General features: G+C 47.1%; 74 protein-coding genes (1 of these 74 running past the window's edge). 22 read left to right on the top strand and 52 right to left on the bottom strand.

The genetic code is table 11. From position 1 onward, the window contains the following. Positions 1-355: 355 nt before the first annotated feature. Both GON05_RS05695 and GON05_RS05690 read right to left on the bottom strand, forming a co-directional pair. Entirely contained in the window at positions 356-1,495 is a 1,140-nt protein-coding gene (locus GON05_RS05695) for a glycerate kinase (RefSeq protein ID WP_181646438.1), read from the bottom strand. Positions 1,496-1,524: 29 nt separating this feature from the next. Then, complete coding sequence (locus GON05_RS05690) at positions 1,525-2,409, bottom strand: NAD(P)-dependent oxidoreductase (RefSeq protein WP_181646437.1); 885 nt, start codon at positions 2,407-2,409, stop codon at positions 1,525-1,527. Positions 2,410-2,589: 180 nt separating this feature from the next. On the opposite strand from GON05_RS05690, the gene GON05_RS05685 reads away from it, so the two are divergent. The 3 genes from GON05_RS05685 to GON05_RS05675 are packed head-to-tail and all read left to right on the top strand — an operon-like array spanning position 2,590 to position 5,206. Next, positions 2,590-2,919 (top strand): PadR family transcriptional regulator, encoded by a 330-nt coding sequence (locus tag GON05_RS05685; protein WP_181646443.1) that lies wholly within the window; start codon positions 2,590-2,592, stop codon positions 2,917-2,919. 17 nt (positions 2,920-2,936) lie between these two features. Continuing rightward, positions 2,937-3,653 carry a pentapeptide repeat-containing protein gene (locus tag GON05_RS05680; RefSeq protein ID WP_157318229.1) on the top strand — a complete coding sequence of 239 codons (717 nt, stop codon included), beginning with the start codon at positions 2,937-2,939 and terminating at the stop codon, positions 3,651-3,653. Positions 3,654-3,679: 26 nt separating this feature from the next. Then, the gene (locus GON05_RS05675) at positions 3,680-5,206 is read left to right on the top strand and encodes an MDR family MFS transporter (protein WP_157318228.1); all 1,527 of its coding nucleotides are present in this window, start codon (positions 3,680-3,682) and stop codon (positions 5,204-5,206) included. Between the two features lie 92 nt (positions 5,207-5,298). Here GON05_RS05675 and lacZ read toward each other — a convergent pair whose 3' ends face one another. Next, positions 5,299-8,442, bottom strand: coding sequence for a beta-galactosidase, LacZ type (gene lacZ / locus GON05_RS05670; protein ID WP_157318227.1), 3,144 nt, complete (start codon positions 8,440-8,442; stop codon positions 5,299-5,301). Between the two features lie 134 nt (positions 8,443-8,576). Here lacZ and GON05_RS05665 point away from each other — a divergent pair, with 134 nt between their 5' ends. Next, the gene (locus tag GON05_RS05665) at positions 8,577-9,431 is read left to right on the top strand and encodes an AraC family transcriptional regulator (RefSeq protein ID WP_157318226.1); all 855 of its coding nucleotides are present in this window, start codon (positions 8,577-8,579) and stop codon (positions 9,429-9,431) included. A gap of 48 nt (positions 9,432-9,479) precedes the next feature. Here the strand turns inward: GON05_RS05665 and GON05_RS05660 are convergent, their stop codons facing one another. Next, positions 9,480-9,770: a hypothetical protein gene (locus tag GON05_RS05660; protein WP_127449449.1), complete on the bottom strand. Its 291-nt coding sequence runs from the start codon at positions 9,768-9,770 to the stop codon at positions 9,480-9,482. 167 nt (positions 9,771-9,937) lie between these two features. Here GON05_RS05660 and GON05_RS05655 point away from each other — a divergent pair, with 167 nt between their 5' ends. Next, the gene (locus GON05_RS05655) at positions 9,938-10,525 is read left to right on the top strand and encodes a 50S ribosomal protein L25 (protein ID WP_157318225.1); all 588 of its coding nucleotides are present in this window, start codon (positions 9,938-9,940) and stop codon (positions 10,523-10,525) included. 65 nt (positions 10,526-10,590) lie between these two features. Here the strand turns inward: GON05_RS05655 and GON05_RS05650 are convergent, their stop codons facing one another. Both GON05_RS05650 and GON05_RS05645 read right to left on the bottom strand, forming a co-directional pair. Next, complete coding sequence (locus tag GON05_RS05650) at positions 10,591-10,794, bottom strand: hypothetical protein (protein WP_127449445.1); 204 nt, start codon at positions 10,792-10,794, stop codon at positions 10,591-10,593. A 61-nt stretch (positions 10,795-10,855) separates the two neighbouring features. Next, positions 10,856-11,044 carry a hypothetical protein gene (locus GON05_RS05645; protein WP_157318224.1) on the bottom strand — a complete coding sequence of 63 codons (189 nt, stop codon included), beginning with the start codon at positions 11,042-11,044 and terminating at the stop codon, positions 10,856-10,858. A gap of 206 nt (positions 11,045-11,250) precedes the next feature. Between GON05_RS05645 and GON05_RS05640 the strand changes: the two genes are divergently transcribed. The 3 genes from GON05_RS05640 to GON05_RS05630 all read left to right on the top strand — a co-directional run bounded on the left by GON05_RS05640 (position 11,251) and on the right by GON05_RS05630 (position 13,606). Next, positions 11,251-11,841, top strand: coding sequence for a TetR/AcrR family transcriptional regulator (locus tag GON05_RS05640; protein ID WP_157318223.1), 591 nt, complete (start codon positions 11,251-11,253; stop codon positions 11,839-11,841). Between the two features lie 14 nt (positions 11,842-11,855). After that, positions 11,856-12,290, top strand: coding sequence for a DoxX family protein (locus tag GON05_RS05635; protein WP_157318222.1), 435 nt, complete (start codon positions 11,856-11,858; stop codon positions 12,288-12,290). Between the two features lie 413 nt (positions 12,291-12,703). Next, on the top strand, positions 12,704-13,606 hold the full coding sequence (locus GON05_RS05630) for an AraC family transcriptional regulator (RefSeq protein ID WP_157318221.1): 903 nt from the start codon (positions 12,704-12,706) through the stop codon (positions 13,604-13,606). A 69-nt stretch (positions 13,607-13,675) separates the two neighbouring features. Here the strand turns inward: GON05_RS05630 and GON05_RS05625 are convergent, their stop codons facing one another. From GON05_RS05625 to GON05_RS05605, 5 genes are all read right to left on the bottom strand, one after another. Continuing rightward, the gene (locus tag GON05_RS05625) at positions 13,676-14,719 is read right to left on the bottom strand and encodes a glycoside hydrolase family 88/105 protein (protein WP_157318220.1); all 1,044 of its coding nucleotides are present in this window, start codon (positions 14,717-14,719) and stop codon (positions 13,676-13,678) included. 173 nt (positions 14,720-14,892) lie between these two features. Next, the gene (locus GON05_RS05620) at positions 14,893-15,762 is read right to left on the bottom strand and encodes a sugar phosphate isomerase/epimerase family protein (protein ID WP_181646436.1); all 870 of its coding nucleotides are present in this window, start codon (positions 15,760-15,762) and stop codon (positions 14,893-14,895) included. A gap of 40 nt (positions 15,763-15,802) precedes the next feature. After that, a complete protein-coding gene (locus GON05_RS05615) occupies positions 15,803-16,663 on the bottom strand; it encodes a sugar phosphate isomerase/epimerase family protein (RefSeq protein ID WP_157318219.1) in 861 nt (286 codons plus the stop codon). A gap of 30 nt (positions 16,664-16,693) precedes the next feature. After that, entirely contained in the window at positions 16,694-17,752 is a 1,059-nt protein-coding gene (locus tag GON05_RS05610; RefSeq protein ID WP_157318251.1) for a Gfo/Idh/MocA family protein, read from the bottom strand. Positions 17,753-17,914: 162 nt separating this feature from the next. Further along, positions 17,915-19,129: an MFS transporter gene (locus tag GON05_RS05605; RefSeq protein WP_157318218.1), complete on the bottom strand. Its 1,215-nt coding sequence runs from the start codon at positions 19,127-19,129 to the stop codon at positions 17,915-17,917. A gap of 204 nt (positions 19,130-19,333) precedes the next feature. On the opposite strand from GON05_RS05605, the gene GON05_RS05600 reads away from it, so the two are divergent. After that, positions 19,334-20,104, top strand: a complete 771-nt coding sequence (locus GON05_RS05600; protein ID WP_181646435.1) for a DeoR/GlpR family DNA-binding transcription regulator — start codon at positions 19,334-19,336, stop codon at positions 20,102-20,104. 106 nt (positions 20,105-20,210) lie between these two features. On the opposite strand, the gene GON05_RS05595 is transcribed toward GON05_RS05600, so the two are convergent. The 3 genes from GON05_RS05595 to GON05_RS05585 all read right to left on the bottom strand — a co-directional run bounded on the left by GON05_RS05595 (position 20,211) and on the right by GON05_RS05585 (position 23,511). Continuing rightward, positions 20,211-21,179 (bottom strand): quinone oxidoreductase family protein, encoded by a 969-nt coding sequence (locus tag GON05_RS05595; RefSeq protein ID WP_157318216.1) that lies wholly within the window; start codon positions 21,177-21,179, stop codon positions 20,211-20,213. Positions 21,180-21,286: 107 nt separating this feature from the next. Then, complete coding sequence (locus tag GON05_RS05590; protein WP_127449426.1) at positions 21,287-21,709, bottom strand: VOC family protein; 423 nt, start codon at positions 21,707-21,709, stop codon at positions 21,287-21,289. A 173-nt stretch (positions 21,710-21,882) separates the two neighbouring features. Next, positions 21,883-23,511: a putative bifunctional diguanylate cyclase/phosphodiesterase gene (locus tag GON05_RS05585; RefSeq protein WP_157318214.1), complete on the bottom strand. Its 1,629-nt coding sequence runs from the start codon at positions 23,509-23,511 to the stop codon at positions 21,883-21,885. A gap of 240 nt (positions 23,512-23,751) precedes the next feature. Between GON05_RS05585 and GON05_RS05580 the strand changes: the two genes are divergently transcribed. Then, complete coding sequence (locus GON05_RS05580) at positions 23,752-24,516, top strand: phytanoyl-CoA dioxygenase family protein (protein ID WP_157318213.1); 765 nt, start codon at positions 23,752-23,754, stop codon at positions 24,514-24,516. Between the two features lie 34 nt (positions 24,517-24,550). Then, entirely contained in the window at positions 24,551-25,435 is an 885-nt protein-coding gene (locus GON05_RS05575; protein ID WP_221435208.1) for an AraC family transcriptional regulator, read from the top strand. An 8-nt stretch (positions 25,436-25,443) separates the two neighbouring features. Here the strand turns inward: GON05_RS05575 and GON05_RS05570 are convergent, their stop codons facing one another. The 3 genes from GON05_RS05570 to GON05_RS05560 form a co-directional block, all read right to left on the bottom strand. After that, on the bottom strand, positions 25,444-26,076 hold the full coding sequence (locus tag GON05_RS05570; RefSeq protein WP_127449419.1) for an SGNH/GDSL hydrolase family protein: 633 nt from the start codon (positions 26,074-26,076) through the stop codon (positions 25,444-25,446). Positions 26,077-26,189: 113 nt separating this feature from the next. Further along, the gene (locus GON05_RS05565; protein WP_157318211.1) at positions 26,190-27,044 is read right to left on the bottom strand and encodes an AraC family transcriptional regulator; all 855 of its coding nucleotides are present in this window, start codon (positions 27,042-27,044) and stop codon (positions 26,190-26,192) included. A gap of 30 nt (positions 27,045-27,074) precedes the next feature. Beyond that, the gene (locus GON05_RS05560) at positions 27,075-27,806 is read right to left on the bottom strand and encodes a phytanoyl-CoA dioxygenase family protein (protein ID WP_157318210.1); all 732 of its coding nucleotides are present in this window, start codon (positions 27,804-27,806) and stop codon (positions 27,075-27,077) included. Positions 27,807-27,987: 181 nt separating this feature from the next. On the opposite strand from GON05_RS05560, the gene GON05_RS05555 reads away from it, so the two are divergent. Genes GON05_RS05555 through GON05_RS05545 form a run of 3 tightly spaced genes read left to right on the top strand, consistent with a single transcriptional unit; the run spans position 27,988 to position 31,740 of the window. Continuing rightward, complete coding sequence (locus tag GON05_RS05555; RefSeq protein WP_157318250.1) at positions 27,988-29,484, top strand: spore germination protein; 1,497 nt, start codon at positions 27,988-27,990, stop codon at positions 29,482-29,484. A 27-nt stretch (positions 29,485-29,511) separates the two neighbouring features. Then, entirely contained in the window at positions 29,512-30,606 is a 1,095-nt protein-coding gene (locus GON05_RS05550) for a Ger(x)C family spore germination protein (RefSeq protein ID WP_157318209.1), read from the top strand. Between the two features lie 36 nt (positions 30,607-30,642). Further along, entirely contained in the window at positions 30,643-31,740 is a 1,098-nt protein-coding gene (locus tag GON05_RS05545; protein ID WP_157318208.1) for a GerAB/ArcD/ProY family transporter, read from the top strand. Positions 31,741-31,772: 32 nt separating this feature from the next. Here the strand turns inward: GON05_RS05545 and GON05_RS05540 are convergent, their stop codons facing one another. The 4 genes from GON05_RS05540 to GON05_RS05525 all read right to left on the bottom strand — a co-directional run bounded on the left by GON05_RS05540 (position 31,773) and on the right by GON05_RS05525 (position 36,915). After that, positions 31,773-33,152: a sedoheptulokinase gene (locus tag GON05_RS05540; protein ID WP_157318207.1), complete on the bottom strand. Its 1,380-nt coding sequence runs from the start codon at positions 33,150-33,152 to the stop codon at positions 31,773-31,775. 90 nt (positions 33,153-33,242) lie between these two features. Beyond that, a complete protein-coding gene (locus GON05_RS05535) occupies positions 33,243-34,160 on the bottom strand; it encodes a nucleoside hydrolase (protein WP_157318206.1) in 918 nt (305 codons plus the stop codon). A 39-nt stretch (positions 34,161-34,199) separates the two neighbouring features. Beyond that, positions 34,200-35,294: a low temperature requirement protein A gene (locus GON05_RS05530; protein WP_157318205.1), complete on the bottom strand. Its 1,095-nt coding sequence runs from the start codon at positions 35,292-35,294 to the stop codon at positions 34,200-34,202. Positions 35,295-35,361: 67 nt separating this feature from the next. Further along, the gene (locus tag GON05_RS05525) at positions 35,362-36,915 is read right to left on the bottom strand and encodes an FAD-dependent oxidoreductase (RefSeq protein ID WP_157318204.1); all 1,554 of its coding nucleotides are present in this window, start codon (positions 36,913-36,915) and stop codon (positions 35,362-35,364) included. 219 nt (positions 36,916-37,134) lie between these two features. On the opposite strand from GON05_RS05525, the gene GON05_RS05520 reads away from it, so the two are divergent. After that, on the top strand, positions 37,135-39,513 hold the full coding sequence (locus tag GON05_RS05520; RefSeq protein WP_420819855.1) for an immune inhibitor A domain-containing protein: 2,379 nt from the start codon (positions 37,135-37,137) through the stop codon (positions 39,511-39,513). Positions 39,514-39,589: 76 nt separating this feature from the next. Here the strand turns inward: GON05_RS05520 and GON05_RS05515 are convergent, their stop codons facing one another. Together GON05_RS05515 and GON05_RS05510 are read right to left on the bottom strand one after the other, a co-directional pair. Continuing rightward, positions 39,590-39,943 carry a group I truncated hemoglobin gene (locus tag GON05_RS05515; RefSeq protein WP_157318203.1) on the bottom strand — a complete coding sequence of 118 codons (354 nt, stop codon included), beginning with the start codon at positions 39,941-39,943 and terminating at the stop codon, positions 39,590-39,592. A 67-nt stretch (positions 39,944-40,010) separates the two neighbouring features. After that, positions 40,011-41,231, bottom strand: coding sequence for an MFS transporter (locus GON05_RS05510; protein ID WP_157318202.1), 1,221 nt, complete (start codon positions 41,229-41,231; stop codon positions 40,011-40,013). A gap of 173 nt (positions 41,232-41,404) precedes the next feature. On the opposite strand from GON05_RS05510, the gene GON05_RS05505 reads away from it, so the two are divergent. Both GON05_RS05505 and GON05_RS38785 read left to right on the top strand, forming a co-directional pair. Further along, entirely contained in the window at positions 41,405-41,728 is a 324-nt protein-coding gene (locus GON05_RS05505; RefSeq protein WP_157318201.1) for a winged helix-turn-helix transcriptional regulator, read from the top strand. 24 nt (positions 41,729-41,752) lie between these two features. Further along, on the top strand, positions 41,753-41,911 hold the full coding sequence (locus GON05_RS38785; RefSeq protein WP_181646433.1) for a hypothetical protein: 159 nt from the start codon (positions 41,753-41,755) through the stop codon (positions 41,909-41,911). A 74-nt stretch (positions 41,912-41,985) separates the two neighbouring features. Here GON05_RS38785 and GON05_RS05500 read toward each other — a convergent pair whose 3' ends face one another. Next, complete coding sequence (locus GON05_RS05500; protein WP_157318200.1) at positions 41,986-42,261, bottom strand: DUF6171 family protein; 276 nt, start codon at positions 42,259-42,261, stop codon at positions 41,986-41,988. 6 nt (positions 42,262-42,267) lie between these two features. Next, a complete protein-coding gene (locus GON05_RS05495) occupies positions 42,268-43,761 on the bottom strand; it encodes an alpha-N-arabinofuranosidase (protein ID WP_181646432.1) in 1,494 nt (497 codons plus the stop codon). Between the two features lie 210 nt (positions 43,762-43,971). Here GON05_RS05495 and GON05_RS05490 point away from each other — a divergent pair, with 210 nt between their 5' ends. Next, complete coding sequence (locus GON05_RS05490; protein ID WP_127449393.1) at positions 43,972-44,130, top strand: asparagine synthase; 159 nt, start codon at positions 43,972-43,974, stop codon at positions 44,128-44,130. An 84-nt stretch (positions 44,131-44,214) separates the two neighbouring features. Here GON05_RS05490 and GON05_RS05485 read toward each other — a convergent pair whose 3' ends face one another. Beyond that, positions 44,215-44,994: a phytanoyl-CoA dioxygenase family protein gene (locus GON05_RS05485; protein WP_157318199.1), complete on the bottom strand. Its 780-nt coding sequence runs from the start codon at positions 44,992-44,994 to the stop codon at positions 44,215-44,217. Positions 44,995-45,112: 118 nt separating this feature from the next. Here GON05_RS05485 and GON05_RS05480 point away from each other — a divergent pair, with 118 nt between their 5' ends. Further along, the gene (locus tag GON05_RS05480; RefSeq protein ID WP_157318198.1) at positions 45,113-45,952 is read left to right on the top strand and encodes an AraC family transcriptional regulator; all 840 of its coding nucleotides are present in this window, start codon (positions 45,113-45,115) and stop codon (positions 45,950-45,952) included. 44 nt (positions 45,953-45,996) lie between these two features. On the opposite strand, the gene GON05_RS05475 is transcribed toward GON05_RS05480, so the two are convergent. From GON05_RS05475 to GON05_RS05455, 5 genes are all read right to left on the bottom strand, one after another. Then, the gene (locus GON05_RS05475; RefSeq protein ID WP_309491912.1) at positions 45,997-46,902 is read right to left on the bottom strand and encodes an S-layer homology domain-containing protein; all 906 of its coding nucleotides are present in this window, start codon (positions 46,900-46,902) and stop codon (positions 45,997-45,999) included. A 433-nt stretch (positions 46,903-47,335) separates the two neighbouring features. Then, positions 47,336-48,190: an SDR family oxidoreductase gene (locus GON05_RS05470; RefSeq protein WP_157318197.1), complete on the bottom strand. Its 855-nt coding sequence runs from the start codon at positions 48,188-48,190 to the stop codon at positions 47,336-47,338. Between the two features lie 2 nt (positions 48,191-48,192). Next, on the bottom strand, positions 48,193-49,275 hold the full coding sequence (gene uxuA / locus GON05_RS05465; RefSeq protein ID WP_157318196.1) for a mannonate dehydratase: 1,083 nt from the start codon (positions 49,273-49,275) through the stop codon (positions 48,193-48,195). A gap of 25 nt (positions 49,276-49,300) precedes the next feature. After that, a complete protein-coding gene (locus tag GON05_RS05460; protein ID WP_181646431.1) occupies positions 49,301-49,972 on the bottom strand; it encodes a GntR family transcriptional regulator in 672 nt (223 codons plus the stop codon). Positions 49,973-50,504: 532 nt separating this feature from the next. Beyond that, complete coding sequence (locus GON05_RS05455) at positions 50,505-50,723, bottom strand: hypothetical protein (RefSeq protein WP_127449381.1); 219 nt, start codon at positions 50,721-50,723, stop codon at positions 50,505-50,507. 229 nt (positions 50,724-50,952) lie between these two features. Between GON05_RS05455 and rfbF the strand changes: the two genes are divergently transcribed. Together rfbF and GON05_RS05445 are read left to right on the top strand one after the other, a co-directional pair. Beyond that, the gene (gene rfbF / locus GON05_RS05450) at positions 50,953-51,723 is read left to right on the top strand and encodes a glucose-1-phosphate cytidylyltransferase (RefSeq protein ID WP_157318195.1); all 771 of its coding nucleotides are present in this window, start codon (positions 50,953-50,955) and stop codon (positions 51,721-51,723) included. Positions 51,724-51,770: 47 nt separating this feature from the next. After that, entirely contained in the window at positions 51,771-52,760 is a 990-nt protein-coding gene (locus tag GON05_RS05445) for a glycosyltransferase family 2 protein (RefSeq protein WP_157318194.1), read from the top strand. 208 nt (positions 52,761-52,968) lie between these two features. Here GON05_RS05445 and GON05_RS05440 read toward each other — a convergent pair whose 3' ends face one another. From GON05_RS05440 to rfbG, 5 genes are read right to left on the bottom strand one after another with little or no spacing between them, the layout of a single operon-like run. Then, entirely contained in the window at positions 52,969-54,099 is a 1,131-nt protein-coding gene (locus GON05_RS05440; protein WP_181646430.1) for a DegT/DnrJ/EryC1/StrS family aminotransferase, read from the bottom strand. After that, positions 54,090-54,794 (bottom strand): GNAT family N-acetyltransferase, encoded by a 705-nt coding sequence (locus tag GON05_RS05435; protein WP_157318193.1) that lies wholly within the window; start codon positions 54,792-54,794, stop codon positions 54,090-54,092. The genes GON05_RS05440 and GON05_RS05435 overlap by 10 nt, the downstream gene beginning before the upstream one ends. A 7-nt stretch (positions 54,795-54,801) precedes the next feature. Further along, complete coding sequence (locus GON05_RS05430; RefSeq protein WP_157318192.1) at positions 54,802-55,824, bottom strand: glycosyltransferase family 2 protein; 1,023 nt, start codon at positions 55,822-55,824, stop codon at positions 54,802-54,804. 1 nt (position 55,825) lies between these two features. Beyond that, positions 55,826-56,371, bottom strand: coding sequence for a dTDP-4-dehydrorhamnose 3,5-epimerase (gene rfbC, locus GON05_RS05425; RefSeq protein WP_309491909.1), 546 nt, complete (start codon positions 56,369-56,371; stop codon positions 55,826-55,828). After that, positions 56,361-57,476 carry a CDP-glucose 4,6-dehydratase gene (gene rfbG, locus GON05_RS05420; protein WP_157318191.1) on the bottom strand — a complete coding sequence of 372 codons (1,116 nt, stop codon included), beginning with the start codon at positions 57,474-57,476 and terminating at the stop codon, positions 56,361-56,363. Before rfbG ends, rfbC begins: the two co-directional genes overlap by 11 nt. Before the next feature lie 201 nt (positions 57,477-57,677). On the opposite strand from rfbG, the gene GON05_RS05415 reads away from it, so the two are divergent. Beyond that, positions 57,678-58,157 (top strand): hypothetical protein, encoded by a 480-nt coding sequence (locus tag GON05_RS05415; RefSeq protein ID WP_157318190.1) that lies wholly within the window; start codon positions 57,678-57,680, stop codon positions 58,155-58,157. A 63-nt stretch (positions 58,158-58,220) separates the two neighbouring features. On the opposite strand, the gene ppdK is transcribed toward GON05_RS05415, so the two are convergent. The 16 genes from ppdK to GON05_RS05335 all read right to left on the bottom strand — a co-directional run. Beyond that, positions 58,221-60,905 (bottom strand): pyruvate, phosphate dikinase, encoded by a 2,685-nt coding sequence (gene ppdK, locus GON05_RS05410; RefSeq protein ID WP_157318189.1) that lies wholly within the window; start codon positions 60,903-60,905, stop codon positions 58,221-58,223. Continuing rightward, on the bottom strand, positions 60,902-61,087 hold the full coding sequence (locus GON05_RS05405) for a GapA-binding peptide SR1P (protein WP_157318188.1): 186 nt from the start codon (positions 61,085-61,087) through the stop codon (positions 60,902-60,904). The genes ppdK and GON05_RS05405 overlap by 4 nt, the downstream gene beginning before the upstream one ends. Next, entirely contained in the window at positions 61,066-62,121 is a 1,056-nt protein-coding gene (gap, locus tag GON05_RS05400; protein WP_157318187.1) for a type I glyceraldehyde-3-phosphate dehydrogenase, read from the bottom strand. The genes GON05_RS05405 and gap overlap by 22 nt, the downstream gene beginning before the upstream one ends. A 1,322-nt stretch (positions 62,122-63,443) precedes the next feature. After that, complete coding sequence (locus GON05_RS05395; protein ID WP_157318186.1) at positions 63,444-67,892, bottom strand: endo-alpha-N-acetylgalactosaminidase family protein; 4,449 nt, start codon at positions 67,890-67,892, stop codon at positions 63,444-63,446. A 237-nt stretch (positions 67,893-68,129) separates the two neighbouring features. Then, positions 68,130-72,899 (bottom strand): DUF4073 domain-containing protein, encoded by a 4,770-nt coding sequence (locus GON05_RS05390; RefSeq protein WP_157318185.1) that lies wholly within the window; start codon positions 72,897-72,899, stop codon positions 68,130-68,132. Between the two features lie 747 nt (positions 72,900-73,646). Next, the gene (locus GON05_RS05385) at positions 73,647-75,353 is read right to left on the bottom strand and encodes a response regulator transcription factor (protein ID WP_157318184.1); all 1,707 of its coding nucleotides are present in this window, start codon (positions 75,351-75,353) and stop codon (positions 73,647-73,649) included. 30 nt (positions 75,354-75,383) lie between these two features. Beyond that, positions 75,384-76,280: a carbohydrate ABC transporter permease gene (locus tag GON05_RS05380; RefSeq protein WP_246068904.1), complete on the bottom strand. Its 897-nt coding sequence runs from the start codon at positions 76,278-76,280 to the stop codon at positions 75,384-75,386. A gap of 1 nt (position 76,281) precedes the next feature. Next, entirely contained in the window at positions 76,282-77,163 is an 882-nt protein-coding gene (locus GON05_RS05375) for a carbohydrate ABC transporter permease (RefSeq protein WP_157318183.1), read from the bottom strand. Positions 77,164-77,230: 67 nt separating this feature from the next. Beyond that, positions 77,231-78,550, bottom strand: coding sequence for an ABC transporter substrate-binding protein (locus GON05_RS05370; RefSeq protein ID WP_157318182.1), 1,320 nt, complete (start codon positions 78,548-78,550; stop codon positions 77,231-77,233). Positions 78,551-78,663: 113 nt separating this feature from the next. Continuing rightward, positions 78,664-80,442 (bottom strand): sensor histidine kinase, encoded by a 1,779-nt coding sequence (locus tag GON05_RS05365; protein ID WP_157318181.1) that lies wholly within the window; start codon positions 80,440-80,442, stop codon positions 78,664-78,666. Positions 80,443-80,819: 377 nt separating this feature from the next. Next, positions 80,820-84,026: a glycosyl hydrolase family 95 catalytic domain-containing protein gene (locus GON05_RS05360; RefSeq protein ID WP_157318180.1), complete on the bottom strand. Its 3,207-nt coding sequence runs from the start codon at positions 84,024-84,026 to the stop codon at positions 80,820-80,822. Positions 84,027-84,042: 16 nt separating this feature from the next. Next, complete coding sequence (locus tag GON05_RS05355; RefSeq protein WP_157318179.1) at positions 84,043-86,280, bottom strand: alpha-L-fucosidase; 2,238 nt, start codon at positions 86,278-86,280, stop codon at positions 84,043-84,045. 430 nt (positions 86,281-86,710) lie between these two features. Beyond that, positions 86,711-89,482, bottom strand: a complete 2,772-nt coding sequence (gene galA / locus GON05_RS05350; protein ID WP_157318178.1) for a beta-galactosidase GalA — start codon at positions 89,480-89,482, stop codon at positions 86,711-86,713. Between the two features lie 28 nt (positions 89,483-89,510). Then, positions 89,511-90,779, bottom strand: coding sequence for an MFS transporter (locus GON05_RS05345; protein ID WP_157318177.1), 1,269 nt, complete (start codon positions 90,777-90,779; stop codon positions 89,511-89,513). Between the two features lie 15 nt (positions 90,780-90,794). After that, positions 90,795-91,613 (bottom strand): MBL fold metallo-hydrolase, encoded by an 819-nt coding sequence (locus tag GON05_RS05340; protein ID WP_157318176.1) that lies wholly within the window; start codon positions 91,611-91,613, stop codon positions 90,795-90,797. 160 nt (positions 91,614-91,773) lie between these two features. Next, a protein-coding gene (locus GON05_RS05335) for a glycosyl hydrolase family 95 catalytic domain-containing protein (RefSeq protein WP_157318175.1) crosses the window boundary here: on the bottom strand, positions 91,774-93,093 show its 3' end. Its footprint extends 1,878 nt past the window's final position; only the last 1,320 of its 3,198 coding nucleotides appear in the window; its start codon lies beyond the right edge, outside the window; the stop codon is at positions 91,774-91,776.

The following is a 93,093-nucleotide window of genomic DNA, read 5'->3' as shown; positions in this document are numbered from 1 at the left end:
TTCTCAAAATTAACCTACGTATACGCAAAGTGGCAGTCGGTTTCGTTCATTTTAACTATATTGTCTCTTTCCTGCGATAAACATGCCGTGGCTGCAAAATAAGACCCCACAGTTCCGCTCAACGGGGAAAAAGCTCGTTTTCGGTTTTCCTCTGAATAAGGGACTCCAGTTCCCTCAAATGAGGCCATAGCAGAATTCTCGCTATGGTCATTAAAATTTGTTATTGGCAAGTGAGTGAAGTTAGCTAAATGACGCACAGGTTGACGGTAGGGCACTTGGTTTGCTCACAAAAAAAGCCTGCCAATCTCCGGCGCAACCGCGGGAAGAAAGACAGACTTTTTCAAAAAGTACAAGCTTACATATTCCGAGCAGCCAGATAAGTCCGCATGACATGTTCCGCTTTTTGCGTCAGCAGCTCCTCGGTTCTCTCCATCGCTTCTTGCAAGGACATCGGTCCATTAACAATACTATGGATACTCGTGATGCCATGGTCATAGAGAGCCTCCACGCCGGGTCCGATGGAACCGCTCAATACAAAAACAGGAACGCCAAGTTTCTGCGCCGCTTGAGCAATCCCCATGGGAGCTTTGCCGGAAGCCGTCTGCGCGTCTGTTCGGCCTTCTCCCGTAAACACGAGAGATGCCTCCTGCAAGTGCTGGCTCAGGTTGCTTTTGTCCATGACAATCTCAACGCCACGCTGAACGGTTGACGGGAAAAAAGCTTGGAACGCGCCGCCAAGCCCGCCCGCTGCCCCTGCGCTAGGCAGATGGTGTACGGCTATGCCCGTGTGCGCCTCGATGATATCCGCCCAATGGCGGAGCGCCTCATCGAGCTCTGGCAGCATCTCAGGGGTCGCCCCCTTCTGAGGGCCAAACACATAGGACGCTCCTTGCGGGCCGATGAACGGATTAACCACATCAGAGGCAATCGTAAAACTCGACTCCGCTATTCTAGCATCCCAATTCGCAGCATCTATGCTGCGAATCTTCTTAAGACCTAGCGCACCATGCGGAACAGCTTGTCCTTCCACATCCAGGAGCGCCAACCCCAGCGCTTGAAGCATGCCGCTTCCACCGTCATTGGTTGCGCTGCCACCAAGCGCCAAAATAAACTTACGATACCCATGATCCAAGGCATGTTTGATAAGCTGTCCTGTTCCGTAGGTCGTCGTCAGCCAAGGATTGCGCTCTTCCTCCGAGATCAAATAGAGCCCTGAAGCCGTAGCCATCTCGATGACACAGGTTTCATTGTCTCCAAGAACGCCGTATTCGGCTATCACATTGTCCAACAACGGCCCGCTTACTGAAACGTTGATTTTGGTCCCCTGTGTCGAGCTTATGAGACTGTCTACGGTTCCCTCGCCGCCGTCAGCCATCGGAACAAGCACGTTATCCGATGTCGGTGCAGCCTTCTGAATGCCTTTCGCTATAGCTAGAGCAGCCTCTTTCGCGCTTAAACTGCCCTTAAAAGAATCAGGTGCAATGACAATTTTCACGGTCGTCCCTCTCCCCCGAGCTTTTTCGATCAAAGTTTGCTTATTAGCTTATACAAAGCATGTGTCCCGCTGTCTTCTTCACCACTGGCCGCCAGCTGCTCATACAGCGATTTGGCAAGAGCAAGCCCTGGCAGCTTCGCATTCATTTCTTCAGCCGATTGAAGGGCAATTTTCATATCTTTAATAAAATGTTTGACATAAAAGCCAGGTGCAAAATTGCCGGCGATCATCCGCGGCGCCAAATTGCTTAATGACCAGCTGCCCGCTGCGCCGGATTCAATGCTTTTTAGCACCGTCGCAGGATCTAATCCTGATTTCTCTGCATATACAAGCGCCTCAACCACGCCCATCATATTGCTGGCAATGGCGATTTGGTTGCACATTTTGGTATGCTGGCCCGCTCCCGCTTCCCCTTGATAGACGATGTTCGTGCCAATCTTCTCAAATAACGGCAAAACCGCATCAAACGCATCGCGCGATCCGCCAACCATGATCGACAATCTCGCTTCTTTCGCTCCAACATCTCCGCCTGAAACAGGCGCATCGAGTGAGAATAACCCGCGGGAACGCGCTTCATTTTCAATTTGTTTGGCAAGCTTGGGCGAGGACGTTGTCATATCGATGACATAACTTCCTGGCTTGGCGTTCTGCAGGATACCATTTTCGCCTAAATAAATTTCTTCCACATCACTAGGGAAACCTACCATCGTAATGATGACATCACACTGCTGAGCCAATTGTCCAGGGGAATCCTGCCAATGTGCACCCTGATCAACGAGGTCCTGTGCTTTGGATCTTGTCCGATTGTACAGATGAACTTGATACCCTGCCTTCATAAAATGACCTGCCATGCTTTTACCCATAACACCCGTGCCTACAAGTCCTACTACGGTTTGTGCTGGATTCAATGCCACGCAAAAAACCACCTTTCTAAATAAACACAATTCCAACTGGATACTGCGCAATTTTTCCCAATACTTCTTCTAACTTATCATCCCCGTTCTGTGCGGTCAATGAAAGATGTGTATCCTCCGCAGGACTACATTGACAGATATAGTACTCTTGAATATAATGTAAAACAGGAGGTGAGGATCATCTTTGACTTAAAAATAACGTCTGAGCTTATTCGCGGGCATACCGATAGCATCATTCTTAAGCTTTTAATGTCAGGTGATAAGTATGGCTATGAAATTTCCAAGCTTGTGCAAGTAACTACAGGCGGAGAGTACGAACTCAAGGAAGCTACCATGTACGCCAGCCTCAAACGCCTTGAACAGGAAGAGAACATTACTTCTTATTGGGGAGACGAAACGCAAGGCGGCAGAAGAAAGTATTACAGGATCACCGACAAAGGGCAAGAGACATTTGATACGAACAAGCGGAATTGGGAACATGCAAAAAGCATTCTCGATTTATTCATATAAGAAAGGTGGAATCATCCATGAATACCAAGCTTTCTGCTTATTTGGACGAAGTTTTCTCCAACTACGAGGATTTAAAGCCAATACGGGAGTTAAAAGAAGAGCTTTTTCATGACTTGCAGGAAAGATTCAGCGACTTGCAAAAGGATGGCCTTGATGAAAAAGCCGCTTTTGAGCGGACAATCGCGTCTATTGGCGAAATTTCCGAGCTCATCGGAAGCATCCATGCTAGTACGACGAAGCTGCAGCAAATCGTTGGCATTGATTTTTCGAAACAAAATTTGCAAAAGTCAGATTTGAAAGCTGTTCAAGTCCACGACGGGAAATTTAATTACAGCAACCTGCAGGGCTCTGATTTTAGCCATTCAGATTTAACGAATGCTTCTTTTAAATGCAGCAACTTGGACAATTGCAATTTTGACGGCTCTAATTTGACCCATGCCAAGATTCAAAAGTCCAACCTCAAGGGAGCTACTTTTCGAAATTGCCAATTTAACCATACCGACTTCAGCTCTTCGGAGTTAGCGGGCGTATGTTTGGATAACCTAACTTTTACCGGAACTATTTTTCATTATACTGGGTTAAAAGAAACTTCTTTCCGCAACGCCGTTTTTCAAAACTGTTCGTTTAAAACCGATGTCAAAAAAACAATTTTTGACGGGGCTAAGATGGATAAAGGCACATATGCCGTTTTAAAAGGCTTTAAAGCGAATCTCACGCACGTTACCATCATTTAATGAAGAAAGCGGGGAATACCACCTTCATGTCAACACAAACCAAAAATAAAGGAATAGGCATTGTAATCGCCGGGCTTCTGCTTGGCATTCTGATGGCATCGATGGATAACACCATTGTAGCTACAGCGATGGGTACCATCGTAGGGGAATTAGGCGGCTTGGACAAATTCGTGTGGGTTACTTCCGCCTATATGGTCGCCGAGATGGCCGGCATGCCGATATTCGGGAAATTGTCCGATATGTATGGACGAAAGAAGTTTTTCATCTTCGGGATTATCGTATTTATGCTAGGTTCCATCTTATGTGGAACGGCTAATTCCATTATTGAACTCAGCATTTATCGGGCCATTCAAGGGATTGGCGGCGGTGCGCTGGTGCCGATTGCTTTTACCATCATGTTTGATGCCGTTCCGATTGAAAGCCGCGGTAAACTTGGCGGATTGTTCGGCGCCGTATTCGGTATGTCCAGTATTTTCGGTCCCCTGCTAGGCGCCTATATTACGGATTATGTGAATTGGAAATGGGTTTTCTACATTAACCTGCCGCTAGGTTTGATCGCCTTTATCTTTATCGCTTTCTTTTACCGCGAATCCGTTGAGCATTCGAAGCAAAAAATCGATTGGTGGGGCGCATTGACGCTTGTCGGAGCCATCGTCTCCCTTATGTTCGCGCTTGAATTAGGCGGCAAAACATATGCTTGGAATTCATCGTTTATCCTCGGATTATTGGCACTGTTCGCCGTGTTAACGATCATCTTCATTTTCGTAGAACGCCGCGCTGCCGAGCCGATTATCTCTTTTGCCATGTTCAAAAGCCGGTTGTATGCTTCCAGCAATGCCGTAGCCATTTTTAGCGGCGCCGCTTTTATTACGGCTTCTGTTTATATCCCCATCTTCGTTCAAGGTGTGCTTGGCGGAACAGCGACGAACTCCGGCCTAGTTTTACTGCCCATGATGTTAGGTTCTGTCGTCACTGCAACGGGCGGCGGCTTCTTAATGACAAAAGTGAGCTACCGCAGCATTATGATTCCTACCACTCTTATTTTGGCAGTTGGTGTTGCTCTGCTAACGACGTTATCTCCTGAGTCGCCACGCTGGCTTGTAACGATCTATATGATTATCGTCGGTTTAGGTATCGGGGCTTCCTTCTCGGTATTGAGCAATGCCGCGATTCATCTCTTTGATGCCAGGCAGCGCGGATCGGCCTCTTCTACACTAAATTTCCTTCGTTCCTTAGGAATGACGTTGGGAATCACCGTGTTTGGAATCATCCAAAGCCACGCATTTACTAGAAAGCTGACGGATGCCTTCGCTGGGCAAGGTGAAATGCCTGCCGGTATGGCTACCAGCGACCCACATACCTTGCTCGACCCGGCTAAGCGTTTGGACATTCCAGGTCCTATTTTAGAAAAAATCACCAGTGCGCTATCGTCTTCTATCGTTCTCACATTCGCATGGACAATTGTTCCGGCAGTGATCGCCTTCATTTGTGCGATTGCCATGAGCAAAGAGAAACTTGATCCGACTCAAGAACAAGGCGCAGTATCGCATTAACTACAAAAAGAGGGTGCCCTCATAGCCATCGAAATGGCGAGGTGCCCCCTCTTTTTAATTGCTGTTAACATCCTTGCACAATGGCAGCCCAGTTAGACTCCTTTAAAACTGAACGAGTAAGCATACGTACGATTGGCGAACAACGTGAACTCCGGATGCGTTTTTGCCCCCCAGCTATCATCTCCGCCAACGCCCATCTGCTTGTAATTCACGCGCAGCACTACCTTCTCGCTGACCGGCAGCTTATAAGGATGGTCATGAGCTTCCAATTCCGAAGGCGAATACGGCAGAGCATTCAATTCCACGGTCGGCAGTCCCGTAATACGGAGTCCGCGGCCTGTGTTATCCGTTAATGTCGCCCAACGCACATCCGTTTTGTTTCCGCATTCTTGCGGACGTAGGTACGGAACGAATTGCTCCTGGACGGTTCCGCTGTGCAGGGCAAGCTTCGCTCCTGTCGCGCGATCCCAGTGATTTTCGTGTGGCCCGCGGCCGTACCAGCTTAATTGCTGGAAGGCATGGTCCAACTCGAACATCATGCCGATCTCCGGAATCTCAGGCAGGTTAGCGCCGGGAACTAGCTCCATGCGCACCTCGACCTCCCCATCCTGCGATGCGGTGTACACCAACTTCACTGTTGAAGCCGGCGTTGTAGCAAGCTCATAATAAACATGAACTTCGGCGCGGCCATCCCTGCCAGATTTCGCTTGCAAGGACTGCAGCCTTCTTCCGCTGCCGGCTTCTTGCCATGGTGCGCAACGAATATGATGCTTGTTGCCACGGTCGTTATCCGTGTAGGCGCGCCAGAAATTTGGCGCTGGTCCTGTCAGGAACAACTCAGTTCCCTCGTAGAGATAGGAAGTGATATTGCCACTTGTCGCTTGGAATTGAAGCGAGAAATTGCTTCCTTTCAGCGTAATCGAATCGTTCGTTGAGGCAATTTGCACAGCAACAAGCTCAGATACGGCTGCAGCAGTTTCTGCGTGCGCAACGAAATCAACATGCGCCCACGCTTGTCGGACAGGCAGCAGGAATTGCTCCCATGCGACCTCATGCCCTTTTGACGCCCATAAGGTATCAGCTTCCAATTGAAGACTGATTGTAAGCACGTACTCGTCACTCGGACTGGCTGCTTCGTACGCATCCAATTCGAGTTCAATTGTGGCCGTTTCTCCAGGCTTCACAGTAAATTGACCGCTCTTCGCTTCACCAACAGCAACGCCATTACGCTCGATCGTCCACGTCCAATTGAACTCATTTAGATCCGTGAACAAAAATTGATTCGTCACAGCTACTTGGCCTTTTGCCAAATCAACCGGTGTAATCTTCACATTTTGATAGCACTTTTTAACTTCATAGATTTTCGGTGACGGTGTGCGATCAGCGAAAATTAAACCATTACCGCAGAAATTGCCGTCATTCGGCGTATCCCCGAAATCGCCGCCATAAGCTTGATAAGTCACACCGTCAGGCGTTGTTGTACGGATGGATTGATCGATCCAATCCCATATGAAGCCGCCTTGGAGAACCGGATACTTCTCAAACAGCTCCCAATATTTAAATAAATTGCCGCAGGAATTCCCCATCGCATGGCTGTATTCACATAAAATAAACGGCTTCTTCGGCTTGTTATTCGCGTACTCTTCAATTTTGTCAATCTTGGAGTACATTTGACTTTCGATATCTGAGGCCGCCTCAGAGTCCCGGCAGTGGAAAACCCCTTCGTAGTGAACGATTCTGGAAGGATCCGCCTCACGCAGGAAGTCATGCATTTCAATAAAATTATCCCCGCCCCATGACTCATTCCCGAGCGACCAAATGACAATCGAAGGATGATTTTTATCTCGCTGCATCATAGAATTCGCACGATCCAGTACAGCCCCCGTCCATTCAGGCTTGCTGCCTGGAACCGTGTCTCCCTCTTCCTCTTGGGCATAGCTCCACGATCCGTGCGTTTCCAGATTCGTTTCATCAATGACATATAAGCCATACTCATCACATAGCTCATACCAACGTGCATTGTTCGGATAATGAGAAGTACGCACTGCGTTGATATTAAATCGTTTCATCAGCAAAATATCAGCAATCATGCTATCATTATCGACGCTGCGGCCACGGTCAGTATCAAATTCATGGCGGTTGACGCCTTTAAATACGATGCGCTCACCGTTGATTTTCATCAGCCCATCATGAATTTCGAACTTACGGAAACCTACTTTGCAGCTCTCCGTTTCCAGCAGGCTTCCCTTCTCGTCCTTCAAGCTCAAAACCAGCGTATAGAGGTTAGGTTTTTCTGCGCTCCAAAGTGCCGGATTTTCCACCTTAACGGACAGCTCCACGTCTTGCTTCAGGCTTCCGCTTAGTTCAACTGCCGCGGATAGAGGAGATGACCATAGCGGCTTTTTTTCACTGTCATATAAAACAGCCTCTACAAGGTGCGTTCCTGTGCCAAGGACATCATAGTTCGTAACCTTTGCTTGAATCCGCAGTTCGGCATTCTCAAAAGTTTCGTCCAAGTTTGTCAGCACTTTGAAGTCTGCAATATGTGCGACTGGGGTAGCGTACAGGTAGACATCGCGGAAAATTCCGCTTAGCCGCCAGAAATCCTGATCCTCCAGCCAGCTTGCATCGCTCCACCGATACACTTCAACGGCGAGCTTATTCTCACCCTCAACCAAGTATGGCGTAATATCAAATTCCGCAGGTGTGAAAGAGTCTTGACTAAAACCAACGAAATCCCCGTTTACCCATACATAAAAAGCGGATTCAACACCCTGAAAACTCAAGTATACAGGGTGCTCCGCCCAAGATGCCGGAATCGTAAAGCTCCGGGAGTACGAGCCGACAGGATTATACTTCACAGGCGCATAAGGAGGCTTCACCTCTTCGTGACCTACCCATGGATAGATGATATTCGTATATTGTGGAAAATCAAAACCTTGAAGCTGCCAGTGGGATGGCACCGCAATGTCGGACCAGCCGCTGCAATCGTAGCCGTTCTTATAAAACTCCTGAGGCCGCCCCTCAGCATTCTCTGCAAAATGAAACTTCCACGTTCCATTCAAAGTTTGATAGAAGTCAGAGGCTTCCCGAACTCCTGCAAGCGCTTCGGCTTCCGACCGGTAAGGCATCAACGTTGCATGCGCTTCCAAACGGTTCAATTGAAAAATCTGCGGATTGTTATTCCATTCCGGATAACCGTTCAAAGGCGCTGTGTAGACGTACTTATTAGCCATGGATTAATACCTCACTTTATTGGTGTTGTATAATTATCATCAACGATGTATTTATTGTAACTGACAATAATCTCTTTTAAAATATAAGATACTACGCATGATATATTAAAAAATGAAAGAGATGACTATCTGAAATGGCTATAGACTACAGGAAGTTTTTCGTCATCACCGAAACGGACCGCAAGCTGCCGCTGATCTTGGAAACGGTCGGCTATGAGAGTCAGCAGCTCTATTATAAACGCGAGGACGGTTATCCCTGCTTTCATTGGTTGCAAACGATTGAAGGCGCCGGAGAAATCATCCTCGATAATCAATCCATCAAGCTTGGCGAGAATCAAGGCATGCTGCTCGCCGCGGGCATTCCGCACGAGTACAAAGTTCTCTCCTCCAAATGGTCGACTTGGTATTTAACCTTTGACGGCGCACTCGCTGCCTCTATCGTTTATGCCCTGGAGTTCCCGTTATCCACGCAAATCAGCTGGGGAATAGATACTCCGCTGGCCAACATACACGAATACTTTTACGAAAAATATCGCTATAGCTATGATTTCACGGGAATGAACGGCTCGCTGGAGGTTTATCAATTTCTCACTTTGCTCAAAAAACACGGCAACGTCAACAAAAGCGCCTCCTTCTCGCAGAGCCATGAGCGCTTATTGCCGCTCCTATTTCAATTGGAGCACAACTTTGGTTCCGCCGATGTCGGACTGACCTGGATGTCGAATGAGCTAGGCGTCAGTCCGCAGCACGTCAATACGCTTTTCCGCAAAGCATTTGGCTTATCCCCTTATCAATACCTGCTGCAGCTGCGGCTTCAGAAGTCCAAAGAACTGCTCATTACCGGGCATAACTTGACGATTAAGCAGATCGCGGAAACTACGGGTTTTCTGGATGCTTCGCATTTTATTTCAACTTTTCGGAAGTCCGTAGGTTTAACCCCTGAGGTTTTCAGAAATCAATATCATAAAAATCAAATAGAAAAAGGATAGCTCGAGTCGCCTCGCCTATCCTGATTGTATTCATCACTGATTATAGATTTAATGATTTGGCACAAACTCACTATGAACTTCCATCAATGTTTGCACGAAAATCTCAAAATCATTTTTACTAGAAGAAAATTTGAAATCGGTTACACCAGTGTTAAAATCAATAACCGTGAGCGCCACGCGGTTCAAGGGATACTCTGGAATCGGCTCAGAGGCAAGAGTAATATTTTTGAAAGGGTAAATAGACGTTTCACCGTGTAAACGCAGCACAGTCAGATGATCATCTCTTAACTCCAACGAAATATGTTGATCAGAATCAGTGAAACTTTTCAGTGTACTCATCCTTTATCAATCCTCCTCTTGTCCTCTATTTTACTCTCAAATGGAAAGATAAAGAAGCCCAAAATAAAAAAAAACTTCCTATTTATTTCCTGTTTCACTCCTCACGCTAGCGGGTAAATGAATATAGGGCTGAACGCCGCTCTAACTACGCTACGGAGGTGCCGAACATGAGCACAACGATTTTACTATCTGAACGAACAGGTCCCGTGAAGAAACTGAGAGAACAAGGTCAAGTTCCCGCTGTAGTTTACAGTTCTCGTATGGATTCCGAACATGTCACCGTCCCGGAAAAAGAAATCCGAGCATCCCTGAAACGCAATCCGCATGCCATTTTGAATGTAGCTTTGCCCTCGAAATCAAAGGAATCCGTCATTATCCATCACGTCCAGAAGGATTCTCTGACTGGCCAATTACTGCATGTCGATTTCTTGCAAATTGATATGAAAGAAAAGCTGGATACGACGATTGCCATCCATTTTATTGGAGAAGCCAAAGGCACGAAGGAAGGCGGCATTCTCCAAGTAGAGTCACATGAAGTCATGATACGATGTATGCCTAATAAGCTGCCAGAATCCCTTGCACTTGACATCAGTACACTAAGCATTGGTGAACATCTCACCGTAGCTGATCTTAAAGTACCCAAGAACGTTGAAGTTCTCTCAGATCCTGAGACAGTTCTTGTCACCATACTTGGCACACAAAAATTGGACACGACCCCTGAGGCCGATGCACAATCCGAAGCTGCCACCGAATAAAGGTGTCTATGAAAACAGACTCTGCGCAATAGAAGCGCTAGAGTCTGTTTTTCGTTTCAATAGAGTTAGGCATTGCCATATGCGTGCATCTGGCTGCTCATTACCTTCGAAACGATTGATTTATGTTTTTCGGCCCTAGCTACAATCACTTGCAAACTATTGCGAATTTCTACAGCTTCGTCTAAATATTCCTTATCACCAAATAACTCATAGAGCCTAAGATAATCATTATACTCATCCAACCATTGATCGAAGTAAGAAGATGTCATAATCTATCACTCCCTTAGATCCATGATAGAGTATAAACATTAATTTTTTATTATAAATATATTAATTTTCTTCTTTTTGTTGCAAACCTGTTCCGCAAATGATGAGGATAGCCACAAATAAAAGCACACCGAACGCATCCCACCACATGCTTCCAGCAACGTTAGGAAGACTTCCGATAGCGATAATAAGTACAGGGCATAACCACAGCATTTTTTCTAATATACCACGAATTGCTTTTCGTCTTTGCAAGATGTACGACCCCTATATGCTGCAGTATGTTGTTTAGACCCGACATCGTATACTCTTCGAAGATTAGACAACCTTTCTGTCCGTCCGAGACGCTCAAAAATCAATCCAATTTGTGGAAGTTGATCCTCCGAATTCTCGTCATTTACAAACCGATGGTCGGTATTTATAATGGAGTTATCGCATAAACATGAAAAGGAGTGATTTTATTGAAACAAGAGGAGCGCAGACAGCAAACAACGGGAGTTCTCCTGACATCAACCAAAGAGCTCATCCGGGAAAAAGGGTGTGAGGCGATCACCATGAAGGACATTATGGACCGCTCCGGTTTGTCCAAAGGCGCTATTTTCCATTATGTAAAAAGTAAAGATGAAATCTTCGCCTGGGTGCTGCAGGAACGGTTGGATGCAACCAATGAACGCTTTCAGGCTGTCGTGCAGCAAGGCGGCGCAACGTTCGAAGGACCGATGCAGAAAATCCTTGAAAATCTCCGAGCACTGGACGATGCACAGGAAGTGACCAACAAAGTTTTGATCTATTTGCTCGGTAAAGAAGATCAGCCGGCAGTTGCCGAAACGCTTAAGCTGTACTATGAACGCTCCGTGCAGGTATCTAAGGAATGGATCGTTACCGGCCAATCACACGGAGTTATTCCGGAATCGGTGGATGCCGATAAAACAGCCGATTTGTTTGTTCTTCTTTCTCTCGGATTACGCGTCCGTTCCACAATTCCGATGGTAACTACGGGGTTTCAAATCGAAGATTTCGCCAGTATGATGACACAATTACTGAAAAAATAGAAGGAGGATTTGCAATGATTCCTTTTTATGCTTTGATTGTCTCCTATCTGATATTTTGGGTACTTGGATTGCTTGGTGTATCCCAATTTGAAGGCTGGCATACGCCTATGCAGGGCGCTGTCGCTGTCATGCTGCTGCTAACAGCATCCGCTCATTGGGGAAAAAGACGGCCAGACCTCATCCGCATGGTTCCACCAGCTCTTCCAAGACCTGATTTGATCGTCACCGTCACGGGTTGGTTGGAAATTGCCGCTGCTATCGGCATTTTGTTTCCAGCCACATCCCGTATCGCCTCCATCTGCCTGATGGTGCTGCTCATCGCCATGTTCCCCTCCAATGTGCGGGCGGCCCGCCATAAATTAACGATTGGCGGGGAGCCCACGCCTTCCTTGCCGGTCCGCACGGTTTTGCAGCTTGTTTTTTTGGCTGCTATTTATTTGGCGGGTTGAGTGGCAGCTGCCCCAGTTCCTCTGCAGCTCCCACGCCTCCTGTTCATCGCGTGTCCCAACGATGACAATCATCCAACCCTTCGTATGCGATCCAATGTGACTCAATCGTCTGCTCCACCCAAGTAGCCTCTGCTCAGTAACGGACCTCACAGCCGTTATTTGCACTAAATTGACCATTTCTCAACTCTAACGGACACCAGTGTCGTTATATGGTCAATCCATAGCCAATTTTCACGATATTAGCGTGAATAGCGGCTCTGGCGTCCGTTAGAATTCCGCGGAGCTATATTTTCTACAAATAAGGGCCGCTCGGTCCGTTAGCTGTAATTCAGGAGCTACTAAAAAAAACTTGTCTACAAACAATCCAATCTCGTATAGTAAGTGCAGTTACTGAGAACAAGGAGGCGATCTTCGTGAGCACAACGATTCCTACAACAGTCCGTAATTACGCCATTGACGACTTTACGAATCATTTTCTGGCGAATTATCCTGTGCACTGCGAGCTCCGCAAGTCGCCGCTTCATCAACAGCTGCTGCATGCCCATAATGGTTATGAGTTTTATTTTGTACTCCAAGGGACAGGCTCTTACATTGCCGGTGATCAATTGTATCCCCTGCACGCCGGCACACTGACAGTCATCCAACCAGGTGTCATTCATCGTCCCTATCATGTGCTGGATCAGGATTTCCACAGATATGTCCTTTCCATCGATGAATCTTATATGGAGGGCATTCACGCACTTTGTCAAACGACAGACTTGTCGATCTCCGGATTCTTAAAAGCGATGCACCCCGAGTCAAGCCATCACTTCTTGTCCGTTCAACAGCTGGATCAGCTGCAAATGCTGCTAGCCGAGCTGGAACAAACACTAAAAGACAAGAAGCCGCACTTCGAGCTAATTGTGCTAAAATGCCTGGCAGAATTTTTCCTCTTGCTGCTTGGTTTACATCATGATGCTGCAAGCTCCAATAGGTCGGAAGATCAACAGTTGATCGGTAATGTGCTCTCTTACTTGATTGCTCATTATCAAGAGGATTTGCATGTCGAAGACTTGCTGGAGCTTTTTCCCGTTTCGCGCTCCAGGTTGTTTAACTTGTTCAAAGAAACCACAGGCAGCACGATGAAACAGTTCCTCTCAGACTATCGATTGAATAAGGCAAAACGACTACTGGCAGAAACGCGCCTGCCCGTCACCGAGGTCGCCGCGGCCACGGGGTTCGGCGATATCTCGCATTTTTTTAGCGTGTTCAAAAAAAGCACTGCCCTTACTCCCAAACAGTATCGCAAGGAAACAGTAAGCGGTGCCCGAAATTGAATTTAAATGTACAAATTCAAACAAAACAGCCAGAAAGTCTGAATAGACCTTCTGGCTTATTTACTTACTTTACTCTCCCGAATCCCGGCAAGTATCAGCTAGCAACATGAGCGCAAGTCCTTGCCCATATAAAGTCGGATACTGCGGAATCTCTTGGTATGCTGCAATGCTTTTCATGACCGGAGTACCTCCAGAGACACCAGACACGACGCCATCCTCCGAAATGGAGGAAAGCACTGCGGCCAACGCCCGATCAGCAGCTGACTGATGCCGGTCATTACGTTCGATGAGGCCGATCTCCATCGCTTTTCGAATGCCATAGCCGATCCCCGCACTACCGGATACCTCCCGGTAAAATTCAGGATGATCCATCACTGTGCTCCACAAACCGTCCTCTTGTTGATACGAAATAAGACCGGAGATTAAGCGCTCATAACGTTCTTTAAGTTCAGCAGGAACAGGAATGAGCTGTCCGATCTCCTTCACGATCAATGGAACACCTGCCGCAACCCACGCATTGGCCCGTGTCCACCGTGCAGCGGACATATGATCCGCGGAGTCGCAGTTCCATCCGTGAAACAACACACCGCTGCTCTCATCTTGCAGCACGCTGAGATGAATGAGCACCTGCTGCAGCGCCTCCTCGGCATATTTCGCGCTGCCAACAAGTGACGCAGTCCGAGCCAGGAACAATACGGCCATAAATAGGGTATCTGCCCACACCTGCTCGGAGAATACCGCATTTTCCGTTACCGTATGTTCAAAGGCCATCTCCCTCGTACGAGGCGCCTCCGCGATCATCCACTCCGCAATCCGAACGGCCTCGTCCCGGAACCATACGTCTTCCTCAAGCCGATACAGGGCAGGGAAAATCGCAAACGGGGCAATCGAATTAATCACCTTCGTTCCTTTCGTCTTCTCCTTATTCCGCTCGATCCACTGCTTCAGATAAGACAGAACTTCAGGCTTACCTGTAGCTTCATAATAATCAAGCATCGCGATCAACCCAACGCCCGGCACCCAATCCCAATGCTCAATGTCCATACCCCAATTTCCGGTGTGATCTTGCATCATTTCCTGCCAAACCTTTTGCGCAGTGTTTGATAATGTCAAGAAAATTCAGCTCCTTTTTATATACACAAGCCCATAAGATTAATTGTTTATAGAACCACTTTACCATCTATTAACTCCTAAACACTTGGGCTTCTGTCTTAAAAAAGTGGGGAAAAGTCCAGACCTGCACATAAAAAAAGACCGAGGATAACATCATATCCTCAGTCCCACTTTTAACATTGGTATTTCCGAATAAATGCAATAGCGCTAGCAATATCCTTCTCCGGCTGCTCGCCAACTTCACGTTCAATCGTCAAGTAGCCTTTGTAGCCAATGTCTCGCAGCGTTTGGAAGTAACGCGCAAAATCAACATGCCCTTCGCCCAGCGCTAGCTCGCGGTAATACAACCCGGACGTAGCGTCCTCGGCGATTTGCTCATGGCTCATCGGCTTGTATCCCAGAGAGCCGTACACTTCGCGCGGATCAACCTGGCGCAAGCGAACGCCGTCTTTTACATGCGTATGGACGATATAATCTTTCAGCGTGATAATGCCTTGAACCGGATCATCACCTGTCACCATAACCATATTCGCAGGGTCGAAGTTAACCGAAACTCCGTTGGTAGATAGGGAATCCAGGAAGCTTTTCAAATGCGCTGCAGGTTCTGGACCGGTTTCGATGGCAAAATAAGCGTCCAAGCTTTTGGCATATACCCCTAACTCCTCACAAGCCCGGTGCATCGTCTCATAAATCGGATCGTTGGTTAGCTCAGGTACGACACCGATATGCGTTGTGACCACTTTGGTGCCAAGCTCAACCGCAAGATCCAGAATACGCTTGGATTTTTCGATTTTCTCCGCATTCACAGTAGCATCCTGGAATCCGTGACCGCCTAAATCCCCGCACAATGCTGAGATTTCAAGCCCCAGAGAGGCAATGTAATCTTTCAGCTCCTTGCGTGCTCCGGATGATAAATTCGTTGGGTCCATCTCGCCGGAAACGGCATAAATCTGTACCCCGTCAGCGCCAAGCTCTTTGGCTTTCTTCAAGCCGTCCCGCACGCCAAGCCGGAGACTGTCCACCATGATACCAATTGGATTCATTCGAATTGTCAACACCTTTCAGAAAGCTATGAATGACTGCCTATTCCATATCTTCCCATAGTCTTTTAATATTTTGCAACCCGATCAACGTACCCGTTCTGCACTCTTCCATCCCTTCAAACTCCAAGGAAATGTAACCGTCGTAACCAGAGTCCTTGATAACGCGTAGCACTGCTCTCATATCGATATCTCCGTGTCCTACAATAGCGCCGCGGAGGTAATTCCCCTGCAAAGTCTGGAACCAGCCTTGACCTGGATTTTGATGAGACGGACGCAGATAAAAATCTTTGATATGGACCATTGAGGCAAAGGAAATATTATTTTTCACAGCTGCCACTGAGTTCTCGTCCGCACACATGAAATTGCCCACATCCAGTGTCGTCCGGAAATTCGGACGGTCAACGGCTTGGATTAGCGCTTGAACCCGGTCACTGTGCTGCACAAAATAACCATGATTTTCAACACTTGTCGTAATGCCATAAGTCAGGGCATAGTCAGCAATTTGACGACAAGCTTCGGCCATACGATCCAGCTGATTATTGAAATTAGCAATCGAACGGTCCGCGCTTTGCGCGACATCGTGCCGCATCTTTTTCACGCCGAGTCTCGCCGCGAGATCCACTTCACCTTTTACCCGCTCAATTTCCTGTTGATAAGCTTCTTCTGAATCCGTTAGAAAATTAGCGCCAATCGCGTAATTGGAAATTTCGATCCCACGTGATGCCGCCTTTTCGCGAATGCGATCCGCCAGCTCAAAGTTTCCAGGCAAATCATAACCCAGAGGCACGATTTCAACATGTTCTCCGCCTTGATCCGCAATCCAATCGATGACCGCCATGATGTCCATTTCGCCGGACTTCAGCGCTTGAAATAAACTATACGTACTAACGCCCAATTTCATGTGAGTACCTCCATGCTAGTTTCTACCGGACTATAATTTAATTTCTTGGCCTTTCGCAGCCGATTCATAAATACCGCACAACATTTTCATCATGTTAACGCCGTCTTCAACAGGACTAATTGGGGTACTGCCTGTTTGGCAGCTCTCGATGAAATGATTAATTTCATTTTGGAAAGCCTGCGGTACATTGATCGATTTCGCATCCGTTTGTGGGGACACATTCAGGATCGTATCGTGCATTTCCGTGATAAAAACAAGCTCAGGCTCAATTTCCACGCCACCCTTGTCCCCATAAAGCTTAACGGCGATCTCATCCTTTTTGGCGTGCAGCGTAAAGCTAACATCAACCAGCAACGATGCTCCATTTTCAAAACGAATCAAGGCATTCGCCATGTCTTCAACTGTATTGTGGGCTACATCATAATCAGCCGCTTTGTAAAAGGAAAGATTGCGAACATTCGCACGGTTCCCAAGCTTATTATACGTATTCCCGCTGACGGAAACCGGCTTCGGTCTGCCCATCATATACCAGCATAGGTCGATGACATGCACGCCGATATCAATCAAAGGCCCGCCGCCAGAACGTTCTGAATCCGCAAACCAACCGCCTGGGTTGCCTAAACGGCGAATACAAGACGCTTTTGCATAATAAATTTCACCCAAATTATCATGATCAATGAACGATTTGACCAGTTGGGCATTGGCATCATACCGGCGAACAAAACCTACTTGCAGCGTTTTCCCCGATTCACGTACAGCATCTTGAATACGCAGCGCTTCCTCAACGGTTTTACAAAGCGGCTTTTCTACTAAAACGTGTTTGCCTGCGCGCAAAGCCGCAATACTGATCTCAGCATGCGTATTATTCCATGTACAAATACTAACGGCATCGATCTCTGGATTAGCGAGCAATTCATGATAGTCCGTGTAGATATGCTCTATGTTATATTTTGCTGCTTTATCTTCAGCTCTTTGACGATTAAGATCACACACCGCGTATAAATTAGCGTTGGCCTGTTTCACGTAGGACTCGAAATGCATTTCGGAAATCGAACCTGCTCCAATTACACCAATATTCAACTTGTTCATACTCATAGCAATTTCTTGCCTCCTTGGTTGTCTTATAAACTCAGGATACCACGGTTTTCGCCCAGGTTGAATGTATAGAATGAGCAAGAGCATGGACTATTTGTTCAAAATCAAAAAAAGACCCGGCGTCAAATGAAAGCAACGCCAGGTCCAATTCTCGACTCACACCGACACCGTTTTCGAGTCTGTCCGGCGCCCTTGCTCTTTTAGCATAAAGAAAATATTCACAAGACCAAACAGCAGGAAACAAATCCAAGGAAGTGCACGCCAGCCAAGCACCGTCCCCAAATCGTACAGATAGCCACCTCCCACATTACCGATCATAGCGCCGATGGACAGCGCAAAACTATTAAAACCGAAATAGCTGGCTATACTCCCGCTCCCTGCAAACTCAGACACCATCGTATTCATCATCGGCTGCAAAAAAACTTGGCCAATCATAAACGCAATAACCCCAGCATAAATCCCGATCATGGACCCCGTCATCCCAATGGTGAACAGTCCGGCAGCAAGCAGCAATGTAGCGAGTGACAGCACGCCGAAGGGCTGCATTTTCGATTGGCCCAGCTTGGCAAATGGAACCTGAAGCAGCACCATAACGACGGCTCCGCAAGAATAAATCAGTCCGATATTTACTTCTGGCGCAATTTGATTCACCCGAAACGGAACGGCCATATAGAGCTGCGCGACAAGCGACCACGATATCATGGTGAACACCATAAAGCGGCGGAAAGCACGATTAAGAAGCACTTTTTTCATCTGCGGCAGCATGCGAGCGTCCTGCAGTTTCTGTTCATTTTTAATTCGGGGCAATATAAGGAGACTTAAGAAAAAGGAAAAGACAAAAATCAGCGTCGCCGTCAAACTCACATATTTAAAATGAAACCCCATTAAAAGCGCGCCCAAAACGGGTCCCACGACAAACCCCAGATTGCTCAGCATTTCACGAATCGCATAGACGGTGATCCGATTTTGAGGAGTCGATAGCGCTGCATAATATGCATAGCTTGCCGGTTGAAACAACGCCGCGCCCAAGCCGGAGAAAAAACAGGCAATAATCAAGCCAGGCACATGGTCAACGAAGCCGAACATCCCGAAACCAAAGGTCCGAATCAACAATCCGATCAAAATCGTCCGCTTATAGCCAAGCCGATCAGCTAAGGTGCCGCAAAAGGCAGAAAGCCCCTGTTGACTAAGACTGCGTATAGCCGAAATGACGCCCACAATCGTCACACTCAGCAGCAAATCGTGCATCAAGTAGGAAGCTAGCAGCGGAATCATCATATAAAAGCCAACTGCCATGCTGAATGTATTCATAAACATGACCCAAAAGGGCAGTTTAATGTCCGTAAGCTTTTTCCAAAGATGCCTCATCATCAAATACCTCGTTTCCCTCTGCGATGTGTCAATCTCAACAAGATACCTGATTCGAAGAGGATTGCCTATGGGCTTTCTTTGTGTGAGCTTGGGTATATTATTGCTGCCAATTTTGATATACTCAAATGACCAATCAAACAAACAGGAACAAACACAAATGCACGTTACAATCTTTCTGGGAAAATGATAGAAGGCGGGGGAACGATGTTATCCGAGGTTAGACATTCCAAAATCATTGAGCTGCTGAATCAGGCAGGTTCAATCAAGGTTTCTGAGCTGAGCAAAGCCTATCAGGTAACTGAGAAAACGATTCGCGAGGACTTAGAGAAATTAGAAGCTTCCGGTATTTTGAAAAGAGTACACGGTGGGGCCGTTCTCGTCGAAAGCTCGAATTCGATGCTGCCGATTCATAAACGAAGAGTGCGCCAGCAAGCAGAGAAAGAACAGATCGCCGCAGAGGCTTATCAGTGGATTGAGGACGGCCAAATCATCCTGCTCGACGGAGGCTCGACGACGTTGGAGCTTGCGAAGCTCATCCAACACCGCGCGCTGACCGTGATTACGAACGATACGAAAATCGCCGCTACGTTGGCGGAAAGCCCTCATATCGAGCTTTGCATGTTGGGCGGTTACCGCCGCAAAGGCACTTATACGATTATCGGGCCAAGCGCCATCCAAATGGTTGATGAGCTTAATGTGGATATTGCTTTCCTTGGATGCACGGGCATCGACTTGGAACGGGGTATCTCCGTGTTTCACCGGGATGAAGCGGAGCTGAAGAAGCGAATGATCAAAGCTTCGAAGAAAAAGATTCTGCTTACCGATCATACGAAATTTGATCAGACTGCGCTAATTTCATTTGCTTCGCTGAAGGAAATTGATCTATTGATTACTGATGCCGAGGCCGACGATCAGTTAATTGCGAGGTATTCGGAGCAAGGGCTTGAGGTTCGCAGAGGGTTCATGCAAGAGTAGGCGGACCTACAGTCCTCTATTTCGAGGCGCTGCAGGATATGCCTAATAAATAGGGCCATCTCATCCCGAAGAAGTACATTCACTTCGTGATGAAATGGCCTATTGGTTATGGGATGAGCAAAATTTTCCCGGTGCTCTGCCTGCTTTCAATGAGGCGATGCGCTTCGGCGCCATCCTTCAAAGGAAAGCTCGTCAGGCCGCCCATCTGAATGATGCCTTCACGCAGTGCTTGAAACAGCGCCTCTGCACGCTCGATCCGATTGGCCAAAGTGGTCACATGGTTCCACAAATCGCCGCCGGTTAACGTCTTCGAAGAATCCATGAGCATTCTTGGATCTACATGCGGCGGATCTCCTCCCGCCATGCCATAGAACACGACTGTCCCCTTCGTTCTTACAGCCGCAAAGCTCTCCATTAACGTGGACCCAACAGAATCATAAACAACGTTAGCGCCTTGTTTCTCCTCCGTAAAGCGGATCACTTCCTGCGCCCACTCCGTGTCGTAACCGAATACAACATCTGCGCCAGCTTGCAGCGCGGCCATCTGTTTGGCTTCCGAAGAGGTCAAGCCGATGACCCTTGCCCCTTTGCTCTTGGCGAGTTGAATCAATAATTGCCCCACGCCTCCTGCCGCGGCATGAACGACGACATCGTCGCCTGCCTGAACGGCATAGCTATCATTGACTAAGTAATGCGCCGTCATGCCTTGAAGAAGGAGGCCGGCAGCTTGTTCGAATGTAATATCGGATGGCACCGGTATTGCTCGATCAACAGGCACAGCGACCAATTCGCTGTTCGCAAAAGGAACATCACAAAAGGCGATACGGTCGCCAACCTGAATGTGCGTCACATCCGGTGAAACTTGTTCAACGATCCCAGCACCCTCATAACCTAGTATAAAAGGTGGTTTTCCTGCCAAATGATAGTTTCCCCGTCTACGATAAACATCAGCAAAATTGAGTCCAATTGCCTTGGTCCTAACTATAATATGTCCTAACGCCAGGCCAGGGTCAGGAATCTCTGCATACCGAAGCACTTCCGGTCCGCCAAATTGTTCAAATATTAATGCTTTCATCGTTTCCCTCCAAATGACTCGTCTATCGTGAAAATTGTATCACACCCCCTCTTTATTACAAAAAAAGCCCTCCAATCCAGTTGAACTGAAGAGGAGAGCTCACTATGTTACAACGGGTTTTCTCCCGTGCTTTGGAAAAACTCAAGGATTTCACCGTTCAAGCCTTTGACAAAGGCGATTCTAACCGGTGTCGAAGGATTGCTGCCTAAGACAACATCTTTCGGCTCCACCGTCACAACCGCGCCGGCAGCCACTGCCGCTGCAACCGCTTTGTCTACGTCATTGCTTCGGAAAGCAACGTGGAAGTAGGAACCTTCCGGTTTCACTTCGCCTGATCCGCCAGCAAAAACCTCCATATAGTTGCCGTCCCCGGAGTCCAGCAACGTGATTCTTTTATCCCCTTCGCCCCAGCTTGTCTTTTCCGTAAAACCTAAGCCCTCGGTATAAAACTTCACCGTCGCTTCAAAATCATTCGCTCTTAACGCAAGGTGGTGAAAGCCACCGCCGCCTATTTTCTCATTCGTCCCCACTTGATAAGCCTCCTTTGTCATCAGTACATGTCCTACCTTCAAGAGTATAACTGATAGCCAGATGTTAGAAAATGACTTACCTCGAGGTAACTAAGTTTCCTGCACGTAATGTGACTTGCTATGGTGCAAGGTGTCCTACCTTCGAAGTATGGAAGTTCTTTTAAGCACCACTATCACGCCTCCAACTCCACATGCTTCGGAAGCAAAGGAAGATCAGTCGGCTTATTGATATAATAGCCTTGGATTCCCCAACAGGCCATCTCCTTCAGCATCACGTACTGCTCATACGTTTCAATGCCTTCGGCGATCACTTGCAGCTTAAGCGCTTTCGCCATAGCCAACATTGCTGCAATTAACGGCGCATTCCCATCCGCAATAAAAGATCTGTCAATTTTCAATTTATCAATTGGCAGCAAGGTTAACATGCTCAGCGACGAATAACCGGTTCCAAAGTCGTCCAAAGCAATGGTAAAACCATGCGCGCGCAGCTGATGGAGGGTTAGTTGAACCTCCTGCATGGAATGCACTGTCGTGCTTTCAGTGATTTCAAGCTCGATGGAATGAGGAGTTACTTCCTCTTCCCCAATGATGTTTAAAAGCTGCTCAACGAAATCCTCTTCGTTCAACTGAACTCTGGAAATGTTGACCGATAGTTTAAACTCAGCGCCATATATCTCTTTTAAAAGATGCCAATCCTTGCAGGCCTGCCGAATAATCCAGTACCCGATATCGACAATTAATCCTGTTTCCTCAGCAACCGGGATGAAGCTATTGGGCTGGACGATCCCCCTGCTGCCGCAATGCCACCGCAAAAGTGCCTCCGCTCCAATCACCGCTTGCTTCGCCGGATGATAGATCAGCTGATATTGCAGATACAGCTCCTCTTTTTCAATCGCCTGAGAGAGTGCAAGCTCATGAATAAAATTTTCGACATGATCGTATTTGTAAGCGGCTTCGTAAATATGAAAGCTTTTTCTGCCGGCGCCTTTCGCCTTATATAAAGCAATATCCGCTTGCTTAAGCAGGGTCTGAATGGTCTCCTCTTCGACTCTCAGCGATACGCCAATGCTTACGCTTAACTTCATTTGCCGATCATTTACGTTAAACGGCTTCTGGAAGAGCTGAATGATGGTATTTGCCGTCTGCTCCGCAGGCTCGGATTCTTGATTGGCAACAACAATAAACTCATCTCCGCCCAAACGCACCAGCGTATAATTCGTGCCGAACTGTTGAATGAGACGATTCGCAACCTCTACGAGAACGGTATCCCCTACATCGTGTCCGAACATATCATTGATATTTTTGAAGTCGTCCAAGTCAAGTAAATACAAGGTAGCTGGATGTATCACGTGTTCCAACAAATATCTCCGGTTGTACAACCTGCTGAGTTCATCATGATAAGCGTAATCATAGAGCAAATTCTCATGGATTTTGCGTTCCGTGATGTCACGCGTTACGGTGAAGATATAGGTCAGATTATCATTTTCATCAAAAATAGGAGTGAGAATGCTTTCCCCGCTTAACATACCGTTGGGCAGCACAAAACCATCTTCATATTTAACCGTACGCCGCTCTTTGACCACCCGCATATATTTCTTATGTAAATAGTTGGCCATATGACTTGCATTCGTATCAAAAAATGTCAGCCCTACGTCTTCCATTGATCTCCCGCTAAAGTGTGTAGCTGCCCGATTCACGTAGTAGTACCTCAAATCAGCGCCATCCACCTTCATGATGTAAATCGAGTCTTCAATATCATCCAACATGTGTAGGAGTAAGCTTACATCTAGTAATTTATTCATTCGTTGACCCCTTTACCCATCACAACGTCCTCATTAGAAGCTTGAAATTGCAACTTATACGATTCGGCAAGCACACCCATATTTCCTGCCATTTTGGTGATTGGCGACATTCACCATGGATTCTTGCAAATAATCGTTTTGTGCTATTCTTAATCGTTTTCATCACTTATTTTTCCGAAGGCGTCGCCTTACAATAAGATTATAAGTAATTCCAAACTAATCCAACCGGAGGTTTTGCGAATGATTACTAAAGGAAATCCGTTTTCTATCGAGCAATTTCGCGAGGAAGGCTACAGTGGTCCGACGCAAGGATTATCGCTGCAAGAAGCCGATATGTACTATAATCGTTTTTTCGATGTCATCCAACAGTCGAAATACGAGCCCGGTCCCACCAAAATGAACCTGTCCGCCTGGCATCAAAACCATTATTGGGCATACGAATTAGCCACCCATCCCAGCATTATTGCAGCAATGAAGCAAATACTTGGCGAAGACCTCGTTCTGTGGGCGATGCATTTCTGGTATAAGGAACCTAATAACGATAAATTTATTCCGTGGCATCAGGATATCAATTATTGGCCTATGGAGCCTGCGATTAATGCAACCGCTTGGGTAAGCCTCGGCTGGTCCATCCGTGAGAACGGCTGTTTAAGAGTCATACCGGGAACTCACAAAGCGCAAGTTGCGCATGTCTCAACAGGCACCGATCAAAGTGCCTTCTCGGAAGGCTTGCCAGCGGAAGCGATCGATGAGTCGAAAGCGGTTGACCTCGAAATGTCCCCTGGTCAAATCGCATTTTTCAATGAAGCAACTTTCCATGGTTCTGAAAAAAACAACTCCAACATCCCACGCGTAGCTTTCTCTGTGCGCTATACAACGCCTGAAGTGAAGTTCCTGATGGAGGAGTGGGGCGGCGATACAACGCGTATCCGCACCTATCTGGTACACGGCGAAGACAGGCCAAACCGGAATGAAGCCATTCGAGGCGTCGTACCGCAGAAATAGGGGGATAAGAAGTTCTTTTTTCACGCAAACCCTCATGCTACAATGGGCTAAAAAGACAAATGAAACTCGAAGCGAGGTGGCTGGTACATTGAACTCCTATCAATTAATCATTGACTCTCTGGATATTCGTTTTTTGCATATTAAACAGTATGAGCTGGATTACAAATGGCAGGCCAGCCACCGAACGCTGCATCATTCCGTTCTATGGATTGTCCAGCAAGGCAGCTTCCTGCTGGAAGTCGATCATATCCGGTACACCTGTAAGGAAGGTCATATCTGCATCCTGCCCGCTCATACAGATATCAGCTACCATGCAATTACCGGAGAGCTTGCGCTAACGAGCATTAATTTTGACGCCGAAATCTCTCTCCTTAGCCATCGAAGCTGGGGGCATGTGCTCAATTTACCTGTCGTATTCGACCAGGCACTGCACAACGTGCAATCCCCGATTCGTGATATGCTGACACATATCGGGGACAACTCCCCGGTGATTTCCCTGCTCATGCAGTCTTCTCTCCTGCGTATTCTCTATGAATTGATGAATCGCGAGATGCCGGAGCAGCCGATTTCACCTTATACCCACATGGATAACCGCATTCATACGATTATTCATTTTCTGCTCTCGCATCCTAGCCGCATGCCTGAGATCAGGGAACTTGCCGAGCTGGTGCAGCTTAGCGATTCCCACTTGCGCAAATTGTTTATTAAGCAAACCGGCCAAGCCCCGCTCCATTTTGTACATAGTCTAAAAATAGAGCAAGCAAAAAGGCTCCTCGCTACAAGCGTGAAGCCGATCTCTCAAATCTCTTATGAGCTTGGCGTGGAGAATGCCAACTATTTTACACGAATGTTCAAAGCCAAGTCCGGTCTCACTCCGATGCAATACCGCCAGCAATACGGCTTATGGCTGAATGAATAGGCTTCTGTTTACTCGATAGCGCCAACAGCCTGCAGCCAAGCTTTGGCAATCAAAGCATGTCCAGCCGGAGATGGGTGTACGCCGTCCGGCGCCCAGAATGCGCTTTCAGCTCTCGTAGAAGCTTGAGCAAATAAGCCATCCAAACACACTAGACGTGCATCGAACTCTCTGGCTAATTCACGGACAACCGTGATTTTGGGATCGAGGTCTTCTCTCCATTGCTTGCGATCTTCGGGTACGGGCAGCACGAAAGGTTCAATGAGCACAATCTTTGCGCCTGTTTCGGCTGTTTGCGTCAGTAAATCGCGGTATCCCGCTTCAAAACTCTCCGTCGATGTCGGATCATTACGATCGTAACGTCTCCACGTATCATTAATCCCAATATAGATGGACACTAAATCAGGCTTCAAATTCAAGCAGTCTTGATCCCAGCGCTTCTGCAAATCCACAACACGGTTGCCCGATATGCCGCGATTAAGAAATTGCACCTGTTTTTCCGGGTATTTTGCTGAAAATTGAGCTGCTGCCATCAAGGCATACCCTCTACCCAAATCATTCCCGTTGTCGCGAACACGTCCTGCATCCGTAATACTGTCCCCTTGAAATAAAACGACATCCCCTTGACCAATCCATGCTGACATGTGAATGTTTCCTCCCCTTTATCCCTTGACCCTTTTGAATTTACCAAAAGTTGCCTAGAGTATAGCACAGGCTATAAGGGCTATCAATTGTAACATCTGACTAAATAATCTAGTCAACATTCGGAGGAACGCGATTTCTGAACCATTCTCGGCGTTTGCCCGAAGCGCTGCTTAAATACGCGTTCAAAATGCGTTAACGTTTGAAAACCCGAAGCATAACAGATTTCCGTAATCGGATAATCGGAGGAAATAATCAGTGACTTGGCAAATTTCAAGCGGAGATCCTGTAAATAGGTTTGGAACGGAATACCTGTTGTTTTGCGGAAAACATGGGAGAAATAATTCGGCGCTAGACCAGCCTGCTTGGCGGCTTCTTCCAGTGATATGCCCTCCCGAAAATGATGATGGATATGAAGAAGCGCTTTTTGCACATCGGGATGCTTCTGGTGCGCAATCTTCTCCTCCTGCCGCTTGGCTGCGGAAGTTGCTCTGGCGACATAGAGCAGAATACGTTCCAGCGCCCCTTTCACGATATGTGTATACCCCATCTTCTGATGCTGGGACTCTTCCCAAATCAAGCGAAACTCATCTTCGATTTTCTCAAAACTCTCTCGCATATCCGCATTCCGAAAGTCTCCCGCTTCTTGGAAAAATAACGTTTTCAGCTCCCCGCTAAATAAATCGTCGGAGAACACGAGGTTGTACAGATGCAGCGTTTCGCCTGCGAGAGGGCCAATCTCGTGAAAATCAGCCGGGGTCAGCAAAAACAAGCTGCCGGGACGCAGGTCATAGGAAACACCGTTGACGACATTTCTTCCGTGCCCCGCACATACAAAGCAAAGTTCGTAAAATTCATGCCAATGCAGCTCGCAGAGCCGATCCACATGCTGTGTGTAGATATGAAAGGATTTGGACGGATGAATAAACCTCTCGCTCTTTAATCGCTCTGGCTGATCTTCTCTACGCATCCGCTCCCGCTCCTCTCGTTTTAAGCACTATTACACATTGGCATATTGATTTCCTGCTATATCTTTCCCTCTAGCCAACCACACTTTGAAATTTTTGTTTTTCTCTGGAAACACCTTCGTATCCGTTGCAAAATAACGCATCGTATATCCACAGCGCCGGTCAGCGCTCCTATTCGGGTCGGCACCGTGTGCGATCCGCGCATCATGCAGCGAGCACTCTCCTCTGCCCAGTTCAAAGTGAACGGCTTTGGATGTATCCAAATTTTTGATTTGCGTGCTAAAGAGATTTTTGGCTCTGTCAACCGACTCATACTCGGAGAATCCATGATGATGGGTGCCGGGAATCACCTGCATGCATCCGTTCGCTTTGCTGCTAGGATCAATGGCGAGCCAAATGGTTACGATTTTGTCCAGTCGGTCTACACGTCCCCGCCAATAAGCGGAATCTTCATGCCAAGGCGTTGCTCGACCGATCAATGGATCTTTGCATATAAAATGACTGGACCATAATCCAATATTCGGCCCTAGCAGCGGTTCCACCAAATCGAGCGCTTCGTCCGACAGCAGGAACTTGAGAAGTCTTTCGTCCCGAAAATGCGGCGTATCTAATTCATCGGACAATTTGCTGCCTTTCTGGGCCAGCTGATCCTCGAAAATAGCGGTTAATTCAGCCAGCTTCTCCGCAGAAAACAGCTGTTTATGATGCAGCAGGTACCCATTCTTTTTATAAAAAGCGACTTCTTCCTTCGTTAATTGGCTCATCTCAACATGCCTCCCTAGCTTCGCATTGCTTACATGTTTACTATACTTCTGATGCAGGGTGAGGACTCATCTTATCTTACTTAGAAGTTAGCGTATGTTAAGGTCATAGCCTAAACGAAGATGAAGGAAGATGCATAAAAATCAGCAAATAACAAAAAATACCAACAAAAAGGAAGAATGGATGGCATGTGCGATGTTGAATACGAAGGCCAAAGACATAGAACAATTGCTCCTGCTTGCTCGAAGGTCCAGCGACTTTATCAGCAGCACGATTGCATTCACGGAGCCTCCGCTAACCATTCATTATTATAAAACTCTGATTGATGAACATCTTCTGCAAGAGCAGCTGCTTCGTGCAATTGAAAATAACGCGGCTGGAGCGGAAATTCAACATCTGAATGATTTAAAACAGCTCATAACCATTGAAGGCATCCAGATTACCGACCAAATTGCTGATATACAATCAAAACTTTACCAGGGATATGCTGTTATCCAAAAGAATGAGCATGATACTTTGTGCGCGTTAGTTCCATTAATCAGTAAAGCAGGGCTGCGTAAAAGCAATGATACGGATAATGAATTCAGTGTGGTTGGGCCTAAGGTTGGCTTTGTCGAGGACCTTGACATCAATCTGCACCTGATTCGCAGCCAGTTCGCACTGCCTAACCTGATCATAAAAACGATATCGATTGGCAGTTTATCCAATTCGAGAGTGGCTATTATCTATATTGACGGGATCACGAGCAAGGAAAACGTGGCTATTATTGAAGAGAGGCTCAGCAGCATTGATTTTGAAGTGGTCTTCGATACTGCACAGCTGGATCAGATTATTTCTGACAACTCGTTGTCCCCTTTCCCCTTATTTGTATCAACGGAGCGCAGGGACCGAGTCATCTATTCCTTAATTTCCGGCCAGGTTGCCGTCATTAGTGACGGGTCTCCCTATTTTATTACAGGACCTTCGACGTTGTACGATTTCTTCATTTCGCCCGAAGACTATTACTTGCCTTGGATATTGGGCTCATTTTTCAGGATCATTCGCATATTGGGCGTTGCTTTCTCGCTCTTTGCCTCTGCTTTGTATACGGCGATTACAACGTTCCATTACGAAGTCATTCCCAAGGATTTGTTGCAGCCGCTTATTTTCTCCAGGCAAAATGTACCGTTTTCTCCGGTTCTAGAGGTGCTTTTTCTGGAGATCACGATTGAATTTCTTCGCGAAGCCGGAGCCAGGCTGCCCACCAAGATCGGTCAAACGCTTGGTATCGTCGGCGGTATCATCGTCGGACAAGCGGCCGTTGAAGCCGCATTAACAAGTAACATTTTAATCATCATCGTGTCTTTATCCGCGTTGGCTTCATTTGCAACACCTATTTACAAAATGTCAAATACGATCCGCTTCCTTCGATTTCCCATCATTATTATGGCTTCGTACTGGGGGTCGATCGGTATGATATTCGGGATCTGCTTTATCCTGATTCATATTACAAGACTGACATCGTTGGGAAGTCCTTACACCGTACCCCTGTATCCACTGCGGCCCAAGGATCTAAGAGACAGCTTTATCCGCTCATCCTACCAATATACAAATAAAAGGCAGTCGTATCTGAAGCCGGAAACGGTACTCCGATATATTCCTAAACCCCGGAGAAAGAAAACTGATTGGGAACAGGAGTGAACGAGCTGGAAAGGAGAGTGTACGTGAATGGTCTATAAAGCTGCTATGGCGCTGATTTCCTGTGTATTTGCCGTTGGATGCAGCAGCAACCAGCAGATCATCAATAAAATACAGCTTGTTCAAACAGCCGGTTATGATAAAGTGGGTGATCGTTCACTTTGCTCGGTCATCTTGACCAGCTATATAGAAAAAGGTAAAGCCAGCTCGCAGCTATTGCTGACCGAATCTGACTCCAGCTTTGATATGATCCCCCGGTTAAACACCAAAACCAGCAAAACGATTCAATACGGACAGATGGGCATGGTGCTTTTCTCAAAAACGTATGCGGAGATGGGCATTGGCCCTGTGATCAGCGGTTTCTGCCGAGATCCGAAGATTGCTAGCAAAGTTCAGATGGGCGTAACGGATAAAGAGGCTTCTAAAATGATGGAAGTCGCCAACAAAGCCCAGGAATCGCTTTATCTGATGCGAATGGTTGAGCAAAATGTTCAAACGGGCAATCTGCCCAAAATGAATTTTAAATATCTCTTATTTAATTATTACGGGGAGGGTCGCGATATTTTCCTGCCCTACTTCAACGTTGAAAGAGGCTCAGTGAAAATTGACGGTTTAGCGCTATTTAAACAAGATAAATTCGTGACAAAAGTCAGCATTCGAGAAGCCTTCCTACTGAAGTTATTGACGGAATCTTCTCGAAATGGAAACTTACTCATGCCAATGAAAGCGGACAACGACAATTCGACGATTCACGATTATGTGTTAATGAAAAGCATTGCTTCAAAAGCAAATTACCATTACAACACATCGGCCTCTGAACCAATTGTTGAGATAGGGCTTAGGGTCAGAGTATTGATCAAGGATACCCCTTCCTGGTTGCACCTGAATACGAAGGAACAAAGGGATACATTCGAACGGCAATTAGGCAGCTATTTAGAAAAAGAAGCCCAGGACTTTATTGCGCTGTGCCAGTCCAAGCAGGTAGATCCGATCGGACTTGGCGATTTCGTCAGAAGCCGGACAAGGACCTGGAATGAAAAAGATTTCTATGCCACTTACCCGAAGCTGCGGACACAAGTTACTGTTCATTTGTCTATCGAGCAAAGCGGTGTTGGGGAATTATAAGCGAGGACTTTACGTTACAAGGGGGAAACGACAACCATGCATCAACAAATAAATAAAAAGTTCACTGTTTCTCCTTACCTGCTTAGCTTCATTATTTATTCCAGTGTGATCGATGCCGGTATGATGTATTTCCAGCGTGATCTGGTCCAGGATGCCGGGTATGACGCTTGGCTTTCTATTTTAATTGCGGCAGCTGCCGTACATCTCATCATTTGGATGATGTATAAGATTCTATCGAGCAGTAATCAGGCAGATACAACGATTGTGTCCATTAACCGCCGTTATTTCGGTAAAATTGTTGGGACTTGTTTTAACCTGGCCATTGCGTTGTATTTCAGTTTTGGCGCTTTCTGTACATTTAGAACCTACCTCGAAGTCGTACAGGTTTGGATATTTCCCTACATGCAAATGATGCCGCTTACGCTGGTTGCACTTGTACTCATTTACTATACGGTGTCTGGAGGTTTTCGAACGGTTACCGGCTTAAGCTTCTGGGCAACTTGCAGTATTTTTCTATTTATTGCACCGCTGACACTTATGGTTATTCCCTATTTGCATCCGCAAAACATGCTTCCTGCCCTCAATCATTCGACGGCGCAAATCCTCAAGTCTACCGAAACCATGTTTCCTCACTTTTTAGGATTCGAAGTGCTTTTGGTCATGTATCCATTCATCGAGCAGCAAGCAAAGTCACAAAAATGGGCGCAATTGTCCATTGTCATCGCCATCGGTATGTACATGCTGGTCGCTCTCGTTGCATTCATGTACTATAGCGAAGGCCAAATTATTCACACCATTTGGCCGACGCTGAATATGATTTCGATTGTTGAATTTCCTTTGATGCAAAGAGTGGAATATATTATAATTTCCATTTGGTTTGTTAAAATGCTGGCCAATATCTCGCTGGGCTTGTGGTCGGCTACTCACAGCTTGAAGCTTTCAATCCGTGCGAATCCTCGCCTATCTTTGATCATCATCCTTGTGTTATTTATCGCCGGGCAGCTGATTGTCAAAGATCACGAACGATTGCAATTAACGAATTCCTTCTATGGCTTGACGGGCATCTACTTCACTGCCGTGTTCATCCCCTTGATGCTTATCGTTACGCGTTTTAAAAGAAAGAGGAGTCAGTAGCAAGCTCCGATGCCGTCTCCGTAAAGGTAAGTTTAGCGATCATCTGAATCGCTTCTTTGCATCCTTTGAAGCGCTTCTGAATAGTCGCTATATAGGCCGCTTCCCACTGCAGCATGAATAGCAGCGCCAAACGCCGCTTCCTCTTTCACTCTTGGGAATATAAGCGGCAATTGCCATTTGGTACGAGCCATCTGCTGCATGGCCATGTTCTTGCGTATGCCATTACCGGATACGGCCAATCTTGTTAACTGCTCAAGGAGCTCTGCCGGGAGGCACTTCGTAAATCCATCCAACTCATCCAAGATGCCATGAAGAAAGCCGACAATCAGCTGCTGAGGATTAAAATTATTCGGCCTGATCCCTTCAATACTTCCCGTCCTATGCGGATGTTCTCTGGTTCCGTAAAACTGGGTACCTACCTTGAGGGTAGGCACTGACTCTATGATAGCTTCCTCTGCTAGTCGATTCATAGTTTCATAGAAGCTTCTATTATCCAGTAAACCGAATGTGCTGCAAACATCACGAAAAAATTGCTCCAGCAGCTCATACGATTTCCCACCGCTGAGCGAAGCTCCCACAAGCAAATACCCGCCATCCATGAATGGACGTGTTTCCAAATGAGGGCTTTCGAAATATGCCGGCGAGTAGACGGACACTTGCGAGCCTGTTCCGATATTCACGAGCAAGGTTCCTCGAAAAGTAGGTACTGCCCCCAAGAAGCTGGCTTGGTTATCGCCGATCGCCCACAGCACCTTTTTCCCATCTGCCGTATCACCCGCGATAGCAGTATGGTGGACAAGTTCCGGCAGAAATTCAGCATCCATCCCGGCTGCGATTAACTGATCTTTGTCAAATTGCCTGTTCGGCAGCGTGAATAGACCAATGCTTGCCGCATTGGAACTGTCGATGCAAGGTGTTTTCTCATCACATAGCTGCATGGCCACATAATCGCCTATCGTGCACAGCTTCACTGCGCTGCCCGGAAGATTCCCCTGTTTGGTTAGATAATAATGAGTAACTAAGCCGTATCCGGTATGTAAATCAAAGCCGGTAAGTTCACTTAACTCCATGGCATACGATCGGCCTGATTCCAAAAGCAGCTCGCCTCGGCCATCCTGCCAAGTCACGAGCGGGCTAACTGCCTTGCCTTCTTTGCTTACATACAGTATGCCGTGCATTTGACAGGAGATCCCGATTGCTCGCACATCCTCCCAGTCATCCTGACATTCTTCTATTAACGATTGAACCAACTGGACAATTCTGTCCGCCTGCTGGGTACGTTCCCAAAATTCCTTCGAAGGAAGCGCCGCATCATTTTTGGTGGACGCTATGCGTATGACGCGCCCATCCTCAGCGTTCGTTACGATGAGACATATGGAAGTTGTGCCTATATCAATTCCGGCTATGTACATAAGTTTGCTCCTCTCAAATATAAATTGCCTCACCGCAAAAAAATCCCCCACATCCAAGGGATGGAGGGATTCCCAATTAGCATTACTCTGTCAGCTTCCCAACTTGCTGAAGAAATCTTTAAACACACGGTCACGCCGAACAAAGTGAATATAACGAATAAAATGCCGCGAAGCATCAAAGCTGTAGCGGAAATCTTCCGACAGAATCGGGCTGTGCACCAGCTCATTCGGCAGCCAGCTTTCATTGATCAGATATGCGATCGTCGCAATATCCCAAATGACACGCGAATAGGCAAAATGGTCTTTCGCACAATTCTCATACGTTTCATAGAGATACTTGCCGATCTCTCCCTGATCTTTCACAAACTCCCGCACTTCAGATAACGTTGTAAGCAGGTGCGAAGTGACGCCCATACACGGAATCAGCACGAGCGGCACGCCGCAATTGAGCACAGTTCGAGAAGCGTGCAAATCCTGCGCAAGGTTGAATTCTTTTGTATCTGGCCAAGGCAAAGAGTGTCCGCCGAGCCAAACGACGACGATTTTCTCGATGATGCTCGGCTCCATCAAGATCGCGGAAGCGACGTTCGTTATGGCGCCGATCGCTACTACATACAGCGGATCGTCCTCAGGAGAGGCCATCGCCCGCTCCACCAAATTTCTCGCCGCATCGCTTTCTTGCGGCGTCTCGGCTCCGGATAAATATCCCGTCGATCCGCGGTAGATCGGGATGCCGGACATTTCCGGCAGCAGTGCAGAAATTTTCTGCAGTTCGCGGTAGCTTTTCTCCATGCCATCGGCTGGCCCGTCTGATAATTCATTATGAAATGGTGCCGCATAAAAAGCTTCAATTTGCAGCTGCTCAGGGGATTTCAACGCATAAACGACAGCGAACTGATCGTCGATTTCATTATAAGTATCCGTATCCAGCACCATGCGGACTTTTTTGCCTGGATGAGCTAATCGCTGCAGCAGCTTTTCTTGCGTTATTTTCGGAAATGAAATCATTGAGCGGTGCCTCCCTTAAATTCTTGTTTGCTTGGACAACTAACGGGTTGCTAATCTCGCATAAACCAGAAAAAACAAGGCCATTTCAGCCATAATCACATAGTTAGGTACAACGATAAACAAGTCGATAACAAAGAACCCGCCTAAAATTCCTAAAAATAGTGCCAAATGAACGGGTCTCAGCTGCAGGTGCTTATGCCGGTACCGATGAAAAATGATCGTCGTCGAGACGAAGTACAACAGAACAGAGAGAAATACCATCACCAAAATAAAGTGGTAATCCAATTGCTCCAAAAATAACAGTTGAATCGATGCCGCGATTGTACTTAGGGATAAATAAACGAGCAAATGACCGTAAATAATCGTTTGTCCGGCCGTTTGCAGCGCCTTATCCACTTTTCGCTCGATATTCTCAAAATACTGCCACCAAATCCCAATAACTAGAATAAAAGCCAGCGCGGCAAACAAAATCGATGCCCATGTACCATTGCTATTCTGTAAAACAGCCAACGTACTCACGACTGATTCCCCTAATAGAATGAGCGTAAATAAGGCAAACCGTTCCAATAAGTGGTGCGTGTTAATAGGCGTATGTACCAGGAATCGTCTACCAATGACCGGTAGAAATACATCTATGGCAATTCCCGCGTAGAGAATCAGATACCTGACCCAGGAGTCGAAAAATAAGGATGCGCTCGAAATCACGATGCCGATCCAAAACCGCGTCCCTAGAAATCGCGCCGTCGCAGCACGATGGGATTCTTCCCCTTTATGAATCGCTAAGTATTGAAGAGCTGTTAACACCCTTGAACCTATGTATCCTATAAAAAATGGAACATAATATCGATCAAAATCCGGCGATAAACTAAACGTCATGATGAGCACAAAAAACAGTTGCAGAATCATGTAGATGCGGTGAGCGAAGACGTCCTGCCCATATCGGTTGTTAAACAGCGTTTGCCCTACCCATGCCCACCAGATGGGAATAAAAATAAGCACAAATTTGATGATATACTCCAGTGAAACCGTCCCGTGGTCAGCATGCAGCAGCACATGTGTTGCCTTAGATACGGCAGCTACAAACAGCAAGTCATAAAAAAGCTCTAACCACGTTACTTTCTTTGCGATGTTCATATCAGTCCCCCATTTACGGAAATCATATAGCTTGCCTATATTATACCGAACAAACGGGGGTGAATTGTTATTTTTTTTGCTCGCCGCGTACATCCACCTGCGTTAGCGGTTGTTTGGCTGGCCCTTCGATCACAGTGCCTGTATAAGAAAACCGCGAGCCATGACATGGGCAGTCCCATGATCTCTCCGCCTCGTTCCACTCGACCTCACAGCCCATGTGCGTACAAGTCGTATCAACAACATGCAGCTCTCCGCTCGTATCCCGGTAGGCGCCTGCTCGCTTTCCGTTCACTCGAACTACAGCGCCTTCGTCGTTTTGCAGCTCCTCTGCTTCCCGATGGACGATATCGAACTTCCCGGCTATTAGATGCTTGGCGATATTTGCATTCGACATGATAAAGGTTTTGATCATAGGGTCCGCATGAAATCTGGATGGTGAAAAGAGCTCTTCATAGGGACTCTTCTCACCTGCTATGAGGGCTGTATTGAGAATCGCCGCAGCGACACTGGTGGTCATTCCCCACTTTTTAAAGCCCGTCGCGATCAAAATGTTCGACTCATCAGAGACCTCTCGCCCAATATAAGGCAGCTTGTCGAGTGTTAACAAATCTTGCGCCGACCAATGATACCTGACTTCCTGCAAGTTGAATTGGGCAACGCCAAACTGCCGCAGCGCCTCGTAATACTGAAACGTACAAATCCCTTGTCCCGTCTTGTGGCTCTCTCCGCCTATTAGCAGCAGCTCCTCCCCATTCACCATCACCGTGCGAAGCGAACGTGCAGGCGTATCCGCATTGATATACATGCCGCCAGCCAAACTTATTTCGGTTTTAGCCGCAAGGGCATACGATTTCTCCGCGTGCAGCCTTGCAAAGTAAAAACCGTTTCGGTCATTAAACGGAAAATGAGAAGATGACACGACAAAGTTACAAGTAATTCGAAACCCTTCGCTTGTCTTCACGGTTGCCGGAGTTCCTTTGTCCACACCCACAACAGTCGTTTGTTCAAATATTTGTCCGCCAAGCTGAATGAACGCTTGTGCGATATGTTTCAGGAAGGGAATCGGATCGAACTGCGCCTGGTTTTTCATCACAATCGCCGCCTGGGTCTGGAACGGCAGCGGTGGTTGCGCCAAATAACCTCCAGGAATTCCGAGCTTTTCGTAAGCTTTACTTTCAGCCTCTATCTTCGCCACATTCGCTTCCTCAATGGTATAGATGTAGGCATCCTCTTCTTTGAACTGGCAGGGGATCGCCTGCTCAACGACCAATTTCTTTATAAAATTCAAAGCGTCACGATTCGCTTCGTAATAAAGCCGCGACTTCTCTTCGCCGAAATGAGAAATAAATTCGTCATACACCAAATCATGCTGCGCGGTGATTTTAGCAGTTGTGTGCCCTGTTGTGCCGTTTGCAATTTTGCCTGCATCAACAAGAACAACCTTGAACCCTTTACTTGCAAGCAAATAAGCGGTTGTCATCCCCGTGATGCCTGCACCTACCACAGCCACGTCAGCTTCAATGTCGTTGGCCAGCTTTGGATAAGTTGGCATCTCGGTCTCGCTTAGCCACACCGATTTGGGAAACTGCGGGAATGGGTCCTTACTTGGGTCGAACGACATAATAACAGCCTCCTGAAAACCCTTTTTTGGATAAATTAACCTCTTTTATCTTCTTTTATTCTACAAATTCCACCGTTCCGAAAAGTAGGAAAAGTCGAAAAAGGAAATAAGTGGTAGGTCGAATTGTGCAGGTCTAGCAGCACTTACTAGATTTGCGAATCTATTATTTAATTTAACTGTACAACGGTCAATTAAATTTTCTAATAGGAGGTTTGATGATTGAATAAGACCATCATGAAAATGACGAACGTGTTTTTTGCTACAAGTTTAACGGTAGGACTTTTTGCAACCACGGCATCCGCCGCAGAAACCGGCTACTCGGAAGCACTGGAGGCACTGGACGCACCACCGATCGATGCGATGATCGTGAACGACGAACGTCTGGCCAAGGGGCTAATGGATCGAGGTCTTTTGAACAAAAGCGCAACACCAGAACAAATATCCAAAGCAGTAAAAAGCTATTTATCTGTCAAAAATAAGAAACTAGCAAACACCAAAGCGGATCAGAAGAACAGACTGCATGATGAAATGGATAAAAAGTCGAAAGATTTTGTCGCGAAACAAAAAGTGAAGTTATTATCGCAAATGAACCATGGCATGGATAATCTCAAGATCGGCAACGGCAACGGAATCCCTATCCCATCCGCCAAGCAAGATCGTTATAACGGCCCTGTTCGAGAGGACAAAGTCCTTGTGCTGTTGACCGAATTTGCCGACGTAAAACATAACAATGTGAAACAAGAACCTGGTTTCATGTACGCCAAAGATTTCAGTCCGGAGCATTATCGTAAGCTCATGTTTGGCGATAAAGATTTTAAATTGTTCGATGGATCGAAAATTCAAACCTTTAAGCAATACTACGAAGAGCAGTCCGGCGGCAGCTATACGGTTGATGGCTACGTCTCTGACTGGTTAACGGTTCCCGGTACTGCCGCTCAGTATGGAGACGATAACCCTGCTGGCGGTCATGATAACCTGGCCCCGCTTGGTCCTCGCGACCTCGTCAAAGATGCGCTTAACGCCGCTGTTGCCAAAGGCATTAACTTGGCTGATTATGATAAATTCGATTTGTACGACCTGGATGGCGACGGTAATCAAAATGAACCCGACGGTTTGGTCGACCATCTCATGGTCATCCATGCGGGTACAGGGCAAGAAGCCGGCGGCGGCGCCTTAGGCGACAATGCCATTTGGTCCCATCGTTGGACGCTGGATGGCGTGTTCCCGATTGCGGGAACCTCAACCCCCGTCAGCTATTGGGGCGGCAAGATGGCCGCTTACGATTATACGATACAGCCTGAGGACGGCGCAGTCGGCGTATTCGCTCATGAATTCGGGCATGATTTGGGACTGCCGGATGAATACGACACCCAATACTCCGGGCAAGGCGAGCCGATTGCTTCTTGGTCAATTATGAGCGGCGGCAGCTGGAACGGAAATATTGCCGGTACGACTCCGACCTCTTTTTCACCGCAGAATAAAGATTTCTTCCAAAAAACGATGGGCGGCAATTGGGCTAACGTCACCGAGGTTAACGCTTCGGACATTAACCAATTAGGGAAGGCGGCCATTATTGATCAAAGTGTAACGAAGTCGAAAAATCCTGGAATCGTCAAAGTCAATTTGCCGGATAAAGCCGTCCAAGGCATTCAGCCCGCTTTTGGCTCCCGCTACTATTACAGTACTAAAGGCGATAACCTGCATACGACGCTATCTACGCCGGAATTTGACTTGACCAATGCGCAAACAGCGACGTTTGATTTTAAATCCTTGTATGAGGTTGAGTTCGAATACGACTATCTGACGGTAACGGCGGCTACCTATGATGGACAAGAAGTAACGCTCGATGTTATTGGGGACAACGACACGAACGGAGACGCACGCGCCGAAACCTCGAATGGGGCTTGGGTGGATAAATCCTACAACTTAGCGCCTTTCATTGGCAAAAAAGTGACGCTGAACTTCGACTATGTGACCGATGGCGGACTCGCTCTGAACGGTTTTGCTATGGATAACGCGAAATTAATCGTTGATGGAAAAGTAGCGTTCTCCGATGACGCTGAAGGAGCTTCCGCTTTTAAACTGGACGGCTTCGTTCAATCCAATGGGATGGAATTGAAGAAGCACTACTATTATCTGGAGTGGAGAAACTACGAAGGAGCTGACAAAGCGCTGGCGTTCAGCCGCGGAGTTAAGTACAACACCGGACTCGTCGTATGGTATGCCGATGACAGTTATCTGGATAACTGGGTTGGGGTTCATCCAGGACAGGGCTTCCTCGGTGTTGTAGACTCTCATGCCGCACCGCTGGTGTTCAAGAAAGACGGACAAGATTCCGTCTCTCAAACAACCCGCTATCAAGTTGCGGATGCAGCCTTTTCGCTGGATAAAACACCGGCATGGTACGTCAATAATGAGACGAGAGGTGAATACAACTACAAATCGTTGCCGGGCGTTGAGGAATTCTCCGATGCCAAGTTGTATTCGAATGAGCTGATTCCAGACGCGGGCCGCTTGGTGCCGAAATTCGGATTGAAATTCCGGGTCATCGGTGAAGCGAAAGATAATTCTGCCGGATTGATTTGGATTCACAAATAAAGCGATTTGAATCTTTTGAAAAAGGGACTGTCCATAATTATGGACAGTCCCCTTCTCATTTTAACCTCAAATCTGGCTACTTATAAAGAATATCGTCTTTGAGCGAAGCAACATGCGTAATCACTTGATCAATCTCGGGTTGGGGCACTTCAAAGTGCGCAAGAGCTTCGGAGAGATGGTTGGCAACGGCATTAAAATGCACCGGCTGTAAATTCATTCCCTTATGGGCTCTAGCCATCGAGAAACCCGAATATTGATTCGGGCCACCTAAAGCAAAGGAAATAAACTTGGTTTGATGCTTCCGTTGTTTTTCCATGTCCGTGTTCTTAAAAAACTCATTCACCGTATCATCAGCTAAAATAAGTTCATAGAAATAATCGACTACTTTAGCGATTGCGGGCTCTCCGCCAATTTTTTCATATAACGTCATTGTTTGATCCACAGATTTCATCCTTTACAAGTGAGTTCTATGGATATTTTCTCCTGAATTGTTAGATTCATGCCTGGATTTTTTTACGCTCCAACTTGGCTGATACGGCTGTGAGAACAACAGCTACCAAGACCATTAAACCGCCGATCCATGGTGTTTGCTGCAGACCGATCGTGTCGACAACCAAGCCACCAACCAATGAGCCTATAGCAATCCCGACATTGAAAGCCGCGATATTCAAGGCGGAAGCAACATCTACGGCGGATGGGACATATTTTTCAGCGAGTTGAACGATATTTAACTGAAGACCTGGCACGTTCATGAACGCGAGCAGCCCCATCAAGAAGACACCAATCAAACCTGCCACTTTGAAAGGTAACAAGAACGTTAACACGATCAGAATAACCGCGTGAACAATAAACATCCAAAACAATGCGCGAAGCGGATTGTGATTCGCCCATTTTCCGCCGACCGAGTTACCGATCGCCACCGCAACCCCGTAGACAAGCAGCACGATAGAAACGACACTTGTATTAAGTCCTGTTACATCTTGCAAAATCGGGGTTAAATAAGTGAAAGCAACAAATGTTCCTCCATATCCAAGCGCTGTGATGGCATACCCCAGAATCAAACGGGAGTTCGTTACCAAACGGAGCATATCCGAAAACTTGGCAGGTGGCGATTGTTTCAGATTTTTTGGAATTAATATTGAAATGGCGATGATTGCAATAACACCAAGCAAAGCTACTCCCCAGAACGTGGCTCTCCAGCCTAACGATTGTCCAATAAACGTTCCAAGCGGTACCCCGGTAACCGTTGCGACTGTCAGTCCAGTGAACATTAAGGCAATGGCGCTGGCTTTTTTCTGCGGTGGAACGAGCTGGACGGCAATCGTCGCGCCGATCGAGAAGAAGACACCATGCGAAAAGGCGGTTATAAAGCGAGCAACCAGCAGAAATGAGAATGACGTGGAAATCGCGGCAGCGACATTTCCAACAATGAATATGACCATGAGAAGCATCAGTAATGTCTTGCGGTTCATCCGGTTTGTGAGTGCAGTCAGGATTGGCGCGCCAATTGCAACCCCGATGGCGTAACCGGAGATGAGAAGTCCGGCAAGTGTAATCCCGATGTGCAAGTCATCGGCAACCGATGCTAGAAGACCAACGGGAACGAATTCGGTCGTCCCAATCCCGAACGCACTGATGGCCAGCGCAAGGAGCGCCCATTTCCCTGAAAGCAGCTTATCTTTCTGTATAGATGCAGCTGGTGCGATAGTTTGACTCATAAATATCCTCCTATTTGAATGGATGTGATCTGCAGCAACACTTTACTTTTGTTGTCTGAGTGTTATTATAGGATCACAAGAACTATTTGATAAGTACGCACTTTGAAGTTCTATAGATACTCCAAAGTACTATAGGTACTTAAAAGTTCCTACCCTAAATACGGAGGTAAACTATGCCTTATAATGTTCCCGTTGAAGCTACGCTTGATGTAATCGGCGGCAAATGGAAGGTCGTCATTTTATGCCATTTGGATAAAGGCGACAAACGTACAAGCGAATTAAAAAGATTGATGCCAGATATCACGCAGAAAATGCTTACGCAGCAGCTGCGCGAGCTTGAGCATGACGGTATGGTGAAAAGAACGAGCTATGAGCAAGTACCGCCCAAAGTTGTCTATTCTTTAACACCGTATGGGTGGTCATTCAAGCCGATCCTCGATGCCATGTGTGCCTGGGGGGAGCAGCATATCCTGCAAAACGAGTTAGTAGAAGTATAGTAACAACACTTGGAGGCGATGGATGTGAAAATCATGATTTCAGCCGCGGAAGCTATTGAAAAAGGCGTATGGAATGATATTTTACGACTCTTTGGTCGGGATAAAAATGAAGAAATATGGCCCAAAGAGGAATTCATTTTGACCGAAGAGCAGGCCATCCAATTGAAGTTGATTAAGAAGTAGGGTTCAATCAGTTCCTGAATAATGAATAGGCCTTCCGAGAAGTAGATATCTTGCTACTTCTCGGAAGGCCTATTTTACATATATCGCTGCCATCCCGTCCCGCCCGGATATGGACAGCTCTTGTCCCGCAGCTTGGCGGCAATTCGCACAATACATCCGCATAGCGAGCACGTATGACCGCCGACGAGCTTAGGACACTCGCTGCACCGGCTTAACCGCTCACGGTACACCGAATCGGGAACACAGGCTTCTGCTGACTGAAACATAGGTGCTTGCAGCATCTTGTCAATTTGCTCAGCCGTAACTTTGAAATCCTCGCGGCATCCTTTGCACTGGCGATTCTCAAGCATCACGGCTTACTCCGCGGTCAATGCCAAAACCGTGACGGACATCGGAGGAAGCTCCGCATGGATCACCTGATCGATCAAGTTGAACGCTGTGAATTCCGTTGGACTGACTTTATCTGTCTCTTCGAAAGTATTGTGGCCGTCAATAGCATCTGAAGTCAATGTTGTACCTTGCACAGATACTAATTTGTCGACCAAGCCGCGCAGCCCGACCTCTACCTTTGCGCCAGCTTGATGATCCAGATTGCAAAGGCTGATATGTATCCGGCCCTCTTCATCTTTGGAAGCCGAAACGGAGATTTGTGGAATGGCTTGTTTCCCCTCGCCAAGTTCCGTAATGGACTGGTGCACATCCAACAGCTGCGCATCCTGGTGAACCTTATACATGTCGAATACATGATAGGTTGGCGTAAGCACCATTTTCTCGCCTTCCGTCAGGATCACAGCCTGCAGCACATTCACAAGCTGCGCGATGTTCGCCATCTGCACGCGATCACAATGCTCATTAAAAATGTTCAGTGAAATCCCGGCGACTAACGCATCACGAATCGTATTCTGCTGATACAGAAAGCCTGGATTCGTTCCTGGCTCCACGTCGTGCCACGTCCCCCACTCATCAACGAGCAGCCCGATTCGCTTGTCCGGATCGTACTGATCCATAATAGCGGAATGTTTGCTGATCAGTTCCTCCATGAACAAGGCTTTCTTCAACGTTACGCGCCACATGTCTTCAGGGAATCCGGTTGCCGCCCCTTTCTCCTGCCAGGAATCACCGGGAACCGTGTAATAATGCACCGTAATAGAATCCATAAAACGATGAGCCTGCTTCATCAAAGTTTCCATCCAATGATAGTCGTCTGTGTTCGGCCCACAAGCAATTTTATGTATGCGATTGCTGCCATAATTGCGGACATAGGTCTGAAATTGGCGGTACAGATCTGCGTAATATTCAGGCCGCATGTTCCCTCCACAGCCCCAATTCTCATTGCCCACGCCGAAGTATTTCACTTTCCACGGTTCAGGTCTGCCGTTTGCCTCGCGCAATTCAGCCATAGGCGACACACCTTCAAAGGTCAAATATTCGACCCAATCGGCCATCTCTTGAACGGTTCCGCTGCCAACATTGCCGTTGATATACGGCTCACATTCCAGCATCTCACAGAGCATCATAAATTCATGCGTCCCAAAATGATTATTTTCCACCACACCGCCCCAATGGGTATTAATCATTCGTTTCCGGTTTTCTTTCGGACCGATGCCGTCCTTCCAGTGGTATTCGTCTGCGAAGCAGCCGCCTGGCCAACGTAATACCGGGATTTTCATCTTTTTTAACGCAGCGGCGACATCGTTCCGAATCCCTTTCGTATTAGGAATTTCTGAATCTTCGCCCACCCATAAACCTTCGTAAATGCATCGTCCCAAATGCTCGGAAAAATGTCCGTAAATATTGCGATTAATCGTGCCTTTCGCGCGATCGGCGTTAACAGTTATCCGGTTAGTCACAGAAATTCGCCCCTTAAATTAATATTTTTATTAATCGATAAGTAATTTCATAAATTCAATTATTATCATAAGTTGATCTTCCTGCTTTTGCAACCGTTTTTTTGAATCGTCAGCCCCCATGGATCCCCAATGCTTCCAGACGGATAATTTCCTTTCTTTTGATCTAAAATAAGCTTTGTCTTTCCAAATAAACTGGTGGGAGTGATACACATGCGTGAAGGTTTGATCCCTGCTGTTCTTGGAACTGTCGTAACGGCTTCTGCTGCTTCCTTACTCGGTAGCAAGTATAAGCTTGCAGCAACTGGTGTGCTCGGATTTGGCCTGGCTCATGTCGTTCTAGGGGCTATTGACCTCATCGAACATCGGTAGCGCTTGGGAAGGCTCGCAAACTGTGAAAAAGACCTAACGGATGATATTCATCCGTCAGGTCTTTTTCTGTTGAAATGAATGTAGTTATACATTCAATATATAACGCGCGGCAGGACTTATTCGGTCGTAAGTCCTCTTGCGAATATAGGCAGCCTGGTCGAGCTGCTGCTTGTGTTCTCTCGCCGTGAAATACGCGTGAAGAGCACGCCTCGTCTTGGCTGTTTGGTTCAGCGTGCCGCCGTGCCAGAGGTGCGAATTGAAGACGCCGACGGAACCGGCAGGGGCGACAATCAACTCCTCCTGCGGGTGGGGCGCAAGGGGATCTATGCCGTAATCACGGGGATAACCAGGCAGCTTATGCGTTCCGGGTACGACGCGGGTAGCCCCGTTCTCTGGCGTGAAGTCGTCAATTAGCCAGATCGAATTGCACACGTGGAACGGCTCGTGTTCTTGGCGTGCGCCCCAATCCGCATGAAGCACCTGCAGTCCGGCGCCAGGAATAGCATCACGCGCGTTCAGCGAGGAAAGCATGAATTCCCGCTGCAGCACGTGATAGATAGAAGCCAATAGCTTCGGATGCGTATAGACCCTGTCAAAGCATTCTCCTTTATTCACCAGGTCGGAGAGCCTCCGTGTCCCTTCCTCCTGATGAACCTCTTTCCCTGCGTTCATCCCCTCTTTGTCCATTAACTCTTCATACTTGGCGCGAAACGTTTCTAGCTCATCTGTGTTTAACATCCCGGTAAACAAGACGAAACCTCGGTCATCGAGACTTTTCTTCTCTTCAGCCGTCAAAAGATCGTCCGAAATACCCAATGCCGATAAAGCCTCTTCAATCTTGTGAATATCTGCGTTTTGATGCATGCTCACACCCCCTGAATCAACTGTTCTATTCTATGCTTATATGCTAAGCTATTCATAAGGATTTATCGATTCTGAGAGCTGCGACAAACCTATTCATTCTTGCGAAAGGTACTGGAAAATGAGCGCTATATTCTTAAAGCGGCCGGTCTTGGAAGGTGCGATCGCTTTTCATCGCAAAGCCAGAGAAAGCTGTCATTTTCCCCTGCACCGTCATGAGGCCATGATGGAGATTCTTTTTATAGCTGAGGGAGAAGCGGACTATTGGATTGATGGTAAGCATTATGAAGCGCGGGCCGGAGATATGGTCATCTTTCGTCCTCTGGTGTGGCACGAAGAGCGTTCACGCATCGAAGCCCCGTTTTCCTTTTATTATGCAGGATTTCACTCTCTTCAGGTGGAAGGATTGTCGGCGAATCACCTTCTGGAGGATGATGAACAGCCGGTATTCTCTGTAAGTTCAAATGCTGAGCGGATCAAACATCTCTTTCAAGAGCTCTGTGACGAGGTTAATGAAGGCTGGTCGGAGGCGTTAACTTCAAGTGGTTTGCTGCTCGAGCTGCTGCTTTTGGAAGTTCATCGAACGAAACATCATGCCCCTGGGAAGACAGCGCGTTTGTCCTCGCAAACCGCGATAACAAAGGCAAGACGATACATCGAAGAGCGGTACCACGAACCCCTCACGATCAAACAAATTGCTGACCACGTTTATCTGAGCCCCTCGCATCTAAGCCACTTGTTTCGGGACGCTTACGGGGAGAGCCCGATTCAATTCGCCATTCACCAGCGCATCCACGCGGCTCGCCGTTATTTGACAACTACCGAGTTCTCCGTGGAACAAATCGCACGATTAGTCGGATATGAGAGCGTCACAGCTTTTCAAAATTTGTTTAAAAAAGCGACCGGTCTCGCTCCTGGAACATTCCGGAAAGAAACACTCCGACCTAGCGAGTCGCAATAAAAAAAGTGCTTCTCTCATCACGCATGACGAGGAAGCACTTTTTATTATTTTGCAGATGGTTCAGCTACAGCTTTGTATTTGGAAGAGACGTACGTGACCGCTTTCGGTTCCGTAATCACTTGAACGTTCATGGCATCCGGCGCAGGATCGACCAGTTTGTAAGAAATAACGGCATTGCCGTCTTCTCCAAATTGGATACCGGTAATTTCAATCCCATATCCCCCAGTTGGTTTCGTTTCCCGAGACAATGTCACCTTGTTAACATCATCGGAAACTTTCTCAACATTAACAGCAACGGTTTCTGTTGGCGCTGGAACCTGAGTGTGCGCGTCCAACACTTTGCTTGCGTTATAAACCCAAGTCGCTGCTTCGCCGCGCGTAATTTCCGCTTTTGGGCTTAGCTTGCCGTTGTTATCGAGTGCGGCAATTTTATAAGCGAGCATACGCTGTAGAGCACCTTGATACTCCGGTGTAATTTGATCAGCATCCTTAATGTCCGCCGGTTTGATGTTAATCAGCGGGAAATTGCCTTTTTTCTCAAGCGCAGTCATAAGTAACGCCCCGAATTGCTCACGTGTAATGCTAGCATTCGGATTCACATCTTTCGGAAGATCTACGCCGTTGTAATGAGCGATGATGAACGCTTCGGCATACCAAGAGTCATTTTGGACGTTTGTATAGAAATCAGAAGCAAGCGGCTGCTTGACGAAACGGAGCAAATCCATATTCAGACCCAAACCTTTTACAATGATTTGGACGGATTGCGCGTAGCTAATTTTTCCTTTTGGAGCAAAATGTTCGTGATCCATACCACTTACAACGCCACGATCATGCAGTGCATTAATCGCCTCGGCTTGTCCACTTTCAACATCCGAGAAGGCAAATGCAGTATTAAATGACAATGCTCCCAATAAAACAGTCGATAGTGCGGCAGTAGCTAATTTTTTCACAGTAACTATTCTCCTTTTAACAAGTTATTTTTTATCACCCTTTCGAGTTACCTATTAAACGGAGCTGTTTCAAAAAAGGTTGCACGCGTTTGAATAAATTTTCGAAAAAGTGATTATTGGCTTGTTATGAGCCCGGGGAGCATAGCATTACATAGACATTTGGCGGAGGGGAAAACTCCTATTTGCGCTAAACTGGTCAACAACGATACACCTTTGAGGAACTACAGGCCGCTAATTCTAGCAAATTCAGCCGTTTCCACGTTCAAGCGGAATTATAGGGCGTTATTTGAGCGGCAAATCCCGTTTTCTATAGGTAAATGGACAAATAACGGCCCACAGTTCCCCTCCACAAAAAAGAGCGCTATTTCAGATGAAATAGCGCCCTATCGTTCACTGCCAGGGAGCAATCGCCTAAGCGATAGCAGCAAATTCCCTATACGCCCGAATAGGCCATGAATCCGCCGTCCACCGGAATGGTGGCGCCGGTTACGAAGCCGGACATGTTAGGGTCCGTCAACCAAAGCAGCGTGCCGAGCAGATCTTCGGGTTTCCCGAATCGGCGCATCGGCGTGTGGGTAATGATTTTGTGCGAACGCTCCGTGAGCGTACCGTCTTCCTTCAGCAGCAGCTTCTCGTTCTGCTTCGTCAAGAAGAAGCCCGGCGCAATCGCATTGACGCGAATACCGCTTTCCGCCAAATGCACAGCTAACCACTGCGTGAAGTTATCAATGGCGGCTTTAGCAGCGCTGTAAGCCGGAACTTTCGTCATTGGCGACGGCGCGCTCATCGACGAAATATTGATGACGGTGGCGTCTTGTCTGCCGATCATTTGTTTTGTAAAAATCTGCGTCGGAATCAACGTGCCGACAAAGTTCAAGTCAAGCACATTGCGGAATCCCGTCACGCTTAGGTCATAGAAGGTCTGAATATCCGGATTCGCCAAGTCTTCCAGCTTGAACGTTTCGTTCGTCGTGTTCGCACTGGCATGATTGCCTCCGGCGCCATTGATCAAGATATCGCACGGTCCGAGTTGCTCCAGGATCGCTTCTGCGGCCTGTGCTACACTCTCTGCATCCGTTACGTCGCAGGACAAAGCAATGGCTTCGCCGCCTGCTGCGGCAATCTCAGCCACGACCTCCTGCCCTTTTTCCACGGTACGGTTCAGAATGGCGATTCGCCCGCCTTGGCGTGCGAGTTCCAAGGCCATAACCCGGCACAATACGCCGGCTCCTCCTGTAATAACGACAACTTTACCTTGCAATGCTGGAAAATTCGTAATGCCCTTCATGTCTAGTCCCCCATCCTTCCGGATTGTAATTTTCTGCGGTTTGCGTCCCACAATCCCCATAAGTACATAATGCCAAGCGCACGATCATACAGGCCGTAACCGGGTCTGCATTGCTCGCCCCAAATATGTCGTCCATGATCCGGACGGCAAAATCCTTCATAATCATTTTCATGCAGCGCGTTCACAATGCCGGCGATATCTACGGTTCCGTCTGTTGTCCGATGTGAAGTTTCAATGAAATCGCCATTCTCGTACACACGTACATTGCGAATATGCGCAAAAGGAATCCGATCAGCGAACTCATTCACGATTCCAACAATATCATTCGCCGGATTCGCACCAAGCGATCCGCTGCACATCGTCAGCCCATTATATGGACTATCTACGAGTCCCAGGAAACGGCGAATATTGGCTTGACTCGTAATAATGCGCGGTAGTCCAAAAATAGGCCAAGGCGGGTCGTCCGGATGAATCGCCATTCGGATATCATATTTTTCGGCAAAAGGAATGATGGCTTCAAGGAAATATTTAGCATTGTCAAAAAGCTGCTCTTCCGTCACTTCGCGGTAGGCATCAAATAATTCAGTCAGACTTCCCAGACGTTCCGGCTCCCAGCCCGGCATCGTGAAGTTCGGATTGGCATTAATTCGCTGTACCTGCTCTTCCAAGTTCAGATGGGCAACTTTTTCTTTTTCATAAAATAGCGCTGTGGATCCATCTTCCAATTCCTTATGCAGATCGGTCCTTACCCAGTCAAAAACGGGCATAAAGTTATAACAGATCACTTTCACGCCGACCTCAGCCAGCTTAACGATCGTTTTCTTATAATTGTCTATGTAGAGATCGCGGCTGGGCAGCCCGAGCTTGATATCCTCATGAATGTTAACGCTTTCGACGACCTTCATATGAAGACCGGCCTTATCTGCGGCTTCCTTAACCTGCAAGATTTTATCCATCGGCCACTCTTCACCAGCCGGAACATCGTGGAGCGCCCAAACAATGCCCTCTACACCAGGGATTTGCTTGATTTGTTCAAGTGTTACCGTATCATTGCCTTCGCCAAACCAGCGAAATACCATTTTCATTGCAGATAGCGCCTCCTGTCATTCCTTATTTGAAATACGTCGGAAATTTCTCCTTTAATACAGTTTGATCCGTAACCGTGAGGTGAAGATGTGTATTCATCACTTTTTCAGCTTTGCCGGCTTCGTGATGTTCAATTGCATCCACCATCTGTTCGTGCTGCTCGTAGAGCTCATCCCACCTGTGATCGGCGGCTAATCTTAGCATGCGAGTCCGATTTAGATGAACATTCACTTGCTGGATGATTGCCCAGGTATTCAGCTTTCTGCATCCCTCAAAGATCGTCCGATGGAAAGCTTCATCCAATTCAAACATCTTCTTAAAATCCTTCTCGCTCATGGAAACTTGCTGATAAGCGAGATTGGTACGCAGCAGCTGCAAGGAATCCGCCGGAAAGCTTTCACAAGCTAAGGAAATAACAGCCCGTTCAAGCTGCTCTCGAATAAAACGAGCTTCCTCCACACGCTCCAGGTCGATAAGGGAAACAACCGTACCGCGCTGAGGATAGATATCCAGCAACCCTTCTTGCGATAACTGAACGAAGCTCTCACGCACCGGCGTTCGGCTCACACCAAATTGAACGGAGATTTCCTTCTCCGAAATACCTGTTCCCGGTAGCAAATCCAGCATAAGAATTTGCTCTTTCAGAGCCTGATAAACCGCATCGCGTGTCGTGCTTGTTATGGGTTTGATTTTCAACGTTGTGATTCACCTCCCGTATCCAAATGTTATTACCATACTACCATACAAGTATGGTAGTGGGGAAGTGGGTTCTTCATGTTCATCATTTTGGAACAATCTATCGTATAGGAATTGCTCGCCTGCATGAGGCGTTTACACATCAAAAAGCCTGACGGATCAAACTCCGCCAGGCTGTGTTTCAGCTACTTTACTCGCCCCACCAAATACTCCTTTTAAGCAACTTATAGCTAACTTCCACCTGTACCGAATGGTTGAGTGTGGAATTGGCTGTGCGCATTGGCTTTCTTACGGACTGAGATGACCTTATTCAATGAAAAACGGGCTATCTGAAATTCTAACGGACTCGAATGCCGCTATTTACATAAATAACATGAGAAATGGCTAGTTTTTTGAGCAATAACGGCTCTGGAGTCCGTTAAAAATTGGATAGAGCCAATTTAGCTGAAATAGCGGCTGCCAGGTCCGTTAGCGAAAACAAGACGAAAAAAAGACCGCATCTTTGCCAAAAGCGCAAAGATACGGTCTTTTCTTATCGAATTAAATACACAATATAAGCCACCAATGCTAGTAAGCCTGCTGCGATCGAAACGACGTAGAAAGAAGTTAGACGTGCCCATTTGACCCCGGTTTTCTGAAAATATGTGGTGTCGCCTTCCCTGTTTTTACGTGAAAAACCAATCATAAAGGTTGTAACCAATCCAAATAACAAGATAAGCGAGAATATCGCATAGTAGATGTACATGTTCATTGTGATTACCCCATTTTATATTTAGTAGAAGCCCTGATGTCCTCATTATAGCGAAAAGTGGTCTGATTTTCATCCTCCACTTTAACGTTTTTTCAACCATCCAATTTGCTCTTTCGTCACATGTACACCCATTTCTATGTATCTATTTATAGTTGCCACTGTCATTTCAACGAGATTTACATATGATATAGCAAGCTAGTTTTTAGAAACATAGAAAGGAGGAATGAGGATGAAAGTCGTAATTCTAGCTGGCGGACTTGGCACCAGATTTCGTGAAGAAACCCATTCCAAGCCTAAACCGATGATCCTCATCGGTGATAAGCCCATTCTGTGGCATATTATGAAGATCTACTCATTTTACGGATTTAATGAGTTTATTATATGCCTAGGTTATAAAGGGCACGTCATTAAAGACTTTTTTGCCAACTATCCCTTGCATGCATCCGATATAACGGTTGACCTGCAAAAAAATACCACTCAGTATCTTTCATCGCCAGTAGAACCATGGAAAATTACACTCGTGCACACAGGCGATGAGACGATGACAGGCGGACGTATTAAGCGAATTCAGAAATATATTGGCGATGAGCCATTTCTCTTAACGTACGGAGATGGATTGACCAATGTGAATATTCCCGAAGTCGTGAAATTTCACCAGGCTCACGGTAAATTCGCGACACTGACCGCGGTTCAGCCTACGGCCAGGTTTGGTTCGCTTATTTTTGGAAATGGCACAGAAATTACTAAATTTCAAGAAAAGCCCAAAGGTGAAGGCGGCTGGATAAACGGCGGATTCTTCGTCTTACAGCCTCAGGTTTTCGATCATATTGACGGTGACCCCACCCATTTCGAGAAGGAACCCTTGGAGCAGCTAGCTGCCTCAGGGCAGTTGCATGCGTATAAACATGCTGACTTCTGGTACGCCATGGACACGCTCCGCGATCAACAGCAATTGCAGAAACTCTGGGACTCAGGACAAGCTCCGTGGAAAATTTGGTAATACACGGCAAAACCAGCCAAAAAGAACGGTGAAAAAGGAGGAGTACGATGACGCCACTTGTCAGTATTTTGTTGCCAACCTTTGATCGTCCACAGTTTCTGGAGCAAGCGTTAGTCAGCGCACTAAACCAAACTTACCCTCATATTGAAATTATCATTTGCGATAATAGCCAAAATAATGCGACGGAGCAAGTGGTGAATTCGTACTTGACCTCACCGAACGGCAGCAAAATCAGGTACGTAAGAAACAAGGCAAACATCGGTCCTACGGCCAACCAGCAGAAATGTTTTCGACTCGCAAAAGGTGAATATATCAACTACTTAATGGATGACGATTTGCTCCATCCGAGGAAAATCGAGCGCATGCTTCCCTACCTGATTGGTAATCCTAAAATTGGACTCGTCACCTCGCTGAAGCAAATTATTGATCATTTCGGGGAACCGGTCCGAATATCCAAAACTCCCCCTTTCAAGCTATCAACTCTGAAAAAACCTGCCATCAACGGGCAATCCTTAATCCAACGAATGCTAACCGACGCTACAAACTATATTGGCGAACCGACAACGGTGCTTTTCAGAAAAGCTGATCTGCTTGAGCCTTTTGGTACCTTTGGCGGCAAACAAGCGTATAACAACGTCGATGTTGCCTCCTGGATTGCTTTGCTTGTCAACAAGGATGCTGTTTTTCTTGAAGAACCCCTGAGCTCATTTCGCAAACATCCTACCCAATTAACCAATACGCTGTTATCGAGAATGGGATGCCAGTGCGATTGGATCGACGCTACCCTATTGGCAAAAAAGCAGCGCATCTTTGATGACTCCTCCACGTTTGTCAAAATGATTAATAGGTTAGGAAAAATAGTACTGGACAATTTTTCAAATTGGAATGAAGCCACTCAAGGTTTATATCTGAATGAATTATTGGATAGAGCGCATCAACTGGCGGTCGTAAGTGAGAAAACCAAAAAGCTATCCTCACTCGCTAAGGATTTGAAAAAACTCACACAACAGCTCGAAGCTCAAAGGAAACCGACCTAGTAACGATTGACGGTTGCGACATTGCAAGATTGAGATTCGTACCCTCATGAGTAACACGCATGAAGGCCTGCTGTGATGCAGGTCTTTTTTGTATGCGCAGACGATTGCCGGCTTATACAAAAAAATAGACCGCTCCTGCACAAGGCACAGGCATTCGGTCTATTTTTCACGCTTGCTGCAAGGATTCCCGGCCGCATACTGTTATTCCTTAAGGAGCATACGAAGCCACGCTCTCAAGAACATACGCAACCTCTTCATCCGTCAAGTCAGGGAACAATGGGAGGGTAACGAGCTCGCGCCAAAGCGTATCCGCTATCGGCGTTTCCGCCTTATAAGGAACAAAGAGCGGATGCATGGTCAGCGGCATGTAATGCACACCGGTTGACACCCCTTTTTTCTTCATATGCAAAATAAACGCTTCTCTCTCCTTCACGCGAACAACAAATGCCCAATACGAAGAGTCGTTCAAATTGTAGGGGATTGCCGGCTGGACAAGTTGGCTGCCCGCAAGTCCGTCTACATACTGACCAATGATCTCTTCTCTTCGCCGGTTCATCTTATCGAGCTTAGCCAATTGAACAAGGCCAATCGAGGCCATGAGATCGTTCATGTTATATTTGTAGCCAATATCGGATATTTCATAATACCAGCTGTTGGCATCCGCATGATACGAGGCATTTTCTTCGTAACGCTCCCATGTATCTTTGTTGATCCCGACCCAACGAGAATGGCGCAAAGGCCGCAGCAGCTCAGGATCGTTCGACGAAATCATCCCGCCATCACCGGTTGTCATGCATTTCTTCTCTTCAAAACTAAAGCATCCGATATCGCCCCATGTTCCCAGGGCTTTGCCCAAATATTTCCCTCCGGCCGAGTGCGCCGTATCTTCAATAACCTTCAAGCCACGCGCCCTTGCCCAAGGCATCAGCTGGTCCATGGGTACTGGATGGCCCATAAAATGAACAGGAATGACCGCTACGCAATCCGAATCATATTTGCGATCCAAATCTTCCAGACTTATGCCAAAAGTCGTTTCATCCACATCGACAAACACCGGGACCAGCCCATTGTACAGAACGGCCATTGCCGTTGCCGCAAAAGTGACGACTGGAACCAATACCTTTTTACCCTTGGGAAATTTAAAAGCAGATAGAGCCAGGTGCAGCGCAGCCGTGCAGGAATTGACCCCTACCGACTCCGCGCTGCCGATATAGTCGCTCCATTTTTTCTCAAACTCGCCTACTCGAGGACCAAGTCCAAGCCATGCTTTACCAAATACTTGCTGAATGCTTTCCAATTCGTCATTGCCAACAGATGGCTTGAACAGCCTTATATCCACGATTTCCCCTCCCCGTTTTCAAGCTCAATCATTTTACCGAATCTGCTCATAAAAGCTTCCCGGGTAACGACCATCGTGACCATTTCCCGTTCAGGCTCACCTGACAGCTGACCTTCTACAGGTACCCAGCGGATGACTTCGCCCGTAACTTCTTTACGCAGCGGTGTGCGCTTTACTTCTACAGCCCCTAAAGTCTCATAAATATGAATCGCGCGGGCATTATCCGAAAGTACATTCAGGTATCCTTTCTGTAAACCTAGTTCGCGCAAACTCCATGCCCCTAAAGTAAGAAGAGCATGCATCACAATGTTGCCATAACGTCCTTTGCGGCCTCTTAGCAAATTATCATACTCACAAGTATGGGCTACTTCATCATAGTGCATTAACCCAATCTGGCCGATTGGCGTCTGCACTTCATCCTCCAGAATAAATAAAATCCGGTCATCCACTTCCAGGATCTGATGTTGTGCCCATGCCCTTGTGCCTTCCTCATTCGCAGGGAATTGTGTGGCAAACCACTGGCCGGCCGCAACCCTCCAGTCCATTAACGCTTTGATGACTTCTTCATTTTCAATGGATTCTATCGTTAGCGGCTTAAGTTGTCCGAGCACCTTGCCATCGACGATGATCGGCAAACAATACGACGAGATTTGGTCGCTTCCCGCTTGTTTATATTCCCGTAGAATCGATTTCACCGATGAATCACCCTTTCTTTTTCGTATTCGTTTGTTTGATCAATTTATTAATTGTTTTTTGAAGATCTGCAGCATTGAATGGCTGAATCGGCTTTTGATTCGACTTTTGATTTGGCTTTTGGTTCGACATTTGGTTCGTTTTCTTGTTCCCACCTTGAAGCAGTTGCTGATTGATCTGCTCAAGTGTCTGTTGGCTCGTCTTCTGTTTGTTAGACTGTTTCATCTTCCCTTGCTGTTTCTCAAATTCTTTGATTTGTTGCGGTGTCGCATAGCCTTGGTTGACAGCAAAAAATTTAAAGGTTTCGATATCCATCATGGCCACTTCTTTGGCCATCTCATGCTGCGACAACTGCTCTGTATGGTAACGCAAATAGCTGAGCGGCTGAACCATGTAGACACCTTTCCCTTTACTTAACAAACTAAGCCAACTCGCCATGTCCACAGCAAAATATGCCTGTCTGCCCAGCAGCATGCCAAAGGGCTCCGTCAGAGCTTTTCTTCGAAACAGAACCGTTGTCGGTTCGCCTAAATAATTAATTCGGTCTTCAAGTATCTTCTTTGTAAGCACTCGGCCGTCGACAATCGTATCTTTCGTGTACAATTGTTTAAACGTTCCAATTGGCGGAACATATAACTGACGACCTGCAGCGTTAATCACTCTTCGTTGTGATGTGACCATCGTGACATCGGGATACTGGATTAAGTAAGCCATCATTTTTTCTATTTTTCGCAGGTGAAACAAGTCATCGTCCATGAGATAGTTAATAAATTCGCCATTTGCCAAATTTAAGCTTTGCTGCTGATTCCCAATCGGACCCAGGTTTTGAGGGTTTTTGAAATATTTGATCTTAGCACCGCCAGGCATCGCTTGATATTTCTGGACGACCAGCTCCGTCTGATTGTTATCGCTGTTATCGCTAACGATAATTTCAATATTGTCATACGTCTGATTAAAAGCACTCTGCAGCGCTAATTCAAAATAATGAGGCCTGTTATAGGTTGGAATTAGAATGCTAACAAGTGGATTCATCTCAATCTCTCCTTTTCAAAGTATCTAACGTTGGAAGCACCTGATCCTTCGCCGACATAATCGGCTGATCGACAGGCCATGGAATTTGAAGCGAAGCATCTTTCCACAAAATCCCGCCTTCATGCGCCGGTGAATAGACATTGTCTACCTTATAAACAACCTCGCAATTGTCCACTAAGGTACAAAACCCATGCGCAAAACCGGGAGAAATATAAACCATGGCAAAATTCTCCTCCGATAACACTCTGCTTTCATAGCAGCCAAAGGTGGGAGAGTCTTGCCGTACATCGACAAACACATCCAGGATTGCTCCTTTGCTAACCCAAATGAGTTTCGTTTCTGCATGAGGCTCGTGTTGGAAATGCAGCCCCCGAATCGTGCCTTTCTGTTTGGAAAAAGAGCGGTTTTCTTGCACCCAATTGCGGTGAAGGCCATGCGCCTTCATGATATTTACATCATAGAGTCGGGTAAAATAACCCCGGTGATCGGTATTGGGAGCTAACGTAATGTCATAAATGCCCTGGAGATTGCCGGGTTTAATGATCACGCTGTTCACTTCCCTCTACATATTCCTGTATTTGTTTGCTGCAAATCTCCCTGCAATCTCCCGACTGGTCGTAGGCTTTGACCCATTCAATCGATTTCGTAATCGCCATATCGAGATTCCAGCGAGGTGACCACCCTAGTAAATCGCGCGATTTCGTGCAATCTAATCGCAAAACAGGAGCCTCATGCGGATGCTCCGCCGAATCGATGAGATAGGCCGCTTGATCTCCCCATTTCTGGCATAAGCTGCATACGACTTGCTCTACTGAGATCGTATCCTCCTCATTAGGACCAAAATTCCACGCTGCTGCATACTGCTTGTCATCATAAACATGCTGGGCCAGCAGCAGGTAACCGTGAAGCGGCTCAAGGACATGCTGCCAAGGGCGAACGGCTTGCGGATATCGGAGCTTAACCGGCTCATCTTGAAGAATAGCCCTGAAGCAATCGGGAATCAGCCGATCTTCGGCCCAATCTCCGCCGCCAATGACGTTGCCGGCTCTCGCCGACGCTAGCGCAACCGGCACGGCCCATGCTTGTTCTTCCTTTTCAAACATTTGTCGATAGCTGGTTACAATCAATTCCGTTAAAGCTTTGCTGTTCGAGTAAGGATCGCCGCCGCCTAAACGGTCATCTTCCCGGTATCCTCTCTCCTCATCCAATTGCGAATAAACCTTATCGGTTGAAACATGGATAACCGCCTTGATGGGAGCATTGTTTCTCTTAGCTTGACGTACAGCCTCTAGTAAATGAATAGTTCCCATCGTATTAATCTCGTAGGTTTCTATGGGATTCAAATAAGAGGCTCGAACCAGCGGTTGAGCCGCTAAGTGAAAAACGATATCCGGAGCTGCTTCTACAATAGCTTCAGATAACGCCGTCATATCGCGAATATCAGCAATATAAGACGATACCACGTCCTTCATTCGGCAAAGCTCAAATAAACTCGGCTCCGTCGGCGGCTGTAAGGAATATCCCGTCACGTTAGCTCCCATGCCTTGCAACCATAAGCTGAGCCAAGTTCCTTTGAACCCTGTATGACCTGTGACAAATACGTTCTTGCCCTTCCAGAAGTCGGCGTTAATCCGAATCCGGTTGTCTGGCATGTTTGTTCCTCCTCTCATTCGATCATCTTGATAGAGAAACAGATTCTATCGAATGTTTTTCATATCAAAATATCGTATGATCGCTAGAGCAAATCCGAAAGCGGCAAAAATCTAGTCTATGAAAATAAAAATAATAAGCTATCATCCAATCACATCTGCGAAAACTTACATAACATAGATACTAGAGAGGAGGGATAGCAAATGAGTCAACTTTTAGAAAAACTTGAAGAAATGCTTAAACAACTTCCAGGTGGAGTAACAGAAGGACCTGTTGGCGCTGTTTTACAAAAACTTGGTGAACTCCAAGCCGCTATGGATGCAAACATGGATAACCCTACAAGCTCCCAATGGCTGAACCAGCTTCAAGCCGAAATTAGCAAATTGAACTTGGATGAAAGAGCAATGACAGACATCCAAAACGTTCTTAATCAAATCACGAATATTTCCGGTACAAACGTTCTTCCGGGAACAGCCATTCCTGCAGTTCTTGATGCCGTACGTCAATTCGTAGCTCAACTCAACGTAACAAATCCGACGCCAGAAACGATCTCCGCAAACTTAGCAGCACTTCGTGGACTTGTGTCTCAAATTGAAGGGATTTTGACTGGTCAAATGAGCGCATTGAACTTGAACCAAGACACAATCGCTAGCCTATTGAAACAATTTAAACTTACGAAGTAATCAAAAAAAGACCTTCACGAGTAGATTTATCTACAAAGGAAGGTCCTTTTTTTGTTTCTTATTTCAAATCGCTTGTGCGACATCACTTGCTCCAGGCTCCCCGTATAAAAGAAACGCTTGAGCAGCGGCTATCCGAGCCAAAGGAATCCGGTATGGCGAACAGCTTACATAATCCAAGCCGATCCGGTGACAGAAAAAAATCGACTCCCTGTCTCCGCCATGTTCCCCGCAGATGCCTGTTTTTAAAGACGGCTTCACTGATCGTCCTACATTCACTGCCAGTTCAATTAATTGACCGACGCCTTCGGTGTCTAGCACCTGAAACGGATTATGCGGCAGCAGCTTGTGATTGACATAATGGGTCAGAAACTTCCCTTCCGCATCATCACGGCTATAGCCAAACGTCATCTGCGTCAAATCGTTCGTGCCGAATGAGAAGAAATCGGCATGTGCCGCAATTTGACGAGCCGTTAATGCAGCTCGCGGCACCTCAATCATCGTCCCTACTTGGTAAGGGCATTCGCGAAGTTTGTCTTTCCCCAGTACTTGCTGCGCCACGAAGTCAACGAGTTCTCTTAAGATCTTCAACTCGTTGGCGTGGCCGACGAGCGGAATCATGATTTCCGGATGCACCCGGACACCTGCGTCAATACATATGGAAGCTGCGCGGAAAATGGCCTCAATTTGCATATCGTAGATTTCCGGATATACAATCCCTAAGCGGCAGCCCCGCTGTCCCAGCATCGGGTTCGCTTCATGCAGCGCTTGCACCTTGCGGAGCAAGGATGCGACTTCCTCTTTTTCCTTGATGGATCCATCACGTTCGTATGTCAGCTGGGCATGCCTTTTTTGCAGCTCATCGAGGTTAGGCAGAAACTCATGCAGCGGTGGATCCAGCAGGCGAATCGTTACCGGGAGGCCATCCATGCGCTCGAAAATCCCTTCAAAATCAGACTGCTGCATCGGAAGCAGTTGGGCAAGCGCCTTCAAGCGCGCTTCCTTGTCTTCTGCAAGGATCATGCGCTGAACAACAGGCAGACGAGCCGGGGAGAAAAACATATGCTCCGTTCGGCATAAGCCAATTCCCTCGGCGCCAAGCTGCCTTGCGATACCGGCATCGTGCGGATTATCCGCATTCGCAAACACCTTCAGCGTACGAATTTCATCCGCCCACTCCAGCATAATGAGCAGCTCATCTGTCATTCGGGCTTCAAGCAAAGGCATAGCCCCTGCAATAACACGACCGGTCGCACCGTCCAAGGTGATCCATTCCCCTTCTTCCAGGAGCCTGTTCTGTGCAAACATGCGCTTCTCTTCTGGCACGATCCGTATCTCTTCACAACCGCACACGCATGGCTTCCCCATCCCTCTGGCGACAACCGCCGCATGGCTTGTCATTCCGCCTCGGCTTGTAAGCACGCCCTCCGCAGCGATAACGCCATGAATATCCTCCGGCGTCGTTTCCGTTCTGGCGAGGATAACGGTCCTGCCAGCCCGCACCCATTCTTCCGCCGTGTCGGCATCAAAAACAAGCTGGCCAACCGCTGCGCCAGGTGAAGCCGGAAGTCCCAGCGCCAACACATCGATGACCGCCGCTTCATCAATCCCTCGATGCAGCAGCTGATCCAGATGCAGCACTTCAATGCGGCTGACGGCATCCTGCTTGGTCAATACACCTTCATGGACCAAATCAACTGCGATCTTAAGCGCAGCTTGGGCGTTCCTTTTGCCGCTTCGCGTCTGAAGCAGGTACAATTTATTATTTTCTACCGTAAATTCGATGTCCTGCATGTCCTTGTAATGCTTCTCAAGCTGCTTGGAGGCGTCTAGAAGCTGCTCATAAATAGCAGGCATTTCCTCTTGAAGTGCGGCAATAACCAGCGGTGTGCGGATCCCGGCGACGACATCCTCCCCTTGTGCATTAATTAAATATTCACCAAAAAAGGTGTTTTCTCCCGTAGACGGATTTCTCGTAAAAACAACACCTGTGCCTGAGTTCCCTCCCATATTGCCAAAAACCATGCTCTGCACATTGACGGCCGTTCCCTGCTCATCCGGTATCCGATTCAGTTTCCGGTAAGTTTGTGCCCTAGCATTGTTCCACGATTTGAAAACAGCTTCAATCGCCAGCTTCAACTGCTCATAGACATTCTGCGGGAAGGCTCTGCCCGTTTTACTCAAAATGCAAGCCTTATACGCCTCAATTAGCTCCTTCCACCCGTTAGCAGTCACATCCTGATCCTGGTGAGCGCCCTCCTTCACTTTCAAGCGATGCAGCAAGTTTTCGAAATGGCCAGACTCTATGCCAAGCACGACGCTGCCAAACATTTGCAGCAAACGCCGGTAACAGTCGTAAGCAAACTTTTCGTTATTTGTATGCGCAGCCAATCCTCGGACCGTTTTATCATTCAAGCCTAAATTCAGTATCGTATCCATCATCCCCGGCATCGAGCTGACCGAACCGGAACGCACAGAAACAAGCAGCGGATTGTCCGCATCACCGAACGTTTGATTTTTCTGTTTCTCCAGCTGATTAAGCGAAGCTTCAACTTGTTCAAGCAGTGAGTCCGAGAGCCGATTTCCCTTTACAAAAAAGGCTAAACATGCTTCCGTCGTGATGGTGAAGCCAGGTGGAACGGGAAGGCCGGCACGCGTCATTTCCGCTAAATTGGCCCCCTTTCCGCCAAGAAGAGCTATCATTGAGGCGTCTCCCTCCTGGAAGGGGACCACCTGTTTCTGCGTCGTCATTCGGATGCCTCCTTATTGTTATCTTTCCGTGCGCAACCTGGGCAAACTACATAAAACTTTTTGTACCCATCCGTAGGCAGCGTTGCAAGTACTTCGTTACAAGATTTACAAATAATGAGACCAAGTTCATTTGGTTGGACAGCTACTCCCGCTTCCATTGTTACACTGATTGTATGAGACATGACGTTCCCTCCTTTTCGAGCGTGCTTTCTGCACGAGAGATATAAGCTACTTCGTCTATGACTCGACTAGCGTAACCCCATTCATTGTCATACCAGGCTAAAAGCTTAATTTGATTATCTTTCGTCATCATAGTAAGACCATCTATAATAGCGGATTTCGCATTGCCGATGTAATCCGCGGATACAAGTGGCAGCTCGTTGTAGTCTACAAAGTCCCCCATCGGGCCGGCAACTGCCTGTTTCATGGCTGATTTTACTTCCTCAATATGCACGTTGCGGTTAACCGCCACTTGAAGATCCAACAGCGAGACATCCTGAGTCGGCACACGCACCGATACTCCTTGAATCTGTTCAGCAAGATGCGGCAAAACATCCGCCAGCGCTTTCCCCACCCCAGTGGAAGTCGGAATAATGGCGTTCGTACAAGATCGGGCACGACGTAAATCTTTATGCGGATTGTCCAAATGGTTCTGATCATTCGTAAAGGCATGCACCGTTGTCATCCATCCCGTTTTGACCTGAAATGACTGATCTAAGATGTGCAAAATAGGCGCAATACAGTTCGTTGTACACGAAGCTGCGGAAATCAAGTGATGCTGCAAAGGATCATACGTGCCTTCATTGACGCCCATGACCAACGTCAGATCCATATTTGTTCCGGGTGCCGTAATCAGAACTTTCTTGGCACCTGCGAACAGGTGGCGTTCAGCTCCATGCCGATGGTTAAACTTCCCCGTGGCATCGACAACCATTTCAACGCCTAGTTCTTTCCAAGGCAACAGATCCGGCTCTCTTTCACAAACAACGCGAATGGATTGTCCGTTAATGATCAACACGTTATCTGGAGTAACCTCAATTCTGGCGTCCCAAGTGCCATGCACGGAATCGTACTTCAACAAATGGGCTAATACATGAATGGGACAAGTTGAGTTTACTACTGCTATTTGGAAATCCTGCTGCGAACCAGTCAACGCTTTTCTCAAGACGAGCCTTCCAATTCTTCCAGTACCGCTGAGTCCAACTCGCATCTCCATCCCCCTTATCTCGTTTAGTACGTCATAAATGTAACATAAGAATATATATTACACAATATATATTTGTTTATTTCGATGAAAAGGGGCTAATGATGCTAGATCCAATGAGGAAAGAATATATATGACATACTAATAGCGAGATACTGAAAGTTGATCTCACTTACCAAACTAAGCCGAATATTAGTAAAATTAGCCGATGAGACTAGCATTTAAAGGAACTACAGGGCGCTATTTCGTTAAAAATCGGGAGTCCCGCTGCTGAAGGGGAACTACAGAATCTTATTTCAGTGAAATGCGCCACTTCACTACCCAAAAGGCCAAAATAAGGTCCCAGTGATCCCTCTGATTTGCTTAAATGGCTGTTTGCGCTCAAATAGCGCCTTGTAGTTCCTTTAACAGCTGCTCCCTGTGCCGTCTCGTTCTATACCCGATATTGAAAGAACTCATTCGACGTCAGATCACATTATTTATCACACCCCACTGACTCTTCACCAAGTGGAGCCTGCAACAGCATCTATGTTGTATTTAATACAACCATTTGGCTGTGATTGGGCCAAAGATCACCTCTATGTTGTAGTTTGTGCAACCACATAAGCGGTAAAGCGCTTACAAAACTCCTTTTCACAACAAATGGTTGTATATTGTGCAACGAAAGACCGCATTCGCGGTCAAACCAGGCTATTACGTTGTATATAATGCAACGTAAGCCTTAGAAATATGAATTTTACTTCAACTATGCTGCTCAAACGCCCCTTCGTCACCTCATTCCTCATACATTTATCACTAGTCCCCATCCCGCTACACTACTGATCACTAATCACCATTAACATCACCAGCCCATCACACTATTTATCACTTATCCCCCCTCTCTCATCCCACCACAACCATTTGTTACTCATTTCCATCATCCTACCCATCACGCCATTGATTACTTACCCCCTCCCTCATCCCCCAAACCATTTGTTACTCATTTCCATCATCCTACCCGTCACGCTATCTATCACTAATCACCTTCACCAAACGGCCACACTACTAATCACCCATCACCATCCCCCATCCGAACAAACCATTGTCACTCAAAACCATCTCTCCCCCAACACCCATCACTTAACCTTCAACAGGAAATTGTACTGCTAATTTGCTCATATCTGCTGCTCTCTCGCCAGTAAATGGAAATTATCCAGCTAATTCTTCAACTCTCATCCGAAATGAGGTGAATCGACTAAATTACCTGCACAATTTCCAGTTGCTCGCCAGCGAACAGGTAGCGCGAAAAAAATACCGCCAGGATGAATTTCCATCCTGACGGTATTTGTTGTTAGCTATTGGATAATCTGACTAGCCACTTTCACAAGATCGTCTAGATCGATTTTGTTATCTCCAGTAACATCGGCTTTCTTCACAAGCAACCAATCCGGGCTGTTCCAATCTTTTCCGTAGTTGGCTGCGATCATGGCAAGGTCGCCAATCGACACTTTGTTGTCGCCATTGATATCGCCCGGCGTACCTGGAGCAGGGATTGTGATGGAAACGTTCGCTGATCCAAGCGTTGCGCTCGTCTCGTGTCCCGTTGCATCCCCGAGCACCGCCGATTCAACGGCCAAACGAGCTGTTGCCGGCTGCGTGATGTCTTTCGCTTTAAAAGTCAGCTCCAGCACATCACCGCTGCCGATGATGGCATGACCCGCTCCTTCGCTCGCAACGATGAAGCGAACTTTACCTGGTGTTGTTTCTGATTTGGACACCAAGCTGATACCCAATTGAGCAGGCTTCGCTGAAACAAGTTCCATTAGCGAAGTATCATAGCTTATCGTTAAATCCTGAGCGTAAACCGCTTCGGTAACATTGGATAGACCCAAACCTACCGTAAAGGTTTGCCCCGTTTGAACCGAGCTAGGTGCGATCAGCGTTGTTGCGGGTACACTCACTACCTTCGTGACGGTAATTTGTGCTGTCGCATGGAAATTGCCGTCAACTGTAGTTGCTGTAATGCTCGCACTACCTGTTTTTAGGCCAGTTACGATCGTTTTGCCTCCAACAACTTCAACCTTCGCAACCGATTCATCGCTGCTGGACCAGGTCACATTCTTATTCGTCGCATTATCCGGCTGCACCAACGCTTTCAATTCTACAGTGCCACCTTCAGCGAGAGAAACATCCGTTTTGTCGAGCACTACGCCAGTCACCGCATGTAAGGTCTCATCTGTTACTCGGATGTTATCTACAACAAGCTGGCCTCCGAGCTCGGCACTGCTGTTATCTGCTCCCTTTAGAATAGCAAGGTAAGCATTTTTGGCATTGTCTGTCGTGAACGTCAAGTCAACCGTACTTGCTCCCGCTGGCAACGTTTTGGTCGCCAGATCTCTCACTGTGCCGTTATCATTCACACGAACGGCAACTGTGAACTGATTGGCCACATCCGCCTTGGCCTGCATTGTCAAATGATACTTTTCATTTGTCTCGAGACGTAATGTTTGCGGCAGTGTACGCAGCCATTCGCCTGCTCCGCCTTCATTTGTTTTCAGCGAGAAGTTGCCATCCAACACATAGGATTTCACTTGATTTTCGCCTTTTTCTACCATATGCGTCTGCACATTGCCTGCTTTCGCATAAACAAAAGGCCCCCAAGCTTCATCGACATTCTCGAAATCTTCATTCAGAACAGTGCCTGCTTGATCTGTTTTCCCCGGATTCTCCCATATACGTACATCGTCGAAAGATACCGTTCCAGTACCTGGCGCTACGTTAAGTGCAAGTGTTGCTTTATCGCTTACTGCATCAAAGTTCACTTTCACACGTTGGAAATTGGTATTGTAATATTTGTGCTGTGGAGCGAAATATTTCAGCTTCGTATCTTCCAAGTAGTTGGACACTTCAATGTCACCTTGTTTCACGCTAATCGACGACTTGCGATCCGCTCCATATACGTTCACCCAGACGGATGCGCTGTAGGTTTTGCCTGGCTCAAGTCCTGTAATAACTTGCTCGACTTTCGCATCGTCAGGCCCTTTCACTTCTAAATATTCGTCAGCGTTGCTGTTTTTCTTGAAGCTGATGTGATCCGTTGTTCCAGTGGAAGACGATTTGCTCCAAGTTCCCCACTTATGGCTGTCAAAGCCCGGATCCTTGACCGGACTGCCATCGCCCCAGATCGTTTCCGCTTCTTGCGTCGCCGCTGTCTTGTACAGCACATAACCGACATTGGACTCGGCGCTCAGCGTCACTTGCCCGTTCGTTACGTTCACGTCCCCGACAAACTGACGATCTGTATCCGTTAGCTTATACAGCTTCGCAGTCTGCACGCCGCTCCATGACGCAGGGACCTTCCATGTCGTGCTGCCGCCAGCTGGATTCCAGTGGTAAATCTTATCTTCTTTCACCGGATCCCAAGGGATGAAGATCGTGCTGTTACTGATATCGGTGGAATCCGTCATAATTGCGATATCATTGCCGTCTTTCGTCAGATGAATTTTTCCGTCTCCAGCGCGTGCAACCGATACGTTACCTTCAAAATCGACGCGATCGTTCGTCATTTTCATAATCGGGAAATGCTGCATGTACTTCGTCGGTAAGTTCTGGTTAAAGAACGTTTTCGTCACTTCTTGATAGCTGTAGAATTGGGAGTTAGGCTGCCAATAACCGACACCGGACTGCTTGTTGCCTTTCAAAAGCGCATCGCTCATAAAGCCGTCCACATTCGTGTTGCGAATGAACCTGACAATTTTACTGTCATCGCCTTGATTCGGATACCCTGGATCTGTGCCCCAGTGAACCCAAGAGGCTTGTTCTTGCAGCGGGCCTGCAAATTCCGTGCCGAGCATCCAGCCATTGCCGTTAATATAATCGGCCAGCTTCTTCGCATTCCAGCCTGCCCCTGTATAAACATCCACATATACGAAGTCCAAATTGTCGCCTGTATCTGCTTTCAACATATCCAAGCGACGTTTCAATTCGCCGGACTCAATGTCTTTGCGTTGGTCAACATAATACGCTTGATCGAGCCAGCCCCAGCCTTTGCTCAGCGGTGCAATCATGTTCGCCATCTTCGTTTGGAATGCGTCCAGATGGTACTCCGTGGCGTTAATGTGCACGCCGCCTTTGATGTTATACTTCTTGCCTTCCGTCAGGAAGTAGTTGAAATCATCCTTCCCGCCTTGGCGAATACCGATATGCCCGCCGTAATCCGGGTGCGAATCGTCGTGTCCTTCCGCTTGATACCCCTTCTGCAAAACAATTTGGCCGAACTCGTCGGTTAGATGCGCAATTTTCTTGGCGTGGTCCAGCGAACGCAGAAACGGCATACCTGTTGTTGCGATGTTCATGCTAATCCACGAGATGTTATCTTTAATCATGTCGCTTCCGTAAGGCATATCGGAATGGCTGCGATACACGACGGCACCGTCCTGCCAATCAAGAATCCCGTCATTATTCGCATCCGGCGTAATAATGACTTTCGACCATGGCAGCTCTTCTGGAGCCGGTGCAACCATGCTTTCACGGTACGTCCAAGCGCCGTTAGCCAGCGCAGCAACTTTCTCGCCAGATGCCCCATCCGAAACACTCGTGCGTACTTTATCGTTGCCATTGATAACATTATTAACAATCGTGGCTGCCAGCTTATCGGAGTTGACGAATCCGAATGTACGGCCGCTTGGATTCAAGTTTTGCGCTCCATTTTTCAGGTCGTTGTATTCCTCAAATACTTTATTCCACTCACCGGTGAACCAGGCTGCCGTCTCCTGTGCTTTCGGCTGTGTCGAAGATACGGAGGCTAGACTATGATTCGGGAATTCAATACTTTTCACCTTAGTCGAACCGTTTTCTTGAATCTCAGTGAACTTCATATCGAGCGTATTGTCCACCACTTCCATCTTCACCTTCAGTTGGACGGCCAGCTCTTCCACATTCATCGTGTAGATCACGCTGTTGCCCACTTTTTCCGCCGTCGTCTTCGGCCAATACTCTTCTCCATTGATTTTCACAGCGTAAAGATAATTTTTCTGCCCATTCATGATAGCGCCGGTTGCTTTCCATACGTAGTTGTCTACACGCGGGAACGTACTATCCAGTTCAGCTTTCATCGTAGCCGATTCCGATACAAAGTTAACGGCATTCGGATCCTGCTTAGGCGGCGTAGGCTTCGTATACGGGGTGACCTTCGTATCATCAAGGTACATTGTTTTACTGTCGAACCATGTTCTCATCCCGATTTTACCTGGAGCAGAAGGCATATCCCCAACCGTTGCAGCAGCAACCTTTTCTCCGTCGATCCATAAAATAATATCCGAGTCCACATATCTCAGTTTTATATCATAGGTTTGGTTGGTAGACATAGATTTGGAAGCGATCGTTCCATAGTATTCCGTACCGTTTTTCAAGTAATAGTAGAGCCAATTTCCGTTATCATAGACAACACCGGCAAAGTTACTCACATCAACATACCGGAACAAAAAGCCATAACGGCCTTGCCCGCTCTCGACCTTCAGCTTTGTTTCCAATTCGGCGTTCTGATAGGAGGGCGAGTTATCATCCACCATCAAAGTTACCCCGGATGTAACAATTTTGAGCATATTGTTGACGACGCTAAAAGTCGCGTTGCCCGATGCTTTCTTCCAACCGCCAACCTGTCCGTTATTGTAATCCTGGAAATAAGCATCCCCATCGGCAGCTAATGCTGTACCTGCCGGGACAGCGGCATACACTTGCAAAGCTGTAAGTAAAGCTAAAGAAACTGTAACGCTTTTTTTCAACTTGCGACTACTGGACTTCATACAACCATTCACCCTCCCTGATTAGGTTCCCCTGTTTCCCAAACTTTCGCGATATTCCGACATGATACGACATGTATCATTGAGGGCGCGATGTAACACTCAATTGCATCTCTGGCATGCCTTAATCATACTTTCTTTGCAAGCGCATACAAATGATCTTTTTTGCTTTAGTTTTGATGTTTTTTGAACCAGGCTACCCTCTCATGAGGAGAGGATAGCCTCGGATAACCTCGGTAATTATTTCAAAATTTTGGCTGCTACTGCCGCAAGATCATCAATATCTACTTTTTTATCATGATTAATATCCGCTGATTTGTATTGATTCCAGTCCGCATCTGCATCCGTTTTTCCATACGCTGCGGCTACCATAGCCAAGTCCCCGATGGATACTTTGCTGTCACCGTTCAAGTCGCCGACGATTGAATTAACGGTAATTTGAACAGTTAGGGAGCTGTCAGGCACGGGAGTTTCTACGCCTTCACCACTTGCGATTTTCAGGTTAGATAGTGTGAAATTGGCGCTTTGCGTATGTAAAATCGCCTGCGCTTTCCAGTGCAACTGCAGCATGTCGCCGTTCGCATTAGCCGAATTTACATCCGTATTTGCTGTAATAAAACGAATCTGGCCAGGTTTTTCCGCTTGTTTGACAACGACCAAACCATCTGTAAGCGGCTTTGCTGAAAGGAAAGTCACAAGATCAGGATTATACGAGATCGTTACATCCTGCGCATACACCTCCCCCGCATGAGTCAGTCCATACGCTGCAGTAAATGAATCACCTGCCGCAACTGAGCCCGGGCCTGTCAAAGAAGCTGCCAATTCAACCGGATTCGCTGTAAACGTAAGCGACTTCATCAGACCTGCTGCGTTGGTTTCATTCGCTGCAACACGAACCAATACGGTTTGATTTCCGCTAAATGTCGGGATTCGATCTGCATGATACGAAGTGTAACTCAGCCCGCCGTCTACAGAATATTCCATGTTTTCGTCTGCACCAACAATGACATTGCTCGTGTCATCAGCTGATACATTTGGTGCTGCTATGGCAGGCGTGTACTCAAAAGCATCGATTGCGCCAATTTTATCCACGGCTTGCGCGCTTTTTGTCCCTTTCACAACAACTTTAATTGTATGCTGCCCTGCCGTTAACCCGGTCTTGCTGTAGAGAACAACCTGTTTGATCGTACTAGGCGCGTAACAATCAATATCCGCTTGAACCAGCACGCCGTCCAGATACACATCGATATTCCCCATATTCCTCTGCTTCATGCTGATTAGCTGAATGGAGGTGCCGATAAACGTAAATTGCGCAGAGTCACCTGCTGTGCTGCTGTATTTCTCAGTACCGCTGTAGTCCCCGCCATCGCTGTAATTGTTCCACGAACCCGTGTACACAACAGCTGCATCGCGATCATCAACTTTTACCGTTGCGACGACACCACTAGCTTTTGCAACAGTTACCTGAGCTGCCGCCCGGAAGCCTCCATCCGCAGATGTTGCCGTAATTTCGGCTGTGCCTTCTTTCAGTCCTGTCACAACTGCTTTGCCGCCGATAACCTCAACTTTGGCGACCAATGAATTGCTGCTTGCCCAGCTGATGTTTGGATTGGTTGCATTCCCTGGCTGAATCGTGGCGGTGAACTGCGCCGTCTCATTCTCTTTAAGTGCAACAGCCGATTTATCCAACGTAATACCTGTTACCGAGATATTGGAGGCTGGCCTTGTGTTCGTATACGTGACGTCATCGATGAACAGCACTTTATTATCGAACCACGTTCTTAGACCTATTTTGCCAGGGACATTGAGAATATCTCCGACGGTGGCTGAACCGGCCAATTGACCATCGATCCATACCTTCATATCTGAATCAACGAAGCTCACTTTGACATCATAGGTTTGACCATTCGTAATCGCGACTGAAGACAAATCACCATAATGCTCAGTACCGTCTTTCATGTAATACCACAGCCACTTGCCCAAATCATAGATGACACCTGCATAGTTGTTCACATCGTTGTATCGGAACAGTATCCCGACTCTGCCCGTTCCCGTCTGAATCTTCAGCTTCATGGCCAAATCAGCATCTTTATACACAGGCGAGTTATCGTCCACCATAATAGCTACAGGGGCAGAGGCAACTTTCAAAGCATTATTCTCCACGCTGAACGTAGCGCTTCCTGTCGTTGACGTCTTCTTCCATCCTCCAACCTCTCCGCTATCAAAATTTTGCAAATAAACATCGCCCACAAAGGTATAAGCCGTCGTTTCCGCACTCGTGGCAGATAACGTCCCGTTCGCATCTTTGGACCAAACAACGAAACGATAAAGCTGCTTCTCGCTAAGTCCGGTTACTTGAAGGCTCGTGCTAGCAGCCGCAACCTCGATGCTTTTCATTTTATTCGCACCTTGATAGACGTCAACAACATAGCCCGCAATGTTAGAACCGCTGCTCGGAGCCGTCCATTTCAGATCAACGCTGGTATCCGTATGTGCAGGTGATTCCACATTCGTCGGTGGCAGTGGCGGTGGTGTTACACTGGAGTTAATGACATACTTTTGCCCAACTTCGGTATTGAACGTGATCGTATCCCCGCTGACCGTGTAATTGACTGGTGTGTTGTCCGCTTTTAAAACTTGATACTGCCCGGTATGCGTAAAAGTCTTACTCTTCACTGTAGCTACTTTTCCTTGTAAGGAAGTAATCGAGGCACTCTTCAGAATCGTACCGTCCCAGCTCATATCCACGTCAAAATTGCCTCTTGCCTTTAAACCCTTCACATCCCCTTTGGACCATGCCATGGGTAGAGCCGGCAGCAAATCGATACTTCCCGTATGACTTTGCAAAAGCATTTCCGCAATGCCTGACGTGGCCCCGAAATTCCCATCAATTTGGAAAGGTGGATGTGTATCGAACAAATTGGTATTCGTGTTCGCATCAAGCTGTCCTTGCAAAATTTTCTCAGCATGATCGCCATCCAGCATACGAGCCCACAAATTCAATTTGTTCGCCCGGCTCCAACCCGTTGCTTCATCTCCGCGCTGTATCAATGTCACTTTCGCTGCATTAAATAGATCAGGCGTTGTCACCTTATTGATCAGATTGCCGGGATATAAGCCTACAAGATGAGAAATATGGCGATGCTGATCGTTGGGATCATCAATATCTTCTTTCCACTCTTGCACTTGGCCGTATTTCCCAATTTTCGGCATTGAAAGCCTGCTGCGTTTATCCATGAGCTCATTTCGGAAATCCGCATCAATCCCAAGTACATTGCTCGCCTCAATGCAATTCGTAAATAGTTGCCAAACAAGTTCTTGATCATAGGAATCCCCGATACTTAACGTCCCATGCTCAGGCGAAACCCCTGGCGTTGATACCAATGTGCCATCATTATCCGTAACAAGCGTTTTTGTCCAAAATTCTGCTGCTTCTTTCATGATGGGGTACAGCTTATTCTGCAAGTAGGTCTTATCGCCCGTAAACAAATATTTCTCCCACAGCTGTTGGGAAAGGAACGCACCTGCCGCCGGCTGCCAGCCCCAATTGCTGATATCCCAGCCTGGCGCTGTATAGCCGAAAACGCTTGTAAACGTATGGATCGTCCATCCGGAACCGGACACTCCGTGATGTTTCTGGGCTGTAACCCGGCCTGGCGCCCGCAAGGAATCAATAAACTCAACATAAGGGATAGCTGTTTCACTCAAATTCGTTATTTCCGAAGGCCAATAGTTCATCTCAAGATTAATATTGGTGTGATAATCCGCTCCCCATGGCGGTGTGGTGGAATTATTCCAGACACCTTGCAGATTGGCGGGAAGCGATCCCTCTCGGGACGAAGCGATTAGCAAATACCTGCCGTATTGGAAAAAGAGTGACTCCAGCGCACTGGTGCGAGTGCTTCTGTAACTGGCAAGCAGCTGATCCGTCGGTATCGTTGCAATCTGATCATTCAGATTCAGGGATACCCGCTTAAACAGAGACTGATAATCCGTCAAATGCCGCGTCCGCAGCGATTCATACGTTTTAGCTGAAGCTGCTGCCAGCCGATTGTTTACGGTTAGGTGCGGATCCGTTCCGACATAATCGGGATAATGGTTGGCGTAATCCGTCGCTGCCGACATGAGAATGGTTACAGAACTTGCCCCTGCAACCGTCAATTTTCCGTTGCCTGCCGTAACGGTCCCGTCATCCGATTGAACACGGAACTGGGACTCGTACGCCATTCCATTATCGGATAGCTTACCGCTTAGGGTCAGCGTGTTGCCTATTGCGGTAATAGAAGGTGACGTTTGTGGACTTGTAACCTTGACATCGAAGTTCAATTGATTCGGTTGACTGCTCGTAAGCCGCATCGCCATCACGTTATCCGGATAGCTCATAAAATATTCACGCGTATAGTCAATTCCGTTTTGCTTGTAGGTCACACGTGCAATGCCATCTTCGAGATCCAGCTCTCGCCGATAGTCAGACACAGTCACAGAAGCCGGCAGCGCAAAATCAAAATACATATCGCCGAAATTTTGATAATTGCCGAATTGCGGATAATCATTTAATGTCCCCGTCAAAAATTGCTCAGCAATGGACGAGGCTCCGGCAACATCCCCGCTCGCCAATTTCTGCCGGACGTCCTCTAAATGATCAGCAGCGCCATCCCGGTTGCCGTCCCTACCTCCCCCAGCCTTGGAACGTGGTCCACCGGTCCATAACGTCTTTTCGTTAAACTGAAGATGTTCCTGTTCCACACCGCCAAAAACCATCCCACCCATGTAACCGTTCCCAATTGGTAGCGCTTGTGTTTCCCAATCCGTTGCCGGCTGCCGGTACCATAAGGCCAGGTTATGAGCCGGGGCCGGGGCGGATCCTGTGTAAGTAATCGCTGCTGCCGCATGTGCCGTATTCAATGGGAAGAGGGTTGTCATGCCGGTAAAGCCGGAAGAAATACAAGCTGCCATCATGACACTTAATAAAGCTTTCTTTTTGAGAGGCGTCTTCAAAAATTTGCGCAAAACTATCACCCTTTCTGTATTTGTGTTGCCTTGCCAGCGAACAATACAAATCGTAGCAGCAGTTTTTTCTTCTAACTATTGAAAAATTTACGTAAAAAGTTGATTTTTTACCTATTTTAGTCGTTCCGCAAAATGTGACACACTCTTTCACGATACGACTTGTATCGTCATAGGCATGCAGGAATAAACGTCATCGTCGTAGGACGAACGCTATTGTTTGAGCCTTGCGCTTCCCCCCCCTTGCCCTTTCCTTTCCCAGGGGGGCTCTCAAAATCAAGCTACTTTACCCACCTTCCACGATCCAACCACTGTACTCACCATTCTGCAACTTTCCACCCACCAGACACAGAAAGACTAGCGGAGATTTCCGCTAGGGCAGATAATAAGGGAACTGGCGTCCTCTATTTCGAAGATACCGTGCAGATTTCCGAGATGAGAGGAACTACAGGGTCTTATTTCTGCTAAATGGGACCCAATTCCGGCGAAAATGCCGAAATAGTGGACCTCAGTTCCCCTCTAGCTCGCTCTAACTACTAATATCGCTGAAATAGCGCCCTAGCATTCCCTTATTTGCACTTCGCACTCGCCACTACGCACTCGGCGTATCACACTTTGCACTCCGTATTTGCACTTGCATTCGCTTACAGCTCACGGCACTCGGCACTCGCTCACGGCTCTCAGCACTCGGCACTCGGCACTCGGCACTCGGCACTCGGCTCTCCACACTTCACACCTCGCGCCCCAGCCTCACTTCAACAAACTCTCCCGGTACAGCTTAGGGCTGTACCCCGTCGTTTTTTTGAACATGCGGCTGAAATGCTCAACATTCAAATAACCGACGCTTTCGGCTATGTCGGTTATTTTAAAGCCCTTCTTTTTCATTAATCGCTTGGATTCTTCGATACGCAAATGCGTTAAGTACTGAATGAAATTGCTGCCGACTTCCTTCGTAAACTGCTTGCTCAAATAGCTTTCGCTAACGCCCACCATCTCGCTGATCAACGCCAGGTTGACGTCTTCCATATAATGAAGATCAAGGAATTGCTTAGCCGTCGCCACCACGGTGCTGTAGCTGCAATCCGCTTTTTCCTTCCCATGAAGCCAGCTGTACAAATTTGTGCAGATCCGATATAGCCAGCTTTTCGTTTCTTCCAAAGTCTCCAAACTTCTCATATATTCAAAAGGATGCTGAAGCTCTTCCTCCAGCTCATCCCAACGTATCCCTTTGCGGTGCAATAAGCCACCCAGCTCCCAGAGCAAATTCTCAAGTGCAGCCTGAACATCCTGAGGCCGCCATCCCCATGTTTGCCCGAGCAGCAGCTGCATTTGCTCAAACTCCTTGCCCCACAACTCCGAATTGTCCTGTTCGAGCAGTTGAGTGATGGCTGCCCCATTCGCTTTCAGCGTCAGCTGCAGCTTGCGAACATGGTCCTGACCAGCATTCCCACCAGCTCCGGATCCAGATCCCGACCCAGATCTTCCCTGATCCATACAACTTTCAGGATAAAACACTTTGTTCCATCCGGCATAAAAGCTCATCGCCGCCAAATGTGCTGCCTGTTGGTGCAGACGGTACCAATGTTTGGTTCCGCTGGCCAGTTCACTCACACCGATCGAGATCGACACGTTCACATACTGAATCAGCCGGGTTTGCATCATGGTAAAAGCGGATTGCACCTTTTCGCGTATCACGCTTTCGCTTCGATATTGGACCAAGGTGCAGAAAAGCACGTATTCCGTTTGGCTTTTCCGGTAGATGAAATGCCGGATCGACATGGCGTCCAATACGGTTTGCACCGACTGCGTAATAAAACGCTGCGTTTTCGCATCATTCAAGCTTCGTTCCTGCCTGCTGCCCAGCGCCCCCTGTGAAACGGTCATAACGGCAACCAACTGATTCACTTCGCCAAGCCACTCGTGAATACCTGTTGTTGCTACGGCAGCCACCTCATCCTGCTGATTCGGATCAAACGTGATAAGCTGACGGAGGATTTCGCTTTTCGCATCATTGTCATCTTCAATCTCACTTGTCGGCAGCGAATTTAACGGAGGTTCCTCTTTACTCAATTCGTTGACCGCCTTCAAAATAACAGGCACAAGATGCTCCTCATCCATATCCGCCTTCACGATGAAATCAATAGCGCCAAGCAAAAAAGCTTCCCTCACGTAGCTGTAATCGCTATAGGCGCTTAACATGATCGTGACGGGTCTCCGCTTTTCCTTAACAGGCGTGTAGGCTCGCAGCAGTTCAATTCCGCTAAGCCTCGGCATCTCAATATCAAGCAGCATGAGATCGATATCGCCACGCTGCTTCAGAATGTCAAGCGCCTCCGCTCCGTCAGCGGCCTCAACTTCGACGATAATGCCCATACTCGGCCAATCGATCATATGCTGAAGCGCAAGGCGAACAAGCGGTTCATCGTCAACAATCATCATTTTAAGCAACCGATTCATCCTCCAATGGCCAAGTTGACTGCATTCACCTTATCCTTTAACAGCCCCATCCATGAGACCTTTGAAAATATAACGTTGAAACACGATGTAGAAAATGGCGCTAGGCAGCAGCACGATAATAATCCCAGCGCAAAGCTGTGATAAATCGGAACTGCGTGTGCTGACAAACGCTGTCAAAGAAGTCGCCAACGTCGCCAGTTTCGCGCTAGGCATGTATAACTGTTGGACAAAGATATCGTTCATTATTGTAACACTTTTTAGTATAGCTAGTGTAGCCGTTGCTGGCAGCAATAATGGGAAAATAATCGAGCGAAAAATGCGCACATAAGAGGCGCCATCCAACATCGCACTCTCGTCGAGCTGTACGGAAATCTTTTCGAGAAACTGCATATAAATGTAGATCTGCATAATATCTGTTCCGATATAAATCAGCAGAGGCGCGCCTAGTGTATTATAGACACCCAGAGCATGTATGAGCTGAAACCTGGCAATCTCCGTCGTATAGGCCGGAATGATCATTGCAGCCATAAACATCATGAGAATCACTTTTTTCATCCGGAACTGAAAACGATTAAGCACATATGCCGTCATCGTACCGAGCAGCATATTCCCGAGCATACTTAACACAACAAGCAGCACAGAATTGCCTAGACCGCGTATCATATTGCCCTCTTTCAAGGCGCTGACGTAGTTATCGATATGGAGAAAGCTTTGGGGCAGCGAAAAAGGGGACGTTTCGGCCAGCTCCAGATTTGTTTTAAAAGAACCAAATACGACCAGCAAAATGGGGACGAAAACGATCGCAGCCATTAAGGTAAATAAAACATAATAAACGATATGGCCAACTAATCGCTGTGTACTCATCGAACGAGTCCTGCTCGGCACTTCCGGCTTGTAGGTTTGTTTCAATAGTTGTGTACGTTCCATGTCAAGCTTCACTCCTGTCTTTCACAATCCAAGCCTGCAGCGATGAAAATATAATAATTAATAACAAAAGCATAACGGCCATAGAGGAGGCCAAACCGTAATTATTATACGTAAACGCCGTTTGAAGCGAATATAAACCGAATGTCGAGCTTGCGCTTCCTGGACCGCCATTTGTCATGACAAGCGGAATATCATACTGCAGCAGAGCTCCTGATACATTCATAAACAAGATGATTTCTACGACCCGACGGATGCCTGGCAGTGTAACAAAACGCTGCTGCTGCCAAAAGTTCGCTCCATCGATTTCAGCCGCCTCATACAGATCTTTCGGAATCGATTGCAGACCGGCTAGAAACAAGACAACATGCACACCGCTGTAACGCCAAAGCGAGACAACCACTAAGGAATAATTAACGACGTTGGAGTCGCTCAGCCAACTTTGAATCCATGATTCTAGCCCGACTGCCTTTAACAACTCGTTCAGCGGACCATTTATTGGGTTGTAAATGTAGCTAAACATATATGCCACAGCAATCCCGTTAATAATGTAAGGCATTAGCACGGAAAAACGAAAGAATGCACTCCCACGCAGCACTCTGTTCAGCAGCACGGCTGTCGTCAATTCGAGTGGAATCGCGATGGTATGGAGCAAAAAATACACACCGTTATTCCTAATCGCTTGCCAAGCTTCAGGGAAATCAAACAGCATTCGGACATAATTTTCGAAGCCGATGTATTTGAAGCTTGGGCTGTAGCCATCCCAGCTAGTGAAGCTGTAGCGGAATAGCTGAAGCGTCGGATAGATTAGAAATAACAGTAAGAGCGAAACCGGTACAAGTAAAAACGAGAAAATTACGACTTTTTGCTGCATGCGATAATTCATATGATCACTCCTGTATATAAGAGAAGACACTATGCCAGTCGCCTAGGTAGTGCCCTCTCTTCCAAACTTATTTGTTCGATTCAACCGCTTTTTTCCACTTGTTGTTTAAGTCTTTTTCCACTGTTTCGATCGGTTTGCCAGAATAAATTTCTTGTGCTGCTTTTTTGAAATCAAATTGAGCTGCGCCGCTTACTTTCGCAAAAGCCTCATCTGTCGCATTGTAAATGAACGGTTTAAACGGATACTTTTCCGTCCACTTATTGAAGAAAGGAATTTCCGAGTTCACGCCGTTGATGGTGGAGAACTGTTGAGCGTTATTGATATAACCTTGGTAAACGTCTTTGCTGAACATCCACTCGAAGAAGGCTTTGGCTTCCGCTGCGTTTTTGCTGTTCTTGTTGATCCCGATATTCATATCGGACAACGTCATAGCCGTTAACGGCTCGCTCTCTGTGCTTCTAAAAGGAAGCGGGAATACGCCAACGTCATCGTCCGTTTTTACACGGTTCACATAATCACCGTAGTACCATTGACCGGCAGCAATCATTGCTGCCTTCTTCGATTCGAACAATTGCGTGGATTGATCGAAGGAGATCGAGAGCGCATCTGGTCCTGCCAGTTTTTTGCTCGACATTTCTTTAATCACTTTTCCAACTTTATCAAATGTGCTGCCATCTCCAAACGGTTCAGGTGTTTTCGCCAAAGTAGCCAAGTAATTCTCATCCCCGGAGAGAATATGCGGTCCGAATTCCATGAACGGATAGAACGTCCAATCTTCCTTACCTCCGATGGCAATCGGTGTGTATTTGCCGTTTGTTTTAATTTTCTCCATCGTTGACATCAACTCAGGTAATGTTTTTGGCACTTCCAGGTTCAATTCCTTGAAAACGCTCGGATGGAAGTAAACGAATTCGGAGAAAGAAACGAGTGGTGCTCCCAATATTTTCCCATCGATTTTTGCCGGGAATTTATTATTCTTGGCCCCGTTCAGGTCATCAAGCGGAAGCAGCGACTGCTTATAAATTTGCATATGCGCCGGTTTTAGGTAGAACAGATCCGGCAAGTCATTTGCAGCTAAGCGCACCTTTAAATATTGGCCGCCGTTGTCCGGCACTTTTTCCACTTCAACCGTAACATTCGGCTTCAATTTGGTGTAATCTTTCACTTTCTCCTGCCAAAACGTAATGTCTCCCTTGGCATCCCACATCGCCAGCTTCAACTTAACCGGATCAGCCGGTTTCGCAGTTGGCGCAGCAGCCGCTTGGGTTTCTGTCGGCTTGGTTGATGCTGCAGGCTGTGTAGCCGCATCTTTGCCGCAGCCTGTTAATGCACTCAACATCACGATCCCACTAACTAATGCGGTACCCATTAATCTTCTTTTTCCCATCTTCGTTACCCCTCCAATGATTGATTCTATAATCATTTGTTCTACTCTTATCATACCCGCGATGTAAACGCATCCAAATGATCTTTTCGGCTATAGAGTTGATCTTTTTTGAACTACAGAGACTCCTCATCTTTATTTTTAAAAATAAGCGGAATTTTCATCGTGACCTTCGTTCCCTCCGGTTCATTCGCAGCCAGGGTTAAGCCGTAATCCTCTCCGTGATGCAGCTGAATGCGGTGGTGCACATTGGCAAACCCCATTCCCGAGAACGTATGTGGGCTGCTTTTTGCTCGGAATTGCGTTAGCTGTTCCTCGGTCATTCCCTCACCGTTATCCGCAATGACGATGTACAGGCTTCCTTCATGAACATTAGCTGCAATCACGATTTTACCTTGCGATTCCTTGCCGGCCATCCCGTGTACAATGCTGTTCTCCAGAACCGGCTGCAGCAGCAGCTTGAGCAAATACTTCGACTCTGCCTGCGGATCAATCTGCCATTCGACTTCGAATTTATGACCATAACGGATTTCCATGATGTATAAATAATGCTTTAAATTTTCGATTTCATCGGAAAAGCGCGTAAGAATGCCTCCCCGGTTAAAAGAAGAAGAAACAAGCCGCATCAAGGCATTGGTCATGTTCCGAATATTATCCACCTTGCTGATGAGCGCCATCAACTTAATGGCATTCAGCGTATTAATGAGAAAATGCGGGTTAATTTGCGATTGCAAGGCAGCAAACTCCGCCTTCCGCTTCATCTGCTCCTCTTCTTCGCGCTGGCGAATCAACAGCTTAATCTGGTCCAGCATATGATTGAATGTGCGTCCAAGCGTAGCCATTTCTGCGATGCCCGATGTGCCGATTTTGGCATTCAGATCCCCTTCCATGACCAGGGACATCTTGCGTACCAGCACATGAATGGGTCTCGTAAGGCCTTTCACTAAATAGAATGAAATGAGCAAAAATACCGCAATAACAGCAAAGGTAGCAAGCAGTACAATCTTATAAATTCGGTTATAATTGGCAGTCAACTCGCTATACGGAATTTCATGCACGACTTTCCACCCTGTTTGACCAACTGCCGCATACGTGACAAGCATCTCCGTCTCGCTGGCTTTATCGATAAAATGCCCTTCACTAGCTGATTTTATTTGCTCCAGCCTTGCCAGACTTACACTCGTTTCATCCCAGTTGCTGCTTGATGCAATCACTTGCCCTTCCCCGGTCACAATAACAAACGCTGATTTATCATAGGGCTGCTGCAGAAAAATTTTTTCGAACGCTTCTTCATTCAATGTAAAACAAACCATTTCAACATCGCTCAACGTATGAAAAGCGCTCGGGGCAATGGCCGCCGATAGCCCTGCCGGTTCGGTCTGGCCAAACAGCATCATACGCTGCAGGCCTAGAAACTGGACGTTATCCGTTTGCTTCAACGTTCTCCGGTACCACTCCATGGCGCGAACCTCCTGCTCATCCGTGGACAGATTTTGCTGGAATGAATATACGCCGCCGTCTTTGTAAAAAAAATGAATCGCCAGAAGTTGGCTTGACATCGAATAAGTATATCGACTTAGCGCACGTTCCATCGCATTAATGTATGCGTAGCGATTGCTTTCATCCGCTTGATGCAACTCAGTCGCAATCGATAAAATATCCCGATCGACGCCGACTGCCGCCGTCACGTACTCAATTTTGCTAATCTCTTGTTGGGCAGAATAAGTGACCGCATGCAGCGTCTGCAGCGAACGTTCTGTCGTTTGCTGCAGCAGATCTCGTTTATATACTTGCAGAATCATGGTCGAAATAATCACGATGGGGAACACCACCATCACAACTAACAAAACATGGAGCGTCGCCGAAAACGTCCACGGTTTAGCAAACAACTTCATCCTGGCACCCCGTCATGTCAAAATACATTAGCTGTCTTTCTCACCTTACATTCGGTTATTTTGAGAAAATGTCCTTTTTCCTTTTTAAATTCGACAAAAATTCTTATAATTCGACATAACTTGGTGCGCAATTTCAATCCGGTTGCGTGGTTCATCCCCTTCTTTTTATTCGACAAAATACGAAAACGCTTACAGTTGTAAATTCAAAAGCATGTCTCAAATAAATTATAGCGATTCCTGAGTGGAAGGCTCATGATGTTTTTTGTTCTATTCATGATTATTTTTGAACCTGGACAAGGCAGCCAGCCCCTGAAACTGCAAAACCTATTAATAAAAAAAAGGCACCCAAGGGCACCTCTTTTACAAAGCCGATACAATTATTGCAATTTGACCAGTCTCCACTTCTGGCCTGCCGTTCCGTTCGCCGTCTTAATAACCACCGAGTATTCCGTTCCGGTTAAAAGCGTATCCAACGGTTTGTTGCTTTGGACTCCAAGAATAGTATACGTGCCATCCGGATTCGCATTGAATCTCCACCTTTCGTTTGATGAACCCGCATAGGGCCATATAAGTGTCTTTGAGTTGTCCGTCGTCGTTGCTGCGTTCACATTCAGTCCTTTACCGCTTGTAACGCCAAGGAGCCTGAACGTGCCATCGCCATTGTCGCTAATATTCCATTGCTCGCTTGCAGCACCGTTATCTTGTGACGCAATGACTGCCGTCCCATTTGCCGTTGCATTTCCTTTTACGTCCATGGCAAGGTTCCCGCTCCCCGTATTAATAAGCTTATATACGCCACCAACCATAGCAGACTGGCTGAATTGGAACCAGTTCAGATGGAAGAGAGAGCCGCCAGTTCCCTTGTAAACGAGATATACGTTCTGCACGCCCATGGCGCCCGTTACTCCGCAACCTACCGTTTGCCAAATTTGTCCTCCTCCAGTAGACGGTACCGTACACGTGCCTACCAGCGTCCCCGTCACACTCCCTAAGCGGATTTCAATGGTCCCTCCTGGACCGTTGCTTGCCACCCTGGCGGAGAATGAAGCTGCTCCGGTTCCAAAATCAACATTGTTGTAAACCGAGTAGTCGTTATTATCAATCGATGTGAGATCATAACCCGTGCCTTTGTCTAAGGCGCTCTCTAGCTGGATGCCTGAATGGCTGTCGTAGTTCTCTGCTTCAATTTGATTGAATGCAGATTGTGTAGTTCCGCGCACAAATGTAATTCGCGAATCGGTAAACGGATTCAAAAGCTGATTGCCATAGCGGATTACAGGTACCGTACCGCTAGGGGAATCAATTTGAGCGGATACGAGTTGCCCGTTTGCCCATTTGATGCCGAGCTCATACCCGCCTCTCGCTTTTACGCCTGTAATTTCGCCACTCGTCCATGCTGTAGGCAATGAAGGCAGAAGTTCAATTTCCCCGGTATGACTTTGCACAAAGAGTTCTGGATAATACGCGCTTTTTATTTGCCATTCGTTTACCGAAGGATTGGTCGGATAAATGGTTGCAAGGGCGGCGGCTTTATTCCCTTCATTAAGTCGTGCCCACATGTACCCGCTATCCGGGTGATATCCGCCTGAACCGCGCATGTTTAGCGATACTTTAGCTGCTTGAAATAAATCAGGCGTGCCTCTCTTCGTAATCTGATCCAGAAAACCAACACCAATGAGATGGGAAGCATGGCGATGACTTGGATCAACGTTTGCGTAATCATTATTCCATTCTTTAATTTGACCGCTAGTTCCAATTTGATAAGGAAGCAGCTTCGGCAAAGCCGTTCGAATACGATTCAACAATTCAACGTCCGCAGGAGAATCTGTTTCCAATATGCTCCCCGCTTCAAGGATATTTTCAAACAGTTCTCGTATGACCGTCATATCAATCGTCGAACCTTGGCTCACGGCAATTTTTGTACCATCTGACAAAACATACTTCGTTTCTGGCGAAGTAGAGGGCGATGTCACGAGATAACCATCCTTATTAGCAACAAGTAAATCCAATGCAAATTCCGCTGAACCTTTCATGAGAGGAAAGGCCGTGTCACGAAGGAAGCTTTTGTCCTGTGTGAACCGATAATGATCATAAACATTAAACATGAGCCACATGCCGCCTGTTGGGTAGATCGCCCACTCATTGTCATTGGCGCCAAGCGCTGTTTTTGCCCACACATCGGATGCATGCGGCACCACCCACCCGTCAAAACCGAAATCGGATTGCGCGGTTTTTGCTCCGTTGATCGCTAAATTTTTAATATACTTCCACAGCGGATCGCCGTTCTCAGCAAGATTCCCTGTCTCAATCAATGCATACATCTTCTCTACATTTTCATTAAAGTAATGCGCTCCATTCGAGCGAGGACTCCACATGTAATTCCACATTCCCTGTTGGTTATGCGGTCGATCAAATGTATTCGCTCTGGAAGTGCAAATGGAAACGTATCGAGCATATTGATAGGAGAGCACATTGGCTCTGGCATCACCTATGTTCCCATTCACTTCCGTCCATAACCTGCGGAACAAGCTCCGATAATCAGTCTGGTGGGCACTCAAGAGCTGGTCATAGGTTTTGGCAAACGCCGCGTTTATAATCCCCGTTACGATTGGAGCAGGATTGTTGCCGCCTTGGCTTGGATTCGGATTCGTAAACGGATCCTTGTAGCTTGTCGCATCGGCATATAGGAGTTCAATGACCGAAGCGCCTGAAATGTTCAAATTGCCTCCGGTTGCTGTTATGGTTCCTCCCGTCGTTCTGGCGCGAAGACGAGCATCGAACGTCATGCCTCTCCCGTCTGCCCACAGCGTGGTTGGGTATTGAGAGTAAGCGTATGGGGCTGTTCCAGTCATTTGGATCTCGTTGCCCGATGAAGAGACGGTTCCATGTCCGTTCATTTCATTCGGCAGCGTCATCTTGGCTGTCATACTCATCGGCAGTCCGCCGTCATTGGTCATTCGGACAACCATCACGCGATCCGGGTAGCTCGCAAATACTTCGCGCTTATAAGTCGTGCTTCCCACTTTATATGTGGTTGTCACAGCAGCCTTATCCAGATGAAGCTCTCGATTATAATTCGTATATCCCGTCGTATTCGGGACATCCAAGACAATATTGCCGACGGGCAGAAAGTTAGCCATGTACGCATATCCCCACATCCCCTTGGCTGCCGTCTCAGCTTGTTTTAATTTCTGCTCGCGATACGTTACTGTTGTCGCTGTATCCGCTTCTGCCAGCAGGCTTCTTGCATTATTTAGAGCCGTCTTGCGATTTGGATCATAGTTATTGAACGGTTCGCCGGAATGAAACGTTTTGTCATTAAGTTGAAGAATCTCTGTCGCAACACCACCTGATACTTTTGCGCCGAAGAAACCATTCCCGACAGGTGCCCCGTTAAAATCCGTCCCACTGGCCGGCGTTGTCCAATTGATTTTTAAATCATCCCAATTGCCTGTTTTCTGGACAGGCAGCACGGTACTCCCAACATTGGCTTGAGCTTGATTGGATGCTCCAACTGATATCAAGCTTGTTGCAAGTAGAGTACTAACTATCATGCTTATGAAACCTGCTTTTACTTTCTTCATAGCATCTCCTCCTTTATTAGTTAACCTTCACGATCTTCCACTGCTGATGTGTACTCCCATTCCAAGTCGAAAGCTTGTTTACATACACAGGAGGGGTAAATTCCCCCTTAAAGTTTCCACTGCTTGTTAGAACTAAGCCATTAGACCGATTCGTTATTTTATAAAATCCGTCTCCCAGATCCGTCAATTGCCACTGTTGATTCTCGCTGCCAGTCCACGTTGTTTCCTTCGTAGTCGTTCCTGTTGCCATCCCGCTTCCTGTACCGTCCAGTGCCAGACCATTGGTCCGGTTAAGAATCTGATAATATCCTGTACCGAGATCGACGAACTTCCATTGAGCATCATTACTGCTGTTCCACACATTTTCCCTCACACTCGAACCAGAGGTCACACTCCCTCCTCCATCAAGCACCAAATCTGTCGTACGATTTGCAAGTTTAAAGTACGCATTTGAATCCAGAGCTATCTTGAGCGAGGTAATTAAATCATTATTGCTAGTGTCTTTAAGATTGTTATTGTTACTTACAAAAGTCCAAGAAGTCCCGCTGTAATTGTCATCTGCGTAGGCAGTCACCTTGTAACCAGACGGTACCTTGATGGAGGAAATGCTATTATCTTCAATTCCAGCCGCTTGCAAAGTTGATTTTGTGTAATTGCCCAAAGAGAGAGGAATTCGATTTCCTTCATATTGCACATGTTTGTAAAAAGTTGGACCCGATACCTGATGCAAATCGGGAATGCTCCCTGTGAACGTTAGTTTTACCACATAGGCACTTGCAGTGAATGGTTTGTTTGCCGGCATCGTAATTTTCAAACCTTCCTGATTTTGGACTCTGTTTGGCAAATTAATATAGGTACCGGCGGTCTCTCCTAGCAATTGCACATTTGAAAGCGCATTCAATTTAATCTGATTTGAATTAAGTGTGCTTATGTTCAATGTGGCGCCATTCCCCGGCCATCCCAGAACGATGGCATATAACGTGTTGTTGTTTTTGTTGCGAGTAAAACGAATGTCTGTTTCCGTTCCAACAATAGGCTTTGATTGAATCGCTCCGCCAAGCTGTGTAGGGCCTTCACCATACTTCGTCCAAGCACGCGTCGAGTAAATGCTTTCGCCATAGCGTTTTAACCAATCCCCCATTCCAAGCAAAATATTTTTTTGCTCCTGTGGAATTGTTCCATCTGCCATTGGCGCAATATTAAGCAGCAGGTTGCCATTTTTACTTACACGATCGATCAGGGAGTGAAGCAACGCAGGTGCTGAATAATAGCTCATGCCAGGTGTATAGCTCCAACCGCCAACGCTGTCGTCCGTTAACCAATAATTAGAAGTTAACTCTGCTGGCCCTCCTCTTTCATAGTCGACAACTTCACCATTCAAGTTGAATCCACCGCCGGTTTTATAGGTTGCGACAACCTCTTTGCCCCAATCTACTGCTTTGTTATAGTAATACGATAAGAACTTGAGACGCTGCACTTCATCTATCTTCGTCAAAGCAAAATCCTGCCAAAGAATATCAGGCTGATAAGTATCGATCACTTCTTTCAGTTTATCGTACCAGAGCTGATCCTCCTGCGTTTTCGGCAGTTGACCGTACAATTTCATCAAACTGGGGTCTGATTGAGCAGGAGCGTATTGAAAGTAACCGTTACTGTTATAAGCATGATGCAGCGCTGTCAACAACTTCAAATTCTTGTTACGAATTGCGGTTGCAAAGGTACCAAGGAGATCCATATGGGGGCCTTTATCCGCCGAATTCCATTCATTTACAGAACTGTCCCACATCGAGTAACCATCGTGATGCTCAGCAACAGGACCCGCAAACTTTGCCCCCGCATCAACGAACAATTGCGCCCAATCGTTAGGATCGAATTGACCTCCAGCTGATTTCAACTTGGGAGCGAACTCCACCCAATTCCCATTCTTATCCTGTGCACCATTTATGAAATTGTTATACGGCCACGAAGAAGGGGCACCATACAAACTAACATGATGGTTGTACTCTTTGCCATTTTGTACGTACATATTGCGAGGATACCATTCACTGCCAAAGGCTGGAACGCTGAAAACACCCCAATGATAGTAAATGCCAAACTTAGCATCTTGAAACCATTCTGGGGCGGCCTTATGCTGATCAACGGATTCCCATGTAGGCTGATAAGTACTTGCTGCATAGGCTCCTAATGGCGAGAGTAACTCGCAGGATAAAACAAGTGAGACTGATACTGCCAATGTCTTCATAAATGGCTTCATCAACACATCTCCCTTTAATTAGAATTGCATTTGCTGCGAATCAACACACTTTCAAAACTTATCTCCTTCTCCTTTTTGATTTTCTACGAAGTAACCTGATGCATATGAAGGAACCACAAAAATGTAAGCCCTTACATTCACCTCCCATGCCCAACATACTCCATCTGTTTTTTCAGGTAAACATCAAAAGTGAGAGATTTCTATAAAACCATCAGCAAATTCTTCATTTTTAAGCATTTTTTCAATAAATTTTGAGCTGCCATGAAAAGCTGACATGAAAAAGCCGCCAATTTGCTATCATCGGCAGCCTTCTTCGTTTTAAATATTGCAGCCGGACTTGGCGGGGAGCCAAGTTGCGCAGCTAAGTTTTCAGGAAAAATGAAGGGGATCTCAATCGGGGGAATACAGAGATAACACTTGGATAATCTTGCTAAGTCAATAAACAGACCGAACCACTGATACCAGGCTTACTCATCTGCTCCGTCATATGTACAAGCACGGATAACGTAATCGTGTTCTTTCCTTTCAAGTTAACCTTTCGCAACGGAATTTCCAATGTAGTCGGCTCAACGAGCGAAGCCACCAATAACAATTCCGTATCCGCGTAGATTTCAACATCACCTTCAATTTCATTAAACCGGAGGGTGCCGCTGCTAGAACTTTCCTGTTCCGACAAGCGCAATTGACTCCGGAACACAACGTACCCGGTTATCCCTTTCAGCATATTCAAGGCGCCATAACTGACGTCTACCTTTTCCCAAGTGTTCATATCCGTCGGATCCATAATCATGAGGGGATCAGGCCTTTCGCGGTAAGGCTCCTGCGTTACATGCCAGTCATTCACATAAGTCTCCTTGACGGAATGGATGTAAGGAGGCTCGGCCGTTTCCTTCACCGGGATGACCCACGTCATCGGTGCCAAGCCAGCAGCTTTCGCTCGCAACACAATGGGATCAGAGCCGGGGACGCTTTGTACAATCAGCTGGCAGCAGCCGGCAAATAAACTTCTTGCCTGTGCAGCATCGGCCTCGTGACAATTTGGATCGCCATTGCCGACGCCTAGTATTTTACCAGAACCACTAATCGTGAAAGTCACAAACCGGCTATCTGTCGGAACAAAGCGCTGCTGCGCATCGATCGCGTACATATTAACGGCAATAGCATCCTTCCCGTTACCATGGAGATAGGGTTTCTGCATTTCCAGTCGGAGTGAAGCCGTTTCGCCCGTCGTTGCAACTTCCGTAATTTTCACAAGCTTACCGTTATTGTAGCCTTCCATGCGAACGCCGCCAGGCTCATAAGGAACCTCCCACTCCAATTGCTTATATAGGTCAACATGCTCTCTACTGATAAATCGGCCATTCACATATAAGCTCACTTCTTCGCAGTTGGTATGCGTCATTACCCTTATCGGCTGCCCTTCTCGTCCCTGCCAGTTCCAATGCGGCAGCATATGGAGAACCGGTTCATTAAGCCAATAAGCTTGATACAAATAGTACGCGTCTTTGGGAAAGCCGCAGGTATCCATAACACCGAAATGCGTGTTAATGCTTGGCCATTCATAAGGTGTCGGCTCCCCGCGATAATCAAAGCCTGTCCAAACGAATGTCCCCATCACAAAATCACGAGTAGCTACCGCTTGCCAGGCCTCGCGCACCGTAGCTCCCCACGGAGCTTTCTCTTGATCGTAGCTGTCAAAGACTTGCTTGATCGAATCGCCCACATAGTTGCCGCGCGTCGAGAACGCGCTTACGGTCTCGGAACCGATGATCGGTTGTGCTGGATGTTTCGCTTTAAATTTATCATAGCTGGTATGCATATAATTGAAACCTGTAATCTCCAAAATGTCTGCCGTACCTTCGTCTTCCATCACTCCGCCGTTCAAAGCTCCAAGAACCGGGCGAGTCGGATCCAAACGCTTGACCGTCTGGATCATTCGTTTAACCATACGGCGACCGATTGGCGTTCCTTGATGCGGCTCTTCATTGAACAAACTGTAGAATACTACACAAGGATGATTGCGGTCACGGGTAACCATATTTTCAAGTTGGCGCAGACCTTCTCTGGACGATTCAAAATTGCGGTTCTCATCCATAACAAGTATGCCCAGCCGGTCGCAAATGTCCAGGAGTTCCGGAGTCGGATTGTGATGCGCCGCACGATAGGCGTTGCTGCCCATCTCCTTGAGCCGCCGAATCCGGTATTCCTGCAGTCCATCAGGAAGCGCTACGCCAACACCGGCATGATCTTGATGGTTGCAGGTTCCCTTTAATTTCAAAGGTTGTTCATTCAGAAAAAACCCTTTATCTGGACAAATGCGAATGGTTCTATAGCCGAAAGAAGTCACCTCAGTGTCATATAGCTGACCTTCTACCGTCAGAACGGAATGTACTTGATAAAGATGAGGCGCATCAATATCCCATAAGGCAGGATTGGTTATGTTTAACTTCTGAACGACCGTATTTTTGCTGCCTGCAGCACATCTACTCTCCGTCCTGGCTTTCTGAATCACATCATTTTTGGCATTTTGAATATATGTCGTTAACGTGTAAAGTACATCGTGCTCCAATTCATTATCAACGATCGTTTCAATATGCGTCTGCCAAAGCGTGTCATTGATTTTTTCGGGTTTGACCCAAATCCCGCGCTCTGCAATGTGCAGCGGCAATTTTGTCGTTAACCAGACATGTCGATAAATACCGGCACCTTCGTACCACCATCCCTCGGCCTTTGTAGCATCCACGCGGATGGCCAGCACATTGGGACGATCACCGTAATAGGCTCGATCCGAGATATCGACTGTAAAACTGGTATACGCGCTAAAGTTTCTTTCCAACAAGCTTCCGTTCAAATAGATCGAAGCTTCGGTTGCGATGCCGTCGAACTCCAACGTCAGCTGCTTTCCCAGATCCTCTGCGGGCAATCTGAATTTCTTCCGATACCAGCCGACGCCACGCGGTTTATATCCGAAATTGGGCACACCATTTTCCCGGTCGAATGGCTGCTGATACGACCAATCATGCGGAAGCTGTACGGTTTCCCAATTTGAATCATTCCACTCCATGCCGGCGGGTCCAATGGCGCCTCCCGCTTTGGCCATGCCGTAAATGCTGTTATGCGATTTGTTGACAGGAACATCAACTTCACCTAGATGGAACAGCCAATCTTTATCCATGCTAAATCGTTGTCGCACCTCATTCATTCCTTTCCACTTGGGTGTAAGTGTAGTATTATTCGGTTTTCGCAAGATCGCGTTCACTTGGTAAGACGTTCATTTTCTGTTTGACATTTGGCCTGTACCATAATGCAATCAGCAGGAACATGAGCGCGCTGCCTAAATAAATGTACGTTATGCCATTAGGCAAGCTGACCGCTAAGTAGACCAGCATAGGGCCAAGTGCGGAGCCCATATCGGTCGCAACAGAGTAAGCGGTCATAACTGCAACGACGGATGAAAAGCGGGCGACGTCCGATGCCAAAGCATCCATCAGCGTCGAAACAGCTGTGCTTGCCGCCAAGACAAGTAATATAATCGCGCACCACAGGTAAATCGGAAGCTGCCAGGGTATCAAGGCATACCCGACCGCAGAGATAATCAGCGTGAGGCAAAAAAGAGGCAGACGCCCTTTCGAACCGTCAGAGCGCAAGCCTATCCATGAGGCAAGAAACGGTTCCCACCCCCAGCGAGCTGACTGTAGCACACCTGATAGCATCGTGCTTGTCACGACAATTCCGATCAATGTCATCGGCTGCGGATAGTTGGTTTCGATCTGCAAGCTCAACGTGACGCTTAGAACAGTCTGGAGGAGATAAACGAAAAGCCCGGTTGCAACGATTTTAAGCACAGGCTTCTTCCAGATTGCCGCCCGATTGTCGATACGTTCCTTCTGCAGCAGAGAAACGTCTGACTGATTCGCTTTAGCACCGGAAATATAGACGGCGACATAAGGAAGACCAATCAGCATAAACACCCCAAAAGCGATGGAAACAATCGGCATCCCCACGAGCGGAACGAGGACACCGCCGACAAGCATTCCAATTAAGCTTCCTAGACGGAATATCCCGTTATATCGTCCCATCAGATGGCCACGATTCGTATCATCGGAGTAGCGGATAACGGTTAAATAGCCGCCCATGCGCAAGAAAGACCAGGCGATTCCCCATAAGCTGCGAAGAACAAGCCAAATGATAAAACCCTTGAACATGCTGTAGCCGATCGTTGTCGCCGCTGCCAGCACGATGGCAAGGATAAGACCTGTGCGTAATGACATTCTCTTATAAAGTAAACCAATCAACGGGGTCATTGGCAGCCTGATAAAGCGATTGATGGAAAGAAGCACCCCTACCTCCCATAAAGCATGGAGGCCAACTTCTCTCCAGTAAATAGGAAGTACGATATACAGCATGGAATCTCCGAGCAGACTAAGCGCGGTAACGACCGCAATAATCGTAACAGGACGCTGATTCTCCCTAAGTCGATCTTCGGAAGTAGTAATCATATTTTCTCCTTAAACTTAGAAATGAACAGTAAGACCGTCATACGCTACGCAAATGTCGTTAGGTTCGAAGAGGGTCACCCAATCGTCATGCAGAAGAGCGGAATTATGGGTAAAATGGGTGACATAGATTCGACCACTATCATGAAGGATTTGCTCTTTAACGAATATATCGTGTACGTCCAGAATCGTATCCGCGTTCATGTGGTAGCTCTTCTGTTTAATTCCAGTCTTTTCATGCGTGCAGTCAAGTATCGCCATATCAACCTTCTTGCCTCTAAGCCAAGCCCAAGTATCCTCTGGAAACCATCCCGTATCATTCCCATAGAGCAGGGTTTTTCCGTCTTTCTCCACGAAGTATAGCAAGCACGTTTCCATAGGGTCGTGATCAGCAAGAAGTGGCGTAACCCAAGCCGATCCCACAGCTGTCCTCTGAAAGGGTTTCATTCGATTAAATCGAATTCGGGTGCCCTCGAATTTCCCGAGAGCCTGCCGGGCATGGTACATAACAAGATCGTTGCCATGAATCCATAGCGGATGTTCAATACCATGAGCAAAGCCTTCAATGCGACTTGTCAAATCTCCCGGATAAAAATGATCGTAATGCGTATGGGTCACCAGCAAATGCTCTATACGTCCCAAGTTTATTCCATCGCGAAGGGCCTGCATTTGTGAATCCGCCGAATAATCGAACTTCAACGTATCATCGACGATAACGGAAGCTCTCGTACGAATGTTTTTTCCTCCAAGCTGTCGTGCAGCGAGACATGCCTCACAACTGCAAAATACGTTCGGAAAGCCTTCAGACGCAGCCGTCCCAAGAAAATGAATTTTCATTGTTGCCCTACACCTCCTTGCCCCAACATATGCCATCTATTTTTTCACGTAAACATCAAAAAAAGGTGATTTCTATAAAACTATCAACAAAATCTTTACAATTAAGCACTTATGACAAAAGAGTGCCACAAGGGGCACTCTTTTAACCAAACCAATATCATCATTGCAATTTGACCAGTCTCCACTTCTGGCTTGCTGCACCGTTCGCTGTCTTAATAACCACCTTATATTCCGTGCCGCTTAGCAGCGTATCTAGTTGTTTGTTGCTTTGGACACCAACAATGGTATAGGTACCATCCGCATTAGGGTTGAATTTCCACCTTTTGTTCGCAGAGCCGTTATAAGGCCATATAATGGTATACGAATTATCAACCGTATTGGCCCCGGATACATCCAGCGCTTTGCCGCTTGGGACGCCTAGCAGTCTGAATGTTCCATCGCCATTGTCGCTAATATTCCACTGCTCGCTTGCAGTCCCGCTATCTGTCGATGCAATGACCGGCGAACTATCCGCTGTTGCATTTCCTTTCACGTCCAATGCAAGGTTCCCGCTCCCCGCGTTAATGAGTTTATACACGCCTCCAACCAAAGCAGATTGGCTGAATTGGAACCAGTTCAGATGAAAGAGAGGGCCGCCGGTTCCTTTGTAAACCAGGTATACGCTCTTCACGCCCGTGGCACCCGTTACTCCGCAACTAACGGTTTGCCAAATTTGTCCTCCTCCAGTAGACGGTATCGTACAAGTACCTGCCAGCGTACCTGTCGGACTCCCAAAGCGAATCTCGATAGCCCCTCCGGGTCCGTTGCTCGCAACCCTCGCGGAGAATGAAGCTGCACCGCTTCCATAATCAACATTGTTGTAGACGGTGAAGTCGTTATTATCAATCGATGTGAGATCATAACCCGTGCCTTTATCCGAGGCGCTCTCAAGCTGGACGCCGGATTGGCTGTCGTAGTTCTCTGCTTCAATTTGATTGAATGCAGATTGTGTAGTTCCGCGTACGAATGTAATCCGTGAATCGGTAAACGGATTCAGAAGTTGATTACCGTACCGAATTACAGGGACCGTACCCGTCGGGGAGTCAATTTGAGCAGATACGAGTTGCCCGTTTACCCATTCGATGCTCAGTTCATACCCGCCTCTCGCTTTCACGCCCGTTATTTTGCCACTCGACCATGCGGAAGGCAGCGAAGGGAGAAGTTCAATTTCTCCGGTATGACTTTGCACAAACAATTCTGGATAATAGGCGTTTTTTATTTGCCATTCGTTTACCGAAGGATTCGCTGGATAAATGGTTGCACGGGAAGCGGCTTTATTCCCATCGTTAAGTCGTGCCCACATGTACGAGTCATCCGGGTGATATCCACCCGATCCGCGCATGGTAAGTGATACTTTAGCTGCTTCGAATAAATCAGGTGTGACCCTCTTCGTGATCTGGTCGAGAAAACCGACGCCAATTAAATGGGAGGCATGACGGTG

Origin of the sequence: Paenibacillus anseongensis (assembly GCF_009757995.1) — a bacterium.
Taxonomy (GTDB): Bacteria; Bacillota; Bacilli; order Paenibacillales; family NBRC-103111; genus Paenibacillus_E; species Paenibacillus_E chondroitinus.
This window is presented reverse-complemented; position numbering and strand designations above follow the sequence as displayed.

Bases quoted from the DNA above. Each gene is read 5' to 3' on its own strand.
- GON05_RS05680 (WP_157318229.1), top strand. From the start codon at position 2,937: ATGAATACCAAGCTTTCTGCTTATTTGGACGAAGTTTTCTCCAACTAC.
- GON05_RS05675 (WP_157318228.1), top strand. From the start codon at position 3,680: ATGTCAACACAAACCAAAAATAAAGGAATAGGCATTGTAATCGCCGGG.
- lacZ (WP_157318227.1), bottom strand. From the start codon at position 8,442: ATGGCTAATAAGTACGTCTACACAGCGCCTTTGAACGGTTATCCGGAA.
- GON05_RS05665 (WP_157318226.1), top strand. From the start codon at position 8,577: ATGGCTATAGACTACAGGAAGTTTTTCGTCATCACCGAAACGGACCGC.
- GON05_RS05660 (WP_127449449.1), bottom strand. From the start codon at position 9,770: ATGAGTACACTGAAAAGTTTCACTGATTCTGATCAACATATTTCGTTG.
- GON05_RS05655 (WP_157318225.1), top strand. From the start codon at position 9,938: ATGAGCACAACGATTTTACTATCTGAACGAACAGGTCCCGTGAAGAAA.
- GON05_RS05650 (WP_127449445.1), bottom strand. From the start codon at position 10,794: ATGACATCTTCTTACTTCGATCAATGGTTGGATGAGTATAATGATTAT.
- GON05_RS05635 (WP_157318222.1), top strand. From the start codon at position 11,856: ATGATTCCTTTTTATGCTTTGATTGTCTCCTATCTGATATTTTGGGTA.
- GON05_RS05620 (WP_181646436.1), bottom strand. From the start codon at position 15,762: ATGAATCCAATTGGTATCATGGTGGACAGTCTCCGGCTTGGCGTGCGG.
- GON05_RS05615 (WP_157318219.1), bottom strand. From the start codon at position 16,663: ATGAAATTGGGCGTTAGTACGTATAGTTTATTTCAAGCGCTGAAGTCC.
- GON05_RS05610 (WP_157318251.1), bottom strand. From the start codon at position 17,752: ATGAACAAGTTGAATATTGGTGTAATTGGAGCAGGTTCGATTTCCGAA.
- GON05_RS05605 (WP_157318218.1), bottom strand. From the start codon at position 19,129: ATGATGAGGCATCTTTGGAAAAAGCTTACGGACATTAAACTGCCCTTT.
- GON05_RS05600 (WP_181646435.1), top strand. From the start codon at position 19,334: ATGTTATCCGAGGTTAGACATTCCAAAATCATTGAGCTGCTGAATCAG.
- GON05_RS05595 (WP_157318216.1), bottom strand. From the start codon at position 21,179: ATGAAAGCATTAATATTTGAACAATTTGGCGGACCGGAAGTGCTTCGG.
- GON05_RS05585 (WP_157318214.1), bottom strand. From the start codon at position 23,511: ATGAATAAATTACTAGATGTAAGCTTACTCCTACACATGTTGGATGAT.
- GON05_RS05580 (WP_157318213.1), top strand. From the start codon at position 23,752: ATGATTACTAAAGGAAATCCGTTTTCTATCGAGCAATTTCGCGAGGAA.
- GON05_RS05575 (WP_221435208.1), top strand. From the start codon at position 24,551: ATGCTACAATGGGCTAAAAAGACAAATGAAACTCGAAGCGAGGTGGCT.
- GON05_RS05570 (WP_127449419.1), bottom strand. From the start codon at position 26,076: ATGTCAGCATGGATTGGTCAAGGGGATGTCGTTTTATTTCAAGGGGAC.
- GON05_RS05565 (WP_157318211.1), bottom strand. From the start codon at position 27,044: ATGCGTAGAGAAGATCAGCCAGAGCGATTAAAGAGCGAGAGGTTTATT.
- GON05_RS05560 (WP_157318210.1), bottom strand. From the start codon at position 27,806: ATGAGCCAATTAACGAAGGAAGAAGTCGCTTTTTATAAAAAGAATGGG.
- GON05_RS05555 (WP_157318250.1), top strand. From the start codon at position 27,988: ATGGCATGTGCGATGTTGAATACGAAGGCCAAAGACATAGAACAATTG.
- GON05_RS05550 (WP_157318209.1), top strand. From the start codon at position 29,512: ATGGTCTATAAAGCTGCTATGGCGCTGATTTCCTGTGTATTTGCCGTT.
- GON05_RS05545 (WP_157318208.1), top strand. From the start codon at position 30,643: ATGCATCAACAAATAAATAAAAAGTTCACTGTTTCTCCTTACCTGCTT.
- GON05_RS05540 (WP_157318207.1), bottom strand. From the start codon at position 33,152: ATGTACATAGCCGGAATTGATATAGGCACAACTTCCATATGTCTCATC.
- GON05_RS05535 (WP_157318206.1), bottom strand. From the start codon at position 34,160: ATGATTTCATTTCCGAAAATAACGCAAGAAAAGCTGCTGCAGCGATTA.
- GON05_RS05530 (WP_157318205.1), bottom strand. From the start codon at position 35,294: ATGAACATCGCAAAGAAAGTAACGTGGTTAGAGCTTTTTTATGACTTG.
- GON05_RS05525 (WP_157318204.1), bottom strand. From the start codon at position 36,915: ATGTCGTTCGACCCAAGTAAGGACCCATTCCCGCAGTTTCCCAAATCG.
- GON05_RS05515 (WP_157318203.1), bottom strand. From the start codon at position 39,943: ATGACGTTATATGAAAAAATTGGCGGAGAGCCCGCAATCGCTAAAGTA.
- GON05_RS05510 (WP_157318202.1), bottom strand. From the start codon at position 41,231: ATGAGTCAAACTATCGCACCAGCTGCATCTATACAGAAAGATAAGCTG.
- GON05_RS05505 (WP_157318201.1), top strand. From the start codon at position 41,405: ATGCCTTATAATGTTCCCGTTGAAGCTACGCTTGATGTAATCGGCGGC.
- GON05_RS05500 (WP_157318200.1), bottom strand. From the start codon at position 42,261: ATGCTTGAGAATCGCCAGTGCAAAGGATGCCGCGAGGATTTCAAAGTT.
- GON05_RS05490 (WP_127449393.1), top strand. From the start codon at position 43,972: ATGCGTGAAGGTTTGATCCCTGCTGTTCTTGGAACTGTCGTAACGGCT.
- GON05_RS05485 (WP_157318199.1), bottom strand. From the start codon at position 44,994: ATGCATCAAAACGCAGATATTCACAAGATTGAAGAGGCTTTATCGGCA.
- GON05_RS05480 (WP_157318198.1), top strand. From the start codon at position 45,113: ATGAGCGCTATATTCTTAAAGCGGCCGGTCTTGGAAGGTGCGATCGCT.
- GON05_RS05470 (WP_157318197.1), bottom strand. From the start codon at position 48,190: ATGAAGGGCATTACGAATTTTCCAGCATTGCAAGGTAAAGTTGTCGTT.
- uxuA (WP_157318196.1), bottom strand. From the start codon at position 49,275: ATGAAAATGGTATTTCGCTGGTTTGGCGAAGGCAATGATACGGTAACA.
- GON05_RS05455 (WP_127449381.1), bottom strand. From the start codon at position 50,723: ATGAACATGTACATCTACTATGCGATATTCTCGCTTATCTTGTTATTT.
- rfbF (WP_157318195.1), top strand. From the start codon at position 50,953: ATGAAAGTCGTAATTCTAGCTGGCGGACTTGGCACCAGATTTCGTGAA.
- GON05_RS05445 (WP_157318194.1), top strand. From the start codon at position 51,771: ATGACGCCACTTGTCAGTATTTTGTTGCCAACCTTTGATCGTCCACAG.
- GON05_RS05430 (WP_157318192.1), bottom strand. From the start codon at position 55,824: ATGAATCCACTTGTTAGCATTCTAATTCCAACCTATAACAGGCCTCAT.
- rfbG (WP_157318191.1), bottom strand. From the start codon at position 57,476: ATGCCAGACAACCGGATTCGGATTAACGCCGACTTCTGGAAGGGCAAG.
- GON05_RS05415 (WP_157318190.1), top strand. From the start codon at position 57,678: ATGAGTCAACTTTTAGAAAAACTTGAAGAAATGCTTAAACAACTTCCA.
- ppdK (WP_157318189.1), bottom strand. From the start codon at position 60,905: ATGACGACGCAGAAACAGGTGGTCCCCTTCCAGGAGGGAGACGCCTCA.
- GON05_RS05405 (WP_157318188.1), bottom strand. From the start codon at position 61,087: ATGTCTCATACAATCAGTGTAACAATGGAAGCGGGAGTAGCTGTCCAA.
- gap (WP_157318187.1), bottom strand. From the start codon at position 62,121: ATGGAGATGCGAGTTGGACTCAGCGGTACTGGAAGAATTGGAAGGCTC.
- GON05_RS05395 (WP_157318186.1), bottom strand. From the start codon at position 67,892: ATGAAGTCCAGTAGTCGCAAGTTGAAAAAAAGCGTTACAGTTTCTTTA.
- GON05_RS05385 (WP_157318184.1), bottom strand. From the start codon at position 75,353: ATGAATCGGTTGCTTAAAATGATGATTGTTGACGATGAACCGCTTGTT.
- GON05_RS05380 (WP_246068904.1), bottom strand. From the start codon at position 76,280: ATGGAACGTACACAACTATTGAAACAAACCTACAAGCCGGAAGTGCCG.
- GON05_RS05375 (WP_157318183.1), bottom strand. From the start codon at position 77,163: ATGAATTATCGCATGCAGCAAAAAGTCGTAATTTTCTCGTTTTTACTT.
- GON05_RS05370 (WP_157318182.1), bottom strand. From the start codon at position 78,550: ATGGGAAAAAGAAGATTAATGGGTACCGCATTAGTTAGTGGGATCGTG.
- GON05_RS05365 (WP_157318181.1), bottom strand. From the start codon at position 80,442: ATGAAGTTGTTTGCTAAACCGTGGACGTTTTCGGCGACGCTCCATGTT.
- GON05_RS05360 (WP_157318180.1), bottom strand. From the start codon at position 84,026: ATGAAGAAAGTAAAAGCAGGTTTCATAAGCATGATAGTTAGTACTCTA.
- GON05_RS05355 (WP_157318179.1), bottom strand. From the start codon at position 86,280: ATGAAGCCATTTATGAAGACATTGGCAGTATCAGTCTCACTTGTTTTA.
- galA (WP_157318178.1), bottom strand. From the start codon at position 89,482: ATGAATGAGGTGCGACAACGATTTAGCATGGATAAAGATTGGCTGTTC.
- GON05_RS05345 (WP_157318177.1), bottom strand. From the start codon at position 90,779: ATGATTACTACTTCCGAAGATCGACTTAGGGAGAATCAGCGTCCTGTT.
- GON05_RS05340 (WP_157318176.1), bottom strand. From the start codon at position 91,613: ATGAAAATTCATTTTCTTGGGACGGCTGCGTCTGAAGGCTTTCCGAAC.